Origin of the sequence: Pseudomonas baltica (assembly GCF_031880315.1) — a bacterium.
Lineage (GTDB): Bacteria > Pseudomonadota > Gammaproteobacteria > Pseudomonadales > Pseudomonadaceae > Aquipseudomonas.
Genome location: NZ_CP134771.1, coordinates 4,000,038 through 4,115,380, shown reverse-complemented (window position 1 = coordinate 4,115,380; position 115,343 = coordinate 4,000,038). Strand labels below are relative to the sequence as shown.

88 protein-coding genes, 4 pseudogenes and 1 riboswitch (2 of these 93 cut by a window edge) are annotated in these 115,343 nt (G+C 63.3%); of the genes and pseudogenes, 55 read left to right on the top strand and 37 right to left on the bottom strand.

Annotated features, from left to right (window positions below):
- From choX to REH34_RS18375, 5 genes are all read left to right on the top strand, one after another.
- Positions 1–896 carry the 3' portion of a choline ABC transporter substrate-binding protein gene (choX, locus tag REH34_RS18395; RefSeq protein WP_311968710.1) on the top strand. Its footprint begins 52 nt before the window's first position, so only the last 896 of its 948 coding nucleotides appear in the window; the start codon falls outside the window, past its left edge; its stop codon occupies positions 894–896.
- A 188-nt stretch (positions 897–1,084) separates the two neighbouring features.
- Positions 1,085–1,867 carry an RHS repeat-associated core domain-containing protein gene (locus tag REH34_RS18390; RefSeq protein ID WP_311968709.1) on the top strand — a complete coding sequence of 261 codons (783 nt, stop codon included), beginning with the start codon at positions 1,085–1,087 and terminating at the stop codon, positions 1,865–1,867.
- Positions 1,868–2,032: 165 nt separating this feature from the next.
- The gene (locus REH34_RS18385) at positions 2,033–2,917 is read left to right on the top strand and encodes a 3-keto-5-aminohexanoate cleavage protein (protein WP_311968708.1); all 885 of its coding nucleotides are present in this window, start codon (positions 2,033–2,035) and stop codon (positions 2,915–2,917) included.
- A gap of 164 nt (positions 2,918–3,081) precedes the next feature.
- On the top strand, positions 3,082–4,047 hold the full coding sequence (locus REH34_RS18380; RefSeq protein ID WP_226504288.1) for an L-carnitine dehydrogenase: 966 nt from the start codon (positions 3,082–3,084) through the stop codon (positions 4,045–4,047).
- Positions 4,044–4,499: a thioesterase family protein gene (locus REH34_RS18375; protein WP_311968707.1), complete on the top strand. Its 456-nt coding sequence runs from the start codon at positions 4,044–4,046 to the stop codon at positions 4,497–4,499. The genes REH34_RS18380 and REH34_RS18375 overlap by 4 nt, the downstream gene beginning before the upstream one ends.
- A gap of 234 nt (positions 4,500–4,733) precedes the next feature.
- On the opposite strand, the gene REH34_RS18370 is transcribed toward REH34_RS18375, so the two are convergent.
- A complete protein-coding gene (locus tag REH34_RS18370) occupies positions 4,734–5,144 on the bottom strand; it encodes a hypothetical protein (protein ID WP_311968706.1) in 411 nt (136 codons plus the stop codon).
- 189 nt (positions 5,145–5,333) lie between these two features.
- On the opposite strand from REH34_RS18370, the pseudogene REH34_RS18365 reads away from it, so the two are divergent.
- The 6 genes and pseudogenes from REH34_RS18365 to REH34_RS18340 form a co-directional block, all read left to right on the top strand.
- Positions 5,334–6,884 (top strand): annotated as a pseudogene (locus REH34_RS18365) (efflux RND transporter permease subunit); the annotation flags it as partial.
- Positions 6,885–7,139: 255 nt separating this feature from the next.
- Positions 7,140–8,807 (top strand): annotated as a pseudogene (locus REH34_RS18360) (efflux RND transporter permease subunit); the annotation flags it as partial.
- On the top strand, positions 8,797–9,963 hold the full coding sequence (locus REH34_RS18355) for an efflux RND transporter periplasmic adaptor subunit (protein ID WP_311968705.1): 1,167 nt from the start codon (positions 8,797–8,799) through the stop codon (positions 9,961–9,963). The pseudogene REH34_RS18360 and the gene REH34_RS18355, both read left to right, overlap by 11 nt.
- Positions 9,947–11,371, top strand: coding sequence for an efflux transporter outer membrane subunit (locus tag REH34_RS18350; protein ID WP_311968704.1), 1,425 nt, complete (start codon positions 9,947–9,949; stop codon positions 11,369–11,371). The genes REH34_RS18355 and REH34_RS18350 overlap by 17 nt, the downstream gene beginning before the upstream one ends.
- Positions 11,372–11,620: 249 nt before the next feature.
- A complete protein-coding gene (locus REH34_RS18345) occupies positions 11,621–11,872 on the top strand; it encodes a hypothetical protein (protein ID WP_311968703.1) in 252 nt (83 codons plus the stop codon).
- Positions 11,873–12,152: 280 nt separating this feature from the next.
- A complete protein-coding gene (locus REH34_RS18340; protein ID WP_226504283.1) occupies positions 12,153–12,413 on the top strand; it encodes a hypothetical protein in 261 nt (86 codons plus the stop codon).
- A gap of 120 nt (positions 12,414–12,533) precedes the next feature.
- Here the strand turns inward: REH34_RS18340 and REH34_RS18335 are convergent, their stop codons facing one another.
- Positions 12,534–13,637, bottom strand: coding sequence for a GlxA family transcriptional regulator (locus REH34_RS18335; protein ID WP_311968702.1), 1,104 nt, complete (start codon positions 13,635–13,637; stop codon positions 12,534–12,536).
- Between the two features lie 528 nt (positions 13,638–14,165).
- A complete protein-coding gene (locus REH34_RS18330) occupies positions 14,166–15,542 on the bottom strand; it encodes an L-serine ammonia-lyase (RefSeq protein WP_311968701.1) in 1,377 nt (458 codons plus the stop codon).
- 441 nt (positions 15,543–15,983) lie between these two features.
- Between REH34_RS18330 and REH34_RS18325 the strand changes: the two genes are divergently transcribed.
- The 6 genes from REH34_RS18325 to betA all read left to right on the top strand — a co-directional run bounded on the left by REH34_RS18325 (position 15,984) and on the right by betA (position 23,351).
- Complete coding sequence (locus REH34_RS18325; protein ID WP_226504280.1) at positions 15,984–16,931, top strand: choline ABC transporter substrate-binding protein; 948 nt, start codon at positions 15,984–15,986, stop codon at positions 16,929–16,931.
- A gap of 66 nt (positions 16,932–16,997) precedes the next feature.
- The gene (choW, locus tag REH34_RS18320; protein WP_226504279.1) at positions 16,998–17,846 is read left to right on the top strand and encodes a choline ABC transporter permease subunit; all 849 of its coding nucleotides are present in this window, start codon (positions 16,998–17,000) and stop codon (positions 17,844–17,846) included.
- A complete protein-coding gene (choV, locus tag REH34_RS18315) occupies positions 17,843–19,024 on the top strand; it encodes a choline ABC transporter ATP-binding protein (RefSeq protein WP_226504278.1) in 1,182 nt (393 codons plus the stop codon). Before choW ends, choV begins: the two co-directional genes overlap by 4 nt.
- Positions 19,025–19,324: 300 nt before the next feature.
- The gene (gene betI / locus REH34_RS18310) at positions 19,325–19,927 is read left to right on the top strand and encodes a transcriptional regulator BetI (protein ID WP_226504277.1); all 603 of its coding nucleotides are present in this window, start codon (positions 19,325–19,327) and stop codon (positions 19,925–19,927) included.
- A 95-nt stretch (positions 19,928–20,022) separates the two neighbouring features.
- Positions 20,023–21,495, top strand: coding sequence for a betaine-aldehyde dehydrogenase (betB, locus tag REH34_RS18305; protein ID WP_311968700.1), 1,473 nt, complete (start codon positions 20,023–20,025; stop codon positions 21,493–21,495).
- A 143-nt stretch (positions 21,496–21,638) separates the two neighbouring features.
- Positions 21,639–23,351, top strand: coding sequence for a choline dehydrogenase (betA, locus tag REH34_RS18300; RefSeq protein WP_311968699.1), 1,713 nt, complete (start codon positions 21,639–21,641; stop codon positions 23,349–23,351).
- Between the two features lie 160 nt (positions 23,352–23,511).
- Here betA and serB read toward each other — a convergent pair.
- Positions 23,512–24,255: pseudogene (gene serB, locus REH34_RS18295) on the bottom strand (phosphoserine phosphatase SerB); the annotation flags it as partial.
- A 313-nt stretch (positions 24,256–24,568) separates the two neighbouring features.
- Between serB and REH34_RS18290 the strand changes: the two are divergent.
- Complete coding sequence (locus REH34_RS18290) at positions 24,569–26,116, top strand: AhpA/YtjB family protein (protein WP_311968698.1); 1,548 nt, start codon at positions 24,569–24,571, stop codon at positions 26,114–26,116.
- 217 nt (positions 26,117–26,333) lie between these two features.
- Here REH34_RS18290 and REH34_RS18285 read toward each other — a convergent pair whose 3' ends face one another.
- The 9 genes from REH34_RS18285 to REH34_RS18245 form a co-directional block, all read right to left on the bottom strand.
- The gene (locus REH34_RS18285) at positions 26,334–27,038 is read right to left on the bottom strand and encodes a PqiC family protein (protein ID WP_311968697.1); all 705 of its coding nucleotides are present in this window, start codon (positions 27,036–27,038) and stop codon (positions 26,334–26,336) included.
- A 172-nt stretch (positions 27,039–27,210) separates the two neighbouring features.
- Complete coding sequence (gene parC, locus REH34_RS18280; protein WP_311968696.1) at positions 27,211–29,475, bottom strand: DNA topoisomerase IV subunit A; 2,265 nt, start codon at positions 29,473–29,475, stop codon at positions 27,211–27,213.
- 10 nt (positions 29,476–29,485) lie between these two features.
- Positions 29,486–29,962, bottom strand: a complete 477-nt coding sequence (locus tag REH34_RS18275) for a TIGR02281 family clan AA aspartic protease (protein ID WP_311972116.1) — start codon at positions 29,960–29,962, stop codon at positions 29,486–29,488.
- Positions 29,963–30,003: 41 nt separating this feature from the next.
- Positions 30,004–31,002 (bottom strand): esterase-like activity of phytase family protein, encoded by a 999-nt coding sequence (locus REH34_RS18270; RefSeq protein ID WP_311968695.1) that lies wholly within the window; start codon positions 31,000–31,002, stop codon positions 30,004–30,006.
- Positions 31,002–32,906: a DNA topoisomerase IV subunit B gene (parE, locus tag REH34_RS18265; protein ID WP_226504270.1), complete on the bottom strand. Its 1,905-nt coding sequence runs from the start codon at positions 32,904–32,906 to the stop codon at positions 31,002–31,004. Before parE ends, REH34_RS18270 begins: the two co-directional genes overlap by 1 nt.
- Positions 32,907–32,983: 77 nt before the next feature.
- Positions 32,984–33,595: a YqiA/YcfP family alpha/beta fold hydrolase gene (locus REH34_RS18260; RefSeq protein ID WP_311968694.1), complete on the bottom strand. Its 612-nt coding sequence runs from the start codon at positions 33,593–33,595 to the stop codon at positions 32,984–32,986.
- 103 nt (positions 33,596–33,698) lie between these two features.
- Positions 33,699–34,511 (bottom strand): 3',5'-cyclic-AMP phosphodiesterase, encoded by an 813-nt coding sequence (cpdA, locus tag REH34_RS18255; RefSeq protein ID WP_311968693.1) that lies wholly within the window; start codon positions 34,509–34,511, stop codon positions 33,699–33,701.
- Between the two features lie 109 nt (positions 34,512–34,620).
- The gene (locus REH34_RS18250; protein WP_226504267.1) at positions 34,621–35,073 is read right to left on the bottom strand and encodes a DUF1249 domain-containing protein; all 453 of its coding nucleotides are present in this window, start codon (positions 35,071–35,073) and stop codon (positions 34,621–34,623) included.
- The gene (locus REH34_RS18245) at positions 35,064–35,681 is read right to left on the bottom strand and encodes an NUDIX domain-containing protein (protein WP_311968692.1); all 618 of its coding nucleotides are present in this window, start codon (positions 35,679–35,681) and stop codon (positions 35,064–35,066) included. Before REH34_RS18245 ends, REH34_RS18250 begins: the two co-directional genes overlap by 10 nt.
- Positions 35,682–36,046: 365 nt before the next feature.
- Between REH34_RS18245 and REH34_RS18240 the strand changes: the two genes are divergently transcribed.
- Positions 36,047–36,805: an RsiV family protein gene (locus REH34_RS18240; RefSeq protein WP_226504265.1), complete on the top strand. Its 759-nt coding sequence runs from the start codon at positions 36,047–36,049 to the stop codon at positions 36,803–36,805.
- On the opposite strand, the gene cytX is transcribed toward REH34_RS18240, so the two are convergent.
- Both cytX and thiC read right to left on the bottom strand, forming a co-directional pair.
- Complete coding sequence (gene cytX, locus REH34_RS18235; RefSeq protein WP_311968691.1) at positions 36,774–38,063, bottom strand: putative hydroxymethylpyrimidine transporter CytX; 1,290 nt, start codon at positions 38,061–38,063, stop codon at positions 36,774–36,776. The genes REH34_RS18240 and cytX overlap by 32 nt on opposite strands.
- 100 nt (positions 38,064–38,163) lie before the next feature.
- Entirely contained in the window at positions 38,164–40,053 is a 1,890-nt protein-coding gene (gene thiC / locus REH34_RS18230) for a phosphomethylpyrimidine synthase ThiC (RefSeq protein ID WP_226504263.1), read from the bottom strand.
- Between the two features lie 147 nt (positions 40,054–40,200).
- A riboswitch (TPP riboswitch) is annotated at positions 40,201–40,308 on the bottom strand.
- A gap of 146 nt (positions 40,309–40,454) precedes the next feature.
- Between thiC and REH34_RS18225 the strand changes: the two genes are divergently transcribed.
- Positions 40,455–41,900, top strand: a complete 1,446-nt coding sequence (locus tag REH34_RS18225; RefSeq protein WP_311968690.1) for a TolC family outer membrane protein — start codon at positions 40,455–40,457, stop codon at positions 41,898–41,900.
- A gap of 85 nt (positions 41,901–41,985) precedes the next feature.
- Here the strand turns inward: REH34_RS18225 and waaA are convergent, their stop codons facing one another.
- Positions 41,986–43,257, bottom strand: coding sequence for a lipid IV(A) 3-deoxy-D-manno-octulosonic acid transferase (waaA, locus tag REH34_RS18220; RefSeq protein WP_311968689.1), 1,272 nt, complete (start codon positions 43,255–43,257; stop codon positions 41,986–41,988).
- Positions 43,258–43,345: 88 nt separating this feature from the next.
- The gene (locus REH34_RS18215; protein ID WP_311968688.1) at positions 43,346–44,239 is read right to left on the bottom strand and encodes a LysR family transcriptional regulator; all 894 of its coding nucleotides are present in this window, start codon (positions 44,237–44,239) and stop codon (positions 43,346–43,348) included.
- Positions 44,240–44,351: 112 nt separating this feature from the next.
- Between REH34_RS18215 and REH34_RS18210 the strand changes: the two genes are divergently transcribed.
- The 4 genes from REH34_RS18210 to REH34_RS18195 all read left to right on the top strand — a co-directional run bounded on the left by REH34_RS18210 (position 44,352) and on the right by REH34_RS18195 (position 47,759).
- Complete coding sequence (locus tag REH34_RS18210; protein ID WP_226504259.1) at positions 44,352–44,684, top strand: multidrug efflux SMR transporter; 333 nt, start codon at positions 44,352–44,354, stop codon at positions 44,682–44,684.
- A gap of 83 nt (positions 44,685–44,767) precedes the next feature.
- Positions 44,768–45,943, top strand: a complete 1,176-nt coding sequence (locus tag REH34_RS18205) for an FAD-dependent oxidoreductase (RefSeq protein WP_311968687.1) — start codon at positions 44,768–44,770, stop codon at positions 45,941–45,943.
- Positions 45,940–46,752 (top strand): aldo/keto reductase, encoded by an 813-nt coding sequence (locus REH34_RS18200; RefSeq protein WP_311968686.1) that lies wholly within the window; start codon positions 45,940–45,942, stop codon positions 46,750–46,752. Before REH34_RS18205 ends, REH34_RS18200 begins: the two co-directional genes overlap by 4 nt.
- Positions 46,753–46,793: 41 nt before the next feature.
- A complete protein-coding gene (locus REH34_RS18195; RefSeq protein WP_226504256.1) occupies positions 46,794–47,759 on the top strand; it encodes a metal ABC transporter ATPase in 966 nt (321 codons plus the stop codon).
- A gap of 8 nt (positions 47,760–47,767) precedes the next feature.
- Here REH34_RS18195 and REH34_RS18190 read toward each other — a convergent pair whose 3' ends face one another.
- The 10 genes from REH34_RS18190 to REH34_RS18145 form a co-directional block, all read right to left on the bottom strand.
- Complete coding sequence (locus tag REH34_RS18190) at positions 47,768–48,571, bottom strand: hypothetical protein (protein ID WP_311968685.1); 804 nt, start codon at positions 48,569–48,571, stop codon at positions 47,768–47,770.
- A 40-nt stretch (positions 48,572–48,611) separates the two neighbouring features.
- Positions 48,612–49,283 (bottom strand): hypothetical protein, encoded by a 672-nt coding sequence (locus REH34_RS18185; protein WP_311968684.1) that lies wholly within the window; start codon positions 49,281–49,283, stop codon positions 48,612–48,614.
- Between the two features lie 11 nt (positions 49,284–49,294).
- Positions 49,295–50,272 carry a glycosyltransferase gene (locus REH34_RS18180; protein ID WP_311968683.1) on the bottom strand — a complete coding sequence of 326 codons (978 nt, stop codon included), beginning with the start codon at positions 50,270–50,272 and terminating at the stop codon, positions 49,295–49,297.
- 25 nt (positions 50,273–50,297) lie between these two features.
- Positions 50,298–51,719: a bifunctional D-glycero-beta-D-manno-heptose-7-phosphate kinase/D-glycero-beta-D-manno-heptose 1-phosphate adenylyltransferase HldE gene (gene hldE / locus REH34_RS18175; protein WP_311968682.1), complete on the bottom strand. Its 1,422-nt coding sequence runs from the start codon at positions 51,717–51,719 to the stop codon at positions 50,298–50,300.
- Positions 51,720–51,824: 105 nt separating this feature from the next.
- Entirely contained in the window at positions 51,825–53,228 is a 1,404-nt protein-coding gene (locus REH34_RS18170; RefSeq protein ID WP_311968681.1) for a PIG-L family deacetylase, read from the bottom strand.
- A gap of 3 nt (positions 53,229–53,231) precedes the next feature.
- On the bottom strand, positions 53,232–54,128 hold the full coding sequence (locus REH34_RS18165) for a GNAT family N-acetyltransferase (protein ID WP_226504251.1): 897 nt from the start codon (positions 54,126–54,128) through the stop codon (positions 53,232–53,234).
- Positions 54,122–55,936, bottom strand: a complete 1,815-nt coding sequence (gene msbA / locus REH34_RS18160; RefSeq protein ID WP_311968680.1) for a lipid A export permease/ATP-binding protein MsbA — start codon at positions 55,934–55,936, stop codon at positions 54,122–54,124. The genes REH34_RS18165 and msbA overlap by 7 nt, the downstream gene beginning before the upstream one ends.
- Positions 55,937–56,151: 215 nt before the next feature.
- A complete protein-coding gene (locus REH34_RS18155; protein WP_311968679.1) occupies positions 56,152–57,630 on the bottom strand; it encodes a hypothetical protein in 1,479 nt (492 codons plus the stop codon).
- A 5-nt stretch (positions 57,631–57,635) separates the two neighbouring features.
- A complete protein-coding gene (locus REH34_RS18150; RefSeq protein WP_311968678.1) occupies positions 57,636–58,544 on the bottom strand; it encodes a glycosyltransferase family A protein in 909 nt (302 codons plus the stop codon).
- The gene (locus tag REH34_RS18145) at positions 58,541–60,283 is read right to left on the bottom strand and encodes a carbamoyltransferase (protein ID WP_226504247.1); all 1,743 of its coding nucleotides are present in this window, start codon (positions 60,281–60,283) and stop codon (positions 58,541–58,543) included. The genes REH34_RS18150 and REH34_RS18145 overlap by 4 nt, the downstream gene beginning before the upstream one ends.
- A 556-nt stretch (positions 60,284–60,839) precedes the next feature.
- Between REH34_RS18145 and REH34_RS18140 the strand changes: the two genes are divergently transcribed.
- Positions 60,840–62,888 (top strand): TonB-dependent receptor, encoded by a 2,049-nt coding sequence (locus tag REH34_RS18140; protein ID WP_311972115.1) that lies wholly within the window; start codon positions 60,840–60,842, stop codon positions 62,886–62,888.
- 164 nt (positions 62,889–63,052) lie between these two features.
- Here REH34_RS18140 and REH34_RS18135 read toward each other — a convergent pair whose 3' ends face one another.
- The 6 genes from REH34_RS18135 to glnE all read right to left on the bottom strand — a co-directional run bounded on the left by REH34_RS18135 (position 63,053) and on the right by glnE (position 71,551).
- Positions 63,053–64,489, bottom strand: a complete 1,437-nt coding sequence (locus REH34_RS18135) for a lipopolysaccharide kinase InaA family protein (protein WP_311968677.1) — start codon at positions 64,487–64,489, stop codon at positions 63,053–63,055.
- A 63-nt stretch (positions 64,490–64,552) separates the two neighbouring features.
- Positions 64,553–65,359: a lipopolysaccharide core heptose(I) kinase RfaP gene (rfaP, locus tag REH34_RS18130; RefSeq protein ID WP_226504244.1), complete on the bottom strand. Its 807-nt coding sequence runs from the start codon at positions 65,357–65,359 to the stop codon at positions 64,553–64,555.
- Positions 65,356–66,477 carry a glycosyltransferase family 4 protein gene (locus REH34_RS18125; protein ID WP_311968676.1) on the bottom strand — a complete coding sequence of 374 codons (1,122 nt, stop codon included), beginning with the start codon at positions 66,475–66,477 and terminating at the stop codon, positions 65,356–65,358. The genes rfaP and REH34_RS18125 overlap by 4 nt, the downstream gene beginning before the upstream one ends.
- The gene (gene waaC / locus REH34_RS18120) at positions 66,477–67,538 is read right to left on the bottom strand and encodes a lipopolysaccharide heptosyltransferase I (RefSeq protein WP_311972114.1); all 1,062 of its coding nucleotides are present in this window, start codon (positions 67,536–67,538) and stop codon (positions 66,477–66,479) included. Before waaC ends, REH34_RS18125 begins: the two co-directional genes overlap by 1 nt.
- 1 nt (position 67,539) lies before the next feature.
- Positions 67,540–68,589, bottom strand: coding sequence for a lipopolysaccharide heptosyltransferase II (waaF, locus tag REH34_RS18115; RefSeq protein ID WP_226504242.1), 1,050 nt, complete (start codon positions 68,587–68,589; stop codon positions 67,540–67,542).
- Between the two features lie 28 nt (positions 68,590–68,617).
- Positions 68,618–71,551, bottom strand: coding sequence for a bifunctional [glutamate--ammonia ligase]-adenylyl-L-tyrosine phosphorylase/[glutamate--ammonia-ligase] adenylyltransferase (glnE, locus tag REH34_RS18110; RefSeq protein WP_311968675.1), 2,934 nt, complete (start codon positions 71,549–71,551; stop codon positions 68,618–68,620).
- Between the two features lie 382 nt (positions 71,552–71,933).
- Between glnE and aceE the strand changes: the two genes are divergently transcribed.
- From aceE to msrA, 4 genes are all read left to right on the top strand, one after another.
- Positions 71,934–74,579 (top strand): pyruvate dehydrogenase (acetyl-transferring), homodimeric type, encoded by a 2,646-nt coding sequence (gene aceE / locus REH34_RS18105; protein WP_226504240.1) that lies wholly within the window; start codon positions 71,934–71,936, stop codon positions 74,577–74,579.
- A gap of 11 nt (positions 74,580–74,590) precedes the next feature.
- A complete protein-coding gene (aceF, locus tag REH34_RS18100) occupies positions 74,591–76,552 on the top strand; it encodes a dihydrolipoyllysine-residue acetyltransferase (protein WP_311968674.1) in 1,962 nt (653 codons plus the stop codon).
- Positions 76,553–77,495: 943 nt separating this feature from the next.
- Entirely contained in the window at positions 77,496–80,189 is a 2,694-nt protein-coding gene (locus REH34_RS18095) for an EAL domain-containing protein (RefSeq protein WP_311968673.1), read from the top strand.
- Positions 80,190–80,265: 76 nt separating this feature from the next.
- Positions 80,266–80,916: a peptide-methionine (S)-S-oxide reductase MsrA gene (gene msrA, locus REH34_RS18090; RefSeq protein WP_311968672.1), complete on the top strand. Its 651-nt coding sequence runs from the start codon at positions 80,266–80,268 to the stop codon at positions 80,914–80,916.
- Positions 80,917–81,011: 95 nt separating this feature from the next.
- On the opposite strand, the gene REH34_RS18085 is transcribed toward msrA, so the two are convergent.
- Positions 81,012–81,848: a 23S rRNA (adenine(2030)-N(6))-methyltransferase RlmJ gene (locus REH34_RS18085; RefSeq protein WP_226504236.1), complete on the bottom strand. Its 837-nt coding sequence runs from the start codon at positions 81,846–81,848 to the stop codon at positions 81,012–81,014.
- A gap of 75 nt (positions 81,849–81,923) precedes the next feature.
- The gene (putP, locus tag REH34_RS18080) at positions 81,924–83,408 is read right to left on the bottom strand and encodes a sodium/proline symporter PutP (protein WP_311968671.1); all 1,485 of its coding nucleotides are present in this window, start codon (positions 83,406–83,408) and stop codon (positions 81,924–81,926) included.
- Between the two features lie 281 nt (positions 83,409–83,689).
- Here putP and putA point away from each other — a divergent pair, with 281 nt between their 5' ends.
- From putA to REH34_RS17950, 26 genes and pseudogenes are all read left to right on the top strand, one after another.
- Entirely contained in the window at positions 83,690–87,643 is a 3,954-nt protein-coding gene (gene putA, locus REH34_RS18075; protein ID WP_311968670.1) for a trifunctional transcriptional regulator/proline dehydrogenase/L-glutamate gamma-semialdehyde dehydrogenase, read from the top strand.
- A 545-nt stretch (positions 87,644–88,188) separates the two neighbouring features.
- Positions 88,189–89,931 carry a potassium/proton antiporter gene (locus tag REH34_RS18070; protein ID WP_226504233.1) on the top strand — a complete coding sequence of 581 codons (1,743 nt, stop codon included), beginning with the start codon at positions 88,189–88,191 and terminating at the stop codon, positions 89,929–89,931.
- Between the two features lie 39 nt (positions 89,932–89,970).
- Positions 89,971–93,360 carry a mechanosensitive channel MscK gene (gene mscK / locus REH34_RS18065; protein WP_311968669.1) on the top strand — a complete coding sequence of 1,130 codons (3,390 nt, stop codon included), beginning with the start codon at positions 89,971–89,973 and terminating at the stop codon, positions 93,358–93,360.
- Positions 93,361–93,466: 106 nt separating this feature from the next.
- Positions 93,467–94,930 (top strand): protein adenylyltransferase SelO, encoded by a 1,464-nt coding sequence (selO, locus tag REH34_RS18060; RefSeq protein ID WP_311968668.1) that lies wholly within the window; start codon positions 93,467–93,469, stop codon positions 94,928–94,930.
- A gap of 311 nt (positions 94,931–95,241) precedes the next feature.
- Positions 95,242–95,682 carry a thioredoxin TrxC gene (trxC, locus tag REH34_RS18055; RefSeq protein ID WP_311968667.1) on the top strand — a complete coding sequence of 147 codons (441 nt, stop codon included), beginning with the start codon at positions 95,242–95,244 and terminating at the stop codon, positions 95,680–95,682.
- A gap of 267 nt (positions 95,683–95,949) precedes the next feature.
- Positions 95,950–96,672, top strand: coding sequence for a beta-ketoacyl synthase chain length factor (locus REH34_RS18050; RefSeq protein ID WP_311968666.1), 723 nt, complete (start codon positions 95,950–95,952; stop codon positions 96,670–96,672).
- Positions 96,648–97,445, top strand: a complete 798-nt coding sequence (locus REH34_RS18045; RefSeq protein ID WP_311968665.1) for a lysophospholipid acyltransferase family protein — start codon at positions 96,648–96,650, stop codon at positions 97,443–97,445. The genes REH34_RS18050 and REH34_RS18045 overlap by 25 nt, the downstream gene beginning before the upstream one ends.
- Positions 97,442–97,714 (top strand): phosphopantetheine-binding protein, encoded by a 273-nt coding sequence (locus REH34_RS18040; RefSeq protein WP_311968664.1) that lies wholly within the window; start codon positions 97,442–97,444, stop codon positions 97,712–97,714. Before REH34_RS18045 ends, REH34_RS18040 begins: the two co-directional genes overlap by 4 nt.
- 9 nt (positions 97,715–97,723) lie before the next feature.
- The gene (locus REH34_RS18035) at positions 97,724–97,978 is read left to right on the top strand and encodes an acyl carrier protein (RefSeq protein WP_226504226.1); all 255 of its coding nucleotides are present in this window, start codon (positions 97,724–97,726) and stop codon (positions 97,976–97,978) included.
- A complete protein-coding gene (locus REH34_RS18030) occupies positions 97,975–98,520 on the top strand; it encodes a hypothetical protein (protein ID WP_311968663.1) in 546 nt (181 codons plus the stop codon). The genes REH34_RS18035 and REH34_RS18030 overlap by 4 nt, the downstream gene beginning before the upstream one ends.
- Complete coding sequence (locus REH34_RS18025; protein WP_311968662.1) at positions 98,517–100,190, top strand: AMP-binding protein; 1,674 nt, start codon at positions 98,517–98,519, stop codon at positions 100,188–100,190. The genes REH34_RS18030 and REH34_RS18025 overlap by 4 nt, the downstream gene beginning before the upstream one ends.
- Positions 100,183–100,917 carry a glycosyltransferase family 2 protein gene (locus tag REH34_RS18020; protein ID WP_311968661.1) on the top strand — a complete coding sequence of 245 codons (735 nt, stop codon included), beginning with the start codon at positions 100,183–100,185 and terminating at the stop codon, positions 100,915–100,917. The genes REH34_RS18025 and REH34_RS18020 overlap by 8 nt, the downstream gene beginning before the upstream one ends.
- Positions 100,914–101,849, top strand: coding sequence for a glycosyl transferase (locus REH34_RS18015; protein WP_311968660.1), 936 nt, complete (start codon positions 100,914–100,916; stop codon positions 101,847–101,849). Before REH34_RS18020 ends, REH34_RS18015 begins: the two co-directional genes overlap by 4 nt.
- Complete coding sequence (locus REH34_RS18010; RefSeq protein WP_311968659.1) at positions 101,830–103,377, top strand: aromatic amino acid ammonia-lyase; 1,548 nt, start codon at positions 101,830–101,832, stop codon at positions 103,375–103,377. Before REH34_RS18015 ends, REH34_RS18010 begins: the two co-directional genes overlap by 20 nt.
- Positions 103,370–103,795: an acyl-CoA thioesterase gene (locus REH34_RS18005; protein ID WP_311968658.1), complete on the top strand. Its 426-nt coding sequence runs from the start codon at positions 103,370–103,372 to the stop codon at positions 103,793–103,795. Before REH34_RS18010 ends, REH34_RS18005 begins: the two co-directional genes overlap by 8 nt.
- Positions 103,792–104,385, top strand: coding sequence for an outer membrane lipoprotein carrier protein LolA (locus REH34_RS18000; RefSeq protein ID WP_311968657.1), 594 nt, complete (start codon positions 103,792–103,794; stop codon positions 104,383–104,385). Before REH34_RS18005 ends, REH34_RS18000 begins: the two co-directional genes overlap by 4 nt.
- Positions 104,375–106,714 (top strand): MMPL family transporter, encoded by a 2,340-nt coding sequence (locus REH34_RS17995; RefSeq protein WP_311972113.1) that lies wholly within the window; start codon positions 104,375–104,377, stop codon positions 106,712–106,714. The genes REH34_RS18000 and REH34_RS17995 overlap by 11 nt, the downstream gene beginning before the upstream one ends.
- A 29-nt stretch (positions 106,715–106,743) precedes the next feature.
- A pseudogene (locus REH34_RS17990) lies at positions 106,744–107,043 on the top strand (sodium:proton antiporter); the annotation flags it as partial.
- Entirely contained in the window at positions 107,030–108,274 is a 1,245-nt protein-coding gene (locus tag REH34_RS17985) for an NAD(P)/FAD-dependent oxidoreductase (protein WP_311968656.1), read from the top strand. The pseudogene REH34_RS17990 and the gene REH34_RS17985, both read left to right, overlap by 14 nt.
- Complete coding sequence (locus tag REH34_RS17980; RefSeq protein ID WP_311968655.1) at positions 108,271–109,008, top strand: class I SAM-dependent methyltransferase; 738 nt, start codon at positions 108,271–108,273, stop codon at positions 109,006–109,008. The genes REH34_RS17985 and REH34_RS17980 overlap by 4 nt, the downstream gene beginning before the upstream one ends.
- Positions 109,008–109,493: a hypothetical protein gene (locus REH34_RS17975; RefSeq protein WP_311968654.1), complete on the top strand. Its 486-nt coding sequence runs from the start codon at positions 109,008–109,010 to the stop codon at positions 109,491–109,493. Before REH34_RS17980 ends, REH34_RS17975 begins: the two co-directional genes overlap by 1 nt.
- Positions 109,490–110,674: a beta-ketoacyl-[acyl-carrier-protein] synthase family protein gene (locus tag REH34_RS17970; protein ID WP_311968653.1), complete on the top strand. Its 1,185-nt coding sequence runs from the start codon at positions 109,490–109,492 to the stop codon at positions 110,672–110,674. Before REH34_RS17975 ends, REH34_RS17970 begins: the two co-directional genes overlap by 4 nt.
- Positions 110,671–111,138: a hotdog family protein gene (locus REH34_RS17965; RefSeq protein ID WP_311968652.1), complete on the top strand. Its 468-nt coding sequence runs from the start codon at positions 110,671–110,673 to the stop codon at positions 111,136–111,138. The genes REH34_RS17970 and REH34_RS17965 overlap by 4 nt, the downstream gene beginning before the upstream one ends.
- A complete protein-coding gene (gene fabG / locus REH34_RS17960; RefSeq protein ID WP_311968651.1) occupies positions 111,135–111,863 on the top strand; it encodes a 3-oxoacyl-ACP reductase FabG in 729 nt (242 codons plus the stop codon). Before REH34_RS17965 ends, fabG begins: the two co-directional genes overlap by 4 nt.
- A complete protein-coding gene (locus tag REH34_RS17955; protein WP_226504212.1) occupies positions 111,863–113,089 on the top strand; it encodes a beta-ketoacyl-ACP synthase in 1,227 nt (408 codons plus the stop codon). Before fabG ends, REH34_RS17955 begins: the two co-directional genes overlap by 1 nt.
- 32 nt (positions 113,090–113,121) lie before the next feature.
- On the top strand, positions 113,122–113,568 hold the full coding sequence (locus REH34_RS17950; protein ID WP_226504211.1) for an excinuclease: 447 nt from the start codon (positions 113,122–113,124) through the stop codon (positions 113,566–113,568).
- Between the two features lie 12 nt (positions 113,569–113,580).
- Here REH34_RS17950 and REH34_RS17945 read toward each other — a convergent pair whose 3' ends face one another.
- On the bottom strand, positions 113,581–114,351 hold the full coding sequence (locus tag REH34_RS17945; protein ID WP_311968650.1) for a ParA family protein: 771 nt from the start codon (positions 114,349–114,351) through the stop codon (positions 113,581–113,583).
- A 120-nt stretch (positions 114,352–114,471) separates the two neighbouring features.
- Positions 114,472–115,343 carry the 3' portion of a LysR substrate-binding domain-containing protein gene (locus REH34_RS17940; RefSeq protein ID WP_311968649.1) on the bottom strand. 16 nt of this gene lie beyond the right edge of the window, so only the last 872 of its 888 coding nucleotides appear in the window; the start codon falls outside the window, past its right edge — the gene reads right to left on this strand; the stop codon is at positions 114,472–114,474.

Below are 115,343 nucleotides of genomic sequence, written 5' to 3'. Positions count from 1 at the left end.
TCAGCGTGAACGCCAGCGCCGCCGAAGCCCCCAGCTGCAAGAACGTACGCCTGGGCGTGGTCAACTGGACCGACGTCATCGCCACCAGCGCCATGACTCAGGTACTGCTCGATGGCCTGGGCTACGAGACCAAGCAGACCAGCGCTTCACAGCAGATCATTTTCGCCGGCATCCGTGACCAGCGTCTGGACCTGTTCCTCGGCTACTGGAACCCGCTGATGACCCAGACCATCACGCCGTTCGTCGACGCCAAGCAAGTGCGCGTGCTCGACAAACCCAGCCTGGAGGACGCCCGCGCCACCCTGGCAGTACCCAGCTACCTGGCCGACAAGGGCCTGAAAAACTTCGCCGACATCGCCAAGTTCAAGACCGAACTGGGCGGCAAGATCTACGGCATCGAGCCCGGTTCGGGCGCCAACACCCAGATCAAGGCGATGATCGCCAAAAACCAGTTCGGCCTGGGCGGCTTCCAGCTGGTGGAGTCCAGCGAGGCCGGCATGCTCTCGGCGGTGGGCCGCGCGGTGAATCGCAATGAAGCCATCGTATTCTTCGGCTGGGCCCCGCACCCCATGAACGTCAACATCAAGATGACCTACCTCACCGGCAGCGACGGCGCCCTGGGCCCGGACGAAGGCAAGGCTACGGTATGGACCGTTACCGCACCGGACTACGCCAGCCGCTGCCCGAACGTGGAGCGGCTGGTCAGCAACCTGACCTTCAGCGCCGAGGATGAGAGCCGGATGATGCAACCGCTGCTCGATCACAAGGACGCGCTGGAGTCGGCCAAGGCCTGGCTCAAGGCCCATCCGGCGGATCAGCAACGCTGGCTTGAAGGGGTGACCACGTTCGATGGCAAGCCGGCGGGTGGGAATCTCAAATTGACGACCAATCCTTGATATCAATACCTCTGGCGTTCTGGATAATACTTTCATCCTGCTTGGTACCAAGCACTTTAACGGTAATGAACGCCTAGGATTGAGGGTAACTGAACGATTCGGCGAGGTGCTACCTACCAGATCTGATAGCTATCGACTGTAGACCCCACGGCGCAATCTCTCTGACATCAAAACCAGGAGATTAAAAAATGAGTGTTCAACTGATAGCAACTGACCAGCATAACTCCGTCCTGAGGACTCAATCGCGGCACTCTTTTGTGAGTTACCTTCCGTTTGGCCTGCATCGAGAAAGTCAAACTGTCCGCTCGCGATTGGCATTCAACGGCCAGTACAAAGAGGCGCCATCGTGCCATTACTTGCTCGGTAGCGGCTACCGCACCTACAACCCTTTACTGATGCGGTTCAATAGCCCGGATAGTATCAGTCCTTTTGGCAAAGGAGGGTTGAACTGCTATGCCTATGGGAAAAGTGACCCGATCAACTATCTCGATCCTACCGGGCATATGCCTGCATGGGGTGCTGCAAGGACGGCAATTCCTATAGATGATCTCCAGCTCAAAAAACTTTGGACAATTCACCACCTCCTAGAGACAGACCCTGACGTAGGAAAGCTATTAGGAACACACATTAATACTCCGCGATTAAAAACGAGACCTGTAGCCATCAATAGACCTTCAAGTTCGGCCATACCAATCCCCGCATCAAAAAAAGCAGCAGAGACCACTCACTCGCGCCTACTCTCAATGGCGACGGATGGTGCAGGCCAGAATCCAGATAAAGCGCGAGCTAAACTTCAAGACGCCTACCTGAAAGCCTCGGCCACGAAGGGTGATGTATCTGAAACTTTCAACTATCTTAAAGCAGCAGAATACGACCAGCAGTTTAAACACTTACTTCAAAATCCCGAATTAGTTGCGGGCTATAAAAATAACTCTCTATTTGAAAACCTGGTCCAACGGATCAGGGCGTAAATATCTTCCCGCCCACTACGTGTATTCCTCGCCCAAGTCGTCTGTGTACAAGTCCACGTCGCCGTGGTTCGCCTTTCCTTTGCGACTAAACCGTAATCTGGGCGCCACACCGATGCAGGTATCGGTCAACACCGTTAGCGCCAACCGGCCAAAGGAATCAGCTCCATGAACCACGACGTCATCATCACCTGTGCCCTCACCGGCGCGGGCGACACCACCGGCAAGAGCCACCTCGTGCCCATCACCCCCAAGCAGATCGCCGCCGCTGCCGTCGAAGCCGCCAAGGCCGGCGCCACCGTGGTCCACTGCCATGTGCGCGACCCGCAGACCGGGCAATTCAGCCGTGACGTAGCGCTGTACCGTGAAGTCATGGAGCGCATCCGCGAGGCGGACATCGACATCATCGTCAATCTCACCGCTGGCATGGGCGGCGACCTGGAGATCGGCGCGGGCGAATCGCCCACCGACTTCGGCCCCGGCACCGATCTGGTCGGCCCGCTGACGCGCCTGGCCCATGTCGAAGAGTTGCTGCCGGACATCTGCACGCTGGATTGCGGCACCCTCAACTTCGGCGACGGCAACACCATTTACGTCTCTACCCCGCAGCAACTGCGTGCAGGCGCCCAGCGCATCACCGAGTTGGGCGTGAAGGCCGAGCTGGAGATTTTCGATACCGGCCACCTGTGGTTCGCCAAGCAGATGATCAAGGAAGGGCTGCTGGTCGACCCGCTGTTCCAGCTGTGCCTAGGCATCCCTTGGGGCGCGCCGGCGGATACCACCACCATGAAGGCCATGGTCGACAACCTGCCCAGCGATGCGGTGTGGTCCGGTTTCGGCATCGGCCGCATGCAGATGCCCATGGCCGCGCAATCGGTGTTGCTGGGCGGCAATGTGCGGGTCGGTCTGGAAGACAACCTGTGGCTCGAAAAAGGCGTGCTCGCGACCAACGGCCAATTGGTCGAGCGCGTGAGTGAAATCCTCACCCGCCTGGGCGCGCGCATCCTTACGCCGGCCGAAGGCCGGGCAAAAATGAACCTCACCCGGCGTTGATGCCTTGACTCAGGCCTCTGCCCTCTTCGCGGCAAGCCTTGCTCCCACAGGCGTACGACTCTGGCAACTCTGCGGGAGCAAAGCTTGCTCGCGAAGCGGCCATCCAGGCCTGCAAAACATCTAAAGGATTTCCCCAGCCGGAATCCGACACACGAGGACCGCACATGACGTACATCACCAACATCAAGACGTTCGCCGCCCTCGGCAGCGGCGTGATCGGCAGCGGCTGGGTCGCCCGCGCCCTCGCCCACGGCCTTGACGTGGTCGCTTGGGACCCTGCCCCCGGCGCCGAAGCCGCCTTGCGCCAACGAATCGCCAATGCCTGGCCAGCACTGGTCAAGCAAGGCCTCAGCGCCAGCGCCTCCCAGGAGCGCCTGCGCTTTGTGGCAACTGTCGAGGAATGCGTGCGCGACGCCGATTTCATCCAGGAAAGCGCCCCCGAGCGCCTCGATCTCAAGCTGCAATTGCACAGCCGGATCAGCGCCGCCGCCAAACCGAACGCCTTGATCGGCTCCAGCACCTCGGGCCTGCTGCCCAGCGAGTTCTACGAGGGCGCGACGCACCCCGAGCGCTGCGTGGTAGGCCATCCGTTCAACCCGGTGTACCTGCTGCCGCTGGTGGAAGTCGTCGGCGGCAAACAGACCGATCCCGAGGCCGTGCAAGCGGCGATCAAGGTCTACCAATCGCTGGGCATGCGACCGCTGCACGTACGCAAGGAAGTCCCCGGATTCATTGCCGATCGTCTGCTCGAAGCCTTGTGGCGCGAGGCCCTGCACCTGGTCAACGACGGTGTTGCCACCACCGGCGAAATCGACGACGCGATCCGCTTCGGCGCCGGCTTGCGCTGGTCGTTCATGGGCACCTTTCTGACCTACACCCTGGCCGGCGGCGATGCCGGCATGCGCCACTTCATGAACCAGTTCGGCCCGGCGCTGCAACTGCCCTGGACCTACCTGCCCGCGCCGGAACTGACCAACAAGCTGATCGATGACGTGGTCGACGGCACCACGGAGCAACTCGGCGAACGCAGCATCAGCGCACTGGAACGCTACCGCGACGACTGCCTGCTGGCAGTACTTGACGCGGTGCGGGTGACCAAGGCCAAGCACGGCATGGCGTTCGCAGAATGATCGGCTGGCGCGGCGCGATCCCGCCAGACTGGGTGGACTACAACGGGCATCTGCGCGATGCCTTTTACCTGCTGATTTTCAGCTATGCAGTGGATGGCTTGATGGACGAGATCGGCCTGGATGCACGGAGCCGTGAGCGTACCGGGTTGACGCTGTTTACCCTGGAGGCGCACATCAATTATCTGCATGAAGTGAAGCTGGGCGCAGCAGTTGAGGCGCGGATCCAGATCATGGCGATGGATCGCAAGCGCTTGCAGCTCTACCTGACACTCCACCCCGAAGGAGAAGCGCAAGTGATGGCGGCGAGTGAGCAGATGTTGTTGCAAGTGAATCTGGAGGGGCCGAAGTCGGCGGCTTTTACGCCGCAAACGAAGGAGGCACTGGAGCGAATAACGGCTGTCCAGCAAGACTGGCCTGCACCGGAATATGCAGGCCGCAAGATCGCGCTTTGACTTGGGTGGCCATGGATGGCCGCTTCGCCGCCAAACACGCAACCTTGCTCGCGCAGGCGTACGGCTCCAGTTCCGTCGATTCTGCGGGAGATTCCATGGTTTTTGGCGAGCTGTACCGGCCCCTTCGCCAGCGAGCTGTGATCCCACAGGTGCAGGACTCAGGGCCGGCTTACACTATCGGAGCAAGGGTGCACGTCGGGCCGCGAAGGGGCCGCTCGTATCAGCACAAATCCGTTAGCCCGGCAGGCACGTCACATCAGACGCATGCCCGATCTGCTTGCCCTTGCTGTCTTCAAGCTTGACCGTGTAATCCTCACCCAGGCTGCTCTCCACCAGGCTGTAATGCCCGCCCGCCTTGAACTGGCCAAAATCCACCTGCGCCGAGCAGTTCTGCTCGTCGTTGTCGCCCACGCCATCGACGATCAAGGTCATGTCCAACCGGTGCTTGCCCGGTGGTACTTCAAAGTAACGCCCGTCGTTCAAGCGCTTGCCGTCCAGGTCGGCGGCCATCAGCACCGCGTCCGGCTCTTCGTGCAGGCCGACCCAGGCATCATTCGGATCGGGCTTGGGCATCGGCCCGGCACAGCCGGCAAGCAGCCCGACCATACCCAGCAGAGGGATCAACACACGCCATTTTGCGTTCATGAGCAGTACCTGTATTCGTAGTCGAGAAAGAGGAAGTCAGTGTTGTTTGCCGACAAGCTTGGGCAGCGCGACCGCTCTAAACAAATGAATCCCCATGAACAAGGCCCTAACGCAATCTTCATACGAGTTAAGGAAGTGTCTGGCGTGTTCCATGGAAGACTGCGCCGATTCAACATTGGGGGGCTTAGCATGCTCGGGCTGGTCAAGACCGCACTTTCCAAGCCATATACGTTTCTCGTGATGGCGATTTTCATCTGCATCGTGGGGCCGCTCGCTGCCGTACGAACACCCACCGATGTGTTCCCTGACATCGGCATTCCAGTGGTCGCGGTGGTCTGGCAATACGCCGGCCTGGCCCCAGACGCCATGGCCGGACGCGTGATCTACACCTACGAACGCTCGCTGAGCACCACGGTCAACGACATCGAGCACATCGAGTCGCAGTCCTTGCCGGGCATGGGAATCGTCAAGATCTTCTTCCAGCCGGGTGTCGATATCCGCACGGCCAACGCTCAAGTGACCGCGGTGTCGCAAACCGTGCTCAAGCAGATGCCGGCCGGTATCACCCCACCATTGATCCTCAACTACAGCGCGTCAACGGTGCCGATCCTGCAGATGGCGTTCTCCAGCCCGACGCTGTCGGAAGCGCGGATTCGTGACCTGGTGCAGAACAGCGTCCGCTTGCCACTGACCTCGGTACCGGGCCTGGCCATGCCGACGCCAATGGGCGGCAAGCAACGCCAGATCACCCTCGACCTCGACCCGCAAGCGCTGGCCGCCAAGGGCCTGTCGGCGCAGGATGTGGCCAACGCCCTGGCGGCGCAGAACCAGATCATCCCGGTGGGCACCGCCAAACTCGGCGGTGACGAATACACCATTCTGCTGAACAACAGCCCTACCGCCATCGACGCCCTCAACGACCTGCCGATCAAGACGGTCGACGGCGCCGAAATCACCCTCGGCCAGGTCGCCCACGTGCGCGACGGCTCGCCGCCGCAAACCAATATCGTGCGCGTCGACGGCCGTCGCGCGGTGCTGATGCCGGCGCTGAAGAACGGCAACATCTCGACCCTGTCAATCGTCGACAGCATTCGCGGCATGCTCCCGCGCATCAACGAAACCCTGCCGCCGGAGCTCAAGACCACGTTGCTGGGCGATGCCTCGGTGTTCGTCAAGGAGTCGGTCGGCAGCGTTGCTCGTGAAGGCATCATCGCCGCTTTGCTGACCAGCGTGATGATCCTGCTGTTCCTCGGCAGCTGGCGTTCGACGCTGATCATCGCCGCTTCGATTCCGCTGGCGGTGATGTCGGCCATCGCCTTGCTGGCGGTGTCCGGGCAGACCCTCAACGTCATGACGCTCGGGGGGCTGGCGCTGGCCGTTGGCATCCTGGTGGATGACGCCACGGTGACCATCGAAAACATCAACTGGCACCTGGAACAAGGCAAGGCGGTCAAGGACGCGATCCTCGATGGCGCCAGGCAGATCGTCGGGCCGGCGTTCGTGTCCTTGCTGTGTATCTGCATCGTGTTCGTGCCGATGTTCATGCTGCAAGGCATCGCCGGTTATCTGTTCCGGCCGATGGCGCTGGCGGTCATCTTCGCCATGGCCAGTTCGTTTTTGCTGTCGCGGACCCTGGTGCCGACCTTGGCGATGTACCTGCTCAAGCCGCACAAGGTCGAGGGCGGTGAGGGGCATCATCCGGAAGATGCCTATATCAATCATCATGAAGGGGATCAGCATGGGGAAACGGGTCAGCAGGACGGGCCTCTTCGCGCTGGAGCAGCTGACACTTCAAGATCCCAAGCGCACGACGCTGGAGCGGTGGACACTTCAAGATCCCAAGCGCACGACGCTGGGGCGGTGGACACTTCAAGATCCCAAGCGCACGACGCTGGAGCGGTGGACACTTCAAGATCCCAAGCGCACGACGCTGGAGCGGTGGACACTGTGGGAGCAAAGCTTGCTCGCGAAAGCGATCTCACTGCCACCTCACACCCTCGCCGCAACGCTGTGGTCAGCGGCCTGATCCGCTTCCAGGCCGGTTTCGAGCGCGGCTTCTCGGCGCTGCGCGATGCCTATCATGGCCTGCTGTTGCTGGCCCTGGGCAACCGCAAGCGCTTCCTGATCGGCTTCCTGGCCTGCATATTGGCCAGCTTCCTGCTGTTGCCGAGCCTGGGTGAAGACTTCTTCCCCAACACCGATGCCGGCGCCATGGCCATGCACGTGCGCCTGCCGTTGGGTACGCGTATCGAAGAAAGCGCGGCGGCCTTCGATCGCATCGAATCGAAGATCCGCGAGGTCGTGCCGCCGGATCAGCTCGACACCGTCATCGACAATATCGGCATCCCACTCAGCGGTATCGACATGGCCTACAGCGCCAGCGGCACGGTCGGCCCGCAGGACGGTGACATCCAGGTGTCGCTCAAGCCAGGCCATGCGCCGACTGCCGACTACGTCAAGCGCCTGCGTGAAGTGCTGCCGCAAAGCTTCCCTGGCACCGGCTTCGCCTTCATGCCCGCAGATATCAGCAGCCAGATCCTCAACTTCGGTGCACCGGCGCCGCTGGACGTGAAAATCTCTGGGCCCAACGACGCCGCCAACCGTGCGTATGCCGCCGAGCTGCAACGCCGCCTGGAGCATGTGTCCGGTATAGCCGACCTGCGCCTGCAGCAATCGCTGGGCTACCCATCGTTGCAGGTCAACGTCGACCGTCAGCGCGCCAACCAGCTAGGCATTACCGAGCGTGACGTGACCACCAGCCTCGGCGCCTCACTGGCCGGCACCTCGCAGACCGCGCCGACTTACTGGCTGAATCCGGCCAACGGCGTGTCGTACTCGGTGGTCGGCGCGACCCCGCAGTACCGCATGGACACCCTGCCGGAGCTCGAGTCCCTGCCGATCACCGGCAGCAATGGCCAGAGCACCGTGCTCGGCGGTATCGCCACCTTGAAGCGGGTCAACAGCGCCGATGTGATCACCCACTACAACGTCACCCCGACGCTGGACATCTACGCCAACGTGCAAGGCCGCGATCTGGGCGGCGTGGCCAAAGACATTCAACAGGCCATCGACGACACCGCCAGCTTGCGGCCCAAAGGCGCGATCATCAGCCTGCACGGGCAGATCGACGCGCTGCATGAAGCCTTCAACGGTTTGAGCGTCGGCCTGCTGGGGGCGGTGGTACTGATCTACTTGCTGATCGTCATCAACTTCCAGTCATGGGTCGACCCGTTCGTGATCATCACCGCCCTGCCGGCGGCGCTGGCCGGGATCGTGTGGATGCTGTTCCTCAGCGGTACCTCGCTGTCGGTGCCGGCACTCACCGGGGCCATCCTGTGCATGGGCGTGGCCACGGCGAACTCGATCCTGGTGGTGAGTTTCTGCCGCGAGCGCCTGGCCGAACACGGCGACGCCCTCAAGGCCGCCATGGAGGCCGGCTACACGCGCTTTCGCCCGGTGTGCATGACTGCGCTGGCGATGATCATCGGCATGTTGCCGCTGGCCATTTCGCAAGAGCAGAACGCACCGCTGGGGCGCGCCGTGATCGGCGGCCTGATCCTCGCCACTACCGCTACTTTGTTGTTCGTGCCCGTGGTGTTCAGCCTGGCGCACCGTCGCTCAACCCCTCGCGCTGTCGTTGGAGAAACCGCTCATGTCATCTAACCCTACCCCTTCGCGCAAACGCTTGATGGTGGCCGGCATCAGCGGCCTGACCCTGGCAGCCGTGCTGGTCGGCGTCGGCCTCTCGGCCCGCAGCCGCGATGCCCACGCCGTGCAGGCCTGGACCGAAAGCCAGGCGATACCGGTGGTCAGCACCTTCGCCCCGAGCGTCAATGCCCAAGGCGACACCCTGAGCCTGCCCGCGCATCTGCAGGCCTGGAACATGGCGCCGATCAACGCCCGGGTGAGCGGCTACCTCAAGGACTGGAAAGCCGACATCGGCACCCAGGTCCAGGCCGGCCAGGTGCTGGCCGATATCGACAGCCCCGAACTCGACCAGCAGATGGCCCAGGCCTATGCGCACCTGCTGCAACAAAAGGCCAGTGCGCAACTGGCCGGCAGCACCGCGCAACGCTGGCAGCATCTGCTCGACACCCATTCGGTGTCGCAACAAGAGGTGGACGAAAAAGTCTCCAGCGCCGCCGTGGCCAAGGCCGATGTGCAAGCCGCCGAGGCCGATTACGCTCGGCTCAAGGACCTTGAAGCGTACAAGACCATTCGTGCGCCATTCACCGGCACCATCACCGCGCGCAACACCGACATCGGCCAGTTGATCAAGGCCGACGACGGCGGGACCACATCCCTGTTCACCATCGCCGACACCCGCCGCCTGCGCCTGTACATTCCGGTGCCGCAGAACTACGCCAGCGCCGTGCACCCCGGCCTGCAAGTGCAGCTGACGGTGCCCGAACACCCCGGCAAGACCTATACCGCCACCCTGCTGGGCGACTCCACTTCGGTGGACCCGCGCTCCGGCACATTGCTGGCGCAATTCGTCGCCGACAACCCGGACGGCGCGCTGATGCCCGGTGACTACGCCGACACCACGGTCAAGGTCGCCGCCGATCTGCACGCAGTCAGTATCCCGTCCAGCGCGCTGATCTTCCGCGCCCAAGGCACCCAGGTGGCGGTGCTGGATGCCAGCAACCATGTGCATATGCGCGACATTCATATCGGTCTGGACCTCGGCGCGCGCTTGGTGATCGACCAAGGCCTGGCGACCAAGGACCGGGTGGTCGACAACCCGCCCGATGCCCTGCGCGAGAACGACCCCGTGAAGCTGGCCGAGACAGGAGTTGCCCATGCGCCCAAGGCTTGATTGCGCACGCTTTGCCGCCCTGCTGTTGGCCCTCGCGCTGCAGGGCTGCTCGCTGGCGCCCACCTACAAGGCGCCGAGCGTGGCGCTGCCCGAGCACTACGGCGAACAGGTCGGCCCCTGGCATGCTGTCGCCGCCGACGATCAACTGCCGACACAGTGGTGGCAGCTGTACCACGATGAGCGCTTGAACAGCCTGCAACAGCAGTTGCTCAAGGCCAACCCGGACCTGGCCGCCGCCGTGGCGCACTTCGATGCCGCCACCGCCTATGCCAGCGGTTTGCATGGCGGGCTGTGGCCGCAGATCGGCGCTTCGGCATCCCCCGTGCGCCAGCGTCAATCGGATAACCGACCGTTGCGCGGTGATACTCAGCCGTCGGTGTACAACAGCAATACGGCTACCGTCAGCCTGAATTTCGACCTCGACCTGTGGGGGCGCATCCGCAACCAGGTCGCCGCCGGTGATGCCCAGGCGCAGGCCAGCGGTGACGACCTGGCCGCCGCGCAATTGAGCCTGCAACAGCAACTGGCCACGCTCTACGTGCAGGCTCGCGGCCTGGATGCCCAAGCCGGGACGCTGAGCCACTCGCTCGACGATTACAGCCAGGCGCTGCAGCTGACCAAGGATCGCTACGAAGGCAAGATCTCCTCCGAGCTGGACCTCACACGTGCCCAGAGCCAACTGGCCGAAGCCCAATCACAGCTGGATGATGTCCGTGCGCAGCGCAATCTCGCCGAGCATGCGATTGCCGAGCTGGTGGGTCAATTGCCGAGCGAGTTCTCCCTGGCGGCCGACCAGCCGCTGATGGCCATACCTGAGTTACCGGCGCAGTTGCCGAGCCGCCTGCTGCAACGTCGCCCGGATGTGGCCGCAGCCGAGCGCCGAGTGTTCGCTGCCAACGCCAATATCGGTGTGGCGCGGGCGGCGTGGTATCCGGATTTCAGCCTCAGCGGGTTGATCGGCGGGCAAACCCAGGGCGTCGGCAATCTGCTCAGCGCCGCCAATCGCTATTGGGCGATCGGTCCGGTGCTGAATCTGCCGCTGTTCGATGGCGGCCGGCGCAGCGCGGCGGATCGCCAGGCAAAAGCCGAGTTTGACGAAGCCGCCGCGCAGTATCACAGCAAGGTGCTGCACGCCGTGCGCGAGGTCGAGGACAACCTCGGCCAGTTGCGTGATTTGCAGCGCGAAGCGGTGGACGAGAAGGCTGCGGTGGATGCCGCTAATGCCTCGGAACAGATTGCGATGAGCAGCTATCAGGCGGGAGCGGCGAGCTATCTGGAAGTGGTGACCGCGCAGACGGCGGCGTTGTTGGCGCAGCGGCAGTTGCAGAGTCTGGAGACGCGGCAGGTCGAGGCCAGCGTGGGGTTGGTGGTGGCATTGGGAGGGGGGTGGCAGGTGCCCAAGGGCTAGCAGGCCCGGTCCTTTCGTCCCTGGTATTGCTGTTGCGAGCGCCGGTGATGCCCGGTATCGTGCCGAGGTCGCTGCACATCAGCGAACGGGTTTGGCGACCCGAAAAAACAATAGTTCCTCAACAACAGGAGCTACATAAATGATCCGTACCAAGCCGCTTGAAATCCGTATTCCCCGCATTTGCTGTTTGGCGCCTAGTGTTTCCCGCCAGGGCGATCTTGCCAACCCTGTGGTGCAGGAGGCTCGCCAATGAATACGCCAGTAACTGTACAAAAAATAGCCAGCGAATCCCTCGATACAATGCGGGCCAGCCACGAGTGTCTGCGGTGGCTGTCAGCTTTGGGTCGGGCTATTCAGGATGATCTATCTACCGGGAAGGGACATGTCGCGAAGGACTTGGCAGCAGTCGTGCAATATCTGGCCGAGGAGCAATGCAGCATCTTGAATGCTGAGATCGGACAGGGGGCCACTAAGCTGAAAGCTATGGCGCTGAGGGCGTAGCGAGCGTTTGCATCGAGTCAGCTTGCAACAGAAAAATCCCCGGTAAAGCCGTGCGCAACACCGGGGTTTTTCGTTAGCGACCAACCATTGCCTGGAAGGTGACCAAACCCCAGGCGCCATCCTGGCCGGGTGCAGTGTGCCGATTCAGCAAGCGTCCCTCGCGTCCAAAAACGACACGCTGTTAGCTATCCCTGCCAAGCCGTCACTCGGGACTTGCCCAGCTGCGCGCCTGCAACCAGAATCCGATCAATCCTCCCTTCTGCCATAAAGGACAAGCGCCATGATGCACGCGGATTTGATTGACCAGGAAGACCTGCTCAGCCACCTCAGGGCGCTGGGTTTCGAAACACCGCCCGGCGCCACTGCCGAACAGGCGTGTCAGTGTGCGGTGAGGGGACTGGATGAAGCGCGGTTCAAGGCGTTGCGCAAGATGGTGGAGGAGATCCTGACCGGCAGCGCAACGATCTTGCCAGCGGTGCGCGAGGCGATCGACAAGCAGTTGCTGCCGGCATTGGCGCAGTTCAAGAAGGCTACGGCCTGAGGCACTGATTTGTCAGGGCCGGCCTCTTCGCGGGCAAGCCTTGCTCCCACAGGTGTTCATCACACCGCCCGTGTGGGAGCAAGGCTTGCCCGCGAAGAGGCCCGAAAGTCGGGCGACGCGTTACAGCCGTACGCTGGCAAACGTCGATTCATTACGCGCCTGACTCAAGGCCGACAACGGCCCGGACAACGGCGCCAACACCATGGACTGCGGAATCGGGATCATCGCCACTTGCTGGGAGTTATTCGACCCTACGCGCTCATCGCGCGGCGGAATGCCGAAGTACTCGCGGTAGCACTTGGAGAAGTGCGGCGTGGAGACAAACCCGCACACCGACGCCACTTCGATGATCGACATCGGCGTCTGCTTGAGCAGTTGCCGCGCACGAATCAACCGCAGCTTGAGGTAGTAGCGTGACGGCGAACAATGCAGGTACTTCTGGAACAACCGCTCCAACTGCCGACGCGACACGGCGACATAAACCGCCAGCTCATCGAGGTCGATAGGCTCCTCGAGGTTGGCTTCCATCAACGCGACGATTTCCTGCAATTTGGGCTGGTTGGTGCCGAGCATGTGCTTGAGGGGCACGCGCTGGTGATCCTGTTCGTTGCGGATGCGCTCATAGACGAACATCTCCGAGATGGCCGCCGATAATTCACGGCCATGATCGCGGCTGATCAGGTGCAGCATCATGTCCAGCGGCGCGGTGCCGCCCGAGCTGGTGAAGCGGTTGCGGTCGAGGGTGAACAGACGCGTGCTCATGGCCACACGCGGGAAGGCTTCCTGCATCGAGGCCAGGCATTCCCAGTGCACGCTGCAATCAAAACCATCGAGCAGGCCGGCGCAGGCCAGCGCCCAGCTGCCGGTGCACACCGCGCCAAGGCGGCGTGACTGGCGGGCCTGGCTCTGCAGCCACGACACATGTTCACGGGTAACGGTGCGCTGGATGCCAACGCCACCGCAGACGATGACGGTGTCGAGTGCCGGCGCCTTGTGCATGGCGGCATCGGGGGTGATCTGCAGGCCATCGCTGGCCCATACCTGGTTACCGTCGACGCTCAGGGTGACCCAACGATACAGCTCGCGACCCGACAGCTGGTTGGCCATGCGCAGGGGCTCGACTGCGGAGGCCAGGGAAATCAGCGTGAAATTATCCAGCAGCAGAAAGCCGATGGATTGAGGCGTGCGGGTCTGGGGTTGGGCCCCTGAAGTAAAAGACGTCATCGCGGTATCTCCTCACGTAGCTATAGGGTGGCCCCAGGCGTGGGCTCTTGTTCTTGCCATCGGTGACGCTGATGGGCATGACGAACACAACGCAAATGCCATGCCGTAAATTGAATGGCTATTCAATAAAACCTGAAAACGACGTCGCAATGCGTCTAGGTCGGTCTTGGGAAGTGGCGCGTGAGGACGGGCAACGCCACGGCGGGTCGCGGTCTCTGAGCACTTCGGTAGCAACGCTGTGCAAGACGCAGGCCCGAAGATGAAAGAAGTGTTCCCGCAAGCACGCTACGCCGGTAGCGAGCATGTGAGGGTCGTTGGCATCACCAGGCCATCAGGGAAGGCGCGCCAAAACGTGGCGCGGCGGGTGCGAAGTGAGCATTAATGTGGCGGCGGGTCAGTCGACAGGCAGGGCCGGCCTCTTTGCCGCCGAACGCGCGACCTTGCTCCCACAGCGTTGGACGGTCTTGGGCCGAACTGTGGGAGCGAGGCTTTCCCGCGAAAGGGCATCCCATGCGATACAGATGTGAATCAACACTCGATCGTATTCACTGCCAATCCACCGCGCGATGTTTCCTTGTATTTGGAGTGCATATCCGCCCCGGTATCGCGCATGGTGCGGATCACCCGATCGAGCGAAATAAAATGCTGGCCATCGCCACGCAAGGCCATCTGCGCGGCGTTGATGGCCTTGACCGCAGCGATCGCGTTGCGCTCGATGCACGGCACCTGCACCAACCCGCCGACCGGGTCGCAGGTCAGTCCGAGGTTGTGTTCCAGGCCGATTTCCGCGGCATTCTCGACCTGCGCCGGGGTGGCGCCCAGAATCTCCGCCAGCCCGGCCGCCGCCATGGCGCAGGCCGAGCCGACCTCGCCCTGGCAGCCGACTTCGGCGCCCGAGATCGAGGCGTTCTTCTTGCACAGAATGCCCACTGCCGCCGCGCCGAGGAAGAAGTCCACCACGTTGGCCTCGCTGACCTCGTCGCTGAACTTCATGTAGTAATGCAGCACCGCTGGAATGATCCCCGCCGCGCCGTTGGTGGGCGCGGTGACCATGCGCCCGCCGGCGGCGTTTTCTTCGTTGACCGCCAGGGCGAACAGGTTGACCCACTCCATGGCGCTCAGGGTCGAGCCGATCACGTTGGGCTTGTTCAGTTCCAGCAGGCTGCGGTGCAGCTTGGCCGCACGCCGACGCACATTCAGGCCGCCCGGCAGGATGCCCTCGTGCAACAGGCCCTGTTCGACGCAAGCCTGCATGGCATGCCAAAGCTTCATCAGCCCGGCGCGGATTTCTGCTTCGTGACGCCAGACCTTCTCGTTGGCCATCATCAATTCGGAAATCCGCAACTGATGCCGCTCGCATAATTCCAACAGCTCAACCGCGCTGTTGAAGTCATAAGGCAGCACGGTGTTGTCGGCATCCAGCACGCCGCTGGCCGCCTGCGCCGCATCCACCACAAAGCCGCCGCCCACTGAATAGTAAGTGTCGCGGTGCAGCTCGCCCTGCTCGCCTTCGGCGATCAGGGTCATGGCGTTGGGGTGGTAGGGCAGGTTTTCGTCCAGCAACAGCATGTCGCGCTGCCACACGAACGGGATCGGCAGCTGGCCGTTGAGCATCAGCGTGTCGGTCTCGCGCAGGCTGGCGATGCGCAGGCTGATGCAGGCAGGGTCGATTGCATCGGGCCACTCGCCCATCAGGCCCATGACCACGGCGTTGTCGCTGCCATGGCCGATACCGGTGGCCGACAGCGAGCCATACAGACGTACTTCGACGCGCCGCACATGGTTGAGCTCGTCGCGCTCACGCAGCCCCTGGACGAACAAGGCAGCGGCCCGCATGGGGCCGACGGTGTGCGAGCTGGAAGGCCCGATACCGATCTTGAACAAGTCGAACACACTGATAGCCATTGCCGCGAACTCCTGAGGCTGAGCCCCGTCAAACTCCGGGTGCCGGGGGGCGGAGCTGCTAGGATGGAGAAGCAATCCGCCGATTGCCTGGCATCATCGGGCTTTTGCGGCGGGGCGCAGCGTCTGCAACCGACAAACGCTTGCCCATCAACGTCAGTGCGCGGCAGAGGCCGTTTTCAGGGGCCCATCCGACACTTTTGCTTGATTTGCGGGGCTCGAAAATCTGTAAGCGACGTCATCGATACTGGATACGACTCGCTCTGTACTGGATACGACGCCCCCTGTAGGCGATTGATTATCGACGGGGGCATGATCAATACAGATTCGATTGTCAGGCACTCGGCCAGAGCGTTTGCAGACCCCAGCGCCGCCCGTCAGCCGCAACACCTACAAGCGACCCTCGCCAGGGGGTCGACGAGAAAACACCTCAGGAGCTCACCCATGAAAGGTTCACCCTCGCTGTTGTTGGCCGCCATGCTGTGTCTACCCGTGATGGCCCACGCCGCAGAGCCTGCGCAATGCGGCACGGTCAATTTCTCGGATGTCGGCTGGACCGACATTACCGTCACCACCGCGGTCACCAGCGCCGTGCTGCAGTCCTTGGGCTACAAGACCAAGACCACCATGATCTCCGTACCCGTGACCTACAAGTCGCTGGCCGATGGCAAGAACATGGACGTGTTCCTGGGTAACTGGATGCCGACCATGGAAAACGACATCAAGCCTTATCGCGATGCCGGCACCGTGGAAACCGTGCGCGCCAACCTGGAGAACGCCAAGTACACCCTGGCCGTGCCTCAGGCGCTGTACGACAAGGGCCTGCATGACTTCGCCGACATCGTCAAATTCAAGAAAGAGCTCGACGGCAAGATCTACGGCATCGAGCCCGGCAACGACGGCAACCGCCTGATCCAGAGCATGATCGATAAAAACGCTTTCGGCCTGAAAGATGCAGGGTTCAAGGTGGTCGAGTCGAGCGAAGCCGGCATGCTCTCGCAGGTCGACCGCGCCGAGCGTCGCAACACCGACGTGGTGTTCCTGGGCTGGGAACCGCACCCGATGAACACCCGCTTCAAGATGAAGTACCTGACCGGTGGCGACGACTACTTCGGCCCGAACTTCGGCCAGGCCACCATCTACACCAACGTGCGCAAGGGTTACACCCAGGAGTGCAGCAACGTTGGGCAACTGCTGAAAAACCTCAGCTTCACGCTGACGATGGAAAGCTCGCTGATGGGCAATGTGCTCGACGACAAGATGAAGCCGGACGTGGCCGCCAAGGCCTGGCTGAAGAACAACCCGCAAGTGCTCGACACCTGGCTTGCCGGCGTGACCACCGTTGATGGCAAACCAGGCCTGGAGGCCGCCAAGGCTCAGCTCACGAAGTAATCGCAACGACCGGGCGGCGCTGGCCGCCCGGCCCTGCTCCGATTCCCCTGCATGCGGACATTCACTATGTTGCTGACAGATCATAAACTCCCACTCGGCGAATACATCGCGGCATTCGTCGACTGGTTGACCCGCCACGGCGCTAGCACCTTCGACGCCATTTCCTCCACCCTCGAAGGCATGATCCACGGCCTCACTTTTGGCCTCACGTGGTTCAACCCGCTGGTCCTCACGGCATTGATCGCGGCACTGGCGCATTTCATCCAGCGCAAATGGGGCCTGACCGTTTTCGTCGTCGCCTCATTCCTGCTCATTCTCAACCTGGGCTACTGGCAAGAGACCATGGAGACCCTGTCTCAGGTGGTATTCGCCACGCTCGTGTGCGTCATCATCGGCGTGCCGCTGGGCATCATCGCCGCGCACAAACCGATGTTCTATACCGTGATGCGGCCGGTGCTCGATCTGATGCAGACCGTACCGACCTTCGTGTACCTGATCCCTACCCTGACGCTGTTCGGCCTGGGCGTCGTGCCGGGGCTGATTTCAACGGTGGTGTTCGCCATCGCCGCACCGATCCGCCTGACCTATCTGGGCATCCTCGACGTGCCCCATGAACTGCTCGACGCCGGCAAGGCCTTCGGCTGCTCGCGCCGCCAGTTGCTGTCGCGTATCGAACTGCCCCACGCCATGCCCAGCATCGCGGCAGGCATCACTCAATGCATCATGCTGTCGCTGTCGATGGTGGTGGTCGCCGCCCTCGTCGGTGCCGACGGCCTGGGCAAACCCGTGGTCAACGCTCTGAACACCGCTGATATCGCCCTGGGCTTCGAAGCCGGGCTGGCGATCGTATTACTGGCGATCATGCTCGACCGTATCTGCAAGCAACCTGACGCCAAGGTGAGGGCCGACCAATGAGCATCATCAAATTCGACAACGTAGACGTCATCTTCTCCAAGGACCCGCGTGAAGCCCTGAAGCTGCTCGATCAAGGCATGACCCGCGACCAGATCCTGAAGAAGATCGGCCAGATCGTCGGCGTCGAAAAGGCCAGCCTCGAAGTCGAAAAAGGCGAAATCTGCGTGCTGATGGGGCTGTCCGGCTCGGGCAAGTCGAGCCTGCTGCGTTGCATCAACGGCCTCAATACCGTGAGCCGCGGCTCGCTGTTCGTCGAGCACGAAGGCTCGCAGATCAACATCGCCAACTGCACCCCGGCCGAACTCAAGCTGATGCGCACCAAGCGTATCGCCATGGTGTTCCAGAAATTCGCCCTGATGCCGTGGCTGACGGTGCGCGAGAACATCAGCTTCGGCCTCGAGATGCAGGGTCGCCCGGAGAAGGAACGCAACAAGCTGGTCGACGAAAAACTCGAACTCGTAGGCCTTGGGCAGTGGCGCAACAAGAAGCCCGACGAGCTGTCCGGCGGCATGCAGCAGCGTGTCGGCCTGGCCCGGGCGCTGGCCATGGATGCCGATATCTTGCTGATGGATGAACCCTTCTCGGCCCTCGATCCGCTGATCCGCCAAGGCCTGCAGGACGAACTGCTGGCGCTGCAGAGCAAACTGCAGAAGACCATTGTGTTCGTCAGCCACGACCTCGACGAAGCCCTCAAACTGGGTTCGCGTATCGCCATCATGAAAGACGGGCGCATCGTGCAGTACAGCGTGCCGGAAGAGATCGTGCTCAACCCGGCCGACGAATACGTGCGCACCTTCGTCGCTCACACCAACCCGCTCAATGTGCTGTGCGGGCGCAGCCTGATGCGCACGCTGGACCAGTGCAACCGCATCAACGGCGCCAAGGTGTGCCTCGATCCGGGCAGCGATTCGTGGATCAACCTGGGCAGCGACAACAGCTTCGCAGGCATCAGCCAGGGCGGCGCGACAATGGATTCGCAGAACTGGGCCAGCGGCCAGGGCTTCGATGGCCTGGACCGCCGCCCTACCGTGGTCAGCGCCGACATCAGCATGCGCGATGCCCTGCAGATCCGCTACCAGACTGGCCACAAGCTGGTGCTGCAGGACAACAACCAAGTGGTGGGGATTCTGGGCGACAGCGAGTTGTATCACGCGTTGCTGGGCAAGAATCACGGCTGAGTCTTGCATTGGTCACACCGGCCCTTTCGCAGGCAAGCCTCGCTCCCACAGGTGTATGACTCGCTTCTGTGGGACTAAGGCTTGCCCGCGAAGGGAGCGACGCGAATCTCATCTTCATACTCTGGCAATTTCAGATTCACGCCACACAGACCAGCCCGGCGGCGGGGTGATATAAAGCACCTCGATTTTGCGCCCGATTTTTTATTGATTGAACGTTCAATCTAAATAAAATACACTGGTCTTGGTTTCGACGGACGTATCACGTCCGCGGCAGGGCCCAAGGCTTAAGGAGAGTTACAGATGCCAAAGGTCGGTATGCAGCCCATACGCCGCCAGCAATTGATCGAAGCCACGCTTCAGGCCGTCGATCAGGTCGGCATGGCCGATGCCAGCATTGCGTTGATCGCCCGCTTGGCGGGGGTCTCGAACGGGATCATCAGTCACTACTTTCAGGACAAGAACGGCCTGATCGCAGCGACCATGCGGTACCTGATGAACGCGCTCATCGAAAACGTCGCCGCCCGCCGCCAAGCGCTGGTCGACGACTCGCCCAGGGCGCACCTGCAACTGATCATCGAAGGCAACTTCGACGCCAGTCAGGTCAACGGCCCGGCAATGAAAACCTGGCTGGCCTTCTGGGCCGCCAGCATGCATCAACCGTCATTGCACAGGTTGCAGCGGATCAACGACCACCGCCTGTATTCCAACCTGTGCTGCCAGTTCCGCCGCGTGCTCGTGCTTGAAGACGCACGCAGCGCCGCCCGCGGACTGGCCGCTTTGATCGACGGTCTGTGGTTGCGCGGCGCGCTGTCGGGGGATGCCTTCGACACCGAGCAGGCGCAGCAGATCGCCTTCGAATACATGGATACGCAATTGGCGAAACAGGTGGGCACGGGCGCATGACGACCCTGCCTCCTGGACCTCCCGGCAGCCAGGCTGCCGGAATGGGCCGCGGCCCAGGGGGATAGCGCCACTCACTCAGCTTTAGCGAGGATTTTATGGCCCGTTTCGAACTGCAAAAACTCTACATCGATGGTGGTTACGTCGACGCCAGCGGCAGCGCCACTTTCGACGCCATCAACCCGGCCACCGGGGAAGTCCTCGCCAAGGTCCAGCGCGCGACCGAAGCGGACGTCGAACGCGCCGTGGTCAGCGCCGAGAAAGGCCAGAAGGTCTGGGCCGCCATGACCGCCATGGAGCGTTCGCGCATCCTGCGTCGCGCCGTCGATATCCTTCGTGAACGCAACGACGAACTCGCCCAGCTCGAAACCCTCGATACCGGCAAGGCCTACTCCGAAACCCGTTATGTCGACATCGTCACCGGTGCCGACGTGCTGGAGTATTACGCCGGCCTGGTGCCTGCCATCGAAGGCGAGCAGATCCCGCTGCGCGACAGCTCGTTCGTCTATACCCGCCGCGAGCCGCTGGGCGTGACCGTCGGCATCGGCGCCTGGAACTACCCGATCCAGATCGCCCTGTGGAAATCCGCACCCGCTCTGGCCGCCGGCAACGCGATGATCTTCAAGCCCAGCGAAGTCACCTCGCTGACCACCCTCAAGCTGGCGGAAATCTACACCGCCGCCGGCCTGCCCGATGGCGTGTTCAACGTGCTGACCGGCAGCGGCCGCGAAGTCGGCAGCTGGCTGACCGAGCACCCGCGCATCGAGAAGATCTCCTTCACCGGCGGCACCGACACCGGCAAGAAAGTCATGGCCAGCGCCTCGAGCAGTTCGCTCAAGGAAGTGACCATGGAGCTGGGCGGCAAGAGCCCGCTGATCATTTTCGACGACGCCGACCTCGACCGCGCCGCCGACATCGCCATGATGGCCAACTTCTACAGCTCGGGTCAGGTGTGCACCAACGGTACTCGCGTGTTCGTGCCCAAGGCGTTGCAAGGCGCCTTCGAAGCCAAGATTGCCGAGCGCGTGAAGCGTATTCGCATTGGTGACCCACAGGATGAGAACACCAACTTCGGCCCGCTGGTCAGCTTCGCCCACATGGAAAGCGTGCTCGGCTACATCGCCAAGGGCAAGGAACAAGGCGCACGGCTGCTGTGCGGCGGCGATCGCCTGACTGACGACGCCTTCGCTGAGGGGGCCTATGTGGCGCCCACGGTGTTCACCGATTGCACCGACGAGATGACCATCGTGCGCGAAGAAATCTTCGGCCCGGTGATGAGCATCCTCACCTATGAAAGTGAGGAAGAAGTGATCCGCCGCGCCAACGACACCGAGTTCGGTCTGGCCGCCGGCCTGGTGACCAAGGACCTGAACCGCGCGCACCGCGTGATTCATCAGCTCGAAGCCGGTATCTGCTGGATCAACGCCTGGGGCGAATCCGACGCGAAGATGCCGGTGGGCGGCTACAAGCAGTCCGGCGTGGGCCGCGAGAACGGCATCAGCTCGTTGGCGCAGTACACCCGCATCAAGTCCGTGCAGGTCGAGCTGGGCGATTACGCGTCGGTGTTCTGAACACCGTAGCTTGCCGATAGAGGTGCGGTGACCGGGCTGGCCTCTTCGCAGGCAAGCCTCGCTCCTGTGGGAGCGAAGCTTGCTCGCGAAGAGGCCCCTGAGAGCACCGCGCTTAAACCTGACTCACCAAGAGGGAACATCCCATGTCCCAAGAATTCGATTACATCATCATTGGCGCCGGCTCGGCCGGTAACACCCTGGCCGCGCGCCTGACCGAAGACGCCGGCGTCACCGTGCTGCTGCTTGAAGCCGGCGGCCCTGACTACCGCCTCGACTTCCGCACCCAGATGCCCGCCGCCCTCGCCTTCCCACTGCAGGGCCGTCGCTACAACTGGGCCTACGAGACCGACCCCGAGCCGCACATGGACAACCGTCGCATGGAATGCGGGCGCGGCAAGGGCCTGGGCGGTTCCTCCTTGATCAACGGCATGTGCTATATCCGCGGCAACGCCATGGACTACGACGGCTGGGCGAAACTGCCAGGCCTCGAAGACTGGTCGTACCTGGACTGCCTGCCCTACTTCAAGAAAGCCGAAACCCGCGACATCGGCCCCAATGATTACCACGGCGGCGACGGCCCGGTCAGCGTGACCACCCCCAAGGCCGGCAACAATCCGTTGTTCCACGCCATGGTCGAGGCCGGCGTGCAAGCCGGTTATCCGCGCACCGAAGACCTCAACGGCTACCAGCAGGAAGGCTTCGGCCCGATGGACCGCACGGTGACGCCCAACGGCCGTCGCGCCAGCACCGCGCGCGGTTACCTGGACATTGCCAAGCAGCGTTCGACCCTGACCATCGTCACCCACGCCCTGACCGATCGGATTCTGTTCGACGGCAAGCGCGCCGTGGGCGTGACCTATCTGGAAGGCGACAGCGACAAGCGCATCGAAGCCCGCGCCCGCAAGGAAGTGCTGCTGTGCAGCGGCGCCATCGCCTCGCCACAGGTGCTCCAGCGCTCCGGCGTCGGCCCGGCCGCACTGCTCGAAGCGTTGGATATTCCCGTGGTGCACGACCTGCCTGGCGTCGGCCAGAACCTGCAGGATCACCTGGAGATGTATCTGCAATACGCCTGCACCCAACCGGTGTCGCTGTATCCCTCGTTGCTGCTGCATAACCAGCCGGCCATCGGCGCCGAGTGGATGTTCAACGGCACCGGCATCGGCGCCAGCAACCAGTTCGAGGCCGGCGGTTTCATCCGTTCGCGGCCGGAGTTCGAATGGCCGAACATCCAGTATCACTTCCTTCCGGTGGCGATCAATTACAACGGCAGCAATGGCGTCAAGGAGCATGGTTTCCAGGCTCACGTCGGTTCGATGCGCTCGCCGAGCCGCGGCCGGGTGCAGCTGAAGTCGAAGAATCCGCGGGACTATCCGAGCATTCTTTTCAACTACATGGCCACCGAGCAGGACTGGCAGGAATTCCGTGACGGCATCCGCCTGACCCGCGAAATCATGCAGCAGCCCGCGCTGGACGCTTACCGCGGCCGCGAGATCAGCCCTGGCGTGGAAGTGCAGTCGGATGAGCAACTGAATCAGTTCATTCGCGAGCATGCCGAGACCGCGTTCCACCCGTCGTGCTCGTGCAAGATGGGCACCGACGAGATGGCGGTGGTCGACCATCAAGGCCGCGTGCACGGGATGCAGGGTCTGCGCGTGGTCGATGCGTCGATCATGCCGATCATCACCACCGGCAACCTGAATGCCCCGACCATCATGATCGCCGAGAAGATCGCCGACATGATTCGCGGACGCGCGCCACTGCCCCGCAGTACGGCTGACTACTATGTGGCCGGGGATGCCCCGGTGCGCGGCAAGCCACTGCGCGATGTGGCGGTGATTACTCAGGCTTCTGCCTGACAATCATGGGGGGCCGTGGCTGGCCCCGTTCGCGAGCAAGCTTTGCTCCCACTAGTGCTCGACTCCGGTGAGTACAACACGGTGGGAGCATAGCTTGCTCGCGAAGAGGCCCTGACTGACACACTGCCGCTATCACTGGCAGGCCCAGCGCTACAGGGTGTTATGTGCGATCCGGCTGGCCCAACAGATAGAGCACGCCATCCAGGCCCAAGGTCGAGATCGCCTGCTGGGCCGACTGGCGTACCAGCGGTTTGGCCCGGAACGCCACGCCCAGGCCCGCCAGCGCCAGCATCGGCAGGTCGTTGGCGCCGTCGCCCACGGCCACTGTCTGCTCCAGCGTCAGACCTTCCTTCGCCGCCAATTCCTGCAGCAAATCGGCCTTGCGCTGTGCATCGACGATCGGCTCCACCGCGACACCGGTGCATTGCCCGTCGACCACTTCGAGCTCGTTGGCGAACACGTAATCAATCCCCAGCTTCGCCTGCAACTGCTTGGCGAAGTAGGTAAACCCGCCCGACAGAATCGCGGTCTTGTAGCCCAGGCGCTTGAGTTCGGCGAACAGCAGCTCGGTGCCTTCGGTCAGGCGTAGCTGCGCGCCGATGGCATCCAGCACACCGATATCGAGACCTTTGAGCAGCGCCAGGCGCTCGCGAAAGCTGGCCTTGAAATCCAGCTCGCCGCGCATCGCTCGCTCGGTGATCTCAGAGACGCGATCGCCAATGCCGTGAGCCTTGGCCAGTTCATCGATGACCTCGGCCTCGATCAGCGTCGAGTCCATGTCGAACACGGCCAGGCGCCGGTGGCAGCGATAGGGTGAGTCTTGCTGCAGGGCGATATCGACGCTCAGCTCATCGGCCAGCGCCAGGAACGCCGCGCGCAGGGCCGGCGCATCGGCCAGCTCGCCATGCAGGGTCAACTCGACACAGGCTTTGCTGGTCGCCGAAGCCTGCAACAGGGGCGCCGAAAGCGTTTTGGTGCTCTCCAGCCGCAAGCCCGCCTGCTGAGCCAACTCGACCACACGAGCGATGACCGCCGATGGCAATTGGCGGCCCATCAGGGTAATGATCTGTTGCTTTTCGCTCAAGGCGCACCCCCAGAGAGTAAAAAAATCGCATTCTACCTACTTTCAGTGACCATCGGGTGCAGGCAGCGCTTTGCCACCCATGGGTCGCTCGTTATACTGCGCAACAACTTCTCAGCCAAAAGAGCCGCGCTCAGTGAACCGGCCCACGCCAGTCAAAAACGATAATTTCTTCCTGCTGATCTTTCGGGCCCTGCGTCACCGCCGCGCACCGATCGCCCTGCGCATCGCCAGCCATAACGTTTTCCTGGTCGCCGTGGCCTTGATTATCTATGCCTGCGTGATGGGGTTGCAGTTCAAGCAGGCCATGCACGAGCAAGCCGACGCGCTGGGCAACAGTCTGGTACAGCAGACGGCTGTCTCGGCCACCGAGTTGCTGGTGTCCAACGACATCCTCAGCCTCAACGTGCTGCTCAGCACCTTGGCGAAAAACCCGCTGGTAGCCCACGCGGCCATCTTCAGCGCCGATAACCGCCTGGTGGCGGAATCCGGGCAACGGCCGAAAAGCGGGTTGCTGGACGCCTCGGGCGGCCAGTACGAGACCAAGATCACCTTCCAGAACGTCAACGAAGGCACCTTGCGTGTCAGCCTCGACATGTCGCAGTTCATGCAGCCAATGCTGATCAGCCTGCAGAGCATGGGCATCCTGGCCGGTATCCTGCTGGCCCTGGCCCTGGCGTTCAGTCTGCGCCTGGGGCGCAATCTGTCGACGCCGCTGCTGCAACTGCGCGTGTGGCTGCGCCATATCGACGAACACACCCCGGCCATTACCCGCCAGGACGAGATCGGCGACCTCGCCCGGCAATTGCACGCGCAGTACGCCCCGGAGCCGGCCGAGCCTGAATACGTAGAAGAAATCTACGAAGAAGATGAAGACGAAGAGCCGCAGGACGCCTATCAATTGCGCAACCTGCGCGATCCGCGCTTCGACGAAATGGCCGCCGTGCCCGCTGCCGGCAAGGCCGCACCGCGGCGCATCAGCGCGGTGGAAGACGACGAGGACGATGACGCCTTCGCCGATCTGCACGAGCCGAATTTCAACGAGACGAGCCATGCCCCGCTGCCGGCGATAAAGACCGTGCAGGCACCCGCGGCGCCCTCGCAGCCCTCCCACAGTGCGGTACTGGCGGTGCAACTGGGCTCGCAAGAGCAGCTGCGCCGCCTGCCGCGCACGCGCTTGCTGGAGTTGCTGGACCGTTATCGCGACTGCCTGGATCAGGCTGCATCGCTGTATCAGGCCGAGCTACACACGTTGAGCGATGGCAGCTCGTTGCTGCTGTTCCATAGCGATGACAGCGGCGAAGATTACCTGACCAATGCCATCTGTTGCGGCGAGCTGCTGCGTGCCCTGGGGCATCAGTTGCAGATCGAAGTGGCGGACAGCGGCATCACCCTGCAACTGCAGCTGGGCCTGGTGCTGGGTGAAGGCTTGTTCGGGATCAGCCAGATCGACCTGCTGCTGACCGACACCGCTCAGGATGCCCTGGCGTTGTCCCAGCACAGTCGCAATCTGCTGCTGGTGGAGCGCAGCATCAACGACAACGCGTTGATCAAGCAGCGCGCGCGGATCCGCCCGATCGCCAGCCCCGAAGGTGCGTCGTGCGTGGAGCGGTTGCTGGAGCCTTATCCATCGATGCTGGAACGTCAGTTGGCGCGCATGAGTGATCGCAGGGTCAAAGGCTAAGATCAAAAGCTTCGCGGGCAAGCCATGCTCCCACAGGTGTACGACGCAGGTGAGTACGACACTGTAGGAGTAAAGCTTGCTCTCCCAGTTGTACGGCTCAGTTGGATACGACACTGTGGGAGCAAAGCTTGCTCGCGAACAGGCCAGCCCTGACACGCCGACCAGTACAAAAAAACCCGCATTCTGCAATGCGGGTTTTTTGTGAGCGGTGCTTTTATCAGAACCGATAGATTTCCATATCGGTACGAATCGGCGTCGCCAGCGGCATCTTCGGTTTGTCTTCCCGGGCAGCGGGTTCAGGGGCTGCCTTGCGCGGCTCCTGCGCCAGCGCCGGCTGATTGGCCAACGGCTTGACCGCTGCAGTCAATTGCTCGGCCAGACGCTGCAACAATACGCCCTGGGCCTGCACCTGCGCGGCGGTGCCATCGGTGTGCTTTTCTTCCAGATGGACAATGCGGTTGTCACGCACCAGGCCACGGCGATCGAGCACCCGCCATTGCGCGTCCAGCACCGCTGGCTGGCCATCGCCCGAATCCAGACGGGTGATGGAGAGCAAAACCTGGGCATCCGGGCTGAAATTGGCCGGCTTCGGCGCCAGCATCACCTTAGGGCTGTCGAGCCGCCAGGCCAGTTGGCGCACCAGCAACTGATCGATATCCGAGGCCAGGCTGCCGGCCCAGCGACCATCGGTGGAAGCCGTGAGGCTGCCGTCCTTATGGCGCTGCAACAGGGTTTCACGTTGCAGGTAATCGGCCACCGACACCGGCCCGAGCAGCACCGACATACCGCTGGTCGCCTTTGGCTGCCCCGGATTGCCGCTATCGAGTTGATACAACGCCACCGGCTGATGCACGCTGCAACCCGCCAGGCCAAGCACACCAGTCAGCAATAGAACGAGCGGAAGGCGCAGAAAAGTCATCATCCCATCCAGGCGGCCGCCTCAAGGCTTGCCGCAGTGATACTGTCGAAATTCGTCTGGGTGCTCGGCCACGCCGACACCTCAAGGGGCCATATCATCCGCGAATATTCGCCGTGACTCCAGTGCTTCTCTGCCGATCTGACCGAATGGACATGATCGGCCCGAGTACCGAACGTTAACCAGCGTTTTCGACCAACAACGCGTCGACCCGCTGGAAGCCCCGCGGCAGCTTGTTGCCACGCCGCCCACGCTCGCCCTTGTAGTGCTCCAGATCGTCGGCCTTGAGCGATAGAGTACGCTTGCCGGCCTGCAATACAAGGGTCGAACCCTCGCCGAGCACCGCCAGATCGGTGACGTATTCTTCACGACTGGCCACCCGATCACCGGGCACGCCAATGATCTTGTTGCCCTTTCCTTTACCGAGTTGTGGCAGGTCGCTGACCTTGAACACCAGCAGGCGACCTTCCGTCGTGACGGCGGCCAGATAATCCTGCTCGCGGTCGAGCACCGGTCGTGGCGCCATCACCTTGGCCCCATTGGGCAGGCTGAGCAGCGCCTTGCCGGCCTTGTTCTTGGCCTGCAGGTCTTCGCCCTTGACCACAAAGCCATAGCCGGCGTCGGAGGCCACCACGTACAACGCATCGTCCTCCGGCATCAGCACGCATTCGAAGCTCGCCCCCGGCGGTGGCGTCAGGCGCCCTGTCAGCGGCTCGCCCTGGCCCCGGGCCGACGGCAAGGTGTGCGCCGGTACCGAGTAGCTGCGCCCGGTGGTGTCGATGAACACCGCAAACTGGTTGGAACGCCCCGCTGCCGCGACCTTGAAGCCATCGCCGGCTTTGTAGGACAGCCCCGTCGCGTCGATGTCGTGTCCTTTGGCCGAGCGCACCCAGCCTTTTTCCGAAAGCACCACGGTGACTTTCTCGTTGGGCAACAGCTCGTTTTCCGACAGGGCCTTGGCTTCGGCACGCTCGACGATCGGCGAACGACGTTCGTCGCCGTAGGTTTCGGCGTCCTTGATGATCTCGCTGCGCACCAGCTTCTTGAGCTTGGCTTCGCTGCCCAGCAAGGCCTGCAACTTGGCCTGCTCCTTGCGCAGTTCATCCTGCTCGGCACGCAGCTTCATTTCTTCGAGGCGCGCCAGTTGTCGCAGGCGGGTATCGAGGATGTAGTCGGCCTGCACCTCGCTGAGGGCAAAGCGTTCGATCAGCTTGGCCCGCGGATGCTCCTCGGTACGAATGATGTGGATCACTTCGTCGAGGTTGAGGTAGGCGATCAGCAAACCGTCCAACAGGTGCAGGCGCTTTTCAACCTTGTCGAGGCGAAAACGCAGGCGTCGGCGCACGGTTTCGACGCGGAACTCCAGCCATTCCAGCAACAAGGCTCGCAGGTTCTTGAGTTGCGGCTTGCCGTCGAGGCCGATGATATTGACGTTGACCCGGTAGCTGGATTCGAGCTCGGTGCTGGCGAACAGATGCTGCATCAGCACTTCATGGTCGACGCGGCTATTGACCGGAATGATGACGATACGGCACGGGTTCTCGTGGTCCGACTCGTCACGCAGGTCGGCCACTTGCGGCAGCTTGGAGGGCTTGGCCTGCATCAGCGCGGCGATCTGCTCGAGCACTTTGGCGCCGGAGACCTGATGCGGCAAGGCGGTGACGATGATGTCGCCGTCCTCGACGTGATACACGGCGCGCATGCGCACCGAGCCACGGCCGGTCTCGTAGATCTTCAGCAGGTCGGCACGCGGGGTGATGATTTCCGCTTCGGTCGGATAATCCGGGCCCTGGATGTGCTCGCACAGTTGCGCGACGGTGGCCTTGGGCTCATCGAGCAGGCGCACGCAGGCCGCAGCCACTTCGCGCAGGTTGTGCGGCGGTACGTCGGTGGCCATGCCCACGGCAATACCGGTGGTGCCGTTGAGCAAGATGTTGGGCAGGCGCGCCGGCAGCACCAGCGGCTCCTGCAAGGTGCCGTCAAAGTTCGGCCCCCAGGTCGCGGTGCCCTGGCCCAGCTCGCTGAGCAGAACTTCGGAATAACGCGACAGCCGCGCCTCGGTATAGCGCATGGCGGCGAACGACTTGGGATCGTCCGGCGCACCCCAGTTGCCCTGGCCGTCGACCAGGGTGTAGCGATAGCTGAACGGCTGCGCCATCAACACCATGGCTTCGTAACAGGCAGAGTCGCCGTGGGGGTGGAATTTACCCAGCACATCACCCACGGTACGGGCGGATTTCTTGTGCTTGGCATCGGCGTCCAGCCCCAACTCGCTCATGGCGTAGACGATGCGCCTTTGCACCGGCTTGAGGCCATCGCCGATATGAGGCAGGGCGCGGTCCATGATCACGTACATGGAGTAGTTGAGGTAGGCCTGTTCGGTGAAGTCAGCCAGCGACCGGCGTTCTACACCGTCCAGGCTGAGATCAAGGGAGTCGCTCATGCGGGCCTCATCATTGTGTGGTCTGGCGCAGCAGCATGTTGCCACCGCGCTGGGTAAATTCAAGTTGTCTCAGGGCGCTCATGCCCAGCAATACCTGGTCGCCGTCCAGCCCCGGGGTGACCACCGCGCGCACGTCACGCAGGACGATATCGCCCAGTTTCACCTGATCGAGCTGGGTGCGATAGCCCTCGCTGCGGCCGTTGGCGGTGTTGATCTGCACCGGCATGCCGCGCTGCAAGGTCAGCTGGCTGGCGACACTGGCCGGAATCGCCACGTCGGTAGCGCCGGTGTCGAGCATGAACTGCACGGGCAACTGGTTGATCATGCCGCTGGCGACGAAATGCCCTTGGCGATTGCCGGCCAGTTGCACCTCGATATAACCCTGGCCGTGCGCGGAGCTGACCTGAGTGTTGGGGTTGGCTTCGTGCTCTTCACGGCCGGCAAAATAGCGCGTGGCCAGGAACAGCCCGGCAATCCACGCCACCATCAGCAAGATCCGACCGGCGCGCCGCCCCGGTGGCGCCGCGCTCAAGGGCGTGCCTCCCAGCCGTCGACCGGGGCGGCAAAGCGCCAGACGATGGGGCGGACATCGCCATCGCCACGAGCCCAGTCGTTGTTGTCGTTGCCGATCCAGGCACCTTGGGCGTCGACCACCAGCGCCTCGGCCACACCATAGGGTTTGGCGTAGCGCCGGGCCGGGGTCAGGGCCGCGTCGGCGAACGACCAGCAGCGCTCGACGGCCACGGTGCGGGTGTCACGCCGGCAGATCTGATAGGCGTTGCGCTCAAGGGTGTAGAGCTTGCCGTTGAACCAGGCCAGGTCGGAGAAATCGATCACCAGCGGCAGGTCGCTAGGGATGGCGGCGGCCGGTCGTGCTTGCACGCCGTCTTCACTGAGCAGCACGCAGGCGCCGTCGCAGGTCCACTCGCTCCCGTGCAAGTTGGCCTTGAGCAAGCCGCGGCGCGAACGCTCGGCGGCCAACCACAGCTGATCACCCGCCGGATTGATCGCCAGCCCTTCGAAAATCGCATTGAAATGCGCCAGTAATCCTGCCGCACGGGCTTCACGGACCAGCGCCGGGCTGATGTTCAGCCACTGCGCCTCGCCCTCGGGGCTGATCTTGAGCACTTGCGCGCGCGCCTCGCTGACCAGATAGCGATTACCGGCGGCGTCGCAGCTGATGCCCTCGAAGTCGAGGGTGCCACCGCGCACGAAGCCCGCGGCCCAGGTGCGCACGTTCATGCCCCAGCTCAGGCCGCTGGGCGCAGGCGTCGGCACGTCGAAACGTTGCGTCTCGGCCTGCCACACCGGCTGGCGGGTATCCAGGCGATAGATACGATCATCGTCGCGGTCCGACTCGGTATAGAGCTCGCCGCCACAGATCGCCAGGCCCGACAGATTGCCGTCCCGCATGCCTTCGACCGGGTGTTCGGCGAGCAGCCGCAGCTCCTCCACCGGAGCGGCGGTTGCCAGCGTCGTGGCCAAACACAGCGTCATCAGCAGCCAGGCTGCCAACGCCGCACGCATCAGGTCAGCACCTCGGCCAGGTTGCCCTTGGTCTCCAGCCAGGTCTTGCGGTCGCCGGCGCGTTTTTTCGCCAGCAGCATGTCCATCATCTCCGAGGCCTTGGGGTAGTCCTCCAGGGTCAATTGCACCAGGCGCCGGGTGTTCGGGTCCATGGTGGTTTCGCGCAACTGTGGCGGGTTCATTTCACCCAGGCCTTTGAAGCGGGTGACCTGCGGTTTGCCCCGCTTCTTCTCGGCCACCAGGCGATCGAGGATGCCGTCGCGCTCGGCTTCGTCGAGGGCGTAGTAGATCTCTTTGCCGAGGTCGATGCGGTACAGCGGCGGCATGGCGACGTACACGTGGCCGGCATCCACCAGCGGGCGGAAATGCTGGACGAACAATGCGCACAACAGGGTCGCGATGTGCAGGCCGTCGGAGTCGGCGTCGGCGAGGATGCAGATCTTGCCGTAGCGCAGCTGGCTGATGTCCGCGGCGCCCGGATCGACACCGATGGCCACGGCGATGTTATGCACTTCCTGGCTGGCCAGCACTTCGCTGCCGTCGACTTCCCAGGTGTTGAGGATCTTCCCGCGCAGCGGCAGGATGGCCTGGAATTCCTTGTCTCGAGCCTGCTTGGCCGAACCGCCGGCGGAGTCACCCTCGACCAGGAACAGCTCGGTGCGGGCCAGGTCCTGGCCGGCGCAATCGGCCAGCTTGCCGGGCAATGCCGGGCCTTGGGTGATGCGCTTGCGCTCGACCTTCTTGCTGGCCTTGAGGCGGCGGCCAGCGTTGCTGATGGCCAGCTCGGCCAATTGCAGGCCCAGTTCGGGGTGTGCGTTGAGCCACAGGCTGAAGGCGTCCTTGACCACCCCGGACACGAACGCGGCGGCTTCACGGGACGACAGACGCTCCTTGGTCTGGCCCGAGAACTGCGCGTCCTGCATCTTGGTCGAGAGCACGAAGGCGATGCGCTCCCAGACGTCTTCCGGGGCCAGCTTGAGGCCGCGCGGCAGCAGGTTGCGGAACTCGCAGAACTCGCGCATCGCATCCAGCAGGCCTTGGCGCAGGCCGTTGACGTGGGTGCCGCCCTGAGCCGTGGGGATCAGGTTGACGTAGCTTTCCTGCACCACGTCGCCGCCTTCGGGCAGCCACAGCAGCGCCCAGTCGACGGCCTCCTTGTTACCGGCCAGGCTGCCGCAGAACGGCTCCTCGGGCAGGCGGATGAAGTCGCTGACGGCGTCGATCAGGTACGAGCGCAGGCCGTCTTCGTAGTGCCATTCGACCTTCTCGCCGCTGCTTTTGTCTTCGAAGCTGACCAGCAGCCCCGGGCACAACACGGCCTTGGCCTTGAGCACGTGCTTGAGGCGGCTGATGGAGAACTTGGGCGAATCGAAGTACTTCGGGTCCGGGGCGAAATACACGCTGGTGCCGGTGTTGCGCTTGCCGACGGTGCCGACTATCTCCAGCTCGCTGGCCTTGAAGCCGTCGGCGAAGGTCATCTGATATTCGTTGCCGTCACGCTTGACCTTGACGCGCACCTGATTGGACAGGGCGTTGACCACCGAGATACCCACACCGTGCAAGCCGCCCGAAAACTGGTAGTTCTTGTTGGAGAACTTACCGCCCGCATGCAGCTTGGTGAGGATCAGTTCGACCCCCGAGACGCCCTCTTCCGGGTGGATGTCCACCGGCATGCCGCGGCCGTCGTCGCTGACTTCGAGCGAGTGGTCGGCGTGAAGGATGACCTGGATGCTCTTGGCGTGACCAGCCATGGCTTCGTCGACGCTGTTGTCGATGACTTCCTGGGCGAGGTGGTTCGGCCGGCTGGTGTCGGTGTACATGCCCGGGCGTTTGCGCACCGGGTCGAGGCCCGAGAGGACTTCGATGGCGTCTGCGTTATAAGAGCTAGCGCTGGGATTGGCCATGGGGTCTCGTCGTCAAAGTGGGGTAATCAAAAGTGCAGCCGGGCACCGGGCGCTGGGCCGGGTGCCCTTGCAAAAGCTCAGAGCGCAGCGAAATCTATCCCTTCCCAAGCCTTTGCAGCAATGCCCGCGTATGCGAACAGTTGTGGCAGGTGCTCGGAGAAGCCCTGGAAGCCGTGGTCGCCTCCGACTTCGATGCGCAGATCGCAGCCGTCATAGAAGCGTTCGGCGTGGCGATAGTCGAGGGTCTCGTCGCCCGTCTGCAGCCACACCTGGTAGCGCTCGGCGCTGTGCGGCGGCGGGACCTCCAGCGCTTTGAGCGCCTCGATGTGGTCCAGGGTCAGATCCCAGGTCTGGCCGTTGTAGAAGTTGGTCTGGGGGCCCAGAACACCTTTGAACAGCTTGTGGGGGTTGACCGCCGGATTGATCAGCAGGGCCTTGAGGCCCAGGCGCTCGGCCAGGTGGGTTGCATAGTAGCCGCCGAGGGAGCTGCCGACCAGTAGTGGCGTGCCGCCGAGCGCTTTGATATCGGCGTGCAATTGGGCGATGGCCTGGCGCGGGTGGTGATGCAGCTCTGGCACCCGCAATTGATCGGCCAGGCCCATGCGCTGCAGGGCGGCGGAGAGTTGCCGCGCCTTGAGCGATGCCGGCGAACTGTTGAGGCCATGGATATAAAGAATGGAAGCGGACACCCGAGGCCCCCTGGGTCATGTGGCAAAGGTGGGCAGTCTACAGGAAATGCCCGGAGTTCTGCCCTATTCAGCCCTGTGGGAGCGGGCGGTGTCTGACGAAGGATCAGTAACCATCGCTCGAAAAATCGGGCTTGAAGACATAGCCCTCGACTCGGGACACCCCGGTTTCAATCTCGCCGCTCGGTTGCAAACGCAACCAGCGATAGCCAGGCGGCAGATCATCCAGGGCGAAATCATCGCTGCGTGGCTTGAACTGGATGCAGGTAGAGGGCGTCGCCATCAGCCGCAGGTTGCCCCGAGGCTGATCGATTTCCTGATGAATATGCCCCCACAGCAGCGCTCTGGTCTGCGGGTAGCGGTCGATGATCGCGAACAGCGCATCGGCGTTGCGCAGGCCGATCGGTTCCATCCACTTGCAGTCGATCGATACTGGATGATGGTGCAGGCAGACCAGATGATGACGGTCGGGCGCCTCTTTCAGCGATCGCTCCAGCAACTCCAGCTCGCTGGGGGCCAGGCGCCCGGGCACGGAACCCGGCACCGCCGAATTGAGCAGAGTGATGCGCCAGGCGCCGATGTCGACCACTGGGTCCAGCAGGTCCGTGCCCTGAGCGACCTCTTCCATGACCAATGGCTCGTCATGGTTGCCGGCGAACCAGCGCGTCCTGGTTGCCGGGATACGCGCGCTCATGTCCTTGAACGCGTTGTAAGAGGCCACTGTGCCGTCCTGGGTCAAGTCGCCAGAAATCAACAACAGGTCGATCTGTGGCTGCTCCAGGAGCACTTTGTCGATGACCTTTTCCAGGCTGTCGCGGGTATTCATGCCCAGCAGGCGACCGTCTGCATCGGCAAACAGGTGTGGATCGGTAATCTGCACGATCAACGGCGCAACGGATGCTGCAGAGGGGTTCGGCAAGGCCGTCTCCTTGAACGGATTCAGCTGGGATTATGGTAGGGATGAGGCAAGGGGGCAAATCGAGCGGCAAACAAGTGTTTAGCGCACTGCATCTAATGCACGAACGCCTTTAGCGAACATGTTCATGCTCGTGACCGCAGGCCAGGCAGTGGCTCAGCCATTCGCCCAGGAACAGGTTGAGCTGGGCCTTCTCGTCAGGCTGGTGCATGTGTGCATTCGGGTACGGATAAATACTACGGAAACGCCGCGCGTGTTCGGCGCTGATCACCTCGGCCATGCGCGCATCGTGGTACACCTGCACCTCCAGGCTGGGCACCGGCAGCCAAGGCAGGCTGAGCTCCTGGCGCACCTGCAAGGTGGTGGTGTACGGGCAGGCCTGCAGCACGTTCAGGGCGAGGATGCCCAGCATCTGGTCACCCTGGCTCACGGCAATACGGCGCGAATGCTGCTGGTTGCGCATGTCCGGCAACAGGCGCATCAAGCGTGCATAGTTGGCCTCGCAGGCCGCCTGCAACCCGATCAGATCGACCCGGTAGCGTTCGCGCAACCTATTCACTTCCACAACCCCCTGACTTCCTCGCGGTTCAACGCCAGCCATTGAATGGCGATGATCGTTGCCGCATTGTTGATCTTGCCGTCTTTGACCGCCTGCAAGGCGTCGCTGAAGGACCAGACGCGGACACGAATATCCTCGGCCTCTTCTTCCAGCCCGTGAATGCCGCTCACGCCTTGGGTGCTGCAGCGCCCCAAATACAGATGCACGAATTCGTCGCTGCCCCCCGGCGAAGGGAAATACCGCGAGATGGGCCACAGCGCCGCCAGCGACAGCCCAGCTTCCTCCTGTGCCTCGCGGTGTGCAATTTCTTCTGGCTGTTCATCGGTATCAATCAGACCAGCGACCATCTCGATCAGCCAAGGGTTAGCGGCCTTGTCCAGGGCGCCGACGCGAAACTGCTCGATCAGCACCACTTCGTCACGCTGCGGATCGTAGGGCAGCACGCACACCGCATCGTGGCGCACGAACAGCTCGCGCGAGATGGTGCGGCTCATGCCACCAGCGAACAGCTCGTGTTTGAGCAGCACCTTGTCGAGCTTGTAGAAGCCCTTGTAGCAATTCTCGCGCTGCTCGATCTCGACAGCCTTGGGTACGGAGTGATTCGCGTCAGTCATGGGTTTCCTCGTCGTCAGACCTTGCAGCAACGCACCATCCTAACGCGCCCACCGCTGCGGTGCAGCCCCCTTCGTCCATTTGCAGTTTCGGTGAAAATATGCTCAGCCACGGCCCGTCGACTGGCCTCCCGAGCAGCGCTCCCCTACTATGGCGCCACACTCTCATCGAGCTTAGTGGCGAACTGACTGCGTTGCACAGAGTCGAATCAGCAAATTTGTGCAAAGCCGACTATCAGTGCCGCTGCAATGGGCCCAAACCATAGAATCTCCCACAGACATACGCTGCGCCATTGTGGGAACGGGCTCTGCCCGCAAAGGGCCCTTGAGCCACAACCAACACGCGCGAATCAACACCAAGGATCAGCATGTCACCGCTTCTCAAACTTTCTGCCATCACCGCTGTGGCGCTCAGCCTGGGCGCGTGCCAAAGCCTGTTCACGCCCAATCTGCACAAGCCGCTGGAGGTCAAGCGTGACGCCTTTGAACACCTCAAGCCGGGCTGCGCGGGTGCCGACTGCCCGCTGGTGAATATCGACACCGTGCATTTCCCCGACGAGCCGCAGCTGGACATGATGGTCCAGCGCCGCCTGCTGGACCTGACCCGCACCTCGCCAGTCGCCGCCAACACCAACTCACTGCAGGAATACGAGCAGCAGTATCTGGCCCAGGCGCCCGCGCACACCAGCAGCTATCTGCAGGCCAAGGTACGGGAGCAGCATGACGGTCTGGTGATCGTCGAGCTGTCGAGCTATGTCGACACCGGCGACACTCGCAACATGCCGACCCCAGGGCGTGGATTCATCAACTATTCGCGGGCCCAGAGCAAGGCCTTGCGTCTGGATGACATGCTGGTGCCAGGCCAGGAGGATGCCTTCTGGAAGAACGCCGAGCTGGCACAACAGGGCTGGATGGCCGCGACCAAAGTCACCGACCAGGACCCGAACTTCGCCAAGACGTGGCCATTTCGCAAGACCCCGAACATCGCCCTGACCTACGGCGCGTTGATCCTCAAGTACGATGTGAACACCATCGCGCCCTATGCCATGGGCCACATCGAACTGAAGATCCCTTACCCGCGCCTCAACGGCATCCTCAAGCCCGAACTGTTCCCCGGCCGCGGCTGAAAGCCCGGCCCAGCAGCCCGTGCAACAGGCCAGCGAGTACCAGTGACGGCAGGGTCGCACCCACGTCCGGATACAGGTTGGCCAGCAGATGGTAGGTGCTGACCCCGCCCAGCCAGGCTAGCAGTGCCGGCCAGCGCCATCCTGATGAGGCATCCGGTGCGCGGCGCTGGCGCAGCACGAAGTGGTCGACCAGCACCACGCCGAACAGCGGCGCGAACACCGAGCCGATCAACAGCAGGAAGTTCTGGTACTGCGCCAGCGGCGCGAAGCAGGCGATCAGCGTACAGAGCACGCCGATGGCCAGCGCCAGATGCTCGACCTTGAGTCGGGTCAGCATGCCCGTGGACACCGCCGCCGAATGGATGTCGGCAAAAGCGTTCTCGGACTCGTCCAGCAGAATCAACAGCAGCGGGATACCCAAACCAGCGCCGGCCAAAGCCAGCAACAAGGCGTTGGTGTCGCCGCTCGGGGCGAACGCCAGGGTGTAGGCGACGCCCAGGCTCATCAGCCAAAAGTTGCCGATGAAAAACCCCAGCGCGGTGCCGCCGAAGACGCTTTTGGCGCGGCGACCGAATCGCGAATAGTCGGCAATCAGCGGCAGCCATGACAGCGGCATGGCGATTGCGATGTCGAAGCCCACTGCCAGCGGCATGCTGCCATCCCCGGCCTGCGCCCACAGCATGCCCAAGTCAGCCTTGGCGAAGAGGTTCCAGGTCAGCCACAGGCACGCCGCCAGCAGCAGCCAGATGCCCCACTTGCGCAGCACGCGACGCACGAAGGTCAAGGGCCCACTCACCGCGAGCAGGGTCGCCAGTGCGCCGAATATCAAGGTCCACAACAGCGGATTGGCCAATGCGCTGCCTTCGCCGAAATGCCCGGCGCTCAACAGGCTGGCGGCATCGCGCATGACGATGATCTCGAACGAACCCCAGCCGATCAGTTGCAGCAGATTGAGCAGCGCCGGCAGTGTGGCGCCGTGGCGGCCCAGGCTCAACTTGAGGGTAGCCATGGCCGACAGGCCGGTGTCGGTGCCGATCACGCCCACGGCGGCCAGCAGTAGCACGCCCACCGCCGTGCCGAGGAAGATGGCCAGCAGCGAACCGCTCAAGCCCAGGCCCGGAGCCAACAACGCCCCGGTCTGCAAGACCATCAGGCCGATGCCAAGGGAGAACCACAGGGAAAACAGATCACGCGCGCCGAACACCCGCTGGCTGGCGGGGACGGCGATGTCAGGGGAGTAGGTGCTGGGTGTGTTCACGGGGTCATCTCAGTATGGGATAGCGGCGAGCTTTGAGCTGCAAGCTGCAAGAAGAAGCAGGTGTGCGGTCGCTTCTGACTTGCAGCTTGCAGCTTGTGGCTCAGACCTTCTGATACAGCTGGCTGCCTTCCTGCTTGAAGCGTGCAGCCTGCTCGCGCATGCCCTCTTCGACCTCCAGGTCCACCGCCGCGATCTTCTGATTGGCAGCGTATTCGCGCACTTCCTGGGTGATCTTCATCGAGCAGAACTTCGGCCCGCACATCGAGCAGAAATGCGCCACCTTGGCCGAGTCCTTCGGCAGGGTTTCGTCGTGGTAGGCCCGCGCGGTATCCGGGTCGAGGCCGAGATTGAACTGGTCCTCCCAACGAAATTCGAAGCGTGCCTTGCTCAAGGCGTTGTCGCGGATCTGCGCGCCCGGGTGCCCCTTGGCCAAGTCCGCTGCGTGGGCGGCGATCTTGTAGGTGATGATGCCGGTCTTGACGTCATCCTTGTTCGGCAACCCCAGGTGCTCCTTGGGCGTCACGTAGCAGAGCATGGCGCAGCCGAACCAGCCGATCATCGCCGCGCCGATGCCCGAAGTGATGTGGTCGTAGCCCGGTGCAATGTCAGTGGTCAGCGGCCCCAAGGTGTAGAACGGCGCCTCGTCGCAGCACTCGAGCTGCTTGTCCATGTTCTCTTTGATCAACTGCATCGGCACGTGGCCGGGGCCTTCGATCATGCATTGCACGTCGTGCTTCCAGGCGATCTTGGTCAGCTCGCCGAGGGTCTCCAGCTCGCCGAACTGCGCTTCGTCGTTGGCATCGGCGATCGAGCCTGGGCGCAGGCCGTCACCCAGCGAGAAGCTGACGTCGTAGGCCTTCATGATTTCGCAGATCTCGTCGAAATGCGTATAGAGGAAGTTTTCCTTGTGATGCGCCAGGCACCACTTGGCCATGATTGAACCGCCACGACTGACGATCCCGGTGACGCGCTTGGCAGTCAGCGGCACGTAGCGCAACAGCACGCCGGCGTGGATGGTGAAGTAGTCGACGCCTTGTTCGGCCTGCTCGATCAGGGTGTCGCGGAACAGCTCCCAGGTCAGATCTTCAGCGGCGCCGCCGACTTTTTCCAGGGCCTGATAAATAGGCACTGTGCCGATCGGCACCGGCGAATTGCGGATGATCCACTCGCGGGTCTCGTGGATGTGCTTGCCGGTGGACAGGTCCATGACCGTGTCCGAACCCCAGCGAATGCCCCAGGTGAGCTTGGCGACTTCTTCTTCGATCGACGAGCCCAGCGCACTGTTGCCGATGTTGCCGTTGATTTTCACCAGGAAGTTGCGGCCGATGATCATCGGCTCCAGCTCGGTGTGGTTGATGTTGGCCGGGATGATCGCGCGGCCGCGAGCGATTTCTTCGCGCACGAACTCGGCCGTGATCTCTTTCGGGATGCTCGCGCCGAAGCTGTGGCCCGCGTGCTGGGCCTTGAGCAGGCCGGCGGCGTGCGCTTCGGCCAGCTTCATGTTCTCGCGGATGGCCACGTACTCCATCTCGGCGGTGATGATGCCCTGGCGCGCGTAGTGCATCTGGCTGACGTTGGCACCGGCCTTGGCCCGGCGCGGGTTGCGCACGTGGGCAAAACGCAGCTTGGTCAGCTCTGCGTCGTCGAGGCGCTGCTGACCGAAGTGCGAGCTCAGGCCCGAGAGACGCTCGGTATCGCCACGGTCATCAATCCATGCCGAGCGCACATCGCCCAGGCCCTTGCGCACGTCGATGGTGACGGTCGGATCGGTATAGGGGCCGGAGGTGTCGTAGACGGTGACGGGGGCGTTGATCTCGCCACCGAAGTCAGTTGGAGTAACGTCAAGGCTGATTTCGCGCATGGGCACGCGGATATCCGGGCGTGAGCCCTGAACGTAGATTTTTTGCGAACGGGTGAAGGGTTGCACTGATCCGGAATCGACTTTGGCCGACTCGCTCAGGTGCACGGTGGATTTTTCTTGTTTACTCATCACGGCTCTCCAGACAGCATCCAGCGGCGGAATGTCGGAGCGAACCTGAATGGCACGGATGCACCTGGAGCGGTGCTGTGCCGAGTCTCGTGCAGCCGCTCGAATGCTCGAACGACAACCCGGACGCGACACAAGAGGACTCGCCGGGTGACGAGAAATCTTGTTCCCTACGCAGGCATCAACCTGATCAGGTTCAACGGGATCCGGAATTATCCGATCTCAGCCTCTTAACGCAAGGCACCCCGACAAGAACCCGGCCAGTCTAGTCAAGCGCGCTGCACATTGCCAATCCATTGTGCATGAACGGTATTTGGCGCAAATAGCCGATTGTTGCCGGACGGCCACGCAACTACACTCGCAGCGCCCCCTCTAACAAGACTTCGCCCTCAAGGACTGAATCAATGTTGCGCAAATTCTCACTGGCGCTTGCCGTGTCCTGTGCCTCCCATGCCACCGCATGGGCGGCCGAACCGTCCCTGGCGAGCAATACCGATCTGGTGAGCGTTTATCAGGAAGCGGTCAGCAACAACGCCGACCTGGCGGCCTCCCGCGCCGACTATGCCGCAACGCGCGAGAACGTCCCCCAGGCCCGTGCCGGCCTGCTGCCGAACCTGTCGCTGGGCAGCGATATCAACAACACTCGCACTGCGCTGGACCAACCTGAACAGGTGCTCAATCGCAGCGGCAACTCTTATCGAGCGACCCTGAATCAGCCGATCTTTCGCGCCGACCGCTGGTTTCAGCTAAAGGCCGCGAAATCCCAGGATGAACAGGCGGCGTTGCAGCTGTCGGCCACCGAACAGAACCTGATCCTGCAAAGCGCCGAGAGTTATTTCGCGGTGCTGCGTGCCGAGGACACCCTGGCCGCGACCAAGGCCGAAGAAGCGGCCTTCAAGCGCCAGCTCGACCAATCCAACGGCCGCTTCGATGTCGGCCTGTCGGACAAGACCGATGTGCTGCAGTCCCAGGCCAGCTACGACACCGCCCGCGCTTCGCGGCTGACCGCACAACGCCAGGTCGACGACGCCTTGCAGGCTTTGGTGACCCTGACCAACCGCGAGTACATCGCCTTGCAGGGCATCGTGCATACCTTGCCGATCCTGACGCCGAGCCCCAACGACGCCAAGGCCTGGGTCGACACCGCATCGCAGCAGAACCTCAACCTGCTGGCGAGCAACTACGCCGTCACCGCCGCCGAAGAAACCCTGCGCCAGCGCAAGGCCGGACACGCGCCCACGGTGGATCTGGTGGCGCAATACGAGAAAGGCGACAACGACAACTTCCAGCTCAGCAACCCGACCGAGACCCCGGGCCTGGTGTATGGCAGCGACGTGTCCCGGCGCTCGATCGGTGTGCAGGTCAACATCCCGCTCTACAGCGGCGGCATGGTCAGCTCCCAGGTCCGCCAGGCCTATCAGCGCTTGGTGCAAAGCGAGCAACAGCGTGAAAGCCTGCGCCGCCAGGTGGTCGAGAACACTCGCAATCTGCACCGCGCAGTGAACACCGACGTGGAAGAGGTGGCGGCCCGCAAGCAGTCGATCATCTCCAACCAGAGCGCCGTCGAAGCCACCGAGATCGGCTATCAGGTCGGCACCCGCAACATCGTCGACGTGCTCGATGCCCAGCGTCAGCTGTATGCCTCGGTGCGCGATTACAACAATTCGCGCTACGACTACATCCTCGACAATCTGCGTCTCAAGCAAGCCGCCGGGACCTTGAGCCCGCAGGACCTGCAAGACCTGGCGCGTTATCTCAAGCCGGATTACAACCCGGACAAGGACTTCCTGCCGCCGGATCTGGCCGCTGCGGCGCAGGCGTTATTGACGCCGGCGAAGAAAAAGAAATAACCGCCTTCACATAGAATCAGAGGGGGCTATTTCCCAAGACCCTGTAAGAGATTTCTGAGAAGGGGTTCAGACACGCCAATCAGCGTCACACCAACCGCGCCAACCCCGCGAGCAACCGTTCCAGCGCCCCCTGATTGGCCTTCATCACCGCCACGCCCGCCGTGCCCATTTTTGCGGCGTCGCGGGGCAGTTCGATGAGGCGTTGTACGGCGGTGGCCAGGCCGTCGGCGTCGTCGACCTCTTGCAAGGCACCGGCACTGCGCAGCATGGCGGCGATTTCGAGGAAGTTGAACAGGTGCGGGCCGCTGAGCACCGGCTTGGCCAGCGCCGCCGGTTCGAGCAGATTGTGACCGCCGTTGGCCACCAGGCTGCCGCCGACGAAGGTGATGTCGGCCAAGGCATAGAGGAACAGCAGCTCGCCCATGGTATCGCCCAGCAGCACCGAGACCTGCGCATCGACGGGCTGCTCAAGGGAGCGCCGGGCCGTGGCGAAGCCCTGCTGCGCGCACAGGCTGAAAACACTATTGAAACGCTCAGGGTGGCGCGGAACCAGTATCAGCAGCGCATCGGAGTGGGTCGCGAGCAACTGTCGATGCGCGTTGAGGATGACCTCATCTTCGCCTTCGTGGGTGCTGGCGGCGATCCAGATCGGGCGGCTGCCGGCCTGCCACTGACTGCGCAATGCGTCGGCACGCGCGACCAGGGCGGGATCGATGGTCAGGTCGAACTTGATCGAGCCGGTCACCTGTACGCATTCAGGCCGCGCGCCCAATTGCCGAAAGCGTTCGGCCTCGGCTTCGGTCTGGATCGCCAGCAGGCTCAGCTCGGCCAGCATCGGCCGGGTCAGGCCGGCAAAGCGCGCGTAGCCCCGAGCGGAACGTTGCGACAGGCGACCGTTAGCCAAGGCAACGGGAATGCCGCGACGGGCGCATTGATGAATATGATTGGGCCACAGTTCGGTCTCCATGATCACCGCCAGCCGAGGCTGCAGGTGATCGAGGAAACGCGCCGATGCCCATGGCAGGTCATAGGGCAGGTAGCAGTGCTGGATGCGCGGCTCGTCAGCGAACAGCGCGAGGATGCGCTCGCTGCCAGTAGGCGTCATGCAGGTCACGGTGATGGCCTGCTGCGGATAGCGCTTGAGCAGCTCGCGGATCATCGGCGCGGCGGCGATGCTCTCGCCCACCGAGACCGCGTGGACCCAGATGCCACCCCGCTGCATCGGTGGCAGACCGAAACCGAAACGTTCGCGGATGCGCCGTGCATAGGCCGGCGCTTTGCGCGCGCGCAGCCACAGGCGTATCGCCAGGATCGGCAGGCCGAGGTGAAACAGCAAGGTGTAGAGAGTTCTGTTCATGGCGGCGGAGTTTACCTTGGCGTCAGGTGCTTGGCACCTATGGCGAATCTGAGGGCCCTTTCGGCGCTGAAGAGGCCCGCAATTGCCCTCACCCGATCGCCTGCAACTCCAGCGCAAAGCGCTCCGCCAACCACTGCCCCGCCGGCCCCAGCGGCGCATCACGCCGCCAGGCCAACTCCACCACCAAGGGCGGCGGCGTCCAATCGCTGACCAGCTCGACCATCGACCCCTGGTACGCCGGGTATTGCACCACATGACGCGGCAGCCAGGCCCAGCCCAGGCCGCAACGCAGCAATTCGGCGATCATGTAGAAACTGTCGGCGCGCCAGATGTGCGGGCTGATCGCCTCGCCGCCGGGGAATCCGCTGCTCTGCACTGCGATCAGCAACTGCCGGTGGCGCGCCAACTGCTGGCGGCTGACCCGTGGCTCCCCCGCCAGCGGATGCCCGCTGGGGCACACGGTGACCATCTCGACCCGGCCTAGCGCGCGCCTCTCCAACTCGGCAGGAATCTGCTCGTGGCGAAACAGCAAGCCCAGGTCGGCATGACGATCCACCAGGCGCCTGGCAACGTCGCCCTGGGCGGCATTGGCAATCTGCACCTGCACCGCCGGGAAGGCCCCGGCAAAGGCTTGCAGCCCGTCGATCACCGGCTGATAGGGCATCGCCTCATCCTGCGCCAGGCGCAATTGCGCCTCCTGCCCGCGCATCAACGCCAGCGCCCGGCCATCAAGGCGCTCGCATTGGCGCAGTACCTCGCGGGCCTCGTCGAGCAGCGCCCTGCCCGCCTCGGTGAGTTGCGGCTGCCGACCACTGCTGCGCTCGAACAGCACCACCCCAAGGTCCGCTTCCAGCAAGGCGATGGCGCTGCTGACCGCCGACTGGGCACGGTGCAGATCCCGTGACACCGCTGAAAACGAACGCTGTTCAGCGACTTTGACGAACAAGCGGATCTGTTCGAGATTCCATTGAGTTTGGGCCATGACGACCTATCTCCTGTGCAGATAGGTAATGACTGTACCGCACCTGGCGAAATCGCGAAAATACTGCCATTGCCTGCAGCGAAGGGCTGGCATCCAATCTGGGAGATTTACCATGACTGCCTACTACTATCTTGCGATCGCCATCTGCGCCGAAGTGATCGCTACCGTCTCGATGAAAGCCGTCAAGGGTTTCAGCACACCGCTGCCGCTGATCCTGGTCATCCTCGGCTATGCCACGGCGTTCTGGATGCTCACGCTGGTGGTGCGCAGCATTCCGGTGGGCGTCGCCTACGCGGTGTGGGCGGGCATGGGCATCGTCATGGTCAGCATCGCGGCGTTGTTCATCTATGGGCAGAAGCTCGATGTGCCGGCGATGCTGGGGATGGGGCTGATCGTCTGCGGGGTGGTGGTCATTCAGTTGTTTTCGAATACGGCGGGGCATTGATCGCTGCCTGTGCCCGCGAAGAGATCACCGAATCACTCGTGCCTGTATACTGCCGCCCTGTCTCTGCCATCGAGGTCCCCAGCATGCCATCCGCTCTCAACACTGACGTCCTGATCGTCGGCGCCGGCGTCGCCGGGCTGTGGCTCAATGCGCGCTTGCGCCGCCTGGGCTACTCGACCGTGCTGGTGGAGCGTGCAGGTCTGGGTGGCGGGCAGAGTCTCAAGTCCCAGGGGATCATCCATGGCGGCGCCAAATATGCGCTGCATGGCGCGCTCACCGGGGCCTCGGAAGCCATCGCCGAAATGCCGCAGCGCTGGCGCGACGCCTTTGCCGGCGCTGGGGACGTGGATCTGCGCGGCGCCCGACTGTTGTCCGAGGCGCACTACCTGTGGTCGCCGGGGACCCTGGCCGGCAACCTCACCAGCTTCTTCGCCAGCAAGGCGGTGCGCGGCCGTGTCGACCAGGTCAAAGGCGATCAGTTGCCGCCGGCGCTGCAGGACAAAGCGTTCAAGGGCAAGGTCTATCGCCTGGCCGAGCTGGTGGTGGATGTGCCTAGCGTGATCACCCGTCTGGCCGAACTCGGCGGTGACAGCCTCATGGCCGGCGAGCACATCGTCCCGCTGCATGAAGGAGATCAGCTCTGCGGCCTGGTGGTCGACGGCCGGGAAATTCGCGCGCAGCGTATCGTGCTCAGCGCCGGCGAAGGCACCGCCGATCTGCTCCAGGCGCTGGATATCCAGCAGCCGAAGATGCAGACCCGCCCGCTGCACATGATCCTTGCCAAAGGTGCCAGCCTCAAGCCGCTGTACGCCCACTGCCTGGGGGGTGGGCCGAAACCGCGTATCACCGTGACCAGCCATCCGGCAGCCGATGGCCAGTGGGTCTGGTACCTGGGCGGCGATATCGCCGAAGCCGACGGCGTGGCCCGTGAGCCCGCCGCGCAGATCGCCGCCGCGCGCAAGGAACTCGGTCAGTTGCTGCCATGGATCGACCTCAGCCAGGTGCAGTGGGCCACCCTGCGGGTCAACCGCGCCGAGCCCGCTCAATCCGGATTGGTGCGCCCGGACAACGCCTTCCTCGCCGAGCAAGGGCGCCTGCTGGTGGGCTGGCCGACCAAACTGGCACTGGCGCCGGACTTTGCCGAACGGGTGATCAGCGCGCTGCAACGCGATGCCATCGTCCCCGCTGCCTCTGCTACCTTGCCCGAGCTGCCGCGTCCGGCGCTCGGGCAGACCCCTTGGGAGCAACTGCTGCCATGACTATCGCCACCCTGCACGACCTGCACCGCCCGCTGGGCAGCACCGGCCTGATGGTTTCGCCGTTGGGCCTGGGCACTGTCAAGCTGGGCCGCGACCAAGGGGTCAAATACCCCAACGGCTTCACCATCCCCGACGATTATCAAGCCCGCGCCCTGCTCAACCAGGCACGCGGCCTGGGCATCAACCTGATCGACACCGCGCCCGCCTATGGCATCAGTGAAGAACGCCTGGGCCCGCTGCTGCGCGGGCAACGCAATGACTGGGTGATCGTCAGCAAGGTCGGTGAAGAATTCGCAGGCGGCCAATCGCACTTCGACTTCAGCGCCGAGCACACCCGCCTTTCGGTTGAGCGCAGCCTGAAACGTCTCGAAACAGATCATCTGGAAATGGTTCTGGTGCACTCCGATGGCAACGACCTGTTCATACTCGAACAGACCGGCGTCTATGACACCCTCGAGCAACTCAAGCGCGAAGGCAAGCTGCTGGCGTTCGGCTTTTCCGGCAAAACCGTGGCCGGCGGCCTCAAGGCCCTGGAACGCGGCGATTGCGCCATGGTCACTTATAACCTGAGCGAGCAATCGGAGGCGCCAGTCATCGACCAAGCGCAGCAACATGGCAAGGGCATTCTGGTGAAAAAGGCCCTGGCCAGCGGCCACGTCTGCCTGACCCCAGGCGTCGACCCGGTGCGCGCCAGCTTCGAATTGTTGTTTGACCGCCCCGGCATCGCCAGTGCTATTGTCGGGACGATCAACCCGCTGCACCTTGCCCACAACGTCAATACGGCGGCGTCCGTGCTACGCCGCCCTTAGCGCCGCCGTCGCGGCCGACCCCGACGCCAGAAGGAGCCGACATGCCGCGATTGCTTAAAAAGAAGAACCCCAGCAACTTCAAGACACTGCCCCTGTTCGTCGAAGCCACTGCCGACTCCCTGAGCTACGAAGGGGTCGGCATGCCGCTGAATTTCGCCCAGACGCTCGAGCGCCGCAAGCCGGTCGCCATCGACGATCCGCAACGTTTTTCCATCGAACTGGCCAACCTCGGCGTGTCGGTGCGCCTGACCCTCAACTGGCAGAACCGCGACTACTGGGTGCTGGTGCGCCAGCGCCGCGTGGACCGTGGCGACGTGGTGCTCAAGCTGATCTCCGGCTACGTGCCCGCCCACGAACTCAACCTGCCGCTGCACACCGCCGTGCAGGAAGTGGCCGAAGAGTGCCTGCTGGAAACCCCCGACGGCTGGCTCAACGGCCGCTTCAAGGACACCTGGCTACCGGCACCCTATGAGCCCACTCTGCGCTACCGAGAATCCGCACCCTTCACCCTCAGCCCGCGCATGGGTGCAGCCAAGCCGGTGCGCTGTGGCAGCCTCAACCTGATCGAGCGCCCGCGGGCCTACGTGCACCTCCCCACCGCATCCCTGCAGCTGGTCTACGATCTGCGCCTGGAGATCCCCCGCGAAGCCAAGGTGCTGAGCCTGTTCCATGTCGACGAGAAACTCGACAAGGGCCAGCTCGAGACGCACCTCGACCGCCGTCGCCCCGACCTCTATCTGCTGCCCCTGCTGGACGGCAAGCCGGTGCCCAAGCTCTATACCCTCAAGCGCGACAAGCTGATCCCGGCCAGCACCCGCGGGGTGTTCCTGGCTGAAAGCTTCGCCGCCCAGGAAGGCTGGGTGGTGCGCGATGAGCGCATTCGCTGGAAGGATTGGGTCGAGCAGCAAGGCCTGGTGCTGCCCAAGAACCAGCGGACCGGCCTGGTGCGCCTGCGGGTCAAGGCGCGCAAGCTGGTGCGCATGGTGCGGGGGCATTTGCCGGGGTGAGGCGGATGTCACCCCCGACGCTTGTCGGCCCAGGTGCGCAGGCGCGCAAACAGATGGAAATAGCGGTTTTCGCGCTTGCCCATGCCGTGCTTGCCAGAGAAATCCTCCTCGGCGTAGGCTCCGTTGATCCGCACCCGTGACGCCGTGGTCGGCAACAGGCACACCTTGGCCCCGGCGCCCTGCAGCACGAATTTCAGCAAACGCTCGGAATGCAGCTTGCGGCCCGTGGCAGCACAGAATTCGAAAATCTGCTCGACGCGGCGACCATAGGCCCAATAAACGTCTCGCCCGCAGATGGCAAAACGGTCATTGAGCCCACCCCACCACTGCCAGTCGGGAATATAGGCATTCAAATGCCGCGCCTCGGCATGCTTGAATACGTAGCTGGGCAGCGGGCTGTGGTATTCGATGTCGGGTCGCACGAAGACCACGAAGTCAGGCTCGAATGCCTCCACCATCGCCGTAACGGCATGCAACGAGTTGAGTTGGAGAATGAGGTTGCGCACCGAAGCATGCTCGTCGGCCCAGGTATCTCCCAGCGCCTTGATGCGCTCGAAATCCCAGCGTTCCAGCACACCGTCATTGCTTTCGAGCACGCCGGTCATGGCCGCGAACGGCTCGTAGTTGTCGGCCATCAATGCACCCTGCTCGCCGGACCGCAGGTTTTGCACGCTGTCGACCTGGTACATATGATAGAAGCACTGCACCTGTGCGCCGGAGGGGATCTGTGCCAGCACCTGCTGGTGGATGGAAGGGAAACAGATTGCGGAATTCCTGGGAATTCCGAAAAACGCGACGGCCACTTTCAACACTGCATTGCACCTTGAACCCGAAATAAAGAAAGTCGCCGTCTCAGCGACGCTTCAACATGCGTTGCCACCAACGGCGCTTGTGCAGGGCGATCGTCTCGACGTTCGCCGCCGCCAGCCAGGCGCGCTCATAATCCCAGGCATGACCGCTCCACAACTTGCCGGCCTCATTCGAGTAGCCCAGGGTGAGCAACTTGTAGTTGAGCCCTTGCTCGCGCCGCAGCCAATCGAACAGCACCAGTGCATTGAAACCTGTGGTCGGGCCGACGAAGCGCTTGCCATCGGCGCGGGCCAGTGGGTAATTCCACAAAACCGGCAGCGGCATGCGCTCGCGCAACAGGGTGACGTCAGGCAGCGCTGACATGGCATCGGCGACGCCCACCAGTACAGTGAAGCAGCGCCCTTGGGGGTTCTGCCACAGGGCTTGGACTTCAGGCGAATAGGGCAGGCCGAAAAAGTAGTGGTCGGGCGCATTGAAGCCGTGCACGAAGACGTTGGTCCAACGATTGCTCAGCAACGGCCATTTGATGCAAAGATTGAAGCTCACCACCACATCGCGCGGCCCGAGCTCGAGGGCCTCGAAGTCTACCGCTTCGATAGCCGGGTTATTGGCCACCAGCACCACCCGCTCGGCATCGCGCAAGCAACCCAACAAGCGTTCGGCCACGGCGCCAAGAATGTCCTGGCCGCCGCCGGGCAGCGCGTCGAGGTCCATCTCCTCACCCGTCACTGCCCCGGCACCTGCAGCCCGTAGCGCCACCGGACCCACTGCCGCGTCAACCAACCCGGCGCCTGCCAGGCGCGCATCGGGGCCTGAATGGCCGTGGCCAGGTCGCGGCCGACCCGGGCGAAACTGTAGTGCTCGCGGGCAAAGGCCTCGCCATTGGCGGCGATGCGCTCGGCCAGCAACGGATCGCTTTGCAGCAACGCGAGTTTTTCCAGCGCCTCGGCCTCGGAGCGGTAGAACACCACGTTGTGCATGTCCTCGAAGCCCAGCAAGTGATCTTCCTCACCCTGGCTCCAGGCCAGCAGCACGCAGCCACAGGCCATGGCTTCGAAATTCTTGATCATGAACTCGCCCATGCCGATGTCGGCACTGACGAATACCTTGATCCGGTTGAGCGTCTGCAAATACTCGTCGCCCGACTGGGTACGCGTGACCAGCATCCCGCTCTTGCTCGCCAGCGACTCGAGGAGCGCCTTGCGCTGCGCGTATTCCTTGCTTTTCAGGCTACCGAGGAAGCCCACCGGGATATCCCGCTCGCGCCCCAGGTCGTGCAGCATCTGTTCGTCATAACCCTTGGACACGAACACCGCATCGATGCCTTCGGCCTGCATCCGCTGCACCACGACGGCACCGGACAGCAACGCACGACACGCGGGCAACTGGCTGTAGAGGCGCGAGTACGTGTGCAGATATTTACTGTCGGGCATGTAGTTCTGGTAGGCGTCGTGCTCGAGGAACACCAGCCCAGGTACGCATTGCAGCACCCGCCGTTGCCGAGCCAGGCGTTTGACGCGGGAAAAGATCACCACCCGATCGTAGTCCTGATGATGCACAGAGGCCAGAAACGCCCCCAGGTTCATCTGCTGCGCTTTGCTCAGGCGCTGGATCACACACTCGTCACAATGCTGGCGAACGATGTCATACAGGCGGTCGAGCAGCACGCGCTGCTCGTCCATGACCAACAACATGACCCTCATACCTGCGCGTCCCTCATTCCTGCGCTCACCGACTGCGAATTTTATCGACGATGGCGGTCGTGGAGCTGTTTTCCACCAGCCCGAGTACCTTCACGGTGCCGCCGTAGGCCGAGACGATGGAGGCGCCGACGACCTGCTCGACCGAATAGTCGCCGCCCTTGACCAGTACATCCGGACGCACATGAGTCAGGAGGTTCTCGGGGGTGTCTTCACTGAAGCTGATGACCCAATCCACCGCGCCGAGCCCGGCCAGTACCGCCATGCGCCGGTCGACGCTGTTGATCGGCCGGCCGGGGCCCTTGAGGCGCGAGACCGAGGCATCGTCGTTGACGGCCACGATCAGCCGATCGCCCTGGGCGCGCGCCTGCTCCAGATAGGTCACGTGGCCGGCGTGCAGAATATCGAAACAGCCGTTGGTGAAGACAATGCGTTCGTTGTGCGCACGGGCGTCGTCGATGGCCAGCAACAACTGATCGAGGCTCAGCACGCCCCGCTCCGAACCTTCTTCACGCTGAATGGCACGGCGCAGTTCCGGGGCGCTGATGGCAGCGGTACCAAGCTTGCCGACCACGATGCCCGCGGCCAGGTTGGCCAGTGCCACGGCTTGCGGCAGCTCTTCACCTGCGGCGATGGAGGCGGCCAGGGTGGAAATCACCGTGTCGCCGGCACCGGTCACGTCGAACACTTCACGGGCGCGCGCCGGCAAGTGCAGCGCTGGATGATCGGGGCGCAGCAAGGTCATGCCGTGCTCGCCACGGGTGACCAGCAAGGCCCCGAGATCGAGGTCCTGCATCAACTGGGCGCCTTTGGCCACCAGCTCGGCTTCATCGCGGCAGCCGCCGACGATGGCTTCGAATTCGCTGAGGTTGGGGGTGATCAGGCTGGCACCGCGATAAATGGTGAAGTCCTTGCCCTTGGGGTCGGCCAGTACCGGAATATCAAGTGCACGCGCGGCCTGGATCAGGCTTTGATGATTCTTCAACGCGCCTTTGCCGTAGTCCGACAGCACCAGCACCTTGACGCCTGCAAGCAACGTGTCGACGTCGGCGCCCAGCGCCAAGGCGTCGGTAGCGAAGGGTTCTTCGAAATCGATGCGCAGCAATTGCTGGTGCCGGCTCATGACCCGCAGCTTGACGATGGTCGGCTGCTGGGGGATGCGCTGGAACACGGCATGGACACCGGCCGCCTTGAGGCTATTGGTCAAACTCTCGGCAGCCTCGTCGTCGCCGGTCACGCCGACCAGAGAGGCAGGGGCACCGAGCGCGGCGATATTGAGGGCGACGTTGGCCGCGCCGCCCGGACGATCCTCGATCTGCTCGACCTTGACCACCGGCACCGGTGCCTCAGGGGAGATGCGCGAGGTCCCGCCATGCCAGTAACGATCGAGCATCACATCGCCGACTACCAACACAGGGGCCTGGCCAAATCGCGGCATGGACAATTTCATGGGCAACCCACATACAAAATGAACAGGGCGGCGATATTAACACAGCCTCGCCGGCGCTTTTATGGGCAGTCATGCCCGTTGACACACTGCCCCGGCGCGGCGCGATCAGTCGTTCAAGTCACGCACCCAGAACAGCTCGTGACGGCGTACCGCCTTGCGGAAAAATTCGTCCTCGCCGGTGGCCGGCCAGCGGCGCCCTGCCAGCCAATACTGGATGCAACGGCGCATGCGCTTTTTCAGCGCGGGCCGGCCTTGCAGGTCGTGCTGCATACCCAGCGCCATGGCCTTGTTCAGCTGCGTGGCCGTGGACAGCATCGGGCTCCACAGGCGGTCGGCAGGCAACGCCTCGATGGCCGGCGGCAGGGCCACGCCCGCGCCCGCACGGCCCATGGGCCAGCGGTCGTTATCGTGCAGGTGGTTGGCGTAGAACAGCGCCTGCCGGGGCTTCCAGCTGCTGATGGCGATGGCCGCGAACAGCGCCTGGGTGCTGGCAATATGGTCGGCGTGTGGGTCGAGCTGCGGATGCGGTGTGACCACCACCTCGGGGCGATAGTGCTCAAGCAGCGCCTTGAGGTCCGCCACCAGGTTGTGCCAGGTCGGTTGACCGTCGACGTCAGCGGGCAGCGTCAGTGGATTGTGCTGGCGCACGGTGCGGATATCGGACTGCTGCGACTCCCGCGAGCCGAACGCCTGCGCAGGTTGGGCAGCCATCGGCTTGAGCTGCAGGCAGTAGTAACCCAGCTGCACGCAACGGCTGGCGTCGACCCCACCCCACAGCGGCACCGCGAGGCTGTCCCAGCTGCGCAGTCGGCCCTTGAGCTCGGCGGCCTGGCTGAGGCTCAGCCCCAGGCGCTGATACTCCTCGGCCTCGATCTCGCCCTGGGTCAGGGTGACGATACTGGCCTGCGCGCACCGGCTGTAGAGCCCGAATGCGGCCAGCTCGGCATCGTCGGCATGGGGCGCGACGATCATCACCCGGCGCTGGGCGAAATCCTCGTTCGCTTGCACGAACAACCGCGCCTCGGGCGCTACCCGGCACAGATACCCTCGTACCTTCAGATTGCCGGCGGCCAGCGCATCGGCCTGGCCGGACAGATTCAGGTAGCGCCGCCCGCGCACACCGCGCTCGAACTCCTGGCGGTCGTCGCCCATCAGCACGGCGGGGTCGACCCAGCGCCCAAACCAGGTCGCACGCAGCCGTACTTCCAGCACCAGGGTGTCACCCGCTGCGGCAGGTCGGTCCAGGGTCAACAGCCCCTGAGCGTCGATGCGCGCGTCCTGTATCGAAGTGCCAAAGGCGAACTCGTACTGGTAATCGTCGTTGGGGCGATAAAACAGATGGTCGGCGAACCAGGCTTCATGGGCAACCCAGCCCAGCGCCAGGAGCACCGGCACCCACCACCAGGCCACCAGCACGCCAATCAGGATGAGCACCAGCAGCGCCACCAGCAGGGCGATGCGCTTGTTGCGTCGATGGGCCTTGAGCAGCCGTTGCTTGCGTTCGCTCATGCATTACACCTGGTAGGCCGGCACGGTGTGGCACCAGCGCCCCTTGTATTCGCGGTCGGCGCGTCCGAAGGAGTAGCGCAACGGCTTGCCCAGTGCCCGTGCATGCTCCCAGGCCTGCTGGGTATTGACGAAGCTGAGCACGCTGCCGGGGCTGAAATCACGACTTTGCGGATCGACGCCACCATTGATGTACTCCAGCGACACCCACTTGGGCGCCTCGACGCGGTAAAGAATCTGGATCGCCACCGGTGCGTCGTCGAGCCACACCACGGCGCCGGTCATGAACTCGCGCAACAACTCGAACACCTCGGCGAGCCGGGCCTTGCCCGGTGCCTCGAAGCCCCAGCGACGCTGGAACAGATCGGCATAGATAGCCGCCTGTTCGACGGCCGACAACTGCGTCATCGGGCTCAGCCGACCACCCGCCTCTTCCAGCAGACGCTGTTCGCGGCGCTGGTTGTAACGAAACTTCTTGGAATAATCTTCAGGGGCACGGGCCAAGGCCAGGCCCTGAGGCAACGGCTTGAGCGAGCGCACCTTGCCGACATTGAGTTCGGACACATAGCGCATGCGCTGGCGCACCTCTACCTGAGCATCATCGGCCACCGGCAGGATGACCTCGGCGTTGCCCAGATCGAACAACCCGCGCTTGCCGGCGCGCTTGAGCACGTCCTTGGACAGCGCCAGGTGCTGGCCCCAGCAAGGCACCGCAGCGAGCAACTCGCCGTCGCGCTCCCAACCCAAGTAGCGCACCGGGATAGCAGCCAGCCCGGCAAGCCGCTCGACCACTTGCGGGTGGGTGGCGACGCTGCCGCCGAAGCGCTCCCAGGCCTGCGCATAGGCATTGCTGTCGATCACGGTCCAGCCACGCTCACGCCAGGCGCGCAACGCCCTCAGCATACTTCGACCGAATGAGGCACGGCGTCGTCATCCTTGAACTGGCGGGCATGCAGACGCGCGTAGTAACCGTTCATTTCCAGCAACTGCGCGTGGGTGCCGCGCTCGACGATACGGCCTTGATCCATGACCAGGATCAGGTCGGCTTTCTCGATCGTGCTCAAACGGTGGGCGATCACCAAGGTGGTGCGGTTGTTCATGACGCTGTCGAGGGCATCCTGAATGTGCCGTTCGGACTCGGTATCGAGCGCCGACGTGGCCTCGTCCAGGATCAGCACCGGCGCGTTCTTGAGCAATGCCCGGGCGATCGCCAGACGCTGACGTTGGCCGCCGGACAGCAGCACGCCGTTCTCGCCCACCAGGGTGTGGTAGCCGTTGGGCATTTTGACGATGAACTCGTCCGCATAGGCTTGCTGCGCCGCCGCCTGGATATCTTCCAGTGGCGCGCCGGCCAGGTCGCCGTAAGCAATGTTGTTGGCCACGGTGTCGTTGAACAGAGTCACCTGCTGGTTGACCAAGGCAATGTGCTGGCGCAGGTTGCGCAGGGTGAAGTCCTGGATCGGCGTATCGTCGAGCAGGATCTGGCCATGGGCATGCTGATAGAAGCGCGGCACCAAGGCAGCCAAGGTCGACTTGCCGCTGCCGGAACGCCCGACCAGCGCCACCATCTGCCCGGCTTCGACGACAAAACTGATGTCATCGAGCACGGGTTGCTCGGTCCCCGGATAGGTGAAGCTCAGGTGCTGCACTTCGAGGCGGCCGCTGACTTTGGCGATGTTGACCGTGCCTTGGTCCACTTCGTTATCTTCGTCCAGCTGCTCGAAAATGCTCTCGGCACCCGCCACGCCTTTCTGGATGGTCGAGCTGACTTCCGACAACTGGCGGATCGGCTTGGGCAGCAGGCCCGCCATGGTGATATACGCCACCAGTTCACCGGCCGACGAATCGCCGCGCAGATACAAGACCAGAAACATCACGATGGCCATGCCGGTGTAGGTCACCAGTTGCAGCATCGGCGTATATACGGAGCCGGTACGGTTCATCTTCAGTTGGCGATCGGTATTGCTCTGGCTGGCGACGCGAAAGCGGTTCTCTTCGTACTCTTCACCGCCAAAGCTGCGCACCACGCGAAAGCCTTGCACGGTCTCGGAGGCGACGTGGGTGACATCCCCCATGGCCGACTGAATACGCTTGCTCTGCTTGCGGAATTTCTTGCTGCTACTGCTGACCATGAGCGCGATCAACGGCAGGATCGCCAGCATCACCAGGGTCAGCTTCCAGTTCATCCATACCAACGAAATGAACAGGAACACGACGGTGAGGCCTTCGCGAAACACCACCTTGATGGCATCGGTGGCAGCACCTGTCACCATGGTGACGTTGAAGGTGATACGCGAAATGATATGACCCGAATTGTGGTTATCGTAGTAACGACTGGGCAGGGCGAGGAGCTTGTTGAACAGCGCCACGCGCAGGTCGTGGATCAGCCCCAGGGAAACCTTGGCCAGCAAATAGTTGCCGATGAACGATCCGATGCCCTGCCAAACGGCGATGATCACGATCATCAGCGGCACGGCTTGCAGCAATTGCAGGTGGCCCAGATAGGGGTTGTTTGGAAACAGGCTGGCCTCGGGATTTGAAAGCCCGTCGACGAAGTACTTGAGGATATAGGCCAGGATCGGTTGCGCGGAAGCGAAGATCAGGAACCCCACGATACTCATCACGAACATGCCCGCATAAGGGCGCACGTAGCCGAGGAGGCGCAGGTAGATCTTCAGCGTGGACTGGGCGCGAGGGTCAGGACTGCTCATGAGTATCCGTTGGCGAAAAAAAACGAATCCTATCACAACCCTGCAAACACTGAATGCAGGGCGCCGGCCTAGATCAGGAGGGTATCAGTGCGTGGGCAGGCTACTGGAACTGCGGTGCTGCGACCGGCCTCTTCGCGGGCAAGCCTTGCTCCCACAACTGTATGCCTGTGGGAGCAAGGCTTGCCCGCGAAGGGGCCAGAACAGCTAATACACAATCAATGCCCGACCACCGTGACCGTCTTGCCCTTGCGCTGAGTGAATTGCGCCAGCACCCGCAATTGATGCTCTGCCATCCAGGCCTGCAGCCAAGGCTCGCCTGGGTCAGCCTCGAAGATGAAATATCCATACTGCTGCGCGTTGCCAGGGGCCGTGGCGATTTCACGAGGGATGGTTGGCTGTGGATAACCCCGCCCAGCGTAGTAGGAAATGCGGCCATCTTCGTAGAAAACAGGGGCCTTCGCGTCGATATTAGCAGCAACCCACTGCCCAGCGGCAACGAAATTGGTTTTCTTCGTGCCCAGCGAAACCACATTGGCCAGCATCATCAACAGCCCCAGCACCAGCACGACTCTGGCCAACCGCGGCCAGGCCTGGGCAAATTGACTGAGCGCGATCGCCAGCAGCGGCAGCACCATCACATCAAGGAAGCTCAGGTATCGCCCGATCATGAACTGCGCATTGATGAAAAACAGCATCATCACGACGAAATAGGCTGCCGCCACCCAGGCAAATGGTCGGAACGCCTGCCAGTAGAGCTGCCAGCTGCGCCATGCTCGCGGCCAAAGAAACGGCAATGCGAAGGGGCCCATCAGATTGACGAACTTGATCAGCAACGAGCCTAGCAATCCGATGAAGATGATGCGCCCGGCCTCATCGACCGAATATTTGTTGACCAGCGAACTGCCAAACTGATCCGCCAGCTTGTTGAAGCTGGCAAACACCGACCGCGGCTCGATCAAGGCCAGCATGTAGGCGACGCGGCTGGAGTGCCAATCGATACGCGGTATCACCAGCAGCAGCGCGGGGATCAGCAACACCAGCGGCAGCCAGAAAAACTCCAGAAAGGTGCGTCTGCGCCCTTTGATGAACAGATTCGGCAACTGCCATGCACCCAAGGCGACCAGCACGGTCAGGGCCTCGAGCCGGAACAGCGCCGCCGCCGCCACGGCTGCGTAGATCGCCGCGGCGCGCAGCCAGCCACCACGGGTTTCCCAGCGCAGCGCCAGCCAAAGGGCCAGGGTGCAGAAAAACCAGAAGCCCTCTTCGCGAATGATATCCCAGCGAAACTGGTTGATCGCCGGCATGGCCAGCACCACCAGACAGCCCCACCAGGTTGCTTCAGGAACTCGTTGGCGAATGCAGTCGACCAGCAGGGTGCAGGTGCCCGCCATGAACAGCGCGCAGTAAAGATGAGCGCAGGTCTCGAGCGGCAGATGGGTCAGCGCGTGGGTGCCGGCGATCAGCATGGCGAACCACGGCCAATCGAACATCGTCAGCGCGACCCGCGGCCCCTGGATGTTCACCTGATTGGCGATGTCCATGTAGAACGCGGCGTCGCGAGCAAGGATATCGGTACCTGCGATAGCGATCAGCGACAGCAGCAAGCTGGCAATGAACGTCAACCAGAGGGGCGAAAGGCTTTTCAACACTGTGACGAACGAGTTGTGACTCGCCACCGAAACCACTGACCGCATGCAGACTAATCCTTGAAGAACAAGCGAATGGCTTTACGAACGTACACCCAGCGCAATGCCTGCTTCGCACTCAGGTACAAGGCGCGGCGATAGAAGCGCCGTGCGGTCGAACGATCATCGTCCCGTACAGCGGCGCGGAACAGCGACAGATAGCGCTGCGCCTCATAACGGGTACGCAACGATTGGCATTCAGGCGGCAGCCCGGTAAATACTTCCTGCACCATCGCCAAGGCCAACGCCTCTTCGTCCCGGCGATCGTTGCGCAGGCTGTCGGGGTGCTTGTGGATACGCGCTATCACCTGGTCGGTGACCATGATCCGCTCGGCCGTGACCAGCAGATAGGCAAAAACCGGGATATCTTCGCCCGTACGCAGTTGTTCCGGATAAGGCCGCTGCAACAGCAGATCGCGGCAAATCAGGATGCTGCTGGGGGCGAAGGAGATGCGCTTTTCGAGCAGATAGCGGCAGGTAATGGCCCTGGGCGCCATAGCCGGCACTGGCACCGGCAGGCGCGTACGCTCGCGCCCGTCTGGGTAAACCGATATGTGTGCGCCGACAATCACCTGCGCGTGGGGCGTGGCTTGCACCATGGCGCGCAGCACGGCGATCGCACCATTGATCAGCTCGTCATCGGAATCCACCGGCAGGACGAACCGCCCCTGCGCCAGGCTGACGCCATGGTTGCGCGCCGCAGCCGGCCCGGCGTTGTCTTGATAGACATAACGCACCGAGGCGAAACGCGACACATAACCCTGTGCGATCTGCGCGGTGTTGTCTGTGGAACCATCGTCGACAATGATCAGTTCAAGGTCATCAGCCCATTGGCCGAGGATAGAGTCCAGGGCGCGATGTAGATAACGCGCGTAGTTGTAGGTCGGTACAACCACGCTGATCAATGTAGGCGATGTTGTCATGCAGTTACTGTGTCCTTGATGACCAGAATATCTTCCATGATCAAGTACTGCAGGTCAGACCCGAAGAACATGTTCAGCGCATCGGTAGGCGAGCAGATCATCGGCTCGCCACGACGGTTCAACGAGGTATTCAGCGATACGCCGTTGCCGGTCAGCACCTCCAGGGCCTTCATCATGTCGTAATAGCGCGGGTTGTATTCACGCTTGAGCACCTGAGCACGAGACGTGCCGTCTTCGTGCACGACTTCCGGCACGCGGGCCTTCCACTCTTCGGATACCTCGAAGGTGAAGGTCATGAACGGCGCCGGGTGATCGATCTTGATCATCTGTGGCGCGACGGTGTCGAGCATCGACGGGCAGAAAGGCCTCCAGCGCTCGCGGAACTTGATCTGGTGATTGATGCGGTCAGCCACGCCTGCAATGCTCGGACAGCCGATGATGGAACGACCGCCCAGGGCCCGCGGGCCGAATTCCATGCGCCCCTGGAACCAGGCGACCGGATTGCCCTCGACCATGATCTTGGCAATACGCTCGGGGGTGTCGGTGATTTGCGTCCAGTTCGGCTTGCTCGGATGCCGCGCACAGGCCGCGATCACATCTTCGTTGCTGTAGGACGGGCCGAGGTACACGTGCTCCATCTTCTCCACCGGCACACCCCGTGCGTGGGAGACATAGGCCGCAGCGCCCACCGCAGTACCGGCGTCGCCCGAAGCAGGTTGCACGAACAGCTCCTTGACGTCGTCGCGGGCGATGATTTTCTGGTTGAGCTTGACGTTCAACGCGCAACCACCTGCGAAAGCCAGCTTGCCGGTCTCCTTGAGGATGTCGCCCAGGTAGTGGTCGATCATCTGCAGGGCCAGCTTCTCGAACAGCGCTTGCATGCTCGCGGCGTAATGGATGTAGGGCTCGTCGGCGATATCGCCTTCACGCTTGGGGCCCAGCCATTCGATAAGCTTGGGCGAGAAGTAGAAGCCCTTGCCCTTCTCTTTATAGCGGCGCAGGCCGATGACGTTGGCGTAGTCGGTGTTGATCACCAGTTCGCCATTCTCGAAACTGGCCAGACGCGAGAAATCGTACTTGCTGGCATCACCGTATGGCGCCATGCCCATGACTTTGAATTCGCCGTCGAGCATCTCGAAACCGAGGAACTCGGTGATCGCGCCATAGAGGCCGCCGAGGGAGTCCGGGTCGAAGAATTCCTTGATCTTGTGGATCTTGCCGTTTTCGCCATAGCCGAAGAACGTGGTGGCGTACTCGCCCTTGCCGTCGATGCCGAGGATCGCGGTCTTTTCCTGGAAACCCGAGCAGTGGTAGGCACTGGAGGCGTGAGCCAGGTGATGCTCGACGGGTTCGATCTTGATTTTCTTCGGATCGAAGCCCAGCTGTTCAAGGCACCAGACGATCTTGTTGCGATAGCGCTTGTAGCGACGGTTGCCCATGAGGATAGCGTCAAGGGCACGATCCGGGGCATACCAGTAGCGCTTGGCGTAATGCCAGCGGGCTTCGCCGAACAGGCTGATCGGCGCGAAAGGAATGGCCACGACATCGACGTCGGACGGTTTGATGCCGGCCTGCTCCAGGCAGAACTTGGCGGACTCGTAAGGCATGCGGTTCTTTGCATGCTTGTCACGCACGAAGCGCTCTTCTTCGGCGGCCGCGATCAACTTGCCGTCGATGTACAGCGCAGCGGATGGATCATGGCTTAGGGCGCCGGACAGGCCAAGAATCGTCAATGCCAAGGGTCGAGCCTCTATTAATCTGAAATGATGCACCGCAGCCAATCTGGGCTGCTGGCGGCTAAAGGGGCCGATTATACCCCAAACAACACCACCTGTAGCCGCTCGAAAACCCTTGTACCTGGTCGCGCTCGACACCCTAGCACAGCGTCATATCGGATTCGCCAGCGGGCTGACGGTTCACTGTGCGCAGAGAAATTTTTACCCAGCAACCGGGGCGGCGCATTGACGCAAAAAAGCAGGGGAGAGGCAATCGGATTAGTCCGGGAAAATGCTTCGGGAGGTTTCTGCGGGGCTCACAGCATCGGGTATTGCGCATCGCCGAAACCGCTCAAAGCTTCGCAGTCGGCAGATTCCGAATAGCGCGTAGGAAATGTCCGAAATCGTAGTGAGTGCCCCCCCCCCCCTCAAACCCAAGCATCATTATCCGCGCCGATGCTTGCAACACCCGCTAAAATACCCACCACGCTCGACTCCCACTCCGGTACTGCGCCCCATGAAAACCCTGCTGCCTGCCCTTCAGGCCTCTCGCCTCCTGCGCTGCCTGATCCTCGGCGGCATGGCCTGCCCGACGCTGAGCCACGCCGATACGCCAGAGATCGTCCTTGATTCCACCGTAGTAACCGGGTCGCGCAGCGCCAGCAGCAGTTTCGACCTGCCGTATTCGGTCGACAGTGTCAGCCGCGAGCAGATCAACGACGGGCAGTTGCGCATCAACGCCTCGGAAGTGCTCAGCCGGGTGCCGGGGCTGGTGGTGCAAAATCGTCAGAATTACGCGCAGGATCTGCAGATCTCGTCGCGCGGCTTCGGTGCGCGCTCGGCTTTTGGGGTGCGTGGCCTGAAGCTGATCGCCGATGGCATCCCCGCCAGCACCCCGGATGGCCAAGGTCAGGCGGCGACTTTCAACCTCGATACGGCTGACCGCATCGAAGTGCTGCGGGGCCCGGCAGCGACGCAGTACGGCAGCAATGCCGGCGGGGTGATCCAGATGTTTTCCAGGGATGGCGAAGGCGCGCCGCGAATTGGTGCCGAAACGCTGGTGGGCAGCGATGGCCTGAGCAAGAACCACCTGACCGCCGAGGGCGCAGCGGATGGCGTCGGCTTCGTGCTGGACGCTTCGCGCATGGACACCGATGGCTACCGCGACCACAGTGCCGCACGCCGCGACCAGACCTTCGCCAAGGTCAACTTCAAGCCCGACGACGACAGCAAGATGGCGCTGATCTACAGCAGCTTGGAGCAGAACGGCACCCAGGACCCGCTAGGGCAGACCTGGGCCGCGTACAAGGCCGATCCGCGCTCGGTGACGGCTGGCGCGCTGACCTACAACACGCGCAAGAGCATCGACCACCAGCAGCTGGGCATGAACTACGAGCGTTATTTCGGCGATGCGACGCTGCAGGTCAACGCCTACACCGGCACCCGCAGCGTGCTGCAATATCTGTCGATCCCGCAAAAAACGCCGGCCAACATCCGCGGCGGCGGCGTGGTCGATTTCGACCGCAAGTTCTACGGCGGCAGCGTGCACTGGCTGCAACCCATCAGCCAGGCGCCCGGCGACCTGACCATCATCGCCGGCCTGGATTACGACCGCAGCCAGGACGACCGCACCGGCTACCAGAACTACACCGCCACCGAGCTGGGTGTCAAAGGCGCCCTGGCCCGCGACGAAGTCGACACCGCCACCAGCCTGGATCCCTTCGTGCAAACCAACTGGGCCTTGGGCGACTGGACCTTCCAGGCCGGCGTGCGCCACAGCACCATGAAGATGGACGTCAGCGATCATTATTTGAGCAACGGCGACGCCAGCGGCAGCAAGGACTACCAGCAGAACAGCCCCTCGGTCAGCGCCATGTACGCGTTCACCGAGAACCTGCACGGGTATATCAGCGCCGGCAAAGGCTTCGAGACCCCAACGCAAGCGGAGATGGCCTACGCGCCGGGCGCCTCCGAAGGCTTCAACTTCGGCCTCAAGCCTTCCACCAGCAAGCAATATGAAATCGGCCTGAAGGCCAAGGTATTGAACGATACCCGTATCAATCTGGCGGTCTTCCAGATCACCACCGACGACGAGCTGGTGGTGGCTGGTTCGAACAACGGCCGCACCAGCTACCAGAACGCCGGTCGCACCCTGCGCCGCGGCCTGGAACTGGGCATCGACAGCCAGCTCGGCGAGCAGTGGAGCACGCAGATTGCCTACACGCATTTGGTGGCGCAATACGACAGCGACTTCACCAGTGGCGCCACCCTCATCGACAAGGGCAACAACCTGCCTGGCGTACCGAAAGATACCCTGTTCGGCGAACTCGACTGGAAGCCCCGCGACTGGATCAGCACTGCGCTAGAGGGGATGTACCGCAGCAAGGTCTATGTCGAGGACACCAACGATCAAAAGCCTGCACCAGCCTATGCGGTGTTCAACTGGCGCGCGCGCTTCGAGCAGAAGGTCGAGCACTGGACTTTTCACCAGACGCTGCGGCTGGATAATTTGCTGGATCGGCAATATGTGGGTTCGGTGATCGTGGGTGACAGCAATAACCGTTATTACGAAGCCGCCCCCGGCCGCTCGTGGTATGCGGGGGCTGGGGTGCAGTATCAGTTTGAATAATCGGTCCAGATTTGCGAGGTGCTAAAGAGGTCTGCATTCTTGCTGATCAGCGGGCCCTAAGTGCTGCGGATAAAGTGTTTCAGTGTAAGCGCTCGGGGCAACCCTCGACCTTTCCTGCGTTATCTGCGGGGGCAAGCCCCCCTTGCTACAGGTGGAGGGTGGTGTCACATCCGCGGTAACTGCTCGTCGAGCACGCAATGCAGTGCCGATCCTTGTGGCCAATTACGCAAAAACCGCGCCCGATCCCGCTCGAACGCCGGGGCGAAACTCCCCGCACTGACGTGCTGACAAACCGCATCGAGATCGATCAACGCCCAGCGCCCATCCTGCCAGAACAGGTTGTAGCCCTTCATGTCACCATGGCTGATGCGCTGGCGAATCAAATCGTTGAACAACTGCTGCAACCCCGACAGCTCGGCCTCGGGAATCTCGCCGCTGTCGCGGTATGGCTCCAGATGGCGGATGGCATCGGTCCCGGCACAGTATTCGGTCACCAGATAGGCGCGCCGACGCAACCACAGGAATCGATGCTCCAGCACGGCCAGTGGCGTAGGGGTGGCAATCCCGAGGAACGCCAGGCGATTGCCCTCGACCCACGAATGCCAGGCCCGGCTCGGACGCCAGAAACGCTTGAACCAGTGCCCCACACCCTTGATGTTGTAACGCTTGATCACCAGCAGCCGCCCACCGACGTCCACTTTGCCCACGGTGGCCGCGCCGCCGGTCTTGTACAGCAGGCCCTGATCGAGCAAGGCATCGGCCTGCTCCAGCACCGGCTGCATCGCCGCTACTTCGCGGCGTCGAACAGCCTGCAATGCGAAAGCACCTCGATGCACAGAGAAGAGACTGCATTCACGGCCGACCTTGGCAATGAAGTCACGCAGGCGCCACTGGCGGACCTTGTCGATCTGCTTGAGCAGCGCCTCCAGCGGCAAGCCGTGCTCGCCGTTGGCCAGCAGATAGTGCACCAGCAATTCTTCGATAAAAGGTTCCAGCGTCTTGGGCAGCTGGGCGAACAACACCCCCAGATTTTCCAGCACTTTGGGGCGCGACAACGGCTGCCCGGCCTGCTCGACTTGAATGCCGGCGCCGTCGATCAAATACAGCTGCCCGTTGGCTCGCAGCAGGTTGTCGAGGTGCAGGTCCTCCTGCCACAGGCCCTTGGCATGCATCTGCGCCACCGCGGTCAATGCCTCGGCCAGCACCGCTTGTTGCTCATCGGCCAACATCGGCAGCGCTTCAACCTCGGCCCAGGCCTGCGCCAGGCTCTGCGCCTGCGGTAAAAACTCGAACAGCAACCAGCCGCCCTCGCCTTCCTGCAAGCCCTCGGCAAGCAGCGTCGGGGTTGGCAGGCCTTGGGCGGCCAGCGCCTTGACGCCAGCGACCTCGCGCTGGAAATGCCGCGCCGCGCGGCTACCCACCAGCAATTTGGCCAGCACCGGGCGCCCGCGCCACACGGCGGCGCCTACGTAACGTTGCCCCGGCAGCACACGCAGCAGGCTGAGCAATTGCAAGGTCCCGGCGCCTGCGGCATCGGCCAGCCGGATATCGATCGGCAGCGCTGGCGTACGGCCCAGCGATTTGAGTTCAGACAAACGCATCAGCATGCCTCCCGGCAAGGACTGTGGGCATCAGGCGCCCATGAAGCGGGGACATCGACACGGTCAAAGGGCATCACCATAACGCTGCTTTCGATCGAGCAGCTTGTTCGCCTTGCCGTCCAGCCAGCCCAGCAACGACGCCTCGTCGCGCAGGATCTGGCGCAGTGGCTGCTGGAAATAGCCTTGCAGAAAACGCAGCTTGTCGCGCTGCGTCAGGCCAATGCCCAATGCCGAAAAATACAGCGCGGCCAAGTCCTTGTCGCGCCAGCGGCGGCTGATGCGCGAGCGGGTCTGGGCACGGTGCAGGTCGATCACCGAAAGCTTGAAATGCTCAGGGGTGACCTCGGTGTCGGTGTGCAGCAAAAAATGGCAGATATAGCAGTCGCGATGATTGACCCCGGCGCGGTGCATCATGCCGGTCATGCGTGCCACCTCGGCAATCAGTGCATGTTTGAGGGCCGGGGCTGGCGGGTTTTTCTCCCAGTCGAGGCTGTAGTCCTCAAGACTGACGGTCGGCGCCAGCTCTTCGGTGACGATGAACGAATGCTGATCGGCCGGATTGCTGCCGCGCTCGCCGTAGGCCACGGCGGTCATGGTCGGCACCCCGACCTCTTGCAGCCGCTGGATGGCCTGCCATTCCTGGCCGGCACCCAACACGGGCAGTTTGGCGGTCAGCAGATTCTTGAAGATCTCGCCCCAGCCGATGCCGCGATGGATCTTGACGAAATAGCCGCGCCCTGCCACCTCGGTGCGCAAGGTGCGTCGCGCCTCGAGTTCGCGGTAGACCACCCCCTGTAAGCCCTCGACTTCAACAAAGGGATCGCGCCCGGCCCACAGGCGCTGGAACGGCTCGGCCAGTTTCAGCTTCATGGGCGCTCCGCCAGAATCACATCGGCCGCGTGCTGCGGCATGCTGTAGAGGTCGGCCGTGTCGGCGAACGCCAGGCCATTGCGCGACCAGGTCGCACGCGCCTCGTCGTCACTGAGCATGGTCTCGAGATAACGATTGAGCTGCGCCTGTTCGAACGGCTCGTCGAGCACCAGGCCACTGTCGGCCTCGGCAATGTAGTGGGCATAGCCGCACACGGCGGACACCAGCACCGGCAAACCAGCCACTTGGGCTTCGAGTAGCACCGTGCCGGTGTTCTCGTTATAGGCCGGATGAATCAACAGGTCGGCCCCCAGCAGGAAACGCGGAATATCACTGCGGCCCTTGAGGAACTGCACACGATCACCAAGGCCCAGCGCTACGCTTTGCAGTTGGAACACCTTGGGATCATCCTGGCCGATAACCAACATGCGTACGCGCTTGCGCAGCGCCGACGGCAACCCCGCCAACGCCTTGAGGCTGCGATCGACACCCTTGGTCTTGAACCCCGAACCGATCTGCACGATCAGCAGTTCATCGTCTTCGAGCATGAACTCGCCACGAAACTCGGCGCGAATTTCGGCCGCATTGGCCGGCGCGCGGCGATCCAGCGCAATGCCTGGCGGCAGCAGATGGAAGCGCTGCAACGGCGTGTGGTAATGCTTGATGAACAGCGGCTGCTGCACCTCGGAAATCATCAACACGTCGGTTTTCGCTTCGGGGGCAAACACCGCCCGCTCGTATTCGGCAAAGTGGCGATACCGACCCCAACGGCGGTAGAGGCCATTGCGCAGGGTCTGCGCCTTGTCCTCGAAGCAGCCGTCGGCGGCGTAGTAAACGTCGAGACCGGGCATCTTGTTGAAGCCGATTACTCGATCGACCGGGCGCTTGGCCAGGTCGGCCTGCATCCACGCCAATAGTTTCTCGTTGCGCCGATGATTGAAGAGGGCCTTGACCGGCGCAACCAGCACTTCGAAACCGGGGGGCACGTCGCCCTCCCAGATCAAGGTGTACACGCGAATCTGATGCCCACGCTGCTGGCATTCCAGGGCGATGCGCATGAAATCACGCTGCAAGCCGCCAAATGGAAAGTATTTGTAGAGCACGAATGCCAGTTGCATCAACGAAGATCCTCAGCCAGTAACAACGCGCTCAGTCGGCCTGCCACACGCTCGGGATTGACGCGCGTGAAGCACAAAGGCCACTCGCGCTTGATATTGAATTTCACCAGGTCATCTGGCGTCGGTTGATACGTGCATTTTTTCTGCAGGCAGGGCGCGCAGGCGAAGTCGCTCGCCAAGTGCACCTGGCCCTTGCCGTAGGCACCGGTCAACCCCGGATTGGTAGGGCCGAACAACGACAGCGTGGGCACATCCAGCGCCGCCGCCAAGTGCCCGAGACCGGTATCGACCGCCACGCAGGCCTTGGCCGAGGCCAGCACCTTGGCCACCCCCGCCAGGTTCAATTTGGGCAGTACATGGACGTTATTCAAGCCCGTGGCGATGCGATAGGCGCGCGCCTGCTCGGCCTGGTTGCCCCATGGCAGGCGCACATCGATACCCGCCAGGCCCAGGCGTTCAGCCAGTTCGCGCCAGTAGGCCTCGGGCCAGAACTTGGTGTCCCAGGTGGTGCCATGCAAGAACATCACGAACGGCCGCAGTGCAGGCCCGGTGAACAATTGCGAATGATCGAGACCGTAGTCGCCAAGGCTGGCGGGCAGGTCGTAGCCCAGCGCCAGAGCGAACAACTGGCGCAAACGCTCGACCGCGTGCTGATTGCGGCTTACCGCCAGGCGCCGATCATAGAAGCGGCTGGCCATCGGTTCGCGCACCGATTTTGGGTCAAGGCCGGCCACTGGGGCCTTCACGTAGCGCGTCAGCCAGGCGCTTTTGAGCAGGCCCTGGGCGTCGATCACCAGATCGTAATGGCGCTCGCGAACGCGCTGCTTGAACAGCTTCCACTCGCCGGACTTGTGGGTCTGCCACAGGTTCTTGCGCCAGCGGCGGATGGCCACCGGGATGACTTTATCCACCGCAGGGTGCCAGCTCGGCAACTCGACGAAGCCTTCTTCCACCACCCAGTCGAAGCGAATGCCAGGGATGGCCCGTGCGGCATCGGTCAGGGCCGGCAGGGTATGAATGACATCGCCCAGCGATGACGTCTTGATCAGCAGTACCCGCACTTCAGTCGACCTCGACCAGCGCATCGACCCGTTCCGGGCCTTGCAGGGTTTCCAGGGCTGAGACCACGCGCTGCGGCTCCAGCAGCCGCAGGCAATTGTAGTGGCCAAATCGGCAGGTGCGATCGAAGCACGGGCTGCAATCGAGCCCCAGGCGCACCACTTCGACCTGATCGGCCAGCGGCGGCGTGAAACCCGGCGAGGTCGAGCCATACACGGCGACCAGCGGGCGGTTGAGCGCTGCGGCGACGTGCATCAGGCCGGAGTCGTTGGACACCACCGCCTCGGCGCACGACATCAGGTCGATCGCCTCGGCCAGCGAGGTCTCGCCACTGAGGTTCACCGACTCTTCTCGCAGCCCCGGAATCAGCCGCTCGCGGATCGCCTCACCGACCGGGTGATCCTTCTTCGAACCGAACAGCCACACCTGCCAGCCTTCACGGATACGGTTCTCGGCAACTTGGGCATAGTGCTCGGAGGGCCAGCGCTTGGCCTCGCCGAACTCGGCACCGGGGCACAGCACCAGCACCGGGCGGTCGAGCACCAGGCCGAACTTGGCCAGCGCTGCGGCGCGGCTATCGGCATCGATCTGCAAGCGCGGCTGTGGATAAGGTTGCGCCAACTGCGCGCCCGGCGCGTAAGCCAGGGCCATGAAGCGCTCGATCATCAACGGATAGCGGGCCTTGTCCAGGGTACGCACATCATTGAGCAGGCCGTAGCGAAACTCGCCACGCCAGCCGGTGCGCTTGGGAATACCGGCGAAAAACGGCACCAGCGCAGACTTCAGCGAATTGGGCAGCAGGATCGCCTGATCGTACTGGCCCTTGAGCGACTTGCCGATGCGCCTGCGGGTGGCCAGCTCCAGCGCGCCATGGCCGAGCGGGAAGCTCAGGGCACGCCGGACCTCGGGCATGCGCTCGAGGATCGGCCGGCTCCACTCGGGGGCCAGCACGTCGATGGCGCACTCCGGATGGCGTTGCTTGAGGCACTGGAACAGTGTCTGCGCCATCACCATGTCGCCAACCCAGCTGGGTCCAATGATCAGAATGTTCATGTTCTTTCCAGAAACGATCGGGCAGGCATCAACCGAGCCCCAGCTGCGCCCAGATACGCATCACCTCGCGTCGCTCGGTGCCGAACTGGTCTGCGGCAATGACCCCGGTCTGATTCTGCAAGGCCTGGCGGTGCGCGACCGAGCGGTAGGCCTTGTAGGCTTCACGCAGCAGCACGGCATCGGCCTGGGGCATTAGCCCGGCCTCTTCCAGCCCTTCCAGAATGCGGATGTTGTCGGTGTAGCGCAGCAGCTCAGGATGCGCCCTGGACCACGCCAAAGCGGCGTATTGCACCATAAATTCGATATCGACGATACCTCCGGCGTCTTGCTTGAGGTCGAACGAGGCGCTGGCGTCGAAGGCGTTGGCGCCCATTCCGGCCTGGGTGGCACGGGTTCCCAGATTGTCGCGCATCTTCGCGCGCATCTCGCTGACCTCCTGGCGCAGGCTCGCTTCGTCGCGTCGGCGCCCCAGCACATGGGCGCGCACCTGCTCGAACGCGGCGCCGACATCCGCCGCGCCCACCAACACCCGCGCCCGGACCAGGGCCTGATGCTCCCAGGTCCAGGCCTCACCCTCCTGATAGCGGGAGAAGGCGCCCAGCGAGCTCACCAGCAACCCGGCGGCGCCCGAGGGCCGCAGGCGCATATCGACTTCATAGAGCTGGCCGGAGTTGGTCTGCGCGGTCAGCAGGTGAATGATGCGCTGGCCCAGGCGGGTGAAGAACTGCGCACCATCGATAGGCTTGGCACCGTCGGTTTCGGCCTGCGGATCGCCGTCGTGGATGAACACCAGGTCGAGGTCCGAACCATGACCCAGCTCGATGCCGCCCACCTTGCCGTAACCAATGATCACGAAGCCCGGCTCGCACAGGCTGCCATCGTTGCGCATCGGCACACCGTGCCGGGCCACGGTCTGGCGCCAGGCCAGGGCCAGCACCTGTTCAAGGATGGCCTCGGCCAGCCAGGTCAGGTAATCGCTGACCTTCATCAAGGGCAGGCTGCCGGTGATCTCCGAGGCGGCAACACGCAGGCGGTGCGCCAGCTTGAAGTGGCGCAGCGCTTCCATCTGCTGCTCGAGATCATCCTCGGGGATGCGGGTCAGACGCTCGCGCAGTTCGGCCGCCAGCTCCAGCGCCTGGGGCGGGTTGAACAGGCGGCTTGCATTGAGCAGTTCATCGAGCAACAGCGGGAAGCGGGTGATCTGCTCGGCGATCCACGGGCTGGCCGCGCACAGGGTCAGCAAGCGGCGCAAGGCGTCGGGGTTCTCGGTCAGCAACACCAGGTAGGCCGAGCGCCGCGCCACCGCTTCGACCAGCGGCAATACGCGTTCAAGTACCAGATCCGGGTGCGCATGTTCGGTGGCCTGGGCCAGCAACCTTGGAATAAAGGCATCGAGCCGCTCGCGACCAAGGCGCTGCATGGCGCGCAGTTGCGGGCTGCCACGCAGGTCGGTGAGGCGTTTCAAGGACTGTGGCGCATCGCGAAAGCCGGCGTCTTCGAGCTGCCGACAGGCGGCTTCTTCGTCCTGACTGTCTTCCCATAACGGCAGCCACTCGCCGCCGACCATCGTGGTGTGGTCCTCTTCTTCGTCCGGGTCGGCGATCACTTGGCGGAAATGCCAATCCACACGACCGCGCCAGAACATCAGCCGCTCATGAAAGGCGGTCCAATCGGCAAAGCCGAGCATGAAGGCGATACGCGCGCGATCCTGATCGCCCTCGGGCAGCATCTGCGTCTGGCGGTCGGCGATCGCCTGGATGGCGTGCTCGGTGTAGCGCAAAAACAGATACCCATCGCGCAATTCATCAACCACCGCGGCCGGCAGGTAGCCCTGCCCTTCAAGTGTCGCCAGCACACGCAGCAATGGTCGCTGCTGCAGGCTCAGGTCACGGCCGCCGTGGATCAACTGGAACGCCTGGGCGATGAACTCCACCTCGCGGATGCCACCTGAGCCGAGCTTGATGTTCTCGGCCATGCCCTTGCGCCGGACCTCCTGCTGGATCAACTGCTTCATGGTGCGCAGCGCTTCGATGGCGGAAAAGTCCAGGTAGCGGCGATACACGAACGGGCGCAGCATCTCCAGCAACTGTGCGCCCGCTGTTTGATCGCCGGCCACCACGCGCGCCTTGATCATGGCGTAGCGTTCCCAGTCACGGCCCTGATCCTGGTAGTACTGCTCCAACGCGTTGAAGCTAAGCACCAGCGCACCCGAGGAACCATAGGGGCGCAGGCGCATGTCGACGCGGAACACGAAGCCGTCGACGGTGACCGGGTCGAGCGCCTTGATCAGCCGCTGACCGAGGCGAATGAAAAATTCCTGATTGTCGAGGGCACGCTTGACCCCTTCGGTCTCGCCACCTTCGGGATAGGCGAAGATCAGGTCGATATCCGACGACAGGTTGAGCTCCACTGCCCCCAGCTTGCCCATGCCAAGGATCACCATGTGCTGCACGTCGCCGCTGCGCCGGCCCATCGGCGTGCCGAACTGCAGGCAATGGCGCGGGTACAGCCACTGGTAGGCTTGATCGATGCAGGCATCGGCCAGGTCCGACAGGTCGCGGCAGGTCTGCACCAGATCGGCCTGGCGGGTCAGGTCGCGCCAGACAATCCGCACTTGATGACGGCTGCGTTGGCGGCGCAAGGTCTTGCCGAGGGCATCTTCACTGTCGGCCTGACGAACGGCGGCGCTGAGCTGGGCACACAGCTCACCTGGCGCGAACCCGCGGTCCAGATCGCCGCTGTCGACCAGCTCCAGCAGCAGGCTCGGTTCGCGCACCGCCTGCTCGAGGACGAAGTCGCTGGCCGCGCACACGCGATCGAACTCTGCCCAGCGTTCAACGCTCCATTTATCAAGGCCTGCAGGCGATTGCGCGGCGGCGATAGCGTCTTTGAACGACTGCCGATTACGGCTGATCAAAGGGACAAGAATGGCGGGGATTTCAACCAGCGAAGGCAGGCTCATGGTCTATCCTAGATCGTCGTAGCGGTGGCAGAAAGAGAGGCAAGTTGAGCGGAGGGCGATGGCCAGACTGTCGAACAAAAGTTGCAAATAGCTGAAACCTGGCTATTTTTGGCAGATTTCATCAAACGCAGCCCCTTGATTGCTTATGTTTTGGTCGCCGTATCGATTATTCTCACAACCCGGCAGGGGGCGACAAGTCGCCGCACCGTAGTTCCGCTACCGCACCTTCATCTCGAAAGCATGAAATGAAGATCAATTTGTAGTAAAACTACACGCCGCCGGCCAACCCTACCGGCCATCCAAGAATTCAATATCGTCTGCCCACAAGGCCGTCGCAAACTCAGGCTTCGATTCTGGAAGCCTTTCCGCCCTGGAGCAAGCCATGCAAGACCTCGATCCCGTCGAAACCCAGGAATGGCTGGACGCCCTGGAGTCGGTTCTCGACAAAGAAGGCGAAGACCGCGCTCACTACCTGATGACCCGCATGGGCGAACTGGCAACCCGCAGTGGTTCCCAACTCCCCTATGCCATCACCACGCCGTATCGCAACACGATCCCCGTTACCCACGAAGCACGCATGCCTGGCGACCTGTTCATGGAACGCCGCATTCGCTCGTTGGTGCGCTGGAACGCGATGGCCATGGTTATGCGCACGAACCTGAAAGATTCTGACCTGGGCGGTCACATCTCGAGCTTCGCTTCCAGCGCAACCTTGTACGACATTGGCTTCAACTACTTCTTCCAGGCGCCGACCGAAGAGCACGGCGGCGACTTGATCTACTACCAGGGCCACACCTCGCCAGGCGTCTACGCCCGCGCGTTCATGGAAGGCCGGATCACCGAAGAGCAAATGAACAACTTCCGCCAGGAAGTCGACGGTCAGGGCCTGTCGTCCTATCCGCATCCTTGGCTGATGCCTGATTTCTGGCAGTTCCCGACCGTGTCCATGGGTCTGGGGCCGATCCAGGCGATCTACCAGGCACGCTTCATGAAATACCTTGAGGCCCGCGGCTTCATCCCTGAGGGCAAGCAGAAGGTCTGGTGCTTCCTGGGTGACGGCGAGTGTGACGAGCCGGAATCCCTGGGCGCCATCTCCCTGGCCGGCCGCGAGAAGCTCGACAACCTGATTTTCGTCATCAACTGCAACCTGCAGCGCCTCGACGGCCCGGTTCGCGGCAACGGCAAGATCATCCAGGAACTCGAAGGCGTGTTCCGCGGCGCTCACTGGAACGTGACCAAAGTCATCTGGGGCCGCTTCTGGGACCCGCTGCTGGCCAAGGACGTCGACGGCATCCTGCAACGTCGCATGGACGAAGTCATCGACGGCGAGTACCAGAACTACAAAGCCAAAGACGGCGCGTTCGTGCGTGAACACTTCTTCAACTCGCCAGAACTCAAGGCGATGGTTGCTGATCTGTCCGACGACGAGATCTGGAAACTCAACCGTGGCGGCCACGACCCGTACAAGGTCTATGCGGCTTACCACGAAGCGGTCAACCACAAAGAACAACCCACCGTCATCCTGGCCAAGACCATCAAAGGTTATGGCACCGGTGCCGGCGAAGCGAAAAACACCGCGCACAACACCAAGAAGGTCGATGTCGACAGCTTGAAGTTGTTCCGCGACCGTTTCGACATCCCGGTCAAGGACGAACAACTGGCCGACCTGCCATTCTTCAAACCTGAAGAAGGCAGTGCCGAGGCCCGCTACCTGAGCGAGCGCCGCGCCGCACTGGGCGGTTTCGTGCCACAGCGCCGCGCGCAGAGCTTCAATATTCCGACCCCGCCGCTCGATACCCTCAAGTCGATCCTGGATGGCTCGGGCGACCGTGAGATTTCCACCACCATGGCCTTCGTGCGGATCCTCGCCCAGCTGGTCAAGGACAAGGAAATCGGCCCGCGCATCGTCCCGATCATCCCGGACGAAGCCCGTACCTTCGGCATGGAAGGCATGTTCCGCCAGTTGGGCATCTACTCCTCGGTCGGCCAGCTCTACGAGCCCGTCGATAAAGATCAGGTGATGTTCTACAAGGAAGACAAAAAGGGCCAGATCCTCGAAGAAGGCATCAACGAAGCGGGCGCCATGAGCTCGTTCATCGCTGCCGGTACTTCGTACTCGAGCCACAACCAGCCGATGCTGCCGTTCTACATCTTCTATTCGATGTTCGGCTTCCAGCGTATCGGCGACCTGGCCTGGGCTGCCGGCGACAGCCGCACCCGCGGCTTCCTGATCGGCGGCACCGCCGGGCGCACCACGCTCAACGGTGAAGGCCTGCAACACGAAGACGGCCACAGCCACATCCTGGCGGGCACCATCCCGAACTGCCGCACCTTCGATCCAACCTACGGCTACGAGCTGGCGGTGATCATCCAGGACGGCATGAAGAAGATGACCGAAGAGCAACAGGACGTTTTCTACTACATCACCGTGATGAACGAGTCCTACCAGCAGCCCGCCATGCCGGCCGGTGTCGAGGAAGGCATCATCAAGGGCATGTACCTGCTCGAAGAAGACACCAAGGAAGCGGCCCACCACGTGCAGCTGCTGGGCTCCGGCACCATCCTGCGCGAAGTGCGTGAAGCGGCGAAGATCCTGCGCGAGCAGTTCAACGTCGGCGCCGATGTGTGGAGCGTCACCAGCTTCAACGAACTGCGTCGTGACGGCCTTGCCGTGGAGCGCAGCAACCGCCTGCACCCTGGCCAGAAGCCAGCGCAGACTTACGTCGAACAGTGCCTCACCGGTCGCAAGGGTCCCGTCGTGGCCTCTACCGACTACATGAAGCTGTTCGCCGAGCAGATCCGTCAGTGGGTTCCTTCCAAGGAATTCAAGGTTCTGGGCACCGACGGCTTCGGCCGTAGCGACAGCCGCAAGAAGCTGCGTCACTTCTTCGAAGTCGACCGCCACTTCGTCGTGCTGGCCGCGCTGGAAGCCTTGGCTGATCGGGGTGAAATCGAACCGAAGGTGGTGGCCGAGGCCATCGTCAAATTCGGTATCGACCCTGAAAAACGCAACCCACTGGACTGCTGAGGAGAAACACCGTGAGTGAAGTCATTCGCGTACCCGACATCGGCAGCGGTGAAGGTGAAGTCATCGAACTGCTGGTCAAGGTCGGTGATCGCATCGAAGCCGACCAGAGCCTGCTGACCCTCGAGTCGGACAAGGCCAGCATGGAGATTCCGGCCCCCAAGGCCGGCGTCGTCAAGAGCCTCAAGGTCAAGCTGGGCGATCGCCTGAAAGAAGGCGACGAAGTCCTGGAGCTGGAAGTCGAAGGCGCTGCGCAAGCCCCTGCGGCCGCCGCCCCTGCACCCGCTGCCAAGGCCGAAGCGCCTGCCGCTGCGCCCGCCCCTGCCGCTAGCGCTCCGGCGCCGGCTGCCGCGGCATCGAGCCAGGACATCCACGTGCCGGACATCGGTTCGTCGGGCAAGGCACAGATCATCGAGATTTCGGTCAAGGTCGGCGATACCGTCGAAGCTGATCAATCCTTGATCACCCTCGAGTCAGACAAGGCCAGCATGGAGATTCCATCCCCTGCTGCCGGTGTGGTCGAGAGCATCAGCGTCAAGCTCAGCGACGAAGTCGGCACTGGCGACCTGATCCTGGTATTGAAAGTGGCCGGTGCTGCACCGGCTGCTGCGCCTGCCAAGGCTGAAGCACCTGCCGCAGCTGCTCCAGCGCCTGCCGCCGCGCCTGCTCAGGCCGCTGCCCCTGCTGCTGCCAGCGTCCAGGACATCCATGTCCCGGATATCGGTTCGTCAGGCAAAGCCAAGATCATCGAGCTATCGATCAAGGTCGGCGACAGCGTCGAGGTTGATCAATCGCTGATCACTCTGGAATCGGACAAGGCCAGCATGGAGATTCCATCCCCTGCTGCCGGCGTGGTCGAAAGCATCAGCGTCAAGCTGGACGACGAAGTCGGTACCGGCGACCTGATTCTCAAGCTGAAAGTGGCCGGTGCTGCGCCGGCTGCCGCTCCGGCGCAAGCCGCTGCACCGGCTGCCGCCGCGCCTGCCGCTGAAACCGCCAAGCCTGCTGCTGCACCTGCTGCACCTGCGGCGGCCCCGGCTGCTGCGTCGGGAGCCAAGGTTCACGCCGGCCCAGCCGTACGCCAGCTGGCGCGCGAGTTCGGCGTCGAGCTGAGCGCCGTCGGTGCCTCCGGCCCACACGGTCGCATCCTCAAGGAAGACGTGCAGGCGTACGTCAAGACAATGATGCAGAAGGCCAAGGAAGCGCCGGCCGCTGCAGCTGCTGGCGCTACCGGTGGCGCCGGCATCCCGCCGATTCCGACCGTCGACTTCAGCCGTTTTGGCGAAATCGAAGAAGTGCCAATGACCCGCCTGATGCAGGTCGGCGCCGCCAACCTGCACCGCAGCTGGCTCAACGTGCCGCACGTGACGCAGTTCGACCAGGCTGACATCACCGAGCTCGAAGCCTTCCGCGTCGCGCAAAAAGCGGTAGCCGAAAAGGCTGGCGTCAAGCTGACCGTGCTGCCGCTGCTGCTCAAGGCTTGCGCCCACCTGCTCAAGGAGCTGCCGGACTTCAACAGTTCGCTGGCACCGAGCGGCAAAGCGATCATCCGCAAGAAATACGTCAACGTCGGTTTCGCCGTAGACACCCCGGATGGCCTGCTGGTACCCGTGATCAAGAACGTCGATCAGAAGAGCCTTCTGCAACTGGCTGGCGAAGCGGCGGCCCTGGCTGAAAAAGCGCGGACCAAAAAGCTCTCTTCGGACGACATGCAAGGCGCCTGCTTCACCATCTCCAGCCTCGGGCACATTGGCGGCACCGGCTTCACGCCGATCGTCAACGCACCTGAAGTGGCGATCCTCGGCGTGTCCAAGGCCACCATCCAGCCGGTCTGGGACGGTAAAGCCTTCCAGCCGAAGCTGATGCTGCCTTTGTCGCTGTCCTACGATCACCGTGTGATCAACGGCGCCGCCGCAGCGCGATTCACCAAGCGCCTGAGCGATCTGCTGGGTGATATTCGTACGATCCTGCTGTAACTCGCTGCACATCGCCCCTGCCAATCGGGGGCGATCGATTTTCGAGCTGCCACGCTCGGAGCCTCAACCCCGTCCTTTGTGGCGGGGCTTTTTTTTGCTTTTTTGGGTTGGGTTGGAGATTGGGGTGCGGTCCTTTGCTGCGGGCCTGTGCGGCTCGCCCTGCCCATTGGCCCTTCGCCTAGGCTCAGGGTACCCGCGCTCCGGCACCTGAAGAGAGGGCACGGCGCAATGGGCCATCCCTGGCCCAACGCGCCTGACCCGGCATCCTGCCGGGATCGCCTCTCTTCAGGCGCCTCCACGCGGCCTGCTGGAGGGGCGGCCGCACAGGCCCGCAGCAAAGGACCAGCCGAAATTTGAGCGATGTCATGAAAGAGCAGACACCACAAATATCACTGTTCTGCTTTCGAGCCGGCCTTGGGGTCGCGGCCCCCTTCCAGCAGGCCGCGCTTCGACGCACTGGCGAGGGGATAGCCGGCATGGATGCCGGCTAAGCCCCGTTGGGCCACGGAAGGCCCATCGGGGCGTGCCCCTCGCCAGTGCGTCGAAGCGCGGGCACCCTGAGCCAAAGCGAAGGGCCAATGGCGGGGGCCGCGACCCCAAGGCCGGCTCGAAAGCAGAACCACCCCGATCCCATCCCCCCGACCAGCCTAACCGCCGCAGCCCTGGCGCATCGCACGCCCCCGCCACCGCCCCAGAGCACCGAGCGTGCAAGCCAGGAAACTGATCTTCGACGCAGATGAAACCGTTCACATACGAAAATATCCAACCTCTTATCGTTTTTTAAACAGTCCCCGCTGAAGAAAAATGCTTTACTGCCGATAGGATGAAGGCACAGAGCCATTGCGTCCCCTGTCAGCCTGAGCCGCATCATGCAATCTTGTTGGACGCACCAGAACACGGGCCTGCCGGTCGCGTGCGATTGAACTCTTGAAGTGAGCTCTCCATGAAAAGCCAACCCGATGCCGCCAGCCGAATGGTGGCCGAGGTCGTGACGCAACTGCCGGTGCCCTCGCGCCTTGGCATGCTGCGCTTCGAACGGCTGAACGAGGCGAGCTGGGCCCTGCTGTATCTCGACCCCAATTGCGAACGTCCCTTCGGTATCCCGGCGGCAGAGCTGTGCGCGTTGATCGGCTCGCCGTATGCGAGCCTGATGGAGCCCGAGGCGCGTTACGAGCTGCACGATGTCATTCAGCAGCAACTGGCCACTCAGTCCAACTACCTCATCCGCTATACCCTGCACACCGCTCAAGGCCCCCTGCAATTGCTGGAACTGGGCGAACCCTACAAACAGCATAATCGCCAACTGTTGCGCGGCTATCTGCTGGCGGTGGACGACATCAGCGAGCCCTTGCTGGAAGGTTCGGCTGCGGAACTGGAAAACCAGAACAGCCGGCTGCAGGTCGCTTTGGAGCTCAACCAGCAGGCCCAGCTTGAGCAATTGCAGCATCTGGATCGCGTGCGCGCGCAGCAAGAGCTGATCCTCAGCCTCGCCCGCCAGCGCTACACCGCGCACAACCCGCTGCTTGAAGCCGCCGAGCTGATCACCCGCAGTGCCTGCGAGATCTACGAAGTCGAGTTTGCCAGCCTGTGGATGCTTGAGGGCAACAGCCTGGAGCCCCTGATCTCCTACGATGCCTACACGCAGGTGCATCACACCGAAGCGGCCATCGACACCTCCGCCTATCCAAACTATCTCGACGCCCTGCATACCAGCCGCGCTATCGATGCTCACGACGCCGTGGCCGATCCGCGCCTGTCGGAGATGGCAGAGTGGCTGCGCGCCCGTGATATCCATGCGGTGCTGGACGCCGGTATCCGCGTCGATGGCCAGGTGGTCGGCGTGCTCTGCTTGCAGCAACGAGGCAAGCCCCGGGCCTGGCAGGCGGACGAAATCACCTTCGCCGGCGAGCTGGCCGACCAGGTCGCCCAAGTCATCAACAACCAGAATCGCCGCGCGGCCACCAGCGCCCTGCACCTGTTTCAGCGCGCCGTCGAGCAGAGCGCCAATGCGTTTTTGCTGGTCAATTGCGAAGGCGTGGTGGAATACGTCAACCCCAGCTTCACCGCCATCACCCAGTACAGCCCCGATGAAGTCCACGGCCACCGGCTGGCGGAACTGCCCGCGCTGGAAAACCTCAGCGAACTGCTGTTCGACGCGCCCTCGGCGCTGGTCAGCAGCAACAGCTGGCAGGGCGAATTCAAGAGCCGCCGCAAAAACCTCGAACCCTACTGGGGGCAGCTGTCGATCTCCAAGGTCTACAACGACCAGCGCGAGCTAACGCACTACATCGGCATCTATGAAGACATCACCCAAAGCAAGCTCGCCCAGCAGCGCATCGAACGCCTGGCGTATACGGACAACCTGACCAACCTGGGCAACCGCCCGGCATTCATTCGCAGCCTCGACGAACGCTTCGCCCGCAATAGCGAAGCCCCGGTCAGCCTGATGCTGGTGGACATCGACAACTTCAAGCGGATCAACGACAGCCTCGGCCACCAGACCGGCGACAAATTGTTGATCAGCCTGGCGCGGCGCCTGCGCAACAGCCTGAGCAGCAGCGGCAGCCTGGCGCGCTTTGCCAGTAACGAATTCGCGGTGCTGCTTGACGATGTCGATCCCGAGGCCGGGCAATTGATCGCCCAGCAGGTGTTGCGCACCCTCGACAAGCCGATGTTCGTCGACAATCAATTGATCAACGTCACTGCCTCGGTAGGCTTCGCCTGCGCGCCGCTGCATGGCCGCGACCCGCAAACGCTGATGAAGAACGCCGGCCTGGCGCTGCACAAGGCCAAGGCCAACGGCAAGCACCAGGTGCAAGTGTTCACCGAGGCGCTGAACGCCGAGGCCAGCTACAAACTGTTCGTCGAGAACAACCTGCGCCGCGCCCTTACCCAGAACGAGCTCGAGGTGTTCTACCAGCCCAAGCTGTGCCTGCGCAGCGGCCGCCTGCTCGGCCTCGAAGCGTTGCTGCGCTGGAACCATCCGGAACGCGGCATGATCCGCCCGGATCAATTCATCAGCGTGGCGGAAGAAACCGGCCTGATCATCCCGATCGGCAAATGGGTCGCACGCCAGGCGTGCCGCATGAGCAAGGAACTGACCGCCAATGGTATCGGCTCCCTGCAGGTGGCGATCAACCTGTCACCCAAGCAGTTCTCCGATCCCGACCTGGTGTCGTCGATCCGCCATATCCTTGAAGAAGAGGCCCTGCCCCCGCACCTGCTGGAGCTCGAACTGACCGAGGGCCTGCTGCTCGAAGCCACCGAAGAGACCCGCCTGCAGCTCGCCGAGCTGAAAAGCCTGGGCCTGACCCTGGCCATGGATGACTTCGGGACCGGTTACTCGTCGCTCAGCTACCTGAAAAAATTCCCGATCGACATCATCAAGATCGATCGCAGCTTCATCCATGAAATCCCGGCCAACCAGGACGACATGGAAATCACCTCGGCGGTGATCGCAATGGCCCACAACCTCAAGCTCAAGGTCGTGGCCGAAGGTATCGAGACCGCCGAACAGCTGGCGTTCCTGCGCCGCCACCGCTGCGATGTCGGCCAGGGCTATCTGTTCGACCGGCCGATCCCCGGCAGCCAGCTCGTCCAGGCCCTCAAACGCTACCCTCGCGGACCAGCGGCCTGACCCGCCACGCAACGCTTGAGCAAACTGTCGGTCTATCCTTGTTGCCACTTCCCATTCCCTGCAGAGGAGAAGACCCATGGTCTTGCGCTCGGAAATCCTGGTCAACAAAAACGAATTGCCCTCACCGCAGCAAGCGCTGCCAGGCCGTGAGTCACCGATGACGGTGCCCGCCGAGCACTTCGTCAACGGACATTCGCTGACTGACTTCCCTACCGGGCTCGAAACCGCAATCTTCGGCCTGGGCTGCTTCTGGGGAGCGGAGCGTCGCTTGTGGAACGAACCAGGCGTGTGGACCACAGCCGCCGGCTACGCAGGGGGCTACACGCCCAACCCGACCTACGAAGAAACCTGCTCGGGGCTGACCGGCCACAGCGAAGTGGTGCTGGTGGTGTTCGACCCTGCCAAGGTGAGCTACGAGACGCTACTGAAAGTGTTCTGGGAAGCGCACAACCCCACGCAGGGCATGCGTCAGGGTAATGATCTGGGCACTCAGTACCGCTCGGCCATCTACTGCACCAGCGAGGTGCAATTGCAGGCGGCCAGGGCCAGTCAGGAGGTGTTTCAGAGCCAGCTGAGCGAGGCCGGCATGGGCGCGATCACGACCGAGATCGCCTTGGCACCGACTTTCTATTATGCCGAGGCGTATCACCAGCAGTATCTGGCCAAGAACCCGAGCGGGTATTGCGGGCTGGGTGGCACCGGGGTGTGCATGCCGCCTGCGGCTTGAAAGCTTCGCGGGCAAGCCTTGCTCCCACAGGTGTACGCCGCTCTAACTGCGCACACTGTGGGAGCAAGGCTTGCCCGCGAAGGGGCCATCAGCTATCACTCGGCAATCAGCCAATCCATCTTCCAACCACCTTGGGTCTGCCCCAGCAACTGCGCCAGCCACGGCAGCAGCTGGTTCAGCTCCTCTTCCAACCCCCATGGCGGATTGGCGATCGCCAGCCCTGAGCCATTCAGGCTCTGCTCGGTTTCGATCGGGTGCACCAGCAATTCCACCCGCAGCAACTTGGGTGCGCCGCTGCCGGCCAGATCCTGGTAGAAACGCTTGAGCGCTCGCTGATCCTTGACCGGATACCAGATGGCGGCCACCGTCTGGCGCATGCGGCCAATGGCTTCTTTAAGGGCTTTGGCGCAACGCTGCATCTCGTCCAGTTGCTCGAACGGCGGATCGATCAGCATCAAAGCGCGCTTTTCCGGCACCGGCAGCAGCGCCCGAGGCACATGCCAGCCCTCACCCAGATGCACCGCCACGCGGCGATCGCCCTTCATGTTGTCCCGGAGCAACTGGCCGTCCTGGGGATGTTTTTCGTTCAGCAACACGCGATCCTGCGGGCGGGTCAGGCGCCGCGCCAACTCCGGCGAACCGGGGTAGTAGCGCAACTCGCCATCGGGGTTCATGTCATGCAGCACGCGCAGATAGTCCGCGACCAAAGGCGGCACATCCTGCGCCTCCCAGAGGCGCGCGACGCCTTGCAGCCATTCGCCAGTGCGCGTCGCCTGATCGCCACGCAAATCGTAGAGCCCCAGGCCCGCGTGGGTATCAATGGAGGCAAACGGCTGCTCCTTGCGCGACAGCAAGGCGATCAGACGAGTAAGGACAAGATGTTTGAAGACGTCGGCGTGGTTGCCGGCGTGGAAAGCGTGACGATAATTCATGGCAACTCCTGCAATGCGCAGGAGTTTACCCTGTGCCGGCCCCACCGCCAAAATCGGCGAGGCCGGACGGTCGCCTCAGCGCTCGCGCCGATACGCGCGCTCGGCGCCATCGAAGCGTTCGAGCATGGCCGCCGTCGGCGCGCCCACCGAGCTGACCAGCCAGATGGCCAGGCTGGCAAACACGAAGCCCGGAATGATTTCGTACATTCCCAGCAGCGCGAACTGCTTCCAGACGATCACCGTCACCGCCCCCACCACGATACCCGCCAGCGCGCCGTCACGGGTCATGCCTTTCCACAATACCGAGATCAGTACGACTGACCCGAACGCCGCGCCGAAACCCGCCCAGGCATAGCTGACCAGCCCCAACACGCGATTTTCCGGGTTGCTGGCCAACCAGATGGCCACCAGCGCCACCAACAGCACCATCGCACGCCCCACCCATACCAATTCACGCTGAGTGGCATGCTGGCGCAGGAAGGCCTTGTAGAAATCCTCGGTCAGCGCGCTGGAGCAGACCAGCAACTGGCAGCTGAGGGTGCTCATGACCGCCGCCAGAATCGCCGAGAGCAACACACCGGCAATCCACGGATTGAACAACAGGCGCGCCTGCTCGATGAACACCCGCTCGGGGTTCTCGGCGACCGCCCCGGCCACCTGCGGATGGGTAGAGAAATACGCCACACCGAAGAAGCCCACGCCCAGGGCGCCGCCCAGGCACAGAATCATCCAGACCATGGAAATACGCCGGGCCTTGTCGATCGACTTGACCGAGTCGGCCGCCATGAACCGCGCCAGGATATGCGGCTGGCCGAAATAGCCCAACCCCCAGCCAAGCAGCGAGACAATGCCGATGAAGGTGGTACCGCGCAACACATCGAAATGCGCCGGCGCCTGCGCCTCGATGGCCAACATCGCGCTGTCGGCGCCGCCGCTCGCCAGCATGACCATCACCGGGGTGAGGATCAACGCGAAGATCATCAGCGTCGCTTGCACGGTATCGGTCCAGCTGACCGCCAGAAAGCCGCCGATCAGGGTATAGGCGATCGTTGCCGCCGCCCCGGCGCAGAGCGCCTGCTCGTAGGTCAAGGCAAAGGTACTCTCGAACAGGCGCGCCCCGGCGACGATGCCGGATGCACAATAGATAGTGAAGAACAGCAGAATCACCAGCGCCGCGATGACCCGCAGCAGGCCGCTGCGATCATCGAAACGGCTGGCGAAGTAGTCAGGCAAGGTCAGCGCATCGCCATTGTGCTCGGTCTGCACCCGCAAGCGTCCGGCGACGAACAGCCAGTTGAGATAGGCGCCGGTGATCAGCCCGACTGCGATCCAGCCTTCGGACAACCCCGATAGATAGATGGCGCCAGGCAAACCCATGAGCAGCCAGCCGCTCATGTCCGAGGCGCCGGCCGACAGCGCCGTGACGAAACTGCCCAGGCGCCGCCCGCCCAGAATGTAATCGGCAAGGTTGTGGGTCCGGTGCCAGGCGATCAGTCCGATCAGCACCATGGCGGCGATATAGATCACAAAGGTGATCAGAGTAGGGTTACCAAGGGTCATGAGTTAATGCCTTCTTGTTATGGCTGCGGCCTATAAGTGCAACCGGAGTTGCACCCAGATAGCCGAATGAAATAAATGCCCCGAAAAGGAGCATACCTCTGATTTCATGGGGGTTAGCGCACCATCGGGAAGCATACCCAGTCAACCGTGGCCGCATATCCACAACAGTGTTACCAATCCTTTCAAAAAGTGGGTTGCACCCGGTTGCACCCAGCCTTGCGCCGAGCTAATCTGCACGCCACCTGATGCCGCGGGTCCAGCGGCCTTGATGAGGATTTGTAATGGCGACGACCACCCTTGGGGTCAAACTCGACGACCCGACCCGTGAGCGATTGAAGGCGGCAGCCCAGTCGATCGACCGCACTCCGCATTGGCTGATCAAACAGGCGATCTTCAATTACCTCGAGAAACTCGAAGCGGGCGCAACCCTCAACGAGCTCAGCGGTCTGGGTGGCGCCCTCGGTGACGACGCCGGTGAAGTACAGGTCGAGCACAGCCATCAGTGCTTCCTCGAGTTCGCCGAAAGCATCCTCCCGCAGTCGGTGCTGCGCGCCGCTATCACCGGCGCCTATCGTCGCCCCGAGCAGGAAGTCGTGCCAATGCTGCTGGAGCAGGCGCGCCTGCCCGCCGCCATGGCCGAGGCCACGCACAAGGTCGCCGCCGGCATCGCCGAAAAACTGCGCAATCAAAAAAGCGCCAGTGGCCGCGCCGGTATCGTCCAGGGTCTGCTGCAGGAGTTCTCGCTGTCGTCCCAGGAGGGCGTGGCCCTGATGTGCCTGGCCGAGGCCCTGCTGCGGATCCCCGACAAGGGCACCCGCGACGCGCTGATCCGCGACAAGATCAGCAACGGCAACTGGCAGCCGCACCTGGGTAACAGCCCGTCGTTGTTCGTCAATGCCGCCACCTGGGGCCTGCTGCTGACCGGCAAGCTGGTCTCGACCCACAACGAATCCGGGCTGACGTCGTCCTTGAGCCGCATCATCGGCAAAAGCGGCGAGCCAATGATTCGCAAGGGCGTCGACATGGCCATGCGCCTGATGGGCGAGCAGTTCGTCACCGGCGAAACCATCGCTGAAGCCTTGGCCAACGCCACGCGTTTCGAAGCCAAGGGCTTCCGCTATTCCTACGACATGCTGGGCGAAGCGGCCCTCACCGAACACGACGCGCAAAAATACCTGGCGTCCTACGAGCAGGCCATCCACTCGATCGGCAAAGCCTCCCACGGCCGCGGCATCTACGAAGGCCCGGGCATTTCCATCAAGCTCTCGGCACTGCACCCGCGCTACAGCCGCGCCCAGTACGAGCGCGTCATGGATGAGCTGTACCCGCGCCTGCTGTCGCTGACCCTGCTGGCCAAGCATTACGACATCGGCCTCAATATCGACGCCGAGGAAGCCGACCGCCTGGAGCTGTCCCTCGACCTGCTCGAGCGGCTGTGCTTCGAGCCGCAACTGACCGGCTGGAACGGCATCGGCTTCGTCATCCAGGCCTATCAGAAGCGCTGCCCGTATGTGATCGACTACGTCATCGACCTGGCGCGCCGCAGCCGCCATCGCTTGATGATTCGCCTGGTCAAGGGCGCCTACTGGGATAGCGAGATCAAGCGCGCCCAGGTCGAAGGCCTGGAAGGCTATCCGGTGTACACCCGCAAGGTGTACACCGACGTTTCCTACATCGCCTGTGCGAAAAAACTGCTGTCGGTGCCAGAAGTCATCTACCCGCAGTTCGCCACCCACAACGCCCACACCCTGGCGGCCATCTACCACATCGCCGGGCAGAACTACTACCCCGGCCAGTACGAGTTCCAGTGCCTGCACGGCATGGGCGAGCCGTTGTACGAGCAAGTGGTGGGCAAGGTCGCCGATGGCAAGCTGAACCGTCCGTGCCGCGTGTATGCGCCGGTCGGCACCCACGAAACACTGCTGGCCTACCTGGTCCGCCGCCTGCTGGAAAACGGCGCAAACACCTCGTTCGTCAACCGCATCGCCGACCACTCCATCTCGATCCACGAGCTGGTGGCCGATCCGGTGAGCAGCATCGAGCGCATGGCGGCTCAGGAAGGCGGTTTCGGCTTGCCGCACCCGCGCATTCCGCTGCCGGTCGACCTCTATGGCAGCGAGCGCAACAACTCCGCCGGTATCGACCTGGCCAACGAACATCGTCTGGCGTCGTTGTCCAGCGCCTTGCTGGCCACCGCCCATAACGACTGGCAAGCGGCACCGATGCTCGGCTGCCCGATCAGCGCGGGCACGCCCCAGCCGTTGCTGAACCCGGCCGACCACCGCGATGTGGTCGGTCACGTCCAGGAAGCGACCGTCGAAGACGTCGACAACGCCCTGCTCTGCGCGCTGGGCAACGGCCCGATCTGGCAGGCCACACCACCGGACGAGCGCGCCGCCGTACTGGAACGCGCCGCCGACTTGATGGAAGCCGAGATCCAGCCGCTGATGGGCCTGCTGGCCCGCGAAGCCGGCAAGACCTTCGCCAACGCCATCGCCGAAGTGCGCGAGGCCGTGGACTTCTTGCGCTACTACGCGGTGCAGGCTCGTCACGACCTGAGCAACGACGCCCACCGCCCACTGGGCCCGGTGGTGTGCATCAGCCCGTGGAACTTCCCGCTGGCGATCTTCACCGGTCAGGTGGCTGCGGCACTGGCGGCCGGCAACCCGGTGCTGGCCAAACCGGCCGAACAGACCCCACTGGTCGCCGCTCAGGCCGTGCGCCTGCTGCTCGAAGCCGGCATCCCTGAAGGCGTGCTGCAACTGCTGCCCGGCCGCGGTGAAACCGTTGGTGCCCGGCTGGTGGGCGACGAGCGCGTCAAAGGCGTGATGTTCACCGGCTCAACCGAGGTAGCGCGCCTGCTGCAACGCAACATTGCCGGGCGCCTGGACAACCAGGGCCGGCCGATCCCGCTGATCGCCGAAACCGGCGGCCAGAACGCCATGATCGTCGACTCCTCGGCGCTTACCGAACAAGTGGTCATCGACGTCGTCTCTTCGGCCTTCGACAGCGCCGGTCAACGCTGCTCGGCCCTGCGCGTACTGTGCCTGCAGGAAGACTCCGCCGACCGCGTGATCGAAATGCTCAAGGGCGCCATGGCCGAAGCCCGCCTGGGCAACCCGGAGCGCCTGAGCGTGGACATCGGCCCGGTGATCGACGCTGAAGCCAAGGCCAACATCGACAAACACGTGCAGGCGATGCGCGACAAAGGCCGCAACGTGTTCCAGATGGCCATCGCCGACAGCGCCGAAATCAAGCGCGGCACCTACGTGACGCCAACCCTGATCGAACTCGAAAGCTTTGACGAGCTGCAACGCGAGATCTTCGGCCCGGTGTTGCACGTGGTCCGCTACCAGCGCAAGGACATCGACCGCCTGATCGAGCAGATCAACGCGTCGGGCTATGGCTTGACCCTGGGCGTGCACACCCGCATCGACGAAACCATCGCCAAGGTCCTCGACAACGTCAACGCGGGTAACGTCTACGTCAACCGCAACATCGTCGGGGCCGTGGTCGGGGTGCAGCCGTTCGGTGGTGAAGGCCTGTCCGGCACCGGTCCAAAAGCCGGCGGCCCGCTGTACCTGTACCGTTTGCTGTCGACCTGCCCGGCAGATGCCATCAGCGCGTCGCTGCACCGTCAGGACGGCCCGACGGCGCCGGATGTGCGCCTGCGCGATGTCCAGCTCAAGCCGTTGCGCGCCCTGCAAGCCTGGGCTGCGAGCAATCAGCACGCCGAGCTGGCAGAGGTCTGCGAGCAGTTCGCCGCGCAATCGCAAAGCGGCGTCACACGCCTGCTGAGCGGCCCGACCGGGGAGCGCAACAGCTACACCATACTGGCCCGCGAGCACGTGCTGTGCCTGGCCGAAACCGAAGCCGACCTGCTGGTGCAACTGGCCGCCACGCTGTCGGTGGGCAGCCATGCAGTGTGGGTGGAGAACGAACTGGGCAAGGCTGTGCGCAATCGCTTGCCGAAGGACGTGCAGGGGAAAATTCGCCTGGTAGCGGAGTGGAACAAGGATGACGTGCCATTCGATGCCGTGATCCATCACGGTGATTCGGACCAACTGCGCGGCGTGTGCCAGCAGATCGCCAAACGCGCCGGGGCCATTGTCGGCGTGCAGGGGCTGTCTCAGGGTGAAAGCAATATCGCCCTGGAGCGCCTGGTGATCGAGCGGGCGTTGAGCGTCAATACCGCAGCCGCGGGCGGTAACGCCAGCCTGATGACCATCGGCTGACCCACCCCGCCAGCCGACCAGCCGGCCTGCCGACCTCGCGTCGTCAGGCCGGTTTTTTTTGCCTATCCCTCAGTACGCAAAGAACCTGCGGACGAGCACCTCTGCGCCGGGGTGCATCCTGGCGGCATAGGACGCATGACTGAAAGGTTCACCGGTGCGCATCCTCGGGCTGCATCGCCGCGACCTCTGTCAGGTCCACACGCATGAAGTAAAAGGCTTCGCCACTTTCCTCGCCGAAACTCTCCACCCGCCAATGTCTCCAGCTCGGTCAGGCGAAAGACCACGTTGATCAAATTGCCAGAGCTGGTATAGGCCAAGATCGCATGGCTGATGAACTGCCCGTCATCCAATGCAAGAACCCTCTTGGCAGATGAGAGGTCTGGCACGTCAAGAGAGCCGCAGGGCGGCGGCGCGGTATCTATCTACCAGGCCGCCGCCTGAGGCTTTTATCCGTAGCCCTTTGACATATATGCATTTACACAGGTTATTATCCTTGGCACGCAGCCTGCATGATGCACGCTTTGCCTTGGACTGGAGTACTGCCCTTGAATGCGACGACCATCAACAGCCTGTTCTTGATCGGCGCGTTGCTGGTAGGTGCGAGCATCTTGGTGAGCTCGTTGTCCTCACGGCTGGGCATCCCCATTCTGGTCATCATCCTCGCGGTCGGCATGTCGGCTGGGGTCGATGGTGGCGGTATCATCTTCGACAACTACCCCACGGCCTATCTGGTCGGCAACCTGGCACTGGCGGTGATCCTCCTCGACGGTGGCTTGCGCACACGGGTGGCGAGTTTCCGCGTGGCGCTCTGGCCGGCCTTGTCGCTGGCCACCGTGGGCGTGCTGATCACCACCGGGCTGACCGGCATGATGGCGGCCTGGCTGTTCGACCTGAACATCATCCAGGGCCTGCTGATCGGCGCGATCGTCGGCTCCACCGACGCCGCGGCGGTGTTTTCGTTGCTGGGCGGCAAGGGCCTGAACGAGCGGGTCAGCGCCAGCCTCGAGATCGAATCCGGCAGCAACGACCCCATGGCGGTGTTCCTCACCGTGACCCTGATCGACATGCTCGCCAGCGGCCAGACAGGCCTGCACTGGAGCCTGCTGTTCCATCTGATTCGCGAATTCGGCATCGGCGGCGCCATCGGCCTGGGCGGCGGCTGGCTGATGCTGCAGCTGGTCAATCGCATCAATCTGGCCAACGGCCTGTACCCGATCCTGGTGATCAGCGGCGGCCTGGTGGTGTTCGCCCTGACCAACGCCCTGCATGGCAGCGGCTTTCTGGCGGTGTACCTGTGCGGATTGGTGCTGGGCAACAAGCCGATCCGCAGCCGGCACGGCATCCTGCACATGCTCGACGGCATGGCCTGGCTGGCGCAGATTGGCATGTTCCTGGTGCTGGGCCTGCTGGTCACCCCCCACGACCTGCTGCCTATCGCCATCCCGGCGCTGGCCCTGGCGCTGTGGATGATCCTCATCGCACGGCCGCTGTCGGTGTTCGTCGGACTGCTACCGTTCAAGGCCTTCCATGGCCGCGAGAAGGGCTTTATCGCCTGGGTCGGCCTGCGCGGCGCGGTCCCGATCATTCTGGCGGTGTTTCCGCTGATGGCCGGCCTGCCCCACGCGCAGCTGTATTTCAACCTGGCGTTCTTCATCGTGCTGGTGTCGCTGCTGGTGCAGGGCACCAGCCTGCCGTGGGTCGCCAAGCTGCTCAAAGTCACGGTACCGCCGGACCCGGCCCCCATCTCCCGGTCGGCGCTGGAAGTCCACGTCACCAGCGAGTGGGAGCTGTTCGTCTACCGCCTGGGCGCCGAAAAATGGTGCATCGGCGCTGCGCTACGGGAACTGAAAATGCCCGAGGGCACCCGCATCGCGGCGCTGTTTCGAGGCCAGCAATTGCTCCACCCGTCCGGTAGTACGGTGCTGGAAGTGGGCGACCTGCTGTGTGTGATCGGTCACGAGCACAACCTGCCAGCACTCGGCAAACTGTTCAGCCAGGCCCCGCAACGTGGCCTCGACCTGCGCTTTTTCGGCGACTTTGTGCTCGAAGGCGACGCGGAGCTGGGCGCGGTGTCGGCGCTCTATGGCCTGCAACTCGACGGAGTCGACCCGCACATGCCGCTCAGCCGCTTCATTGCCCAGAAGGTCGGCGGTGCACCGGTGGTCGGCGACCATGTCGAATGGAACAGCACCATCTGGACGGTTGCGGTCATGGACGGGAACAAGATTGGCAAAGTCGGCGTCAGATTCCCCGAAGGAAGTCGCCCGGGCCCCGGGTTGTTCCTCTAAACTGCCGATCCAATCTTCGAGTTACCCGACTTTTTACCTATGCCTAGCCTGCGTTCTCTGCTCACCACAGCCCTGTTGGGGCTGTGCCTGACGATTTCTGCCGTCCACGCCGCCGATGCGCCCTCCCGCGACTCCGTGCAGCAAAGCCTCGACCGCATCGGAGATCGCAAACTGGCCGATGCCGACCAGAAAGCCCTGCAGGAAATACTGCAAGGCACCCTGACGTATCTCACCAATGACGAGGACAACCAGCGTCAACTGGTAGATCTCAAGCAGCAGTTGCTCGACGCGCCCAAGGACACCATCGCCAACCAGCGCGAACTCGCGCGCATCAAGGCCACCAAGGTGGTGCCGGTCGAGCAGCGCTATGCCAACCAGAGCGTTACGCAGCTCGAGCAGCTGCTCACCGATCGCAGCAACGAACAAGGCGGCCTGCAGAAGGCCCTGTCCGATGCCAACTCGATGACCATCGCCGCCCAGACCCGCCCCGAACGTGCGCAAACCGAGATCAGCGACAAGCAGAACCGCATCCAGCAGATCAACGGCATCCTCAAGAGCGGCCGCGATAACGGCAAGTCGATCAATGCCGACCAGCGCAACGAACTGAACGCCGAGCTGGCCGCGATCAACTCGTTGATCGCGCTGCGCCGCCAGGAACTGGCCGGCAACACCCTGCTGCAGGACCTGGGCAACAGCCAGCATGACGTACTGATGGCCAAGACCGGCCTGCTCGAACAGGAAATCCAGGACCTGCAGACGCTGATCAACCAGAAGCGCCTGGCGCAGTCGCAGAAGACCGTCACCGAGCAATCGCTGGAAGCGCAGAAGGCCGGCGGCAGCAGCGTGCTCGCCACCGAGAGCGCGACCAACGTCAAGCTCTCCGACTACCTGCTCAAGAGCACCGACGAGCTCAATGAGCTGACCCAAGAAAACCTCAAGACCAAACAGCAGCTCGATAGCATCACTCAGACCGACCAGGCGCTGGATGAGCAGATCAGCGTGCTGCAAGGCAGCCTGCTGCTGTCCAAGATCCTCTACAAGCAGAAACAGGCGCTGCCGCACCTCAAGGTCAACCGCAACCTGGCGGACCAGATCGCCGACATTCGCCTGTACCAATTCGAGGTCAATCAACAGCGCGAGGCCCTCAGCAGCCCGACCGCCTATGTCGAGAACCTGATCGCCGCGCAGCCGCCCGCCGATGTCACCCCACAGCTGCGCAAAGGCCTGCTGGATCTGGCCGTCACCCGTAGCGACCTGCTGGAGCGCCTGAACCGCGAGCTGAGCGCCCTGCTCAACGAGTCCATCACCCTGCAGCTCAATCAGAAGCAACTGGTCAGCACCGCCCAGAGCCTGCGCAAGACCCTCGACGAGCAGATGTTCTGGATCCCCAGCAACAAGCCGCTCGACGGCGACTGGTTCATGGGCATGCCCAAGCGCCTGGTCAAGCAGGTCGCAACCTTGCCCTGGGCCTCCAGTGTGAGCGAACTGAGCGACGGTCTGCTGCAGCGGCCGCTGCTGTTCCTGCCGTTGCTGCTGGTGATCGGTGCCCTGTTGTGGCGCCGTGGCTACCTGTACCGCAAGCTGGCGCAACTGCATCACGACATTGGCCACTTCAAGCGTGACAACCAGTGGCACACGCCGCTGGCGCTGTTGATCAACATCCTCCTCGCCCTGCCGGTGGCGCTGGCGTTCGGGCTGTGCGGGCTGGCGTTGCAGATCGACGCCCGCGGGCAGAACGCCAGCCTCGGCTCGGCGCTGCTGCAGATCGCCCAGGCCTGGCTGGTGTTCTATACCGCGTACCGGATCCTCGCCCCGGCGGGCGTGGCTGAACTGCATTTCCGCTGGGAGAAGCGCCAGGTCGAGTTCCTGCAAAAATGGGTGCGCAAACTGGGCTTCGTGGTGCTGGCGCTGGTCACCGTGGTGGCCGTGGCGGAGCTGCAGCCCTCGGCGCTGGCCGAAGATGTGATCGGCATCCTCGTGGTGCTGGCCTGCTACGCCTTGATGGCCAGCCTGCTGGGCCGCCTGTTGCTCGGCAGTCCGACCCATCAGACCGCCTCGCTGTTCCGCCGCGCAGTGGGCATGGCGTTCACCGCCTTGCCGATCGCGCTGTTCCTGGCGGTGTGCTTCGGCTACTACTACACCGCGCTCAAGCTCACCGACCGGCTGATCAACACCCTGTATCTGCTGATGCTCTGGCTGGTGATCGAAGCCGCGTTCGTGCGTGGCCTCAGCGTCGCCGCGCGGCGCCTGGCCTACAACCGCGCGCTGGCCAAGCGCCAGGCCGCGAAGGACAACGGTGATGGCGAAGGCGTGGGCGAAGAGCCGACTTTGGACATCGAACAGGTCAACCAGCAGTCCCTGCGTCTGATCCGCCTGGCGCTGCTGGGCGGCTTTATCGCGGCGCTGTACTGGGTGTGGTCGGACCTGATCAGCGTGTTCTCGTACCTGGACAACATCACCCTGTACGAATACACCAGCGGCACCGGCGCCACCATGAGCATGGTGCCCATCAGCCTGGGCGACATGATCGGCGCGGCGGTGATCATCGGCATTACCTTCATCCTCGCCGGCAACTTGCCGGGCCTGCTGGAAGTACTGGTCCTGTCGCGTTTGAACCTGGCTCAGGGCAGTGCCTACGCGACGACCACGCTGCTGTCCTATGTGATCGCCGGGGTCGGTTTCGTCTCGGCGCTGTCGACCCTGGGGGTCAGCTGGGACAAGCTGCAGTGGCTGGTGGCTGCGCTGTCGGTGGGCCTCGGGTTCGGCATGCAGGAGATCTTCGCCAACTTCATCTCCGGCATCATGATCCTGTTCGAGCGCCCGGTGCGCATCGGCGACACCATCACCATCGGCAATCTGTCGGGGACGGTCAGCAAGATCCGCATCCGCGCCACCACCATCACGGATTTCGATCGCAAGGACATCATCGTCCCCAACAAGACCTTTATCACCGGCCAGTTGATCAACTGGTCGCTGACCGACACCATCACCCGGGTGACCCTCAAGCTGGGCGTGGATTATGGCTCCGACCTCGACCTGGTGCGCAGCCTGCTGCTCAAGGCCGCCGCCGACAATCCACGCGTGCTCAAGGACCCGCAGCCCCACGTGTACTTCCTCAACTTCGGCGAAAGCACCCTGGACCACGAACTGCGCATGCACGTGCGCGACCTCGGCGACCGCAACCCGGTGCTCGACGAGATCAACCGGTTCATCAACAAGGAGTTCAAGGCGCAGAAGATCAACATCTCGTTCCGGCAGATGGAGATCTACCTGAAGAACACCCAGGGCGAGGAATACAAGCTGGTGCCGCAAAAGCCCGGCGAAGGTGGCCCGGCCGGGACGTTGCAGCCGCAAACCGATGAGCCCGAAACGCCTACGCCGGCGCAGTCGATCGAAGCACCGAACCCACCGCCGTCCAAACTGGACTGAGCCCTTCGCGGGCAGAGTCCGCTGCCACAAGGTGTACACTTCCCCCTGTGGCAGCGAGCTAGCGCGTGCGGCGGCGGCGAAACATCCATATCACTGGGAGACGGCCGTGAAAGCCCTCGACGAACTGACTTTCGACAACCGCTTCGCCCGCCTGGGCGATGTGTTCTCGATCCACGTGCTACCGGCGCCGCTGGACTCGCCACGCCTGGTGGTGGCCAGCGATGCCGCCATGGCGCTGCTCGACCTGGCTCCCAGCGAAGCCCAAACCCCATTGTTCGCCGAAGTGTTCAGCGGCCACAAGTTGTGGGCCGAGACCGAGCCGCGGGCGATGATCTACTCCGGGCATCAGTTCGGCCACTACAACCCGCAACTGGGCGACGGCCGCGGGTTGCTGCTGGGCGAGGTCTACAACACTGCCGGCGAGCACTGGGACCTGCACCTCAAGGGCGCCGGGCAGACGCCGTTCTCGCGCATGGGCGACGGGCGCGCGGTGCTGCGCTCGTCGATCCGCGAGTTCCTGGCCTCCGAAGCCCTCCACGCCTTGGGCATCCCCAGCTCCCGCGCGCTGTGCGTGATCGGTTCCGACACCCCGGTGTGGCGCGAAACTCAGGAGAGCGGCGCGATGGTCCTGCGCCTGGCGCCCAGCCACGTGCGCTTCGGGCACTTCGAGTACTTCTATTACACCAAACAGCCGGAACAGCAGAAGATCCTCGCCGACCACGTGCTGGCCATGCACTTTGCCGAATGCCTGGAGCAACCCCAGCCGTATCTGGCGATGTTCACCACCATCGTCGAGCGCAACGCCGAGCTCATCGCGTTGTGGCAGGCCTATGGGTTCTGCCACGGGGTCATGAACACCGACAACATGTCGATCCTGGGTATCACCTTCGATTTCGGGCCGTTTGCGTTTCTCGATGACTTCGACGCCAATTTCATCTGCAATCATTCCGATCATGAAGGCCGCTACTCCTTCAGCAATCAGGTGCCCATCGCCCACTGGAACCTCAGCGCGCTGGCACAGGCCCTGACGCCGCTGATCGCGCTCGAACCGCTGCGCCAGGCACTGGGGATGTTCCTGCCGCTGTATCAGGCCCAGTACCTGGACCGCATGCGCCGCCGCCTGGGCATGACCAGTGCCGAGGACGGCGACATGACCCTGGTGGAGCGCTTGCTCAACCTGATGCAGAACAGCGCCGTGGACTACAACCTGTTCTTCCGCCGCCTGGGTGATCAGCCTGCTGCGCTAGCGGTAGCCACTTTGCGCGACGACTTCGTCGACATGCTCGGCTTCGACGGCTGGGCTGCCGACTACCTGGCCCGCATCGGCCGCGAAGAACAAGGCAGCGACAGCGAACGGCAAGCTCGCATGCATGCCGTCAATCCGCTGTACGTGCTGCGCAACTACCTCGCGCAAAAAGCCATCGACGCCGCCGAGCGCGGGGACTACTCAGAGGTGCGCCAGCTACACGCCGTGCTGACCCGCCCGTTCGAACAGCAGCCCGGCATGGAGCAGTACGCCGAACGGCCACCGGAGTGGGGCAAGCATCTGGAGATCAGTTGTTCGTCCTGAGGTGGAGGTGCCACTGAAAGCCCCCTCGCCGCCTGACGCGAGGGCCTACACCGTCAATGTGGCAGCGAGTCGTATTCGGCGTCACTGCCGGGACGAGTCAACAGAAACGTGATAAACGGCCAATGCGCCGCTGCCTGAAAGATCAACGACTTCATTGGCCTGACTACAGGCCTGTATGCGTCTGCCAAATTATCGCAAATAGCGATAATTCCGATAACGGCGTAGGACGTTTCTCAAATCTCTTCCTACCTTGATAATCCAGCCTGGCGGCTCCACATAGGCAACATCTGCCCTCACCCGGTAACCCCGCCATGTCCGAACCATTGATCATCCCCTGCCCGCACTGCAACGGCCTGAACCGCATCCCCGCCGAGCGTTTGAGCGATCAGCCCAAGTGCGGGCGCTGCAAACAGGGAGTGCTGCTGAACGTGCCCTTCGAGCTGAGGCAAGGCGACTACAGCAGCCAGATCAAAGGCGATCTGCCGTTGCTGGTGGATGTCTGGGCCGAGTGGTGCGGGCCATGCCGGTCGTTTGCGCCGGTGTTCGAGCAGGCGGCGGCGCAACTGACGGGCAAGTGCCGGCTGGCCAAACTTGACAGTGAGGCCAACCCGCAACTGTCGACGCAACTGGGGATTCGCTCGATCCCCAGCCTGATCTTGTTCAAGGACGGGCGCGAAGTGGCGCGGCAAAGCGGAGCATTGCCGTTGATACAATTGCAGAACTGGCTCAAGAGCCAGGGTGTCGCTGCATGAATGATCTTTAACACCAGGGTCACAGACCCGGCCGTAAAGTATCAAAGCGCCCCCAGACGAACGGTAACGGGCGCTTGAAGCGTGATGCATCAGAGCTCCCCGCAATCCGCCGGGAGCACTGCTGCCGTGCAAATGGAAGCAACATTTGCACCTTCCCACCGCCATCAGGATAATGCCGCCACCGCGACGCGGCACCGAGTCTGGGTGGACTGTTGTCTGCTCGGCGCCATGGATTGCATGCCCTGGAAAGGGTGGGAACAGAAGCTCGTGACCACATTCAATATCGCGCAATGGCGAGCCTGGGCTCCCGGTCTTACCTCGCAAGCAGAATGGCGCCAATGGAGCCAGGACCCGAGCGTATTCACGCCATCGGCAGACCAGGCCCCCGACGTGTCCTTCCTGCCCGCCATGCAACGTCGGCGCCTGAGCCGGATGGCGCGCATGGCGTTCGCGGTCGGCTGGCCGCTGGCCGAAGGCCTGAACGATCTGCCATTGGTGTTCGTGTCCCGTCACGGCGAAACCCCGCGCACCCTGGAAATCCTCAAGGAGCTGGCCGCCGAGCAACCACTGTCGCCGACGCAGTTCAGCCTGTCGGTGCATAACGCGGTGATCGGCCTGTGGTCGATCATGCGTGGCGAGACCAGCGAGATGACTGCGCTGGCAGCCGCCGGTGACGGCCTTGAGCACGGCGTGCTGGAGGCCGCCGCGCTATTGAGCGAAGGCGCTCCGGCCGTGTTGCTGATTCTCAGCGAAGAAGAGCCTCCCGAGGACTATGCGCAATGGATCGACGACGTGCCCTTCGCCTATGCCGTCGCCCTGCTGCTGACCCCAGGTGAGCAATGGACGCTGACACTTGAGCCCAACGTCCACCAAAAACAGCGCACCCCACGCCCGCATGCCCTGAACCTGCTAGGGACCCTGCTCGGCAACCATCCCGCCTGCCAACACCACTGGGAACACCGCACATGGAATTGGCAACGCACGCTGTAACCAAAGCCCGACGTGGCAACGCCTACTACTGGCGCCTGCTGGCCACCGCCGCGTGCTTTTTGCTGTTCGGCCTGGGTGGCCTGTGCCTGCGCTTGATCGTCTTCCCGCTGCTCGGCCGCCTTTCCCGCGAGCCCGACGCCTTGCGCCGCCGCGCCCGGCAGACCATCAGCTGGCTGTTCTGGATGTTCATTCAAGTGATGCGCCGCTGCGGCGTGCTGACCTTCGAGGTGCACGGCGCAGAACGGCTCGGCCGCCCGGGGCAGATGATCATCGCCAATCACCCGTCGCTGATCGACGTGGTGTTCCTGATCGGCCTGGTGCGCAACGCCAACTGCGTGGTCAAGCAGAGCCTGTGGCGCCACCCCTCGACACGCGGCCCGGTGCGCTCGGCGCAATACATCAGCAACGACGGCAGCATGGACATGCTCGAAGACGCCGCGCAAGCGTTGCGCAGCGGTCAGACGCTGATCATTTTTCCCGAGGGCACGCGCACCACACCCGGCCAGCCACCGGTATTCCATCGGGGTGGCGCGGCCATCGCCCTGCGCGGCGCCAGCGTGATCACTCCGGTCACTATCAAGGTCAGCCCCACCACCCTGACCAAAGCCGAACCCTGGTACCGCATTCCAGCCACACGTCCGCACTTCAGTTTTCACGTCGGTGCCGATATAGACCCTGTGAGCTTCACCGCGGCAGGCTCGGCGCCCCAAGCGTCGCGCAAGCTCAACGATCATCTGCACCACTATTTCACCAAGGAACTCGCCGCCAAATGAGCGATTTGAACACGGACCTCGCCATGCAGATCAAGCTGCTGATCATCGACGCCCTGGGCCTCGAAGACATCAGCGCGCAGGACATCGGCGACGACCAACCCCTCTTCGGCGAAGGTCTGGGCCTGGACTCGGTAGACGCCCTTGAACTCGGTCTGGCGATCCAGAAACGTTATGGCATCAAGATCGATGCCGACGCCAAGGACACCCGCAATCACTTCAATAATGTGGCCAGCCTCGCGGCTTTTGTCACGGCCAAACAGGCAGCCTGAGACCGTACCATGCAAACCCGTGATGACATCTTCGACACCCTGCGCGACGCCTTGGTGGAGCTCTTCGAACTGGAGCCATCCCAGGTCACGATGGACGCCAACCTCTATGAGGACCTGGAGATCGACAGCATCGATGCCGTTGACCTGATCGACCACATCAAGCGCCAGACCGGCAAGAAAATCGCCGCCGAGGACTTCAAGACCGTACGCACCGTGGGCGACGTCGTCGATGCCGTGCATCGTCTGGTCAGCACCGCCGCATGAGTCGACTGATCGGCCTCACCCTGCTGTTGGCCGGTTTGTCGTACCCCTTCGTGGTGTATTTCGGGCTGGAACACTTCAAGCCCTGGCAAGTGGGCCTGCTGCTCGGCGCCCTGTGGCTGGCGCGAGTGCTGACCAGCCCGGCTCGAGTGGGCAATCGCTGGATGGCCGGTGCGGCCATCGCGTTCTGTGTACTGGTGATGGTGGTCGGCAACGCCCAATTGCTGCGCTGGTACCCGGTGCTGATCAGCACCTTCATGCTCGGGCTGTTCGGCTCCAGCCTGATCTACGGTCCACCGGTGGTTGAACGTCTGGCGCGCCTGCGCGAGCCGGAACTGCCCGCCGTGGCCATCGCCTACACGCGCCTTGTGACGCAAGTGTGGAGCGGTTTTTTTCTGGTCAACGGCCTCATCGCCGCAGGCCTGACTCTCTGGGCGCCACTGAGCTGGTGGACGCTGTATACCGGCTTGATCGCCTATGGACTGATGGGCTTGCTGTTCGCTGGCGAATGGTGGGTCCGACAACGCGTAAGAGGCCGCGCATGACATGGATAAAACTCGAGCATCTGCTGCTCGAGGCGCTACCCGGGCGAACCGTCACCTTCGACCCGGCACTGGATCAACCGACCTTGCAGCGCCGCGCTCTGAGCCTGGCAGCGGCCTTGCAACGCAGGGGCATCAAGCGCCTGGCCGTGCACCTGGCCGATGCGGGAGAGCTGGCCGTAACGCTGCTCGGCGCCTGGCGTGCCGGTGTCAGCGTGCTGCTGCCCGCCGACCTGCAACCGCAGACCCGCCACCGCTGGGCAAGCGCGGTCGACCTGTGGCTGACCGACAGCGACCCGGCGCTTAGCGTGCACGCCGATGAGACGCTAGCGCCGGCCGCGCTGGACCTCGACCTGTGCCTGCTGAGCCTGTGCACCTCCGGCTCCAGCGGCGAGCCCAAGCGCATCGACAAGACCCTGCGCCAACTCGCCAACGAAGTGCAGGCCCTCGAACAGTTATGGGCGCCCACCCTGGGCCAGGCCTGCCTGATCGGCAGCGTCGCCACTCAGCACATCTACGGCCTGCTGTTCCGGGTGTTATGGCCGCTGTGCAGCGGCCGGCCCTTCTGGCGCGCCCAACTGCCCTTCCCCGAGGACCTGCAACGCGCCAGCCGCGAGCATCGCGAGTTCGCCTGGGTCACCAGCCCCGCCTTGCTCAAACGCATGGGTGACAACCTCGACTGGCCAGCCCTGAGTGCGGTCAAGCAGGTGTTCTCTTCAGGTGGAGCCTTGGCCGCAGACACCGCCGACGTGCTGGAACAACGCCTCGGCCAGCGGCCGACGGAGATCCTCGGCAGCTCGGAAACCGGCGGTATTGCCTGGCGCCAGCATGATGCCTTGTGGCAAGCCTTCGCCGACATCGAATTGAGCCAGGATGCCGACGGCGCCCTGTGCATCGCCTCCCCGTACCTGCCGGTCGGCCACGTAGAGCACAGTGCCGACGCCGTGCAGTTCCAGGCGGATGGGCGTTTCCAGCTGCTCGGGCGCCTGGATCGCATCGTCAAGCTGGAAGAAAAACGCCTCTCCCTGCCGATGCTCGAACACGCGCTGATCGACCATCCCTGGGTCGAGGACGCGCGCCTGGGCGTGGTGCACATCAACCGCGCCGCGCTCGGCGCGTTGCTGGTCCTCAGCCCGCAAGGTCTTGCAGCCCTGCGCAATCACGGCCGGCGCGCCCTCACCCAGGCGCTGCGCGAACATCTGGCGCAACATTGCGAAGCCGTGGCGCTGCCGCGGCGCTGGCGTTTGCTCGAACAACTGCCCTTCACCAGCCAAGGCAAGCTGCCTCAGGCGCTGATCGATGACTTGCTCAGCCAGGAGCGGCCAAAACTGCCGCTGGTGCTGAGCCAGGTTGAAGCAGGCCAGCAACTGCTGCTGCAACTGCGCGTACCCGTGGATCTGGCGTACTTCAGCGGGCACTTCCCCAGTACGCCTGTCCTCCCCGGCGTGGTGCAAGTGCAGTGGGCCCAGGCGCTGGCGGCCCAGGCACTGCAGATACCGCCGCGTTTTGCCGGCATGGAAGTGCTGAAGTTCCAGCAACTGGTACGCCCCGGCGACCTGCTGGACCTGACACTGGAATTCGACGCCGAGCGCGGCAAGCTCTACTTCACCTTCCGCAGCGGTGGCGCGGCCTGCTCCAGCGGCCGCATCCTCCTCGAGGCCGAGCATGCATAAGCCCTGCGCAGTGATCCCGGTGTACAACCATGAGGAGGCGGTCGGCGCGGTGGTCGCCGAACTACTGCGCGCCGGCCTGCCCTGCGTGCTGGTCGATGACGCCAGCAGCCCGCGCTGTGCCGAGGTCCTGCAGGCGTTGGCCGAGCAGCCCGACACCTGGCTGGTGAGCCTTGCCGCCAACCAAGGCAAGGGTGGCGCGGTCATGGCCGGCCTGCATGAAGCGCAACGCCTGGGCTTCAGCCATGCGCTGCAAGTGGACGCCGACGGCCAACACGACCTGCAGGACATCCAACGCTTCCTCGACACCTCGCGCCAGCATCCGCACGCGTTGGTGTGCGGTTATCCACAGTACGACGCCAGCGTGCCCAAGGGCCGCCTGTATGCGCGCTACCTGACCCACGTGTGGGTGTGGATCAACAGCCTGTCGCTGCGCATTCTAGATTCGATGTGTGGTTTTCGTGTGTACCCGCTGGCGGTGGTGATTCCGCTGATCAGCAACACCCGGCTGGGCAAGCGCATGGACTTCGACCCCGAAATCCTCGTGCGCCTGGCCTGGCGCAACCAGCCGATGCAATGGCTGCCAACCAAAGTGCATTACCCCACCGACGGCCTGTCGCACTTTCGGCTGTTCCACGACAACGCGCTGATCTCCAAGATGCACGCCAAGCTGTTCTTCGGCATGCTCGTACGCTTGCCGGTCATCCTCTGGCGGCGAGTACGGGCATGAGCGAGCAAAAGCACTGGGCTGACCATCAGGAGCGCGGCAGTTTCTGGCTGATGAAACTCACCGCCCTGGCCGTCAAGCTCCTGGGCCGACGGCTGCTGAGCCCGATTCTGTACGGCATCGTCCTGTATTTCTTTGTCTTCGGTAAACGTGCGCGCCAGAGCATCTGGGAGTATCAGCGCCGACTCGCCGTCAGTAGCGGGCTGGCGATTCTGCAGCCAAGCCTGCGCTCGGTGTTCGGGCAATTCATGGCCTTCGCCGACGCGCTGCTCGACAAACTCGACGTGTGGAACGGTCGCCTGCGCCTGGAGCAGATCCGGATCGTCGATCCGGCCAACCTGCGTCCGGCCATGCGCGGCGCCCGCGGGCAACTGCTGGTGGGCGCGCATCTGGGCAATCTGGAGGTGTGCCGAGCGCTTGCCGAGCTGGGTGAAAAGGTCACCATGAACGTGTTGGTGCATACCCGCCACGCCGAGCGCTTCAACCGCCTGCTGGGCGAAGCGGGCGCCACCAACCTGCGACTCGTCCAGGTCAGCGAGTTGAACCCGGCAGTGATGCTGCAACTGAGCGAGCGCCTGGATCGCGGCGAATGGCTGGCCATCGCTGGTGATCGCGTGCCGCTGCATGGCGGCCGTCACGTGCGCGTCGACTTCCTTGGCGCGCCAGCCGCCTTCCCGCAGGGGCCCTGGCTGCTGGCCGGGCTGCTCAAGTGTCCGCTCAATCTGTTTTTCTGTCTCAAGCAGCAGGGCCGCTACCACGTCATTCTCGAACCCTTCGCCGAGCAGGTGCAGTGGAAGCGTAACGACCGCGATCAGGTGATCGCCCAGTGGGTCGGCCAGTACGCCAAGCGCCTGGAGCACTATTGCCAGCAGGCACCGCAGCAATGGTTCAACTTCTACCCTTTCTGGAAAGCCGATGACCACTCCCAAGCATGAGCCGATCCTGTTCGGCCAGGCCCCTTTGGCGATCGAAGCCATCCTCGCCGTCGCCAAACAGCAGGCCCCTAGCGCCTTGCAAAGCGATGCGCCGTACCGCGAACGTATCGCCAAAGGCGCGCGCTTCCTTGACTCGTTGCTGGACAAGGAAGGCGTGATCTACGGCGTCACCACCGGCTATGGCGACTCGTGCGTGGTGGCGGTGCCCCTGGAGCATGTCGAGGCGCTGCCGCGGCATCTGTATACCTTCCACGGCTGCGGGCTGGGAAAAACCCTCGACGCCAGCGCCACCCGCGCGGTGCTCGCCGCGCGTTTGCAGTCGCTGTGCCACGGCGTATCGGGCGTGCGCATCGAGTTGCTCGAACGTCTGCACGCCTTTCTCGAACACGACGTGCTGCCGATCATTCCCGAAGAGGGCTCGGTAGGTGCCAGCGGCGACCTGACGCCACTCTCCTACGTGGCCGCGACCCTGTCCGGCGAGCGCGACGTACTGTTCGACGGTGAGCGCCGCAGCGCCGCCGATGTGCATCGCGAGCTAGGCTGGCAGCCGCTGGTGCTGCGTCCCAAAGAGGCGCTGGCAATCATGAACGGCACTGCGGTGATGACTGGCCTCGCCTGCCTGGCGTTCGCCCGCGCCGACTACCTGCTCAAGCTGGCCACCCGCATCACCGCCCTCAACGTGGTCGCCCTGCAAGGCAACCCCGAGCATTTCGACGAGCGTCTGTTCGCCGCCAAGCCCCACCCCGGGCAGATGCAGGTGGCGCGCTGGTTGCGCCAGGACCTGGCCATCGAGGCGCCGACGCCGCCCCTGCACCGTTTGCAGGATCGCTATTCGCTGCGTTGCGCGCCTCACGTCCTCGGGGTGCTGGCCGACAGCCTGGGCTGGCTGCGCGGATTCATCGAGACCGAACTCAACAGTGCCAACGACAACCCGATCATCGACGCCGAAGCCGAGCGCGTGCTGCATGGCGGGCACTTCTATGGCGGCCATATCGCCTTTGCCATGGACAGCCTGAAAAACCTGGTCGGCAACGTCGCCGACCTGCTCGACCGGCAACTGGCCCTGCTGGTAGACGTGCGTTACAACCACGGCCTGCCGAGCAACCTGTCCGGAGCCCCGGCGGAGCGCGCGATGCTCAACCATGGCTTCAAGGCGGTGCAGATCGGCGCCAGCGCCTGGACCGCCGAAGCGCTGAAAAACACGATGCCGGCCAGTGTGTTTTCGCGCTCCACCGAATGCCACAACCAGGACAAAGTCAGCATGGGCACTATCGCCGCCCGCGATGCCCTGCGCAGCCTCGAGCTCACCGAACAGGTCGCCGCCGCCGCGCTGCTGGCCGCCCAGCAAGGCGTATGGCTGCGCGGTCGCGACCCACAAGCGCGCCCATTGCCACCCGCCCTGGCGCAGATGCACGGGCAACTGGCCGAAGACTTCGCGCCGGTGATCGAAGACCGCGCGCTGGAGGGCGAGCTGCGCCTGTGCCTGCAGCGCATCGCCGATCAGCACTGGAGCCTGTTCGATGCGTAGCCGCGGCGTGTTGCAGGTCGATAGCGAAATCCTCGTGCCGTTCTTCGACGTCGACAGCATGGACGTGGTCTGGCACGGCCACTACGTCAAATACCTTGAAGTGGCGCGCTGCGCGCTGCTCGACCACCTGGGCCACAACTACGTGGACATGCGCGCTTCGGGCTACGCCTGGCCGATCATCGACATGCAACTGCGCTACGTGCGCGGCGCGGTGTTCGGTCAGCGCCTGAACGTGCGCGCCGAACTGGTCGAATGGGAGAACCGCCTGAAAATCAATTATCTGATCAGCGACGCCAAGACCGCAGAGCGCATGACCCGCGCCACCACCGTACAGGTCGCCGTGGCCATCGCAAGCCGCGAAATGCAGCTGGCCTCGCCGCAAGTCTTTATCGATGCCGTGGAGCGCGCCCTGCCATGATCCGCCTGTTGACCCTCATCACCCTGCTCGCCGTGACTAGCCTGGCCCAGGCATTCAGCATCGACGAACTGAGCCAGCAACTGGGCAAGCCCACCGTGGTGCGTGGCCCGTTCATCCAGGAAAAACACCTGCGTGCGCTGCCGGTACCGCTGACCAGCAAGGGCAACTTCGTGCTCGCCAAGGCCAACGGCCTGCTGTGGTTGCTGAGCAGCCCGGTGCAGCAGGATTACCGCATCGACGCCCGCGGCATCGCCCGTCGCGACCCCGGCGGCTGGCAAGTACTGCCCAGCCGCGGTGGCGGTGCCGAGCAGAACCAGCTGTTCTTCGCCGTGCTGCAAGGCGACAGCCGCCAGTTGCAGAAGGACTTCGAGCTGGCCCTGCAAGGCGATGCCCAGCACTGGACGCTGCAATTGACCCCGCGCTCGTTGCTGCTCAAGCAGATCTTCACCCGCATCGACATCAGCGGTGGCGAGTACGTCGAGCGCATTCAACTGGCCGAGACTCAGGGCGACAGCACCGTGCTGCGCATGACCAACAGCACCAGCAGCAGCAATTTAAGCGCAGCGGAGCGTGCCGATTTTGCCCAGTGAGCGGCTTTTGACTCGCGCCTTTTTGGCTTTGCTGCTGGCGGTCGCCTTGCTGGCTGGCTGGCAGTGGCGCCATGGCGCGCCGGTGTCGGCCAACCTGATGGAGCTGGTACCGAGCGCGCAGAACGCCTCGGCCCAGGACAGCGCCGTGCGCCAGCAAGCCGAAGAACGCATGCAAGCGCCGCTCAACCGTGAGTTGCTGGTCCTGGTCGGCCAGGCTGAGCGCACCAAGGCCGTGGCCCTCGCCCAGCACCTGGGCGAGCAATGGCAGGCCAGCGGGCTGTTCGAAAAGGTCCAGTGGACACTGCAATCCGACTTGCCGGCGCTGCGTCGGCAACTGCTGCAAGGGCGCCTGGCGATGCTGCCCGTCGCTGACCGCCAGCTGCTTGAGCAAGACCCGGGAGCGTTCATCCAGCAACGCCTGCATAGCTTGTTCGACCCCTTCGCCGGCTTCAGCCTGGTGCCTGCTCAGGACGATTGGCTGGGGCTCACCGCGCGCATCCAGAACGCCCAACCCAAGCACGGCCTGGTGCAACTCGACATGGCCAGTGGCGCCCTGGTCAGCGAGGCCGATGGCCTGAACTGGGTACTGCTGCGGGCGCGTACCCGCGGCGATGCGTTCGATATGCAACTGCCGCTCAAGGTCACCGACCTGGTGGACGCCGCGCGCCAGCAGGCGACTCAGGCCGACGCCCGGTTGCTGGCCGCCAGCGGCCTGCTGTACGCCGCCAACGGTCAGCGCGAGGCCACCCGGGAGATGACCTGGGTCGGCGGTGGCGCCACCTTGGGCATCATTGTGCTGTTGCTGCTGACCTTGCGCCGCTGGCGGGCGCTGCTGGCGTTCGTGCCAGTGCTGGTGGGCATGCTGTTCGGTGCCGTGGCCTGCGTCGCGCTGTTCGGCAAGATGCACGTGATGACGCTGGTGCTGGGCTCCAGCCTGATCGGCGTGGCGGTCGATTACCCGCTGCACTATCTGACCAAAAGCTGGAGCCTGCGCCCCTGGCAAGCCTGGCCGGCGATGCGCGTGACCCTGGTCGGCCTGAGCCTGAGCCTGGCCACCAGCGCCATCGGTTACCTGGCGCTGGCGTTTACGCCCTTCCCGGCCCTGACCCAGATCGCGGTGTTTTCCGCCGCCGGCCTGCTCGGCGCGTATCTGTGCGCGGTGTGCCTGCTGCCGGCGCTGCTCAATGGCCTGCAACTGCAACCGCCGCAATGGCCGCTGCGCCTGAGCCAGCGCCTGGTCGACCTGCGCGCCGCGCTGCTGCGGCATGTGCCCAGCCCGGTGTTGCTAGGGTTGCTGTTGGTGTTCTGCGGCGCCGGCCTGTGGCAACTGACTGTCAAGAACGATATCCGCCAGTGGATCGGCGTGCCGCCAGGGCTGATGCAGGAAGCTCAGGCCATCGCGCGCATCACCGGCTACCAGCCCACCAGCCAGTTCTTTCTGGTCAGCGGCAAGGATCAACAGCAACTGCTCGAACGCCAGCGCACCTTGAGCCAGCGCCTCGACACACTGGTCGGTGAAGGCCATTTGCAAGGCTACCTGGCTCTGAGCCAACTGGTGGCGCCGGTCAGTGAGCAACAGCAGACCCGCGCGGCACTGGCCCGATTACCCGCTCATTGGCAGCCGCTGATCGACGCAGGCCTACCGCAGACAGGGTTGCAGATGGAGCTTGCGCAGTTGCAAGCCGCGCCGGCCGAAGACATCGACCAGGTGCTCGCCGGCCCCCTGGGTGAGCCGTGGCGCACCCTGTGGCTGGGCCCCACGAGCCTGGGCGTGAGTGCCACCGTCAGCCTCCAGGGCCTGGGCAATGCGGCGCTGCTGCAACAGGCGGCCGACGGCCTGCCGGGCGTGCAGTGGGTCGATCGCCTGGGCGAACTGAACCGCCTGTTCGCCGCCACGCAGGTCAGCGCCGCCGAACTCAAGCTGGCGTCCTGCGTGCTGATCGCGGCGCTGCTGGTGTTGCCGTTCGGCCTGGGCGGCGCCGTGCGGATGATCTGCCTGCCATTGCTGGCGGCGCTGTGCAGCCTCGCCAGCCTGGGCTGGATGGGGCAACCGCTGACGCTGTTCAGCCTGTTCGGCCTGTTGCTGGTCACGGCCATCAGCATCGACTACGCCATCCTCATGCGCGAGCAGATCGGCGGCGCCGCCGTGAGCCTGCTGGGCACCTTGCTGGCGGCCGCGACCACCTGGCTGTCGTTCGGCCTGCTGGCGATATCGGCCACCCCGGCGGTGAGCAACTTCGGCCTGTCCGTCAGCCTCGGCCTGGCGTTCAGCTTCATGCTCGCGCCATGGGCGGCCAAGGCCCGCAGCGACGAGCAGGCACTGCCATGATCATCGCCCTGTTCTGGCTGCTGGTGCTGGCGCTGATCGGCGTACCGATCCTCAGCAAAATCGCCGGTAACTGGCTGGGGCTGTACTGGGCCACGCCGTCCTTCGTCGGTGCCAGTCGTTGGCGCGAGAGCCTGCTGCTGAATATTCGCGGGCTCAGCGAAATCGTTTTTCTCAACCTGCTGTTGCAACAGCAGTTGGTCAGCCCGGCGCTGTATTTCGCGCTCATGGCCATGAGCCTCACCGCCACGCTGCTGCCGGCCATCGCCGGGCTGCATCGCGCGCCCACCACTCTGCAAGACCTTGCCAGGAGGCCCTATGCCAATCCTTGAATCCGAACAGCGCACGGTCGTCGTGATCGGCGCCGGTCCCGCAGGCGCCATTGCCGCCGCCCTGCTCAAACGCAAGGGCCACGACGTGCTGATCGTCGAGCGCCAGCAGTTCCCGCGGTTTTCCATTGGCGAAAGCCTGCTGTCTCACTGCCTCGATTTCGTCGAGGAGGCCGGCATGCTCGATGCCGTCCAGGCCGCAGGCTTCCAGATGAAGAACGGCGCCGCGTTCGCCTGGGGCGAGCAGTACAGCGCCTTTGATTTCGGCGACACGTTCAGCGCCGGCAAGCCCACCACCTTCCAGGTGCAGCGGGCGAGTTTCGACAAGTTGCTCGCCGACCAGGCCAGCGCGCAGGGCGTGGAAATCCGCTATGAGCAAGCCATCATCGCCGCCGACTTCAGCGCGACGCCGCGCCTGCAAGTGCGCCGCGAAGACGGCAGTGAATATTCGCTCGAGGCGCGGTTCGTGCTCGACGCCAGCGGTTACGGCCGCGTGCTGCCACGCCTGCTAGGCCTGGAGAAGCCCTCGGACTTCCCGCTGCGCCAGGCGATCTTCACCCACGTCGAAGACCGCATCGATCACCAGGGTTTCGATCGCAACAAGATCCTCATCACCGTGCATCCCGAGCATCGCGACGTGTGGTTCTGGAGTATCCCGTTCAGCGATGGCCGCTGCTCGGTGGGCGTGGTCGGCGCCAAGGAGTACTTCGCTGGCCGCGAGGGCGATCTGGATGCCTGCCTGAAAGAGTTCGTCGCCCAGACGCCAAGCCTGCACAAGGTGCTGGTGAACGCCGTCTGGGATACCCCGGCGCGGACCATCGGCGGTTATGCCGCCAACGTCACAAGCCTGCACGGCAAGGGCTTCGCCTTGCTCGGCAACGCCGCCGAATTCCTCGACCCGGTGTTCTCCTCCGGGGTGACCATCGCCATGCGTTCGGCGAGCATGGCTGCGGGCCTGCTCGATGCCGAGCTGAGCGGCGCCGCTGTCGACTGGCAGAGCCAGTTCGCCGAGCCGCTCAAGCGTGGCGTCGATACCTTCCGCGCTTATGTCGAGGCCTGGTACGACGGCAGTTTTCAAGACGTGATCTTCTACCCCGGCAGCGCCCCGGAGATCCGCCGCATGATCAGCTCGATCCTTGCCGGCTATGCCTGGGACAGCCGCAACCCCTTCGTGGCCGAACCGGCGCGGCGCCTGCGCATGATCGCCGAAGTCTGTGCGGGTCCGCGCGCATGAACAAGCCCGCCGCGTTCTTCAGTAACACCTATGTCGAAGAGACCCGCTTCGGCTTCTGGTTCCTGCGCAGTCACACCTGGCAGCACCACGTGCTGCGCGTGGCAATCAACGATTTGCGCCGCCTGTTCAGCGAACCACCGCCCGCCCAGGCGGTGCTGCTGGACGCAGGTTGCGGGCAGGGCAAATCGTTTCGCTACCTGCGCGATACCTTCGCCCCCGGGCAGTGGCTGGGCGCCGATGCCGATCCGCACAGCCTCACCCTCAGCGGCCAGGAGGCCGAGCGCCTTGGCCTGGAGGTCAAGCTGCTGGGCAGCGACTGCGCCGAGCTGCCGCTGGCCGATGCCAGTGTCGATATGGTCTTCTGCCACCAGACCTTCCACCATCTGGTCGAGCAGCAAAAGGCTCTGGCCGAGTTCTATCGCGTGCTCAAGCCGGGCGGTTACCTGCTGTTCGCCGAGTCCACCGAAGCCTATATCGACACCTGGGTGATCCGCTGGCTGTTCCGCCACCCCATGCACGTGCAAAAGAGTGCAGCCGGGTATCTGCAGATGCTGCGCGAGCAGGGCTTCGCATTCGCTGAACGCAACGTCTCCTACCCGTACCTGTGGTGGAGCCGGGCGACTGACTTCGGCCTGCTCGAACGCCTCGGTCTGCGCCGCCCCAAGCCGTTCGGCGAGCGCGAAGAAACCCTCGTCAACGTGGTCGCCCGCAAGCCACTGCAGGCCGCACCGTGATGCTGCGCGCCCTGCTCCTTGGCTGCCTGCTCCTGCTCGGTGCCTGCGCCAGCCAGCCACCGCTGCCTGCTATCGCTCCCGACCTGCAACTACCTCGGCAATTGCACGTATTGCGCCAGCAAGGCGAACAGCGCCAAGACTGGATGCTGGTGATTCAGCGCGAAGACAACGCCCTGCGCTGGTCGCTGCTGGACTTCCTCGGCATCCCCCAGGCTCGCCAACGGCTGGTCGACAATCAATGGCGCGCCGACGGCCTGTTGCCGCCCAATCCCCAGGCACGGGAGCTGTTCGCGGCAGTGCTGTTCGCCCTGACCACACCCGAGCAACTGGCCAGCCGTTATCCGCAGGCCCGCGCCATGGGTAGCGATCGTCAGCTGGGCGAGCGCTGGGTGGTGCACTATCGCGGCGCCGACGACTTCACCTTGACCCTGGCCCAGGGCCTGAGTTATCAGGTCAGCCCCTTGCCCGCCGAGAGCACACCATGACCGCCTACCTGACCGCCCTAGGGATCAACTGCGCGCTGGGCATGGATCAGACCGAGGTCGCCCGGCGGCTGTTCGCCGGCGATTGCTCCGGTGTGCGCAGCGAGGCCGGCTGGGTGCCGGAGCGCCAGGTCGGGGTGGCGGCGGTGACCGGACAACTGCCCGCCCTGCCCCCGGCTCTGGCGCGTCACAACAGCCGCAACAACCGTTTGCTGCTGCAGGCCGTGCAGCAGATCGAGGGCGATATTCAGGCCGCGATCCAGCGCTATGGTCACGCGCGCATCGGCGTGGTATTGGGCACCAGCACCTCCGGCATCGACGAGGCCAGCCAGGGTATCGGCCACTACCTGCAGCACCAGTACTTCCCTGACGACTACCAATATCGCCAGCAGATGCTGGAGGCGCCAGCGCAGTTCCTCGTCGAGCTCCTGCAATTGCGTGGCCCGGCCTATGTCATCTCCACCGCCTGCACCTCCAGCGCCCGGGCCTTGCTCAGCGCTCAGCGGCTGCTGAATCTGGGCGTTTGCGATGCTGTGCTGTGTGGCGGGGTCGACAGCCTGTGCCGGCTGACGCTCAATGGCTTCTCGGCACTCGAAGCGGTCAGCGCGCAACGTTGCAATCCGTTTTCGCGCCATCGCGATGGCATCAATATCGGCGAAGGCGCCGCCGTGTTCATGATGACCCGCGAGCCCGTTGACGCACCTATCGCGCTGCTGGGTTGCGGGGCGAGTTCCGATGCCCACCATATCTCCGCGCCGCACCCCGAGGGCGACGGCGCCGTGCTGGCGATGAACAAGGCGCTGCGCCAGGCCGGGCTGGCGGCAACCGATATCGACTACCTGAATCTGCACGGCACCGCCACGCCGCACAACGATGCAATGGAGAGCCACGCCGTGCACCGGGTGTTCCCCGAGGGCGTGCACTGCTCGTCAACCAAGCCCATGATCGGCCACACCCTGGGCGCCGCCGGCGCACTGGAAGCCGCGTTCTGCTGGTTGAGTCTGGCCGGTGACGGGCACCTGCCACCGCACCTGTGGGACGGCCAGGCCGATCCGCAACTGCCTGCGCTGCGCTGGGCGGGTGTCGACGATCGCCTGCCCTCGCACGGTCCGCGCCGCCTGATGAGCAATTCGTTTGCCTTCGGTGGCAGCAATATCAGCCTGATTCTGGGAGACGCCCGATGATCACCTGGCCCCTTGCCGAGCTGGTGCCCCACGCCGGCGACATGATTCTGATCGACAAGGTGCTGGCCTTCGATGAAGACAGCATCGACACCTGCCTGACCGTGCGCGCTGGCGGGCTCTTCAACCAAGGCGACGGCAGCCTGCCCGCCTGGCTCGGCGTCGAACTCATGGCCCAGAGTATCGCCGCCTATGCCGGCTGCCACGCGCGCCGCCAGGGCCTGCCGGTGGCCATGGGCTTTTTGCTCGGCACGCGTAAGTTCGAATGCAACGTCGACCGCTTTGCGCTCGGCGCCGAGCTGAGCATTCGCGCGCTGCGCACCCTGGAAGATGACAACGGCATGGGTGTCTTTGAATGCCATCTCACCGGTCCAGGGGTGCACGCCAGCGCCCGCCTCAATGTTTATCGTCCGCCCAATGCCGCACAGTATCTGGCTGAAACGGCGACACAGGAAACTTCCCAATGACTGAATCCATTCTGGTCACCGGCTCCAGCCGTGGCATCGGCCGCGCCATTGCCTTGCGCCTGGCCAGCGCCGGCTACGATCTGGTGCTGCATTGCCGTAGCGGTCGCACTGAGGCCGACGCCGTGCAGGCGCAAATCCAGGCCATGGGCCGCCAGGCGCGGGTGCTGCAATTCGATGTGGTCGACCGCGCCGCCTGCGCGACCATTCTGCAGGCCGATGTCGAGGCCCATGGCGCCTATTACGGCGTGGTCTGCAACGCCGGCTTGACCCGCGACGGGGCTTTTCCGGCGCTGACCGAAGAGGACTGGGACCTGGTGATGCGCACCAACCTCGATGGTTTCTACAACGTGCTGCACCCGGTGATGATGCCGATGATCCGGCGACGCGCTGCGGGCCGCATCGTCTGCATCACGTCCGTCTCGGGCATGATTGGCAATCGCGGGCAGGTCAATTACAGCGCGTCCAAGGCCGGCATCATCGGCGCCGCCAAGGCCTTGGCCATCGAGCTGGGCAAGCGCAAGATCACCGTCAACTGCGTAGCCCCCGGGCTGATCGACACGGCCATGCTCGACGAGCATGTGCCGGTCGAAGACCTCCTGAAGATGATCCCGGCGCAGCGCATGGGCACGCCTGAAGAGGTCGCCGGGGCGGTGAACTTCTTGATGTCCGCCGAAGCCAGCTACATCACCCGGCAGGTCCTGGCCGTCAACGGAGGGCTGTGCTGATGAAACGTGTCGTCGTCACCGGCATGGCCGGCATCACCTCGCTGGGCAACACCTGGCAGGCCATCAGCGAGCGCTTCGCGGCCAACCGCAGCGGTATTCGGCGCATGGACGAGTGGGATCGCTTCGAGGAACTCAATACCCGCCTGGCCGGGCCCATCGATGATTTCGCCGTGCCCGGCCACTGGACCCGCAAGCAACTGCGCAGCATGGGCCGGGTCTCGAAGCTGGCCGTCGGCGCCGCCGAGCAAGCCTTGAGCGACGCCGGGCTGCTGGGCGATCCGTGCATCAAGGACGGGCGCATGGGCGTGGCCTGCGGCTCGTCCACTGGCAGCACCGACGAGATCAAGGCCTTCGGCAACATGCTGCTCAACTCGGTGGCGGAGGGCCTCAACGCCAACTCCTACGTGCGCATGATGCCGCACACCACCGCAGCCAATATCAGTATTTTCTTCGGCCTGACCGGGCGTCTGATCCCCACCTCGAGCGCCTGCACCAGCGGCAGCCAGGGCATCGGCTATGCCTATGAAGCGATCAAGTTCGGGCGCCTGCCGTTGATGCTGGCCGGCGGCGCCGAAGAGCTGTGTCCGACCGAGGCCATGGTGTTCGATGCGCTGTACGCCACCAGCCTGAAGAACGACGCCCCGCACACCAGCCCGCGCCCCTATGACAGCGGCCGCGATGGGCTGGTGATCGGCGAAGGTGGCGGCATGCTGGTGCTCGAAGAGTTGGAGCATGCGCTGGCCCGCGGCGCGCCTATCCATGCCGAGATCGTCGGCTTTGGCAGCAACGCCGACGGCCAGCACACTACCCGCCCGGAACAGACCACCATGCGCCGCGCCATGGAGCTGGCCCTCGAAGACGCCAGCCTCGCGCCCACCGCCATCGGCTACGTCAATGGGCACGGCACTGCCACTGAACAGGGCGATATCGCCGAGACCCTGGCCACCGCCAGCCTGTTCGGCAGCGCCATGACGATCAGTTCGCAGAAGAGCTTCCTGGGCCACACCCTGGGTGCCTGCGGCGCGCTGGAATCGTGGTTCAGCATCGAGATGCTCAACCGCGACCTGTACGTGCACACGCTCAACCTCGACGAGATCGACCCGCGCTGCGCGGAACTGGATTACCTGCGCGATGGCTTTCGCAGCATGAGCAACGAGTACGTCATGAACAACAACTTCGCCTTCGGCGGCGTCAACACGTCGCTGATCTTCCGGCGCTGGCACTGAATCAACACCCCGACACCCTCAAGGAGATATGCATGCAATTGAAAGCTCTCACTCTCTCGGCCGCCCTGCTGCTCGGTCTGTTGCCTGCCGTCAGCCAGGCGCGTGACACGGCGCTGTACCTGCCGTTCCAGAAAGTGGTCGACGAAATGACCGCCGCCAAGAAGCTCGACGGCAGCGTCAAGTTCTACCTCGCCGGCGTGCAGCCACGGGGCAAGGTCACTGTGGTTTCGCCAGCCGCAGTCACCAACAAGAAGACCAACGCCTTCAACAAGACCGACACCGAGGCCTGCGAATGGGTGCTGCAATCGGCGTTGCTGACCATGCAGGAAGCGGCCAAAAAAGTCGGGGCCAACGCGGTGGTCAACCTCGCCAGCTTCTACAAGAGCAACGAGCGCAAGGACCCGGTCACCTATGAGTGCCATTCGGGTGCGATCATTGCCGGTGTAGCGCTACGCGGCGATCTGGCCAAGGTGCAGTAAGCGGACCGCCGCTCAGTCGGTGTCCAGCAAGTGATGCAGTTCGACGAATTGCTGGGTCAGCTTGTGCCGCGGGTCCAGATGGATCAGCGGCATACTGGCTTCGTGGGATTCACGCATCTTGACTGAGCTGCTGAGGTACACCGGCAACACCGGCAGGCCCTCGGCGATCAGCGCGTCGAGCATCTGCTGGGGCAGGCTGGCGCGGGCCTGGTACTGGTTGACCACAATGCCCTCGACGCTGAGGTCCTCGTTGTGGTCGTCCTTGAGCTCCTGGATTTCTTCCAGCAGGCCGTACAGCGCCTGACGGGAAAAACTATCGCAGTCGAAGGGGATCAGCACTCGATCCGCGGCGATCAGCGCCGATACCGCGTAGAAGTTCAGAGCCGGTGGCGTATCGATATAGATGCGATCGTAGTCTTCGTCCAGGTCATCCAGCAGTTTGCGCAGCTTGTTGATCTTGTGCTTGGCCTCCAGCTTGGGCTGCAGGTCGGCAAGCTCCGCGGTGGCGGTGATGACATGGAGGTTGTCGTAGGGCGTTTCGTAGATGTCGACCGCATTCTTCTTGGTCAGCAAGCCGCTGGACAGAGTGTTCTTGAAGAACTCGGCAATGCCCATCGGGATGTCGGCCCCGGTCAGGCCCGTGAGGTACTGGGTGGAATTGGCCTGGGCATCGAGGTCGATCAACAGCGTACGGTAACCCTCGCTCGCACTCACCGCCGCCAGGTTGCAGGCGATGCTGGATTTGCCGACGCCACCTTTCTGATTGAACACCACGCGACGCATGGGAAGACCTCCTTGTTTCAGGGAATGTCCGAGTGTAGTGGCGTGGAGGGGATGTTCGCTACCTTGGCGGGCTTTTGATCACCGTATCTCTCCCAGAGGCCGCCACGAATACACCGCCTCTCACCCCGCCGCACGCAACAACTCCACGAAACCACTGACCATCGCCGAAGGTGTTTCCCGTCGTTGTACCAGCCACACCGCCGACTCCGCGCCGGGGTCCAGCAATGGGCGGTAGACCACGCCGTCGATGCGCATCCACTGGAAAGACGCCGGGAGTACCGAAACCCCCAGCCCCGCCGAGACCAGGCCGATAATGGTCATTGCCGCGCCCGCCTCCTGGGCGATGTGCGGGCTGAATCCGGCGGCGCGGGCGAGGTTTTGCAGTTGCGAGTACAGCCCGCTGCCGTAACCCCGCGGGAAGAACACGAACGGCTCGTTGGCCATGTCCGCCAGGTGCAGGCCGGAGCTGCTATCCGGCACCAGTGGATGGGCGCTATTGAGCACGGCGACCAGGGGTTCGCGGAACAACTCCACCGAGATCAGCGAATCGGGCAACGGCAGCGGCCGCATCAGGCCGATGTCGATAGAACCATCCACCAGCGAATCGGCCACCTCCTTGCTGCTCATTTCCTCCAGATTGAGATGTACCGCCGGGAAGGCCTGGCGAAAGGCATAGATTGCCTTGGGGATGCTGGAGTTGAACGGCGCCGACGTGGTAAAGCCGACTTTCAGTTCGCCCAGCTGCCCCAACTGCGCGCGACGGGCCACATCCGCGGCCTTGTCGACCTGCGCCAGTACCTGCCGCGCCTCTTCGAGAAACAGCCGCCCCGCTTCACTGAGCTCGACCCGCCGGTTGGTGCGCTCGAACAGGCGCGCGCCCAACTCTTGCTCCAGCGCCTGAATCTGCTGACTGAGCGGCGGTTGGGAGATCCCCAGGGCCAGGGCTGCGCGGCCAAAATGCAGCTCCTCGGCGACAGCGATGAAGTACCGCA

Coding starts and splice junctions, on each gene's coding strand:
- REH34_RS18390 (WP_311968709.1), top strand. CDS start 1,085: ATGAGTGTTCAACTGATAGCAACTGACCAGCATAACTCCGTCCTGAGG.
- REH34_RS18385 (WP_311968708.1), top strand. CDS start 2,033: ATGAACCACGACGTCATCATCACCTGTGCCCTCACCGGCGCGGGCGAC.
- REH34_RS18380 (WP_226504288.1), top strand. CDS start 3,082: ATGACGTACATCACCAACATCAAGACGTTCGCCGCCCTCGGCAGCGGC.
- REH34_RS18375 (WP_311968707.1), top strand. CDS start 4,044: ATGATCGGCTGGCGCGGCGCGATCCCGCCAGACTGGGTGGACTACAAC.
- REH34_RS18370 (WP_311968706.1), bottom strand. CDS start 5,144: ATGAACGCAAAATGGCGTGTGTTGATCCCTCTGCTGGGTATGGTCGGG.
- REH34_RS18355 (WP_311968705.1), top strand. CDS start 8,797: ATGTCATCTAACCCTACCCCTTCGCGCAAACGCTTGATGGTGGCCGGC.
- REH34_RS18350 (WP_311968704.1), top strand. CDS start 9,947: ATGCGCCCAAGGCTTGATTGCGCACGCTTTGCCGCCCTGCTGTTGGCC.
- REH34_RS18345 (WP_311968703.1), top strand. CDS start 11,621: ATGAATACGCCAGTAACTGTACAAAAAATAGCCAGCGAATCCCTCGAT.
- REH34_RS18340 (WP_226504283.1), top strand. CDS start 12,153: ATGATGCACGCGGATTTGATTGACCAGGAAGACCTGCTCAGCCACCTC.
- REH34_RS18335 (WP_311968702.1), bottom strand. CDS start 13,637: ATGACGTCTTTTACTTCAGGGGCCCAACCCCAGACCCGCACGCCTCAA.
- REH34_RS18330 (WP_311968701.1), bottom strand. CDS start 15,542: ATGGCTATCAGTGTGTTCGACTTGTTCAAGATCGGTATCGGGCCTTCC.
- REH34_RS18325 (WP_226504280.1), top strand. CDS start 15,984: ATGAAAGGTTCACCCTCGCTGTTGTTGGCCGCCATGCTGTGTCTACCC.
- choW (WP_226504279.1), top strand. CDS start 16,998: ATGTTGCTGACAGATCATAAACTCCCACTCGGCGAATACATCGCGGCA.
- choV (WP_226504278.1), top strand. CDS start 17,843: ATGAGCATCATCAAATTCGACAACGTAGACGTCATCTTCTCCAAGGAC.
- betI (WP_226504277.1), top strand. CDS start 19,325: ATGCCAAAGGTCGGTATGCAGCCCATACGCCGCCAGCAATTGATCGAA.
- betB (WP_311968700.1), top strand. CDS start 20,023: ATGGCCCGTTTCGAACTGCAAAAACTCTACATCGATGGTGGTTACGTC.
- betA (WP_311968699.1), top strand. CDS start 21,639: ATGTCCCAAGAATTCGATTACATCATCATTGGCGCCGGCTCGGCCGGT.
- REH34_RS18285 (WP_311968697.1), bottom strand. CDS start 27,038: ATGATGACTTTTCTGCGCCTTCCGCTCGTTCTATTGCTGACTGGTGTG.
- parC (WP_311968696.1), bottom strand. CDS start 29,475: ATGAGCGACTCCCTTGATCTCAGCCTGGACGGTGTAGAACGCCGGTCG.
- REH34_RS18275 (WP_311972116.1), bottom strand. CDS start 29,962: ATGGTGGCGTGGATTGCCGGGCTGTTCCTGGCCACGCGCTATTTTGCC.
- REH34_RS18270 (WP_311968695.1), bottom strand. CDS start 31,002: ATGCGTGCGGCGTTGGCAGCCTGGCTGCTGATGACGCTGTGTTTGGCC.
- parE (WP_226504270.1), bottom strand. CDS start 32,906: ATGGCCAATCCCAGCGCTAGCTCTTATAACGCAGACGCCATCGAAGTC.
- REH34_RS18245 (WP_311968692.1), bottom strand. CDS start 35,681: ATGACTGACGCGAATCACTCCGTACCCAAGGCTGTCGAGATCGAGCAG.
- REH34_RS18240 (WP_226504265.1), top strand. CDS start 36,047: ATGTCACCGCTTCTCAAACTTTCTGCCATCACCGCTGTGGCGCTCAGC.
- thiC (WP_226504263.1), bottom strand. CDS start 40,053: ATGAGTAAACAAGAAAAATCCACCGTGCACCTGAGCGAGTCGGCCAAA.
- REH34_RS18225 (WP_311968690.1), top strand. CDS start 40,455: ATGTTGCGCAAATTCTCACTGGCGCTTGCCGTGTCCTGTGCCTCCCAT.
- waaA (WP_311968689.1), bottom strand. CDS start 43,257: ATGAACAGAACTCTCTACACCTTGCTGTTTCACCTCGGCCTGCCGATC.
- REH34_RS18215 (WP_311968688.1), bottom strand. CDS start 44,239: ATGGCCCAAACTCAATGGAATCTCGAACAGATCCGCTTGTTCGTCAAA.
- REH34_RS18210 (WP_226504259.1), top strand. CDS start 44,352: ATGACTGCCTACTACTATCTTGCGATCGCCATCTGCGCCGAAGTGATC.
- REH34_RS18205 (WP_311968687.1), top strand. CDS start 44,768: ATGCCATCCGCTCTCAACACTGACGTCCTGATCGTCGGCGCCGGCGTC.
- REH34_RS18200 (WP_311968686.1), top strand. CDS start 45,940: ATGACTATCGCCACCCTGCACGACCTGCACCGCCCGCTGGGCAGCACC.
- REH34_RS18195 (WP_226504256.1), top strand. CDS start 46,794: ATGCCGCGATTGCTTAAAAAGAAGAACCCCAGCAACTTCAAGACACTG.
- REH34_RS18185 (WP_311968684.1), bottom strand. CDS start 49,283: ATGGACCTCGACGCGCTGCCCGGCGGCGGCCAGGACATTCTTGGCGCC.
- REH34_RS18180 (WP_311968683.1), bottom strand. CDS start 50,272: ATGAGGGTCATGTTGTTGGTCATGGACGAGCAGCGCGTGCTGCTCGAC.
- hldE (WP_311968682.1), bottom strand. CDS start 51,719: ATGAAATTGTCCATGCCGCGATTTGGCCAGGCCCCTGTGTTGGTAGTC.
- REH34_RS18170 (WP_311968681.1), bottom strand. CDS start 53,228: ATGAGCGAACGCAAGCAACGGCTGCTCAAGGCCCATCGACGCAACAAG.
- REH34_RS18165 (WP_226504251.1), bottom strand. CDS start 54,128: ATGCTGAGGGCGTTGCGCGCCTGGCGTGAGCGTGGCTGGACCGTGATC.
- msbA (WP_311968680.1), bottom strand. CDS start 55,936: ATGAGCAGTCCTGACCCTCGCGCCCAGTCCACGCTGAAGATCTACCTG.
- REH34_RS18155 (WP_311968679.1), bottom strand. CDS start 57,630: ATGCGGTCAGTGGTTTCGGTGGCGAGTCACAACTCGTTCGTCACAGTG.
- REH34_RS18150 (WP_311968678.1), bottom strand. CDS start 58,544: ATGACAACATCGCCTACATTGATCAGCGTGGTTGTACCGACCTACAAC.
- REH34_RS18140 (WP_311972115.1), top strand. CDS start 60,840: ATGGCCTGCCCGACGCTGAGCCACGCCGATACGCCAGAGATCGTCCTT.
- REH34_RS18135 (WP_311968677.1), bottom strand. CDS start 64,489: ATGCGTTTGTCTGAACTCAAATCGCTGGGCCGTACGCCAGCGCTGCCG.
- rfaP (WP_226504244.1), bottom strand. CDS start 65,359: ATGAAGCTGAAACTGGCCGAGCCGTTCCAGCGCCTGTGGGCCGGGCGC.
- REH34_RS18125 (WP_311968676.1), bottom strand. CDS start 66,477: ATGCAACTGGCATTCGTGCTCTACAAATACTTTCCATTTGGCGGCTTG.
- waaF (WP_226504242.1), bottom strand. CDS start 68,589: ATGAACATTCTGATCATTGGACCCAGCTGGGTTGGCGACATGGTGATG.
- glnE (WP_311968675.1), bottom strand. CDS start 71,551: ATGAGCCTGCCTTCGCTGGTTGAAATCCCCGCCATTCTTGTCCCTTTG.
- aceE (WP_226504240.1), top strand. CDS start 71,934: ATGCAAGACCTCGATCCCGTCGAAACCCAGGAATGGCTGGACGCCCTG.
- REH34_RS18095 (WP_311968673.1), top strand. CDS start 77,496: ATGAAAAGCCAACCCGATGCCGCCAGCCGAATGGTGGCCGAGGTCGTG.
- msrA (WP_311968672.1), top strand. CDS start 80,266: ATGGTCTTGCGCTCGGAAATCCTGGTCAACAAAAACGAATTGCCCTCA.
- REH34_RS18085 (WP_226504236.1), bottom strand. CDS start 81,848: ATGAATTATCGTCACGCTTTCCACGCCGGCAACCACGCCGACGTCTTC.
- putP (WP_311968671.1), bottom strand. CDS start 83,408: ATGACCCTTGGTAACCCTACTCTGATCACCTTTGTGATCTATATCGCC.
- putA (WP_311968670.1), top strand. CDS start 83,690: ATGGCGACGACCACCCTTGGGGTCAAACTCGACGACCCGACCCGTGAG.
- mscK (WP_311968669.1), top strand. CDS start 89,971: ATGCCTAGCCTGCGTTCTCTGCTCACCACAGCCCTGTTGGGGCTGTGC.
- trxC (WP_311968667.1), top strand. CDS start 95,242: ATGTCCGAACCATTGATCATCCCCTGCCCGCACTGCAACGGCCTGAAC.
- REH34_RS18045 (WP_311968665.1), top strand. CDS start 96,648: ATGGAATTGGCAACGCACGCTGTAACCAAAGCCCGACGTGGCAACGCC.
- REH34_RS18040 (WP_311968664.1), top strand. CDS start 97,442: ATGAGCGATTTGAACACGGACCTCGCCATGCAGATCAAGCTGCTGATC.
- REH34_RS18035 (WP_226504226.1), top strand. CDS start 97,724: ATGCAAACCCGTGATGACATCTTCGACACCCTGCGCGACGCCTTGGTG.
- REH34_RS18030 (WP_311968663.1), top strand. CDS start 97,975: ATGAGTCGACTGATCGGCCTCACCCTGCTGTTGGCCGGTTTGTCGTAC.
- REH34_RS18025 (WP_311968662.1), top strand. CDS start 98,517: ATGACATGGATAAAACTCGAGCATCTGCTGCTCGAGGCGCTACCCGGG.
- REH34_RS18020 (WP_311968661.1), top strand. CDS start 100,183: ATGCATAAGCCCTGCGCAGTGATCCCGGTGTACAACCATGAGGAGGCG.
- REH34_RS18015 (WP_311968660.1), top strand. CDS start 100,914: ATGAGCGAGCAAAAGCACTGGGCTGACCATCAGGAGCGCGGCAGTTTC.
- REH34_RS18010 (WP_311968659.1), top strand. CDS start 101,830: ATGACCACTCCCAAGCATGAGCCGATCCTGTTCGGCCAGGCCCCTTTG.
- REH34_RS18005 (WP_311968658.1), top strand. CDS start 103,370: ATGCGTAGCCGCGGCGTGTTGCAGGTCGATAGCGAAATCCTCGTGCCG.
- REH34_RS18000 (WP_311968657.1), top strand. CDS start 103,792: ATGATCCGCCTGTTGACCCTCATCACCCTGCTCGCCGTGACTAGCCTG.
- REH34_RS17985 (WP_311968656.1), top strand. CDS start 107,030: ATGCCAATCCTTGAATCCGAACAGCGCACGGTCGTCGTGATCGGCGCC.
- REH34_RS17980 (WP_311968655.1), top strand. CDS start 108,271: ATGAACAAGCCCGCCGCGTTCTTCAGTAACACCTATGTCGAAGAGACC.
- REH34_RS17975 (WP_311968654.1), top strand. CDS start 109,008: ATGCTGCGCGCCCTGCTCCTTGGCTGCCTGCTCCTGCTCGGTGCCTGC.
- REH34_RS17970 (WP_311968653.1), top strand. CDS start 109,490: ATGACCGCCTACCTGACCGCCCTAGGGATCAACTGCGCGCTGGGCATG.
- REH34_RS17965 (WP_311968652.1), top strand. CDS start 110,671: ATGATCACCTGGCCCCTTGCCGAGCTGGTGCCCCACGCCGGCGACATG.
- fabG (WP_311968651.1), top strand. CDS start 111,135: ATGACTGAATCCATTCTGGTCACCGGCTCCAGCCGTGGCATCGGCCGC.
- REH34_RS17955 (WP_226504212.1), top strand. CDS start 111,863: ATGAAACGTGTCGTCGTCACCGGCATGGCCGGCATCACCTCGCTGGGC.
- REH34_RS17950 (WP_226504211.1), top strand. CDS start 113,122: ATGCAATTGAAAGCTCTCACTCTCTCGGCCGCCCTGCTGCTCGGTCTG.
- REH34_RS17945 (WP_311968650.1), bottom strand. CDS start 114,351: ATGCGTCGCGTGGTGTTCAATCAGAAAGGTGGCGTCGGCAAATCCAGC.